This is a genomic window from Lachnoclostridium phocaeense (assembly GCF_959599685.1).
Classification (GTDB): domain Bacteria; phylum Bacillota; class Clostridia; order Lachnospirales; family Lachnospiraceae; genus Claveliimonas; species Claveliimonas monacensis.
Genome location: NZ_CAUGIN010000004.1, coordinates 1 through 115,343, shown reverse-complemented (window position 1 = coordinate 115,343; position 115,343 = coordinate 1). Strand labels below are relative to the sequence as shown.

105 protein-coding genes, 2 tRNA genes, 3 pseudogenes and 1 other annotated feature (1 of these 111 running past the window's edge) are annotated in these 115,343 nt (G+C 52.4%); of the genes and pseudogenes, 28 read left to right on the top strand and 82 right to left on the bottom strand.

Annotated features, from left to right (window positions below; all coding sequences use genetic code 11):
* The 4 genes from Q5911_RS03045 to Q5911_RS03030 all read right to left on the bottom strand — a co-directional run.
* On the bottom strand, positions 1–87 hold the 5' portion of the coding sequence (locus Q5911_RS03045; protein ID WP_303180880.1) for an Rpn family recombination-promoting nuclease/putative transposase. 894 nt of this gene lie to the left of the window's left edge; only the first 87 of its 981 coding nucleotides appear in the window; it begins with the start codon at positions 85–87; its stop codon lies off the left edge, out of view.
* A 296-nt stretch (positions 88–383) separates the two neighbouring features.
* Entirely contained in the window at positions 384–1,499 is a 1,116-nt protein-coding gene (locus Q5911_RS03040; protein WP_226394451.1) for a phosphotransferase enzyme family protein, read from the bottom strand.
* A 130-nt stretch (positions 1,500–1,629) separates the two neighbouring features.
* Positions 1,630–2,490, bottom strand: coding sequence for a YitT family protein (locus tag Q5911_RS03035; RefSeq protein ID WP_076780336.1), 861 nt, complete (start codon positions 2,488–2,490; stop codon positions 1,630–1,632).
* A gap of 39 nt (positions 2,491–2,529) precedes the next feature.
* Positions 2,530–3,300: an HD domain-containing protein gene (locus tag Q5911_RS03030; RefSeq protein WP_303180938.1), complete on the bottom strand. Its 771-nt coding sequence runs from the start codon at positions 3,298–3,300 to the stop codon at positions 2,530–2,532.
* Between the two features lie 191 nt (positions 3,301–3,491).
* Here Q5911_RS03030 and Q5911_RS03025 point away from each other — a divergent pair, with 191 nt between their 5' ends.
* Positions 3,492–3,953, top strand: coding sequence for a MarR family winged helix-turn-helix transcriptional regulator (locus Q5911_RS03025; protein ID WP_076780334.1), 462 nt, complete (start codon positions 3,492–3,494; stop codon positions 3,951–3,953).
* Between the two features lie 43 nt (positions 3,954–3,996).
* Here the strand turns inward: Q5911_RS03025 and Q5911_RS03020 are convergent, their stop codons facing one another.
* The gene (locus Q5911_RS03020) at positions 3,997–4,284 is read right to left on the bottom strand and encodes a hypothetical protein (protein ID WP_303180876.1); all 288 of its coding nucleotides are present in this window, start codon (positions 4,282–4,284) and stop codon (positions 3,997–3,999) included.
* On the bottom strand, positions 4,274–4,507 hold the full coding sequence (locus tag Q5911_RS03015) for a UvrB/UvrC motif-containing protein (protein WP_303180873.1): 234 nt from the start codon (positions 4,505–4,507) through the stop codon (positions 4,274–4,276). The genes Q5911_RS03020 and Q5911_RS03015 overlap by 11 nt, the downstream gene beginning before the upstream one ends.
* Positions 4,508–4,781: 274 nt before the next feature.
* Here Q5911_RS03015 and Q5911_RS03010 point away from each other — a divergent pair, with 274 nt between their 5' ends.
* Both Q5911_RS03010 and Q5911_RS03005 read left to right on the top strand, forming a co-directional pair.
* Complete coding sequence (locus Q5911_RS03010) at positions 4,782–5,972, top strand: MFS transporter (protein ID WP_303180870.1); 1,191 nt, start codon at positions 4,782–4,784, stop codon at positions 5,970–5,972.
* Between the two features lie 124 nt (positions 5,973–6,096).
* Positions 6,097–6,567 (top strand): GNAT family N-acetyltransferase, encoded by a 471-nt coding sequence (locus Q5911_RS03005; protein ID WP_076780328.1) that lies wholly within the window; start codon positions 6,097–6,099, stop codon positions 6,565–6,567.
* Between the two features lie 53 nt (positions 6,568–6,620).
* Here the strand turns inward: Q5911_RS03005 and Q5911_RS03000 are convergent, their stop codons facing one another.
* The 3 genes from Q5911_RS03000 to Q5911_RS02990 all read right to left on the bottom strand — a co-directional run bounded on the left by Q5911_RS03000 (position 6,621) and on the right by Q5911_RS02990 (position 10,398).
* Complete coding sequence (locus Q5911_RS03000) at positions 6,621–8,039, bottom strand: alanine/glycine:cation symporter family protein (protein ID WP_303180866.1); 1,419 nt, start codon at positions 8,037–8,039, stop codon at positions 6,621–6,623.
* 79 nt (positions 8,040–8,118) lie between these two features.
* The gene (locus tag Q5911_RS02995) at positions 8,119–9,201 is read right to left on the bottom strand and encodes a toxic anion resistance protein (RefSeq protein WP_331591557.1); all 1,083 of its coding nucleotides are present in this window, start codon (positions 9,199–9,201) and stop codon (positions 8,119–8,121) included.
* A gap of 3 nt (positions 9,202–9,204) precedes the next feature.
* Positions 9,205–10,398: a 5-bromo-4-chloroindolyl phosphate hydrolysis family protein gene (locus Q5911_RS02990; RefSeq protein ID WP_303180864.1), complete on the bottom strand. Its 1,194-nt coding sequence runs from the start codon at positions 10,396–10,398 to the stop codon at positions 9,205–9,207.
* A 222-nt stretch (positions 10,399–10,620) separates the two neighbouring features.
* On the opposite strand from Q5911_RS02990, the gene Q5911_RS02985 reads away from it, so the two are divergent.
* Entirely contained in the window at positions 10,621–11,322 is a 702-nt protein-coding gene (locus tag Q5911_RS02985; RefSeq protein ID WP_303180861.1) for a pentapeptide repeat-containing protein, read from the top strand.
* Between the two features lie 20 nt (positions 11,323–11,342).
* Here the strand turns inward: Q5911_RS02985 and Q5911_RS02980 are convergent, their stop codons facing one another.
* The 3 genes from Q5911_RS02980 to Q5911_RS02970 form a co-directional block, all read right to left on the bottom strand.
* Complete coding sequence (locus Q5911_RS02980) at positions 11,343–13,643, bottom strand: DEAD/DEAH box helicase (RefSeq protein WP_303180858.1); 2,301 nt, start codon at positions 13,641–13,643, stop codon at positions 11,343–11,345.
* Positions 13,644–13,650: 7 nt separating this feature from the next.
* Positions 13,651–15,516 (bottom strand): site-specific DNA-methyltransferase, encoded by a 1,866-nt coding sequence (locus tag Q5911_RS02975; RefSeq protein ID WP_226394459.1) that lies wholly within the window; start codon positions 15,514–15,516, stop codon positions 13,651–13,653.
* 66 nt (positions 15,517–15,582) lie between these two features.
* The gene (locus tag Q5911_RS02970; RefSeq protein ID WP_303180855.1) at positions 15,583–16,002 is read right to left on the bottom strand and encodes a hypothetical protein; all 420 of its coding nucleotides are present in this window, start codon (positions 16,000–16,002) and stop codon (positions 15,583–15,585) included.
* Positions 16,003–16,498: 496 nt separating this feature from the next.
* On the opposite strand from Q5911_RS02970, the pseudogene Q5911_RS14900 reads away from it, so the two are divergent.
* Positions 16,499–16,899 (top strand): annotated as a pseudogene (locus Q5911_RS14900) (hypothetical protein); the annotation flags it as partial.
* 46 nt (positions 16,900–16,945) lie between these two features.
* Here the strand turns inward: Q5911_RS14900 and Q5911_RS02960 are convergent.
* From Q5911_RS02960 to Q5911_RS02915, 10 genes are all read right to left on the bottom strand, one after another.
* The gene (locus Q5911_RS02960) at positions 16,946–17,257 is read right to left on the bottom strand and encodes a hypothetical protein (protein WP_303180852.1); all 312 of its coding nucleotides are present in this window, start codon (positions 17,255–17,257) and stop codon (positions 16,946–16,948) included.
* A gap of 149 nt (positions 17,258–17,406) precedes the next feature.
* Positions 17,407–17,874, bottom strand: coding sequence for a hypothetical protein (locus Q5911_RS02955; RefSeq protein ID WP_303180850.1), 468 nt, complete (start codon positions 17,872–17,874; stop codon positions 17,407–17,409).
* Between the two features lie 4 nt (positions 17,875–17,878).
* Positions 17,879–18,304: an SMI1/KNR4 family protein gene (locus Q5911_RS02950; protein ID WP_303180847.1), complete on the bottom strand. Its 426-nt coding sequence runs from the start codon at positions 18,302–18,304 to the stop codon at positions 17,879–17,881.
* A 9-nt stretch (positions 18,305–18,313) separates the two neighbouring features.
* The gene (locus Q5911_RS02945; protein ID WP_303180844.1) at positions 18,314–20,014 is read right to left on the bottom strand and encodes a nuclease-related domain-containing DEAD/DEAH box helicase; all 1,701 of its coding nucleotides are present in this window, start codon (positions 20,012–20,014) and stop codon (positions 18,314–18,316) included.
* Between the two features lie 11 nt (positions 20,015–20,025).
* Positions 20,026–21,630 (bottom strand): RecQ family ATP-dependent DNA helicase, encoded by a 1,605-nt coding sequence (locus Q5911_RS02940; protein ID WP_281725268.1) that lies wholly within the window; start codon positions 21,628–21,630, stop codon positions 20,026–20,028.
* Between the two features lie 2 nt (positions 21,631–21,632).
* Entirely contained in the window at positions 21,633–22,595 is a 963-nt protein-coding gene (locus Q5911_RS02935; RefSeq protein ID WP_303180842.1) for a hypothetical protein, read from the bottom strand.
* Between the two features lie 414 nt (positions 22,596–23,009).
* The gene (locus Q5911_RS02930; RefSeq protein ID WP_281725270.1) at positions 23,010–23,207 is read right to left on the bottom strand and encodes a helix-turn-helix domain-containing protein; all 198 of its coding nucleotides are present in this window, start codon (positions 23,205–23,207) and stop codon (positions 23,010–23,012) included.
* A 619-nt stretch (positions 23,208–23,826) separates the two neighbouring features.
* Entirely contained in the window at positions 23,827–25,287 is a 1,461-nt protein-coding gene (gene rlmD / locus Q5911_RS02925) for a 23S rRNA (uracil(1939)-C(5))-methyltransferase RlmD (RefSeq protein WP_303180838.1), read from the bottom strand.
* A 98-nt stretch (positions 25,288–25,385) separates the two neighbouring features.
* Positions 25,386–26,330, bottom strand: coding sequence for a 3'-5' exoribonuclease YhaM family protein (locus Q5911_RS02920; protein ID WP_226394473.1), 945 nt, complete (start codon positions 26,328–26,330; stop codon positions 25,386–25,388).
* Between the two features lie 27 nt (positions 26,331–26,357).
* Entirely contained in the window at positions 26,358–27,641 is a 1,284-nt protein-coding gene (locus Q5911_RS02915) for a S1C family serine protease (protein WP_303180836.1), read from the bottom strand.
* Positions 27,642–27,795: 154 nt separating this feature from the next.
* Here Q5911_RS02915 and Q5911_RS02910 point away from each other — a divergent pair, with 154 nt between their 5' ends.
* From Q5911_RS02910 to Q5911_RS02900, 3 genes are read left to right on the top strand one after another with little or no spacing between them, the layout of a single operon-like run.
* Positions 27,796–30,174: an endonuclease MutS2 gene (locus Q5911_RS02910; protein ID WP_303180834.1), complete on the top strand. Its 2,379-nt coding sequence runs from the start codon at positions 27,796–27,798 to the stop codon at positions 30,172–30,174.
* 15 nt (positions 30,175–30,189) lie between these two features.
* Positions 30,190–30,891: a response regulator transcription factor gene (locus tag Q5911_RS02905; protein WP_076780271.1), complete on the top strand. Its 702-nt coding sequence runs from the start codon at positions 30,190–30,192 to the stop codon at positions 30,889–30,891.
* 41 nt (positions 30,892–30,932) lie between these two features.
* Positions 30,933–32,345, top strand: a complete 1,413-nt coding sequence (locus Q5911_RS02900; RefSeq protein WP_303180935.1) for a sensor histidine kinase — start codon at positions 30,933–30,935, stop codon at positions 32,343–32,345.
* A gap of 179 nt (positions 32,346–32,524) precedes the next feature.
* On the opposite strand, the gene Q5911_RS02895 is transcribed toward Q5911_RS02900, so the two are convergent.
* Positions 32,525–33,730 (bottom strand): substrate-binding domain-containing protein, encoded by a 1,206-nt coding sequence (locus tag Q5911_RS02895; protein ID WP_303180832.1) that lies wholly within the window; start codon positions 33,728–33,730, stop codon positions 32,525–32,527.
* 244 nt (positions 33,731–33,974) lie between these two features.
* Here Q5911_RS02895 and grcA3 point away from each other — a divergent pair.
* The 4 genes and pseudogenes from grcA3 (at position 33,975) to Q5911_RS02870 (ending at position 37,957) form a co-directional block, all read left to right on the top strand.
* Positions 33,975–36,368: pseudogene (gene grcA3, locus Q5911_RS02890) on the top strand (autonomous glycyl radical cofactor GrcA3).
* The gene (gene pflA / locus Q5911_RS02880; RefSeq protein ID WP_331591539.1) at positions 36,334–37,110 is read left to right on the top strand and encodes a pyruvate formate-lyase-activating protein; all 777 of its coding nucleotides are present in this window, start codon (positions 36,334–36,336) and stop codon (positions 37,108–37,110) included. The pseudogene grcA3 and the gene pflA overlap by 35 nt, the downstream one beginning before the upstream one ends.
* Before the next feature lie 88 nt (positions 37,111–37,198).
* The gene (locus tag Q5911_RS02875) at positions 37,199–37,369 is read left to right on the top strand and encodes a DUF362 domain-containing protein (RefSeq protein WP_022319077.1); all 171 of its coding nucleotides are present in this window, start codon (positions 37,199–37,201) and stop codon (positions 37,367–37,369) included.
* Positions 37,370–37,597: 228 nt separating this feature from the next.
* Entirely contained in the window at positions 37,598–37,957 is a 360-nt protein-coding gene (locus tag Q5911_RS02870; RefSeq protein ID WP_076780260.1) for a hypothetical protein, read from the top strand.
* On the opposite strand, the gene dnaB is transcribed toward Q5911_RS02870, so the two are convergent.
* The 5 genes from dnaB to Q5911_RS02845 form a co-directional block, all read right to left on the bottom strand.
* The gene (gene dnaB, locus Q5911_RS02865; RefSeq protein ID WP_303180933.1) at positions 37,940–39,280 is read right to left on the bottom strand and encodes a replicative DNA helicase; all 1,341 of its coding nucleotides are present in this window, start codon (positions 39,278–39,280) and stop codon (positions 37,940–37,942) included. The two genes, Q5911_RS02870 and dnaB, sit on opposite strands and share 18 nt — an antisense overlap.
* A gap of 13 nt (positions 39,281–39,293) precedes the next feature.
* Positions 39,294–39,743 (bottom strand): 50S ribosomal protein L9, encoded by a 450-nt coding sequence (gene rplI / locus Q5911_RS02860; protein WP_226395664.1) that lies wholly within the window; start codon positions 39,741–39,743, stop codon positions 39,294–39,296.
* Complete coding sequence (locus Q5911_RS02855; RefSeq protein ID WP_303180823.1) at positions 39,744–41,804, bottom strand: DHH family phosphoesterase; 2,061 nt, start codon at positions 41,802–41,804, stop codon at positions 39,744–39,746.
* Between the two features lie 140 nt (positions 41,805–41,944).
* Positions 41,945–42,961, bottom strand: a complete 1,017-nt coding sequence (gene galE / locus Q5911_RS02850) for a UDP-glucose 4-epimerase GalE (RefSeq protein WP_303180822.1) — start codon at positions 42,959–42,961, stop codon at positions 41,945–41,947.
* 123 nt (positions 42,962–43,084) lie between these two features.
* Entirely contained in the window at positions 43,085–44,011 is a 927-nt protein-coding gene (locus Q5911_RS02845; RefSeq protein WP_303180820.1) for a nucleotidyltransferase family protein, read from the bottom strand.
* A 189-nt stretch (positions 44,012–44,200) separates the two neighbouring features.
* On the opposite strand from Q5911_RS02845, the gene Q5911_RS02840 reads away from it, so the two are divergent.
* Positions 44,201–45,121 carry an AraC family transcriptional regulator gene (locus tag Q5911_RS02840; RefSeq protein WP_076780251.1) on the top strand — a complete coding sequence of 307 codons (921 nt, stop codon included), beginning with the start codon at positions 44,201–44,203 and terminating at the stop codon, positions 45,119–45,121.
* A gap of 44 nt (positions 45,122–45,165) precedes the next feature.
* On the opposite strand, the gene murD is transcribed toward Q5911_RS02840, so the two are convergent.
* From murD to srtB, 10 genes are all read right to left on the bottom strand, one after another.
* Entirely contained in the window at positions 45,166–46,578 is a 1,413-nt protein-coding gene (gene murD / locus Q5911_RS02835) for a UDP-N-acetylmuramoyl-L-alanine--D-glutamate ligase (RefSeq protein WP_303180817.1), read from the bottom strand.
* 16 nt (positions 46,579–46,594) lie between these two features.
* Positions 46,595–47,965 (bottom strand): hypothetical protein, encoded by a 1,371-nt coding sequence (locus Q5911_RS02830; RefSeq protein WP_303180815.1) that lies wholly within the window; start codon positions 47,963–47,965, stop codon positions 46,595–46,597.
* Positions 47,966–48,071: 106 nt separating this feature from the next.
* A complete protein-coding gene (locus tag Q5911_RS02825; RefSeq protein WP_226395666.1) occupies positions 48,072–49,550 on the bottom strand; it encodes a sulfatase-like hydrolase/transferase in 1,479 nt (492 codons plus the stop codon).
* The gene (locus Q5911_RS02820) at positions 49,529–50,401 is read right to left on the bottom strand and encodes an aminotransferase class IV (RefSeq protein WP_303180812.1); all 873 of its coding nucleotides are present in this window, start codon (positions 50,399–50,401) and stop codon (positions 49,529–49,531) included. The genes Q5911_RS02825 and Q5911_RS02820 overlap by 22 nt, the downstream gene beginning before the upstream one ends.
* The gene (locus Q5911_RS02815) at positions 50,398–51,738 is read right to left on the bottom strand and encodes a D-serine ammonia-lyase (protein WP_303180810.1); all 1,341 of its coding nucleotides are present in this window, start codon (positions 51,736–51,738) and stop codon (positions 50,398–50,400) included. Before Q5911_RS02815 ends, Q5911_RS02820 begins: the two co-directional genes overlap by 4 nt.
* 136 nt (positions 51,739–51,874) lie before the next feature.
* Positions 51,875–52,141 (bottom strand): 30S ribosomal protein S18, encoded by a 267-nt coding sequence (rpsR, locus tag Q5911_RS02810; protein ID WP_033126215.1) that lies wholly within the window; start codon positions 52,139–52,141, stop codon positions 51,875–51,877.
* Between the two features lie 32 nt (positions 52,142–52,173).
* Positions 52,174–52,614 carry a single-stranded DNA-binding protein gene (locus Q5911_RS02805; protein ID WP_033126214.1) on the bottom strand — a complete coding sequence of 147 codons (441 nt, stop codon included), beginning with the start codon at positions 52,612–52,614 and terminating at the stop codon, positions 52,174–52,176.
* Between the two features lie 18 nt (positions 52,615–52,632).
* A complete protein-coding gene (gene rpsF, locus Q5911_RS02800) occupies positions 52,633–52,920 on the bottom strand; it encodes a 30S ribosomal protein S6 (protein WP_033126213.1) in 288 nt (95 codons plus the stop codon).
* A gap of 130 nt (positions 52,921–53,050) precedes the next feature.
* Complete coding sequence (locus Q5911_RS02795) at positions 53,051–53,242, bottom strand: DUF951 domain-containing protein (protein WP_033126212.1); 192 nt, start codon at positions 53,240–53,242, stop codon at positions 53,051–53,053.
* A gap of 33 nt (positions 53,243–53,275) precedes the next feature.
* Positions 53,276–54,313 (bottom strand): class B sortase, encoded by a 1,038-nt coding sequence (gene srtB, locus Q5911_RS02790; protein ID WP_331591522.1) that lies wholly within the window; start codon positions 54,311–54,313, stop codon positions 53,276–53,278.
* A gap of 167 nt (positions 54,314–54,480) precedes the next feature.
* Here srtB and Q5911_RS02785 point away from each other — a divergent pair, with 167 nt between their 5' ends.
* On the top strand, positions 54,481–54,876 hold the full coding sequence (locus tag Q5911_RS02785) for a Zn-finger containing protein (RefSeq protein WP_033126211.1): 396 nt from the start codon (positions 54,481–54,483) through the stop codon (positions 54,874–54,876).
* A 30-nt stretch (positions 54,877–54,906) separates the two neighbouring features.
* Positions 54,907–55,428 carry a flavodoxin family protein BilS gene (gene bilS / locus Q5911_RS02780; protein WP_303180804.1) on the top strand — a complete coding sequence of 174 codons (522 nt, stop codon included), beginning with the start codon at positions 54,907–54,909 and terminating at the stop codon, positions 55,426–55,428.
* Between the two features lie 40 nt (positions 55,429–55,468).
* On the opposite strand, the gene Q5911_RS02775 is transcribed toward bilS, so the two are convergent.
* The 5 genes from Q5911_RS02775 to Q5911_RS02755 all read right to left on the bottom strand — a co-directional run bounded on the left by Q5911_RS02775 (position 55,469) and on the right by Q5911_RS02755 (position 60,757).
* Complete coding sequence (locus tag Q5911_RS02775; RefSeq protein ID WP_076780240.1) at positions 55,469–56,308, bottom strand: carbohydrate ABC transporter permease; 840 nt, start codon at positions 56,306–56,308, stop codon at positions 55,469–55,471.
* On the bottom strand, positions 56,305–57,090 hold the full coding sequence (locus tag Q5911_RS02770; protein ID WP_331591518.1) for a sugar ABC transporter permease: 786 nt from the start codon (positions 57,088–57,090) through the stop codon (positions 56,305–56,307). Before Q5911_RS02770 ends, Q5911_RS02775 begins: the two co-directional genes overlap by 4 nt.
* A 70-nt stretch (positions 57,091–57,160) precedes the next feature.
* A complete protein-coding gene (locus Q5911_RS02765; protein ID WP_033126208.1) occupies positions 57,161–58,438 on the bottom strand; it encodes a sugar ABC transporter substrate-binding protein in 1,278 nt (425 codons plus the stop codon).
* Between the two features lie 130 nt (positions 58,439–58,568).
* Positions 58,569–59,915 (bottom strand): MATE family efflux transporter, encoded by a 1,347-nt coding sequence (locus Q5911_RS02760; RefSeq protein ID WP_303180798.1) that lies wholly within the window; start codon positions 59,913–59,915, stop codon positions 58,569–58,571.
* Positions 59,912–60,757, bottom strand: a complete 846-nt coding sequence (locus Q5911_RS02755) for a PocR ligand-binding domain-containing protein (RefSeq protein WP_303180796.1) — start codon at positions 60,755–60,757, stop codon at positions 59,912–59,914. Before Q5911_RS02755 ends, Q5911_RS02760 begins: the two co-directional genes overlap by 4 nt.
* A 177-nt stretch (positions 60,758–60,934) precedes the next feature.
* Here Q5911_RS02755 and Q5911_RS02750 point away from each other — a divergent pair, with 177 nt between their 5' ends.
* The 3 genes from Q5911_RS02750 (at position 60,935) to Q5911_RS02740 (ending at position 63,099) form a co-directional block, all read left to right on the top strand.
* Complete coding sequence (locus Q5911_RS02750) at positions 60,935–62,278, top strand: MATE family efflux transporter (protein ID WP_303180794.1); 1,344 nt, start codon at positions 60,935–60,937, stop codon at positions 62,276–62,278.
* 106 nt (positions 62,279–62,384) lie between these two features.
* Positions 62,385–62,714: a nucleotidyltransferase domain-containing protein gene (locus tag Q5911_RS02745; RefSeq protein WP_033126205.1), complete on the top strand. Its 330-nt coding sequence runs from the start codon at positions 62,385–62,387 to the stop codon at positions 62,712–62,714.
* Positions 62,715–62,823: 109 nt separating this feature from the next.
* Positions 62,824–63,099, top strand: coding sequence for a HEPN domain-containing protein (locus Q5911_RS02740; RefSeq protein ID WP_303180926.1), 276 nt, complete (start codon positions 62,824–62,826; stop codon positions 63,097–63,099).
* A 111-nt stretch (positions 63,100–63,210) separates the two neighbouring features.
* Here the strand turns inward: Q5911_RS02740 and Q5911_RS02735 are convergent.
* The 5 genes from Q5911_RS02735 to Q5911_RS02715 all read right to left on the bottom strand — a co-directional run bounded on the left by Q5911_RS02735 (position 63,211) and on the right by Q5911_RS02715 (position 65,890).
* Positions 63,211–63,282, bottom strand: a tRNA-Cys gene (locus Q5911_RS02735).
* A gap of 7 nt (positions 63,283–63,289) precedes the next feature.
* A tRNA-Glu gene (locus Q5911_RS02730) sits at positions 63,290–63,361 on the bottom strand.
* A gap of 88 nt (positions 63,362–63,449) precedes the next feature.
* Complete coding sequence (locus Q5911_RS02725) at positions 63,450–63,938, bottom strand: glycine/sarcosine/betaine reductase component B subunit (protein ID WP_303180791.1); 489 nt, start codon at positions 63,936–63,938, stop codon at positions 63,450–63,452.
* A 32-nt stretch (positions 63,939–63,970) separates the two neighbouring features.
* A complete protein-coding gene (gene prdD / locus Q5911_RS02720; RefSeq protein ID WP_226395203.1) occupies positions 63,971–64,726 on the bottom strand; it encodes a proline reductase cluster protein PrdD in 756 nt (251 codons plus the stop codon).
* A gap of 21 nt (positions 64,727–64,747) precedes the next feature.
* Complete coding sequence (locus tag Q5911_RS02715) at positions 64,748–65,890, bottom strand: DUF3810 domain-containing protein (RefSeq protein ID WP_303180790.1); 1,143 nt, start codon at positions 65,888–65,890, stop codon at positions 64,748–64,750.
* A gap of 188 nt (positions 65,891–66,078) precedes the next feature.
* Between Q5911_RS02715 and Q5911_RS02710 the strand changes: the two genes are divergently transcribed.
* Positions 66,079–67,539, top strand: a complete 1,461-nt coding sequence (locus Q5911_RS02710; protein WP_303180788.1) for a sulfatase-like hydrolase/transferase — start codon at positions 66,079–66,081, stop codon at positions 67,537–67,539.
* A 72-nt stretch (positions 67,540–67,611) separates the two neighbouring features.
* Here the strand turns inward: Q5911_RS02710 and Q5911_RS02705 are convergent, their stop codons facing one another.
* The 6 genes from Q5911_RS02705 to Q5911_RS02680 form a co-directional block, all read right to left on the bottom strand.
* The gene (locus Q5911_RS02705) at positions 67,612–68,073 is read right to left on the bottom strand and encodes a hypothetical protein (RefSeq protein WP_303180787.1); all 462 of its coding nucleotides are present in this window, start codon (positions 68,071–68,073) and stop codon (positions 67,612–67,614) included.
* A gap of 175 nt (positions 68,074–68,248) precedes the next feature.
* A complete protein-coding gene (locus tag Q5911_RS02700) occupies positions 68,249–69,133 on the bottom strand; it encodes a carbohydrate ABC transporter permease (protein ID WP_331591509.1) in 885 nt (294 codons plus the stop codon).
* Between the two features lie 18 nt (positions 69,134–69,151).
* Positions 69,152–70,057 carry a carbohydrate ABC transporter permease gene (locus Q5911_RS02695; RefSeq protein WP_303180785.1) on the bottom strand — a complete coding sequence of 302 codons (906 nt, stop codon included), beginning with the start codon at positions 70,055–70,057 and terminating at the stop codon, positions 69,152–69,154.
* A 97-nt stretch (positions 70,058–70,154) separates the two neighbouring features.
* On the bottom strand, positions 70,155–71,417 hold the full coding sequence (locus tag Q5911_RS02690; RefSeq protein ID WP_303180783.1) for an ABC transporter substrate-binding protein: 1,263 nt from the start codon (positions 71,415–71,417) through the stop codon (positions 70,155–70,157).
* A 34-nt stretch (positions 71,418–71,451) separates the two neighbouring features.
* Positions 71,452–72,975 carry a polyhydroxyalkanoate depolymerase gene (locus tag Q5911_RS02685; protein ID WP_303180781.1) on the bottom strand — a complete coding sequence of 508 codons (1,524 nt, stop codon included), beginning with the start codon at positions 72,973–72,975 and terminating at the stop codon, positions 71,452–71,454.
* A 190-nt stretch (positions 72,976–73,165) separates the two neighbouring features.
* Positions 73,166–75,076, bottom strand: coding sequence for a beta-N-acetylhexosaminidase (locus Q5911_RS02680; protein ID WP_303180779.1), 1,911 nt, complete (start codon positions 75,074–75,076; stop codon positions 73,166–73,168).
* 138 nt (positions 75,077–75,214) lie between these two features.
* On the opposite strand from Q5911_RS02680, the gene Q5911_RS02675 reads away from it, so the two are divergent.
* Positions 75,215–76,135 carry a glycoside hydrolase family 43 protein gene (locus Q5911_RS02675; protein ID WP_076780208.1) on the top strand — a complete coding sequence of 307 codons (921 nt, stop codon included), beginning with the start codon at positions 75,215–75,217 and terminating at the stop codon, positions 76,133–76,135.
* 27 nt (positions 76,136–76,162) lie between these two features.
* Here Q5911_RS02675 and Q5911_RS02670 read toward each other — a convergent pair whose 3' ends face one another.
* Positions 76,163–76,963 (bottom strand): sulfite exporter TauE/SafE family protein, encoded by an 801-nt coding sequence (locus tag Q5911_RS02670; RefSeq protein WP_330391207.1) that lies wholly within the window; start codon positions 76,961–76,963, stop codon positions 76,163–76,165.
* A gap of 211 nt (positions 76,964–77,174) precedes the next feature.
* On the opposite strand from Q5911_RS02670, the gene Q5911_RS02665 reads away from it, so the two are divergent.
* Both Q5911_RS02665 and Q5911_RS02660 read left to right on the top strand, forming a co-directional pair.
* Positions 77,175–78,635, top strand: coding sequence for an arylsulfatase (locus Q5911_RS02665; protein ID WP_303180777.1), 1,461 nt, complete (start codon positions 77,175–77,177; stop codon positions 78,633–78,635).
* A gap of 16 nt (positions 78,636–78,651) precedes the next feature.
* Positions 78,652–79,509 carry an AraC family transcriptional regulator gene (locus Q5911_RS02660; protein ID WP_303180776.1) on the top strand — a complete coding sequence of 286 codons (858 nt, stop codon included), beginning with the start codon at positions 78,652–78,654 and terminating at the stop codon, positions 79,507–79,509.
* Here Q5911_RS02660 and Q5911_RS02655 read toward each other — a convergent pair.
* The 17 genes and pseudogenes from Q5911_RS02655 to Q5911_RS02575 form a co-directional block, all read right to left on the bottom strand.
* A complete protein-coding gene (locus Q5911_RS02655) occupies positions 79,506–80,633 on the bottom strand; it encodes a radical SAM/SPASM domain-containing protein (protein WP_033125819.1) in 1,128 nt (375 codons plus the stop codon). The two genes, Q5911_RS02660 and Q5911_RS02655, sit on opposite strands and share 4 nt — an antisense overlap.
* Positions 80,634–80,671: 38 nt before the next feature.
* On the bottom strand, positions 80,672–82,834 hold the full coding sequence (gene gnpA, locus Q5911_RS02650) for a 1,3-beta-galactosyl-N-acetylhexosamine phosphorylase (RefSeq protein ID WP_303180772.1): 2,163 nt from the start codon (positions 82,832–82,834) through the stop codon (positions 80,672–80,674).
* Positions 82,835–83,067: 233 nt separating this feature from the next.
* Positions 83,068–85,110 (bottom strand): glycoside hydrolase family 13 protein, encoded by a 2,043-nt coding sequence (locus tag Q5911_RS02645; RefSeq protein ID WP_303180770.1) that lies wholly within the window; start codon positions 85,108–85,110, stop codon positions 83,068–83,070.
* Between the two features lie 17 nt (positions 85,111–85,127).
* Positions 85,128–86,978: an ATP-dependent zinc metalloprotease FtsH gene (gene ftsH / locus Q5911_RS02640; protein WP_303180768.1), complete on the bottom strand. Its 1,851-nt coding sequence runs from the start codon at positions 86,976–86,978 to the stop codon at positions 85,128–85,130.
* A 17-nt stretch (positions 86,979–86,995) separates the two neighbouring features.
* Positions 86,996–87,523, bottom strand: coding sequence for a hypoxanthine phosphoribosyltransferase (gene hpt, locus Q5911_RS02635; protein ID WP_076780198.1), 528 nt, complete (start codon positions 87,521–87,523; stop codon positions 86,996–86,998).
* On the bottom strand, positions 87,507–88,916 hold the full coding sequence (tilS, locus tag Q5911_RS02630) for a tRNA lysidine(34) synthetase TilS (RefSeq protein ID WP_303180766.1): 1,410 nt from the start codon (positions 88,914–88,916) through the stop codon (positions 87,507–87,509). Before tilS ends, hpt begins: the two co-directional genes overlap by 17 nt.
* Positions 88,917–89,007: 91 nt before the next feature.
* The gene (locus Q5911_RS02625) at positions 89,008–90,411 is read right to left on the bottom strand and encodes a SpoIIE family protein phosphatase (protein WP_303180764.1); all 1,404 of its coding nucleotides are present in this window, start codon (positions 90,409–90,411) and stop codon (positions 89,008–89,010) included.
* A gap of 107 nt (positions 90,412–90,518) precedes the next feature.
* Positions 90,519–90,842, bottom strand: a complete 324-nt coding sequence (locus Q5911_RS02620) for a septum formation initiator family protein (RefSeq protein WP_303180762.1) — start codon at positions 90,840–90,842, stop codon at positions 90,519–90,521.
* A 72-nt stretch (positions 90,843–90,914) separates the two neighbouring features.
* Complete coding sequence (gene yabQ, locus Q5911_RS02615; protein ID WP_076780191.1) at positions 90,915–91,247, bottom strand: spore cortex biosynthesis protein YabQ; 333 nt, start codon at positions 91,245–91,247, stop codon at positions 90,915–90,917.
* Between the two features lie 3 nt (positions 91,248–91,250).
* Positions 91,251–91,535 (bottom strand): sporulation protein YabP, encoded by a 285-nt coding sequence (gene yabP / locus Q5911_RS02610; protein ID WP_076781142.1) that lies wholly within the window; start codon positions 91,533–91,535, stop codon positions 91,251–91,253.
* Positions 91,536–91,584: 49 nt separating this feature from the next.
* A complete protein-coding gene (locus Q5911_RS02605; protein ID WP_226395192.1) occupies positions 91,585–91,824 on the bottom strand; it encodes an RNA-binding S4 domain-containing protein in 240 nt (79 codons plus the stop codon).
* A 139-nt stretch (positions 91,825–91,963) separates the two neighbouring features.
* Positions 91,964–92,257, bottom strand: a pseudogene (locus Q5911_RS02600) (HU family DNA-binding protein); the annotation flags it as partial.
* Positions 92,258–92,420: 163 nt separating this feature from the next.
* Positions 92,421–93,476, bottom strand: a complete 1,056-nt coding sequence (locus Q5911_RS02595; protein ID WP_303180757.1) for a phosphotransferase — start codon at positions 93,474–93,476, stop codon at positions 92,421–92,423.
* Between the two features lie 80 nt (positions 93,477–93,556).
* Positions 93,557–94,906 (bottom strand): CCA tRNA nucleotidyltransferase, encoded by a 1,350-nt coding sequence (locus tag Q5911_RS02590; RefSeq protein WP_303180756.1) that lies wholly within the window; start codon positions 94,904–94,906, stop codon positions 93,557–93,559.
* A 173-nt stretch (positions 94,907–95,079) separates the two neighbouring features.
* Positions 95,080–96,522 carry a proline--tRNA ligase gene (gene proS, locus Q5911_RS02585; RefSeq protein WP_303180755.1) on the bottom strand — a complete coding sequence of 481 codons (1,443 nt, stop codon included), beginning with the start codon at positions 96,520–96,522 and terminating at the stop codon, positions 95,080–95,082.
* Positions 96,523–96,688: 166 nt separating this feature from the next.
* Positions 96,689–96,902: a binding site (T-box leader), on the bottom strand.
* 107 nt (positions 96,903–97,009) lie between these two features.
* On the bottom strand, positions 97,010–97,540 hold the full coding sequence (locus Q5911_RS02580; protein WP_303180753.1) for a hypothetical protein: 531 nt from the start codon (positions 97,538–97,540) through the stop codon (positions 97,010–97,012).
* Entirely contained in the window at positions 97,494–97,790 is a 297-nt protein-coding gene (locus Q5911_RS02575; RefSeq protein WP_303180750.1) for a hypothetical protein, read from the bottom strand. The genes Q5911_RS02580 and Q5911_RS02575 overlap by 47 nt, the downstream gene beginning before the upstream one ends.
* Positions 97,791–98,162: 372 nt before the next feature.
* On the opposite strand from Q5911_RS02575, the gene Q5911_RS02570 reads away from it, so the two are divergent.
* Complete coding sequence (locus tag Q5911_RS02570; RefSeq protein ID WP_076780184.1) at positions 98,163–98,840, top strand: RluA family pseudouridine synthase; 678 nt, start codon at positions 98,163–98,165, stop codon at positions 98,838–98,840.
* On the opposite strand, the gene Q5911_RS02565 is transcribed toward Q5911_RS02570, so the two are convergent.
* From Q5911_RS02565 to Q5911_RS02550, 4 genes are all read right to left on the bottom strand, one after another.
* On the bottom strand, positions 98,837–99,139 hold the full coding sequence (locus Q5911_RS02565; protein WP_076780182.1) for a hypothetical protein: 303 nt from the start codon (positions 99,137–99,139) through the stop codon (positions 98,837–98,839). The two genes, Q5911_RS02570 and Q5911_RS02565, sit on opposite strands and share 4 nt — an antisense overlap.
* A gap of 139 nt (positions 99,140–99,278) precedes the next feature.
* Positions 99,279–99,566 carry a septation regulator SpoVG gene (gene spoVG / locus Q5911_RS02560; protein WP_303180747.1) on the bottom strand — a complete coding sequence of 96 codons (288 nt, stop codon included), beginning with the start codon at positions 99,564–99,566 and terminating at the stop codon, positions 99,279–99,281.
* 48 nt (positions 99,567–99,614) lie between these two features.
* A complete protein-coding gene (gene glgD, locus Q5911_RS02555) occupies positions 99,615–100,733 on the bottom strand; it encodes a glucose-1-phosphate adenylyltransferase subunit GlgD (RefSeq protein ID WP_303180745.1) in 1,119 nt (372 codons plus the stop codon).
* Entirely contained in the window at positions 100,730–102,004 is a 1,275-nt protein-coding gene (locus Q5911_RS02550; protein WP_076780178.1) for a glucose-1-phosphate adenylyltransferase, read from the bottom strand. The genes glgD and Q5911_RS02550 overlap by 4 nt, the downstream gene beginning before the upstream one ends.
* 282 nt (positions 102,005–102,286) lie before the next feature.
* Between Q5911_RS02550 and murC the strand changes: the two genes are divergently transcribed.
* From murC to Q5911_RS02530, 4 genes are all read left to right on the top strand, one after another.
* Complete coding sequence (murC, locus tag Q5911_RS02545) at positions 102,287–103,666, top strand: UDP-N-acetylmuramate--L-alanine ligase (protein WP_303180742.1); 1,380 nt, start codon at positions 102,287–102,289, stop codon at positions 103,664–103,666.
* Positions 103,667–103,811: 145 nt separating this feature from the next.
* Complete coding sequence (locus tag Q5911_RS02540) at positions 103,812–104,837, top strand: DnaD domain protein (RefSeq protein ID WP_303180739.1); 1,026 nt, start codon at positions 103,812–103,814, stop codon at positions 104,835–104,837.
* A gap of 41 nt (positions 104,838–104,878) precedes the next feature.
* A complete protein-coding gene (locus Q5911_RS02535) occupies positions 104,879–105,868 on the top strand; it encodes an ATP-binding protein (RefSeq protein WP_303180737.1) in 990 nt (329 codons plus the stop codon).
* Positions 105,869–105,902: 34 nt separating this feature from the next.
* Positions 105,903–107,087, top strand: coding sequence for a ribose-phosphate pyrophosphokinase (locus Q5911_RS02530; protein WP_076780171.1), 1,185 nt, complete (start codon positions 105,903–105,905; stop codon positions 107,085–107,087).
* A 119-nt stretch (positions 107,088–107,206) separates the two neighbouring features.
* Here the strand turns inward: Q5911_RS02530 and Q5911_RS02525 are convergent, their stop codons facing one another.
* The 5 genes from Q5911_RS02525 to asnS all read right to left on the bottom strand — a co-directional run bounded on the left by Q5911_RS02525 (position 107,207) and on the right by asnS (position 113,155).
* A complete protein-coding gene (locus Q5911_RS02525) occupies positions 107,207–108,766 on the bottom strand; it encodes an ATP-binding protein (RefSeq protein ID WP_303180732.1) in 1,560 nt (519 codons plus the stop codon).
* On the bottom strand, positions 108,763–109,815 hold the full coding sequence (locus Q5911_RS02520; RefSeq protein ID WP_303180923.1) for a metallophosphoesterase family protein: 1,053 nt from the start codon (positions 109,813–109,815) through the stop codon (positions 108,763–108,765). The genes Q5911_RS02525 and Q5911_RS02520 overlap by 4 nt, the downstream gene beginning before the upstream one ends.
* Positions 109,697–110,968 carry a sensor histidine kinase gene (locus tag Q5911_RS02515; protein ID WP_303180730.1) on the bottom strand — a complete coding sequence of 424 codons (1,272 nt, stop codon included), beginning with the start codon at positions 110,966–110,968 and terminating at the stop codon, positions 109,697–109,699. The genes Q5911_RS02520 and Q5911_RS02515 overlap by 119 nt, the downstream gene beginning before the upstream one ends.
* Entirely contained in the window at positions 110,958–111,647 is a 690-nt protein-coding gene (gene vanR / locus Q5911_RS02510) for a VanR-ABDEGLN family response regulator transcription factor (RefSeq protein ID WP_303180728.1), read from the bottom strand. Before vanR ends, Q5911_RS02515 begins: the two co-directional genes overlap by 11 nt.
* Before the next feature lie 116 nt (positions 111,648–111,763).
* The gene (asnS, locus tag Q5911_RS02505; RefSeq protein WP_303180726.1) at positions 111,764–113,155 is read right to left on the bottom strand and encodes an asparagine--tRNA ligase; all 1,392 of its coding nucleotides are present in this window, start codon (positions 113,153–113,155) and stop codon (positions 111,764–111,766) included.
* Positions 113,156–113,622: 467 nt separating this feature from the next.
* Here asnS and Q5911_RS02500 point away from each other — a divergent pair, with 467 nt between their 5' ends.
* Complete coding sequence (locus tag Q5911_RS02500) at positions 113,623–114,510, top strand: acyltransferase domain-containing protein (RefSeq protein WP_303180724.1); 888 nt, start codon at positions 113,623–113,625, stop codon at positions 114,508–114,510.
* Between the two features lie 177 nt (positions 114,511–114,687).
* On the opposite strand, the gene Q5911_RS02495 is transcribed toward Q5911_RS02500, so the two are convergent.
* A partial coding sequence (locus tag Q5911_RS02495) for an IS3 family transposase (RefSeq protein ID WP_303180721.1) occupies positions 114,688–115,343 on the bottom strand: 656 nt, incomplete at its 5' end.

Genomic DNA, 115,343 nt, shown 5'->3' with positions numbered 1-115,343 from the left:
TCCGCCAAAAACGACTCCATTGAACAGATCCGCAAATCTGCCCCTGTCCCGCATCCAGTGATTAACAGCCGTACTGCTTTTCCCCATAAGCATACCTCCTTTTTGGTTGTTGTTTTCGTCAAATGGAACCTGTGGCAGATTCTGCCAGAAAATTCCGAAGTGCATCCGCTCTGTAGAAAAGCGGACCAAACTGACCAGGCGATTTGAAACATTCCGCCTGTTATAGATATGGAAAACTATAACACTCCCTTTTTCCGGAGTCAATATACAAAATACACATAAAAAAACAGGTATTAACCCACATAAACACGCCTGTCATTTATGCATAGTTAATACCTGTTTTATTTATCAAAATTTTCCGGAGAAATCTCTGCAAGCCCCGCCTACATATACTTTCTCACAATAGCCTGCATAGTGTGCCACTTCTGCTCCATGTCCTCCACCAGTTTAAACTGGGTTCTGCACCGGTCCAGATTGTGGTCTTTTCTGTGGATCTTGAAGTAGGTGTCACCCTGAAGATAGTCTGTAAGGAAGCGCATGCCGCACTCGTAAGTCATGGTTTTGGCTCCCATGGGAAGCTCCAGGATCTCACGCTCTGTCAGTTTGCCGCCGCATCCTTCGATGAAACCTCTCGCATAGATGTCAAACAGTTCCATGCTGCAGGACACCAGGCTTAAATCCCTCTCATCCTCGGCAGCGGTGCTGGCCCCAAAGCGGATAGAGTCACCGAAATCATTCATGGCCAGGCCCGGCATAACCGTATCCAGGTCAATGACACAGATGCCCTTTCCTGTCTTGTCGTCGATCATAATGTTGTTCAGCTTTGTGTCATTGTGTGTGACACGCAGGGGCAGCTCGCCCTTCTCCTGCATTTCGCTGAAATAATTGGCAATGGATTTCTCCCTGGCACGGACAAACTCGATCTCTTTTTCCACAGTCGCGGCCCGGCCCATCACGTCGTCCTTTACAGCCTGCTCGAACACGGCAAAGCGAGCTCTTGTGTCGTGGAATCCCTCGATGGTCTCATGGAGTGTCTCTGCCGGGAAATCTGCCAGAAGACGCTGGAAATTTCCAAATGCCACGGCGCTCTGGTAGAAGTCTGCCGGCTTTTCTACTTTATCATAGCTGGTTGCGCCGGTGATGAACTTGTAGGATCTCCAGTAGTTCCCATCCTCGTCTTTATAGTAAGGTTTTCCATCCTTTGCAGGGATCACGTTCAGTGTCTCTCTCTCCGGGTCTCCCCCGTTCTCCGCGATCCGCTCCTTCAGGTAGGTGGTGACGTTGATAATGTTCTCCATCAGCTCCGCCGGCTTTGTAAAGACTTCGCTGTTCATTCTCTGGAGGATCACTTTCAGCCTTCCCATCTCACCGATGGAATAGGAGAGCAGATATGTGTCGTTGATGTGTCCGCTCCCGTAAGGCCTGCAGTCTGTCAATGTCCCTTCAAACTTAAAATTGTTTATCGCGTTCTGGATTTTTTCCTGTGTTAATTCCTTCATATTTTTCTTCCCTCCTGGAAATAAAATGTCTTCTCGTTCTGTCTGGGACAATTGTAATATAAAGGAATATGGAAATCTTTATCTGATATTTTTCTTATTTTGCATTATCTGCACAGGCTGCCGGACTTTGCTACTCGTTTGGCTTCTGGTAAAATTTCCCCGACACCTGCTCTGTCTTCATGATATTGATAAAGGTATGGGGATCTGCCTGCTTAATGGCCTGGATCACTTTTTTGCTCTCAGCGCTGGAGACCACGGAGTACACAATCTTCCTCTCCCGGTCTTCATAGGCCCCCTGCCCCTCGATGATCGTGGCGCCGTGGTTCGTCGTGGCAAAGATGGCCTCGTACACCTCTTCCGCTTTGTTGGTCACTGCAAGCAGGGTCTCCTGCTGGTATTTCTTGTAGAGCATGTGCAGGACCTGGGTGGACGTGTACTGAAAGATGATCGAGTACAGCGCCTTATCCCATCCAAACAGAACGCCTGCCGCCGCCAGGATCAGCACATTCAGACCCAGCACCATATTCCAGGAGTCGATGCCCTTCTTCTCTGACAGAAAGATGGCGATAAAGTCTGTCCCTCCTGTGGTGGCGTTCATGTGGAGGCACAGACTGATCACAAACCCGTTGATCAGTCCGCCGAAAATACTGATAAGAAGCGTGTCATAGGTGATCACATATCCGGGCAGGATATCGGTCAGCACACTGGTGAGCACGATCATCAGGCAGGAATACAGGGTAAACTTCTTCCCTATATAGCGGAAGCCGATGTAGACCGGAACCGCGTTCAGCGCCACGTTGACTACCGTGTAGGGGATCTCCACATGAAAAAACATGTCCCCCGCTCTCTGTATCAGAAGCGCCAGCCCTGTGGCGCCGCCCGGATAGAGGCCTCCTGTCCGGACAAATGATTTGATGTTCAGTGCCATAATGACTGCCGCTATGCAGACAACAATAATCCTCTTTATATCCTCTTTTGGTTCAAACTTCATAACTGTTCCCTCTCGTAGACTCTCCCTCTGTATTCTTATTTAATTTCTCCCGTGGGTCTGGACATAGGCTGTCAGCGCTCTTTCTATCTCCTCCATGGCATGTTCTGTCTCCTGGTCGGAGTAGGGGATGCGCCCAACGATCCGTCTCACATAGTCCTGTTCTTCCACAATGTCCAGACTTTCCCGGAAATTGAGGTCATAAAAATAGGCCACATAGGAAACCCAGAAGTCCATCAGCGTCACTCTGTCCGAGGAGCGGATACATTTTCCCGCCAGCACATCTGCCTTGACCTTTGGCGAGATCTTCTGTGCGCCGATCTCCTCCGCCGTGCCTCCCGCAAATGTCTCCAGGGGATCTTCCAGCTTTACCCTGCAGTTGTCCAGCTTGTCCGCATCCCGGATCAGTCTGGCGTGAAGGAGGGTGCGGGGATCCTCCACTCCCTCCAGCACATAGTCACTGTGCTTCTCTATGGCAGTCCGGATAATGCCGTCCCATGTGTCTTCCGGGAGAAACTTGCGGATCATCCCATCCTCAAAAAGGAGTTCTGCCCCGTAGGCAGCGTGGTCCATGGTCTCTGGCAGGAAGCTGTCAAATCGCTTCAGCTGCTCGAACCGGCCAATGTCATGGAGCAGCGCGATCATCCTGGCCAGCTGCGCGTCCTCCTCCCCCAGCCCCATGCGCTTTGCCAGCGCTGTGCTCTGGGCCACCACGCCGTATGTGTGGGTGATCTTCAGCTTTACTTTCCCGTCACTCCTGTCGTATCCATCCAGATACTTTTCAAAAACTTCCCTGGCTCTGTTGTAATCTATTCCCATTTTCTGTCTCCAAACCTATCTTTATCATTGCTCACGGTACGCTCGTCGCTTTTCGCCGCATCCTATTGTAACTCCTCTTATAGAGTAAATCAACGAAAAAGACTTCCATTTCCTTGAAATCTGCCTGGAACTGGGCTATACTTTGTCTGTACAATTGTTAAACATTTACTATTTAAGGAGTTTATATGGACAATAAGCTGCAGGAACAATTTTTTTCTTCTATGATGTGTTTTAAAAAACTGGAAGCCTCCTTTTCGCTGGCCTGTGAAATGCAGATGAACGAGATGGCCATCCTCAGAGATATACTGGGAGGCTGCAGCTGCAGCGAAAAGTCCTGCACGAACCTGAACGTGCCAAAGATGCAGGAGCGCCTCCGGATCTCCAAGCCGGCTGTCTCCTACATCCTGAATACACTGGAAAAGAAAAATTATATTGTCCGGGAGATCGACCCCCAGGACCGCCGGAAGATCTCCATCAGCGCTACCCCGGAGGGTGTCAGTGCCGCCCGCCGCTCTGCCGAAAAATATAACCAGGCCTGGGAGGAACTTCTTCTGCAGTTCGGGGAGGATAACATGCGCCAGCTGGTTGAGCTCCTCACTTCCTTAAATGAGCTCTCCTGCTCTCTGGGACAAAAGGACAAAAAATAAGAACAGCCCGCCGGGCTGTTCTTATTTTTTAAGTCCTTATCTTCTAAGCCTTCTCTAATTGTTCTTCTTGTTTTTCCTGAACCGGGCTTTCCTCCCCGGATACAGTCAGACAGATCTTTTCTCCTTCCGCATCCACGACAATGATGCGCTCCGCATCAAAGTCTTCTTCAAGAAGTTTATCCGCCACCTTGTTCTGGAGAGCGGACTGGATCGCCCGGCGCAGCGGCCTGGCCCCATATACCGGGTCAAATCCTTCCTGTGCCAGAACATCCACAGCGCGGTCTGTGATCTGCAGACCCCTCTGACTGTACACTTCCAGATTAACTTTCATGGGAGCACACCTCCCTTTCCATGGAGGCTATGTCGTCCCGCAGCCGGGCTGCCTCCTCATAGTTCTCCTGGTTTGCCGCCTCCTGAAGCCGGATCTTAAGGACTGCAAGCTGCCACATCCGATGCAGACAGCCCTCGCACACAGGGATCTGGTAGAGGGCACCCATGTAATTCGTATAGAAGATCCGGTCGGATTCATTTGTATTGCAAAACTGACATTTCATATCAACATTCACCTCTTTGTCTCTGTCTCAGAAGTTATATTTAAAAAACTTAATAGTTAAGTTTTTAATAATATAATCCAGAACTATAAAATCGTCGATATTTTTGAGGTTTTTTATACTTTTTTTAGATTTTAACCAGGCCTTGCTTCCGCATATTATATAGAAGAAAGCACTCCCATTGACAAATCCTCCCCAACAGGAGTAGGCTTGTTAATGGTTTCCAGACTGTTATCCGCATACTGCGGAATGACCGATATAGAAGGGAGAAATATCTATGAAACATTCCATGCTGTCAATAAATATCCTGCTTCTTCTGGCATCCGGCTTTTTCTATTTCGCAAGCCCCATGCTCGTGACTCCGCTTATCACAGGGTTCTCCGAGACTCTCGGTGCCGGCGCGGCCTTTATGGGCATCGTGGGCGGCATGATGAACCTGTGCTCTCTTTTCTGCCGCCCTGTTATGGGAAGTTTCATTGACCGGATCAGCAAATACCGCCTGTCCATGGCAGGGCTTCTGTTTATGACCGTCGCCTGCGCAGGCTATCTTTTGTCCGTCAATCCTTTGATGGTGCTGTTCTTCCGGATCATAAACGGCGTCGGCTTTGCCCTCTGCTCCAGCTCCATGTCCACCTGGATGTCCCTCCTGCTTCCGCCTGAGAAGATCGGCTCCGGCATGGGCATATACGGTATGATGAACGCACTGGCCATGGCTGTGGCCCCCTCCATCGGCGTGGTGCTCTACCAGACACTTGGCTACCGCATCTCCTTTATTGTAGCCGCTGTTTTTACAGGCCTGTCTCTTGTCCTGATCCAGTTCGTATCCGACAGGGGCGAGCCCATCCTGCGCCCCGCCTCCCCCGGGCCCGGCAAAGATACAGACAGGACCCCCGGGGAAGCCGCCAGAAAAAAGCTGCAGATTGTGGAACCTAAAGTCCTCCCCATCGCCCTGATCATCATGCTGTTTTCCATCCCCTACTGCGCCACCCAGTCTTTTATTGTGCGGTACACAGAGACCCGGAATCTGCCTGTCACAGTCAGCCTGTTCTTTCCTATTTATGCTGCAGCCCTTCTGATCCTGCGCTTCACTATGCGGGATCTTTTTGACCGCCTGCGCTTCTCTGTCTTTTTTGCCGGCAGTTCCCTTTGCGCCTTCCTCTCCATCCTCCTGCTGGCGCTGATGAAAAGTGACCTGCCCATGTGCGTTGCAGCTGTTCTGATGGCGGGCGGCTACGGCATTATGAGCTCTGTCTGCCAGTCCCGCGCCATTGTGATCGCCGGCAGGGAACACGCCGGGCTGGGCAACAGCACCTACTACATCGGCCTGGACCTGGGTATGACCCTGGGCCCTATGCTGGGCGGCCTCCTCTACGGCAGCGTGGATGTGAGACTCTTCTACCCGGTTCTTCTTCTCTGCGTTCCTATGGCTGTCCTTGTCTTTCTTCTGAACCGCCGCACGCTGTCCTGAACCGTATTTTCTGATACGGACATGAGAATTTTATGTTTTTCTTTATAAAATGTGTTACACTTTTATTAGTGTCTCTTACCAAGGGGATATCCATAAAACAAACAGAGAAAGGGAGCGTTGCACCATGAGAGTACGTATGGCAGAAGAAAAAGACATAGAGAGAATCCACAGCCTGCTGGCACAGGTAGCCCTGGTCCACCACAAGGGAAGGCCGGACCTGTTTAAATATGGAAAAAGCAAGTACACGGACGAAGAGCTGAAAGAGATCCTGCGAGATGAAAAGCGCCCTATCCTGGCCGCTGTAGACGACAATGACTGCCTGCAGGGATACGCCTTCTGCATATTCCAGCAGCACACAGACAGCCACATCCTGACCGATATCAAGACCCTGTACATCGATGATCTCTGTGTAGAGGAAACCCTGCGGGGAGAACATATAGGAAAGACGCTCTACCATGCAGTTCTCGACTTTGCCAGGGAACATGGATGTTACAATGTCACCCTGAATGTCTGGAGCTGCAACGAGAGCGCCATGAAATTCTACCGCTCCTGCGGTCTGAAAGAACAGAAAGTGGGGATGGAAGTCATTTTGTAATCCTTCCCTTGTCCCGCCATCACTACAGCCTTGCGGTCTTACAGGCCGCAGGGCTATTTTTTATGGGACTCATAGTCCTTAAGAGAGCGGACCGCCTCACCGGCCAGTGGGATGAGGGCGATCATGTTGAAGATGGTCATCAGGCCAACTCCCACATCTCCCATATCCCACACAAAGGTGTAGGCCGCCATTCCTCCCACAAAAAGCATGATAAGAGCCAGGATCTTGTAGGCCGTCTGGGAGGCCCAGTTGTCCCCGAACAGATAGGCAATATTGGACCTGGAGTAAAAAAGGATGCCGATAAAAGTGGAGAAGCTGAACAGCCACAGGATCACCGCCGTAAAAATGACACCGAACTCACCCAGGTGATATCTCATGGCCGTCTGCAGAAGATCCATGCCCTCCAGCCCGGCTGTCATGCTCTCAGGAGTGAGGAGCATGATCATCGCAGTGCAGCTGCAGATCACAAGGGTGTCAATGAACACACCCAGAGCCTGCAAAAGCCCCTCCTTTGCCGGATGGCTGATGTCCGCTGCAGCGGCGGCACAGGGCGCAGACCCGGAGCCCGCCTCATTGGAGAAAAGTCCCCGCTTCACACCATTCATAAGGACGGCCCCGAAGCCTCCTGCGGCCACCTGCCTGAAGCCGAAAGCCTCAGCGAAGATCCGCTGGAACACGCCTGGGAGCGCGCCTATATTTGTCAGGATCACATACACCGTGATCAGCAGATAGAGGCCTGCCATCACCGGCACCATGATATCCAGCACCTTGACCGTGGCATTCCTGCGCAGTACGATGACCGCCGCCAGAATGACAAGGACAATGGTGGAGTAGAGGGGCGGAATGCCAAAAGCATTGTCAACAGCGGAGGATACGGAGTTGCCGATCACCTGGCTGACTCCGCACCAGCACAGAAGTCCGGAGATGGCAAACAGCACTGCCACCACGGATTTCTTCCTTTTGCTCCCTCTTCTCGTGATAAATAAGTTGTGTATATAGTAGGCCGGCCCACCCCTGTATCCGCCGTAGAGCGGGTCTTTTTCTTTATAGATCTGAGCCAGGGTGGCCTCCGCGAAAGCCGTGGAGGACCCGAGAAGGGCAATGACCCACATCCAGAAGACCGCTCCTGCGCCTCCTGCGGAGATGGCCGCCACCACTCCTACCAGATTGCCCATGCCTACCCGGGTCGCTGTGGAGACAATGAGGGCCTGGACGCCGGAGATCGCCTTCTCATCTGAGACATTTCGCTTTTCCATAGTCACCCGGAGCATCTCCGGGAACATGCGGAAGGGCATAAAACGCGTCCTTACAGTAAAGTAAACTCCGGCCGGGACAAGGATGAGCACCAGGATCGACAGTCCCAGTGTACCGCCTCCCGGGAGGGGAAGCGTAATGATATCGCCCCAGAGCAGGCTGTAGACAGCCTCGATCAGATTCACCACAGCGCTGCCTGCTGCATGTAAAAATTCCATGTATCTCTTTTCCTTTCTTCTTTTTCCTGTCCCATCAGTATATAGCGAAATTTTGCCCCTGTAAAGCGAAAAAGTAAAACTAGTTCCGTATCTCCAGCAGCTTCGCCTTCAGGTCTCCCTCCAGGCGGCCGATCTCCTCCTCGGCAGCGCGGCGCTTCTCGCGGCCCTCCTGCTGGATCTTCATCACCTCGTCCAGGGTGGAGATGAGGGCTTCATTGGTGGACTTCAACGTCTCCATATCCACGATCCCCCGCTCCGACTCCCGGGCAGATTCTATGGTGGCCATCTTCAGCCGTTCCGCTTTTTTCTTCAGCAGCTCATTTGTCATGTCCGTCACTTCCCGCTGTGCCTGGGCCGCCTGGGCAGAGTGCTCTACTCCCAGGGCCAGCACCATCTGGCTCTTCCACAGGGGCACTGTGTTGACAATAGTGGACTGGATCTTCTCCACCATCTGGGTGTCGTTGTTCTGGACAAGCCGTATCTGGGGCGCTGTCTGGATGGCGATCATCCTGGTCAGCTCCAGGTCATGGACCTTCTTTTCAAAGCGCTCACACATGGCCTCCAGATCCCTGGCCGCCTGGATGTCCTCCGGAAGTCCGGTGCTGTCCGCCTTCTGCACAAGAGCCGGAAGCTGCACGTTCCTTGTATCCTCCAGCTTCTTTTTCCCGGCCGCGATGTAGAGGGACAGCTCTTTGAAATACTCCAGGTTCTGCTCATACATCTTATCCAGGATAGCCGCATCTTTGAGGAGCTGTCTCTGATAGCCCTCCAGTGTCCCGCATATCTTGGAGATATTGGCCTCCGCCTTCTCATACTTGGCCTTCAGCGCCGTCACCTTGTTGGCGCTCTTCTTGAAGAAGCCAAAGAATCCTTTTGTCTCTTCCTCATCAAAATCCCGCAGCTCCGTGACCACGCCGGACAAAAGGTCCCCTATCTCTCCCAGATCTTTTGTGCGCACATTCTCCAGCGCTTTCTCGGAAAAATCCGCCATCTTTTTCTGCACGCCGGCCCCGTACTGGAGCACAGCTCCGGAGTCGTAAAGATCGATCTGCTGCGCATACTGCGCTGCCATCTCCCGCTCTTCTTCAGTGAGGGCTGCCTCCGGGGTGCTGCCCTGCACTTCCATGGTCTGTCCTGTCATCGCTGTAAATCCATCGCTCATAGTCTATTCCTTTCTTTTCCATCCGTCTTCTGTCAGTCCCTCCTGGGCCAGCATGGTCTCCAGCACGGAGATGTCCGAGCTGATATCCCAGGCCACATCCTCAAAAAGACTGTCCAGCAGTTTCTCAAATGCAGTATTTAACGTATCCAGCGTCTTCTCGATCTCTTCCTTTGCCTGACGGATATTCTCTCCCGCCTCCGGCTGGGCGTCAAGCTGCTCGTAGGCCTCCAGCAGTTTGACTGTGGTGGGCAGGTAATACTCCATCAGCTTACGGATGTCATCCACTGCCTCCGGGTCCGCCTCCACCCGCTCGAAGATGCGGCGCACAAGCAGTTCGATGCGGTCGATCTTGCGGGATATCTCCTCCCCGGGAATGGCATCATTGCACTCCCGGATCTTATTCACATACCATCTGCCCTTTTCGATGACCCGCTGTACCTCCGGCGCATATCCGGCATTCTCCTGTTCCCGCTTCTCTTCCGCCTGCTGTCTGGCTCTGGCCTGCTGCCGCTCCGCCTCCGCCTGCCGCTGTTCCTCCCGCAGCTGCCGGATCCTTCTGTACTCATCGTAAGCCGCGTCTGTCACGATCAGGCAGGCATCCTGCTCATCCAGATGTCCCTGGAGGAACCACCGGTCCGCTATCATTCTCCGCAGGTCCTTCACGATCCGCTTGGGCTTTTCCCCGGTCCTTTCGGCAATGTCGGATATATTACAGTAGGCCCGGCCACGCAGCGCCTCTACATATCTCCGGAAGCGTTTTGCCCGTCCGCGCATGCCTTTTCCCTTGCAGAAGATCCAGACACCGGCAGCTGTCAGGCAGGCAAGCACGAAGAACGCCCCCGCCTCCACGGCTCCAAAACCTGTCATCATAACAGACACAACTCCGGCAATGATGGCGCCCACGCAGCAAAACGTAAAGAGAAAGCCCACTGTAAGAAGAGCCGCCCCCGCCAGGGAAGTGCCGCCTTTCTTTGCAAACAGAACCGGCTTTTCCTCCTGCCTGCGCTCATATCTGCGGCCGGGTCCCCACTGCTGCGGGCCTCCGGGGCCTCGGCGGATATTTTGCCGCAAGTTAAAGATCGCGTCATTGACTGTATTTGAAATGGTCTCATTCAGCCTCTGAAAATCCTGGGAGTCCACGGCATCCTGCACAATATTGCGGATATCCCGGCCCCATTTTTCCCAATCCTGATTCACCTGTCTCCTCCTGTTCTCCCCCGGATCAGAAAGCCCTCAGGGCTTTTTCGGGAAGGTGTTTTTCTAGAATTACCACTATGTGAAAATTATATAGCATACCTCAGAAAACTGCAATCGCAACCTTGCCGCCCGGCAAAAGCTCTTCTGCCGAAAAAAGATGCCGCCCTTACCCGGATGTGCTATACTGGATTCAGAAAAACTTCCAGGGGAGGAGGAAGATATATGACCACAATGACAACAGACGAATTAAAGGAAAAATTAGAAAAAAGAAAAGAGGGCGAGCTTCTGGATCTCCGGGAGATCGAGATGTGGGACGCGGACCTGTCCGGATGGGATCTGTCCCGGACGGATTTCTCCCTGTCCAGTTTTCACCACGTCTCCTTCGACGGGGCAGATATGCAGGGCTGCGCCGTGGAAAATGCCCTCTTCGACGACTGCAGTTTTCGGGGGACCAGTTTCCGCCATGCCAATCTGAAGGGAGCTGCCATGCGGTACGATGATCTGTCCGGAGCTGACATTTCCGGGGCCAACCTGTTCAGCGCAGTCCTGGAACACGCCAACTTATCCGGCATCATTTCTGACGAAGACACAAAATTTTTCCGCCTCTACTGTCCGGAAAAAGGCGCTTTCCTTGGATATAAAAAATGCTTCAACAACCGTCTTGTGCAGCTCCTCATCCCGGCGGATGCCAAGCGCACCTCCGCCACACTGAATTCCTGCCGCTGCAGCAAGGCCAAAGTCCTCACCATCAAGAGCTTTGATTACACGGAGGAATACGATGAGGCCTGGTCTCTGGTGGACGAAAATTTCGTCTACCGCAAAGGCCAGTGGGTGGAGGTGCCGGACTTCAACGAGGACCGGTGGATGGACTCCACCACAGGGATCCATTTCTGGCTCACAAGAGAAGAAGCGAAGGCATACTGATGTGCCTTCGCTTCTTTCTTCTAATGTGTAAATAAGTCTTCCATCCGCTTCCACATCTGGGGTTCCTCATCAAATCCTTTGTACTGGGGCTGCATATAGTACCAGAACTGTCCGCTCTGGTCTCTGACCACAATGCCTCCCACAAGATCCTTCCCCTCATATCTGCCCTCTGCGATATATTTGTAGAGAGCATCGGATTTCTGCACATGATCCTCCTTGTTGTGGCTCACATCTTTTGTGTCAAAGATACCGGTCCGCCCGTCCCGGAACCGGACGATGAAATCCGGCTGGAAAGTGCGGCCGTCCTCTCTGCGGATGCCAAAATTGCTCTCCATATGTTCATCCCCGTTTTTCCAGAACCAGAGGACACTCTCCTTCTTTGTCTCCAGATAGCGGATAAAATCCACCTCCAGCATATCCGGCTCTTTTTTCCCATTCAAGGGCAGATACAGCGGCTGCATGACAGACAGAGACGCCGGGAGCTCCCTCACCATCTCCGGATTATAATTTCTGGATAGGGGGATCTGCCACTCTTCATTCCACCTGCCTTCTGTCTTTCTCTTGATCTCCTCTTCTTTGAACCGCCTGAACTCCAGCACCGCATCGCTGATGATCCTGGAAAAGACAGCCTGGTTGGCCACCACGATCCTCTGCATCATCTCAATGCCTCCGCCTGCCGGGCTGATGCCCAGGTAGAGGCGAAAAGTCTTGATGACCGCCTGCTTCACATTTCCCATGGACCGCTTCGGGGCAAATCCGTGGAAATTCCTGGCCAGCACCGCCTCATAGGCCTGCTGGAGATCGCTGTCCGAATAGGTAATATGCAGCGTGTCCGCCATGTCGATCCTCTGCCCTCTGTCAATATCCTGGGCATGGATGGTGAGATCGTGGATGATGCTGTCCAGCCGTTTGGTGTCAAACTCAATACCTTTTGCGGCCATTTTTTCCCTGCACGCTTCACAGTCCGGCATTTTCCCCGCAGCCCTGTCCGCCTGCTCTATGTCAAAGAAAAGGCAGAAAGCCTTCTCATAAAACAGCCCGAAATGGCCTGTAATATCCCCAAAATCCACTCTGTTCCTGTAGTAGGAAGGCAGGCTGATATCCCGGTAGCCGCTGATCCGGCGGGAAGTCAGATTTTTCAGTATGTTGGGCTGGTACTCTTCCTTCTTGATGATAATGGACTGGATGTTGGTGTACACATAGGCTGCATCCAGCAGTTCATTGTCGTAGGATCTTGCCTCCGGCATCCGCAGGATACGCCCCACGGTCTGGATCTCAAACGTCACGCTGGAGGTCTCCCGGAATTTCACCAGCACATGGGCTCTGGGGCAGTCCCATCCCGTGTCAATGGCCTGTTTAAAGAGGAGGAAATCCACGCTGCTCGTATTTTTGTTCAGCAGCTCCTCCTCACTGTTGATCTTCTCCTCGCTGAGCCAGATGGCGATCCGGTCATCCGGCACTCCTTTCTCCCGCAGGAAGCGAAGAACGCTCTTCTTTTTCTCCTCCCCCGCATCTGCGTTGGGGAGCTGGATCAGCATCAGGGGATTGACCCTGGCATGGATCCGCTCAAATTCCTGCCGGATCTCTTCCCTTTTCCGGTAGGCGCTCTCCAGCACCAGCCGCTCCGAGTGGATCTCATCATCTATGATCTGTTCCAGGTCTTTGTTGATGATCACTTCCTTCTTGATCATGCCCGCATCGATCACTTTCTGGGGCGGCACCTGGATGGTCACACCGGCCCCCTCTTTAAGGAAGCCCGGAGTTGCGCTCATCTCAATGGTCAGGAAGGGGCGTATGATCTCGTCCCGCAGCTCCAGCGCCCTGGGAGTCCCCGCACTCCTGTGGCACTCGTCGATGATCAGGATGATCCGGATCCCCTTTGTCCGGGTATTTTCCAGGACTTCCGGGAAATTGTATTCATCCTTCTCCTTCATCAGCACATTGGTGAATTTTCCATCCCGCTTGTTGCGGATCTTCTCCCAGTTGAGAAAGACCAGCTCCTTTTCCCTGATCGAGTCCCTGGAGCCAAAAAACTCGTCTTCCAGAAGACTGCACTGGACTGCCGGGTCGATCTCCTTTTTCACGCTCCGGAAGCTGTGCTCATAGAGATTGCCCGCACCGATGGACACCCACAGAAAGCAGACCGGCTTCTCCGTCTCCCTGGCCAGCGCCCCGATAAACCTGGTCATCATGTAGGTCTTGCCGCTTCCGGTAGGGGACTGGAAGACAATGGTGTTCTGCCGGTCCCGGTCCAGGCAGCCTCTGGCCTGATACAGAAGATCATCTATGGCTTCTTCCTGGTATGGTTTTTCCTGTTTCATGTATCGTTTACTCCTTGCTCAATCTTACCACTTTTTTGTAAAGTTCCAGTATCCTGTAGGGGATGGGCTCTATCCGGTAATCTTCCACATCCATCAGCTCTCGCTCATCTACCTGGTCTCCCAGGGCAAAGATATAGAGGGCCTTCGGTCCCTGCAGCTGCTCCAGCCGCTCCACAAACAGATCATAGTCCATGCCGAACACATCAAAGTATACACAGGTATACCCCTTTTCTTCTCCGTCTGTGTAGATCCGGAATTCCTCCGTCGCCTCCTTCAGCACGTGGGTCCCCTCCTTTACACAGAGCATGGGGATACACTTCTCCGTCAGGTCATAGTAAAGCTGGTCCCTGGATCCGGACAGTCCCACAAAGTTCGTTCTATAATAAAGAAGATTTCCCTCCAGCGGCTCATACCCGTCATAGCCTTGCAGGACATTCTGCATCCTGGGCCAGGTGACCGAGCTGCATATGCCGTTTTCCTCCGCATAGTCCAGCCACGCAGGATCTTTCTTCTCTTTCATCCCGTCAAACTGCTTTTTGGACAGGCTCTTCTCCTTACGGAAATTTTTCTCCGTCTGCTTGCTGATCTCGTTGTTGGTGCAGAGAATGAATTTTCTATTCCCGCCATGCTCTCTGTTAAATTCAAGCAGCGCCTGGCCTGTGCTTCCTGATCCCGCGAAGAAATCCAGCACAACCGCCTCCGTCTTGTCCTCCAGTCCGCCCATGGTAAAGAGGAACTTTAAAAATTCCACCGGTTTCTTCCCGTTCCGGAACTCTACGCCGCCCTCCCGGGCCACGTTGTTGAAGTCCACCTCAAAATCCAGGAAATTGGGATAGGGGAATTCCTTGACCGCGCTTCTGTTCACCGGCAGCCCCTGATAGTAGTCGCCGTTCTTCCGGTTCTTCCCCTGCTCCGGGATGGTAAAATACCGGTATCCCAGGCCGTCCGCCCCCATGTCCATGACCTTGTAGAGGAAGCCTGCCTCCGACTCAAAACGCTCGTTCAGATAGGCCATAAAAAATCTTCCAGAGGAGTTTCCCTCTTTCAGCGATCCCCGGATATTGGTCACTGAGAGCGCATCTGCGGAGGGCTTTCCCTTGATGATCTTGTACTGGTCCGGGCGGAATTTGTACACCGTCTTACTTCCCATCCGCTCTTCCTCCGGCGCATCTGTCAGCTCCTGCACACGGTACACATATTTTTCAATGGAAGAGTTGTCCTCCCTCCTTTTGCTCACCCGGAATTTGTCGGATTTCCTGTAAAAGAGCAGGAATTCTGTCACCTCATGGAAATCCTTGTCCCCCTTCAGGATCCGGTCCTCATGGCGCACCTTCACGCTGAAGGTGGTGAGGTAATTTTTCTCCTTAAAAATCCGGTCGCACAAAAGTTTGAGCACGAACAGCTCATTTTCATTGATGGAGATCAGGATACACCCGTCCTCCTTCAGCAGATCCCTTGCAAGCCGCAGCCTCTTCTCCATAAAATTCAGCCACTTGCTGTGCCGGAACCCGTCATCCGCATCCACAAAATGATCGTTGTAGACAAAGTTGTCATTCCCCGTATTGTAGGGAGGATCTATGTAGATCAGATCGATCTTCTCACTGTGGGTGTAGGTCAGAACACTGAGGCTGTGAAAATTGTCCCCCTGGATCAGCAGGTCGTTCTGGAAGGCCGGATCCCGGACAATGTCTCTCTCCGGCACCTCCTCAAGGACCGGCACCATCTCGCCGCACTGTTCCACGATCTTCTCAGGCTCCCGCTCTCTGTCCCAGGACAGCCCCAGCTTTCCGCTCTCACTCTCGTTCAGTTCATATATATATTCCCGCAGCTCCTCTGCGTCCATATTTTCCAGATTTTCTTGTCTTTTATCCATGTCTTCTCCTGTCTGCGCTGTTTTGTCTGCACTGTTTTGCCTGTGCTATTTTGTCTGTACCGGCATTCAGATGCAGCACTGTTCAATCTTTCCGATCAGGCTTTTCGTCTCCCGGATCACATCCCGCATGGTCATGATCTGCTGCATCTCCTCCTCCGAGATATCAATGATGTCCACTTGATTCAACAAATCTGATGATTCCCGCACAACCCGCTCGTACATCTGCCTCATGCGCCCGGACACCGTTCCGCTGTCCCAGTCTTCCTCCGGCGCGCCTGTATACTGATAGTGTCCTCTCTCCGGAGATATGTATCCCGGCATGTCCAGGAGCTGTTTTAACCCTCCGGCCAGGTGTCCCGAGCGATAGTCTGTGATCCCCCTGCCTGCCAGGCGCTCCTTGATCTCCCGGATCGCCAGGGGCCGGCCTTCCTGCTTCAGGATATCAGCCGTGTTTTCCCGAATTTTCGCTGTGATAGACTGGCTCATACTTCTTCCTCCTTCTTGTCCGCTTTCCGTCTGTTCTTGTCTTTTGATTCATTTTATCATATTCCATTATTTTTTCAAGTAGTTTACTGATGTTTTTTTGTTTTTGATGGAATGGATTCGTTTTTGGAAAAAACACACTTTCTTCCTCTAAAGCCTTTCCCAAATATCTCTTGTACACAAATTGATAATGTGACTTGTACATCCCTGCAAATCTTTTAATGGAGCTTCAAGCAGGGATTTAGCTTTTGAAAATGCGAACAGACAGAGCAAACATGTTGATGCCACAATCGGAATAAATGATAGTGTCAATCGGTTTTGGGGAAAATTTGAAAGCAGCTTTTGATCAGGCAAAAGCTGCTTTGATGCTAAAGGGAATCCCAGAAGATACAGCACCAGGACTATTTGTTAAAGATACTTTATGGACGGAAGATATTATCCTGGTACAACCGCAATAGCTTAAGATATGGGGTTTATATTCAAAATTGCAGGTGGCAGTATCAAGTTCTTTTACAAAAGCGAAATGCTCTTAATCCAGCTTCCTTCAGGCCGTCGGCCTTCTTATGCGAACCCCGTATAGGCATCAATCAATTCAGCAGAGACTCGGTCACCTATGAAGGTGTAGGCTCCACAAAGAAGTGGGAACGTATCGAATCCTACGGTCCGAAATTCGTGAAAAATATCGTCCAAGCTATCAGCCGCGACATCTTCTGCTATGCTATGAAGGCCCTCCGCCATTGCTTTATCGTTGGACACGTCCATGATGAACTGATCATCGAATGTAATCCCTGCGTTGACTTGAAAGCCGTCTGCGAACAGATGGGGAGAGCCCCGGACTGGATGCCGGACATCCTACTCCGAGCGGATGGATATGAGACAGATTTCTATAAAAAAGACTGACAGAAAAATAATGGCTCCCGGTTTATCGCCGGAGGCCGCTAGTCTATTAGCTGTCTTTTCCACCTCTATGATATGGAGCTTTGTCCTTCCATATTACCCCGTCTTTCGTGTGATATCGTTGTTTATGACCTGAAACATCATTTTCGGCTCTGGTCGCCTTTTCTACGATATCAGCAGCCTTGGCTGCAATATCAGTTTTCGGTGTATTCGTAGCTCCACTTCCTGAATTATGAGTCCTACTCACGCCACTTTTATTACGACTCCCTCTAACAGCTGACACTATTTTAATCGTTCCTGTAATTGCCACACCGGCTATTTCAATGGATTCTACAGGGTGATTAGCTATAAATCTCCCCATGGTTTTAATGCCTTTAATAAATCCATTCTCTTTCTTTGGACTTTTCGCAACACCTAGTATTTTTGATGCGGTTGTTGATTTTGTAGTATTTTTTCTGCATTTGCTTTTTTATTGTTTGTATCTTGATGATCGATTAGTGATGAAGCCGATTATTCTTTTCCACCTACTTTCGTTGTCTCCCCTTTATCAGTTGTCTTGTCTCCTTGGTGGTCAAAGACCTCAATCATAACAATCGGATCACACAGCTCAATAATCTTGCAAGGAACAAGCTCCTCCTCACCGAAATCATGATATTCTTTCGTAACAGGATCATAGAACCAATTTGTAGGATTTTGCCAGCTTCCCTTATGAGCTTCCAAGTGTTCATCTCTTGTAAGAAACTGAATATTATCAGGACTGCCTTGAAATTCCGTATATTCAGCAGCGCTCTTTATGTGTTGCCCTTCAAATGCCCGGCCTTGATCATCGTAGGCTTTCCCCTTGTCCGGATCAATTATGTCTTTTTGTTGTTCCTTCGTCCAATCTCTTGTACCTGTTCCTTCCAAGACTAATTGTTGTTCTCTTTCCCAGGCTTTCCTTATTGCCTTATCTCTTTCCTTTATGCTTGTTCTCGACATAGAATCACTCTCCTATCCCAAGCAAATCATAAAGGTCATTTATCAAAGCAAAGAAGTTATCATAAGTAAGTTCATCATCCAACTCTTGGCTTTCATGATCATAAATGAAGAACTTCTCTTCATTTTTCTTGAAAAGCACGGGGGCGCCAGAAGCTAATGCTCCGACAACAATAAAATTATCATCAGGTCTGTCATAATCTTCTAAATCAATAAGCGGCTTGTGTGCTACTCCACACAACTGAACTCCAGCAGGTAAATAGAGATCACCACCATCGGAGTATTGTAACCACTCCTTATATTTTTCTGGAAGCCGAACGTCGTTTTCCCTTTCAAACTTGGCAATCTGTTCCTCAGTAGCACTTTCAAGGAAAGACATCTTCCCTTGTGCTTTAATCCGACCAATAGTCTCTTTCAATTCATCAGAAATCATAGCGTCCTCCTACATCGTCACATTCAGGAGCCGTTTCAGCCCCTTCTTATTCTTCGGAACATTTCTTCCCGGTGCAATGTTCCTGAGATAATCTCCATATTCACCCATCTCGATATCCTCTAACATTGCAATGTTAAGAAGATTCTTTGCTCTCGATGATCCGGTATATAGCAGACGTCTGTTCTCAAGATTTGTCAGTGCTGACATCTGTGCATCTACAATCAGAATTACTTCAGCCTCAAGCCCCTTGAACTTGCGAATAGTGGTGAACAATATTTTTCCCGGTTCTCCTTCGCAGGACAATTCATGTCCCGCATATTTCTTTCCCTGATCAATCCATGAGCTCTCAATAGTTTTCGCAGTCAAAATTACAACATCTGAAGGATCTAATCCTGCATCCATAACACGCTTAATAAACTCGGATACAATCTTTTCTTCTTCGTCCTTTCTTGTATAAAAGCGTACCGCCGGGATTTCTCCATGAACCTCATTGTAAGTTACATTTTCCAATCCCATAATGCTACAGGAAGTCTTGAACACTTCAGCCGTATTGCGGCAGTTCTTATGTAGAACAAGTCTGCATTCAGCATCTTCAATCCACTTTGGCAGCTGATTTTTCATGATGTACTGGTTTCGATCATAAAATACATAGAAGCATCCATTCTTCTGTTTGACCAACTCATATAACCGGTTCAGGAGCCGGTCATCCAGATCCTGCCCTTCGTCCACTATGATATTTGAATATTCCCAGCTTTTCTCATCAAACACTTCTTCCAAAAAATCCTCAAATTCTTCCAGAACTTCCTCAATCGGAGAATCTGACTGGCCCATAATTTCATAGGCCAGCGAGTGAGCATTATGAAATGTTACATTGGGAATAGCATTATTCTTCTTTAACGCACCCCGAAGGAAGCTATTGAAACAAAGAAACAGCACCTGCTCGTCCTGTGCAGCCAACCTCTTTGCTTTTTCAACACCTAACACAGTTTTCCCTGTTCCAGCAAGGCCATGAATTACGGCCGTTTTCTGCTCCTCAAGGAAATCCAAAAGTGCCGCCTGTTGCCGTGTAAGCTGTATATAGGTCTCTTCCATTTCTTCAATCTTGTTCTTTAATCTCGGCACAACATGGAAGTGCGGACACAGAACATTTATTACCTTCTGAAGCTGAGCCTGATCCAGGCTAACCTGCCGGTATTTTTCAGCCCAATATGCAAATGCATCATTTATAGCTTTCTCCGCATTTTCAAGGCTTAACCTATCCAGAGTGATTTCCTTCGGGGATTCTGGCGGAAGCGTCGCCTCCTCGCTAATATCTATTGACGGAAACCATACTCCATAACACATCATAGGAATCCGAAAATCCCGTATTCCTTGATTTAACCTGTCAAGAAGCTCAAACTGGCTTTTTCTCGCCTGTACATATGGCTCGATGCGTTTAGACTGACCACTCTTTGTATTCGTCTGAATCCACTCGCCATTCTTATATTCTATCTCACCGGATTTTACCTCGATAACAAAGATCCCCTTAGCCGGATGTACAATAACAAAATCAGCTTCACCTACTGTCCGCTTCTCGTTTATCCCAACCCAACTTAAAGAATAGAAAACCGTATACTGATCACTCAGCGTTCTAAGTGCCTCATATACCTTCATTTCTCCATAACTGTTATTAAATTCTTCTGGCTTAACGCTTGGAATGAATACTGCCATAGCGCACCCTCCTATATGTCAAGAGCCTTCTTTATCAACTGCTCTGCCTTCTGTCCGGACTCAATTCCAGCAACAAAACTTTCAAACGCAGCAACTCTCGCTTCCTTTTTCGCTGCCTGATCATCCAGGATTTTCTTTGCAAGCTCTTCAGTCAGTTCTTCCTTTACGGTATAAAAAAGTGCTTTGCTCGGAGCCAGCTTCATACGAAGATCCCCTTTAACGCACTTCTTCCATAATTCCAATGTAATCGTATTAATATTCTTATCCGACTTCTTAGCAATAATTTTCATCAACCCAGACTTAGAATATTTCGCTAATTCATCCAAATATGCTTTTCCGGAAGATGTTACCCCTTCAAAGCATTTTATTGTCTGTACCCCCTTTGCCACGATTGAAATGACGCCATAATCCATAAGCAAAGCAAACGCAGTACGCTGTTCCTCTGTCATAGTCTCATAGGAGACATGGTCAAAAGATTTCCCCTCACTGAGCTTACGATCTTCCCATTCGTTATTCAGAGTCGTCTCCGTACACAAGGTCCGGTTTAACAGCATTCTCCGTCCGCGTTTTGACTGATTCGTATATAACAAATAGCCATATGCCGGCTGTCCGTCACGACCTCCCCGGCCTACTTCCTGATAATACTGCTCAACTGTTTCAGAAATCAGATAATTGACTACAACTCGGATATCGCCGATATCTACACCCATTCCAAAAGCAGATGTAGCAAATACGATCTTAATACTTCCGTCAGTAAATCCACGCATAACCGCATTCTTATCGCCATCTCCCATATCGGAATCAAAGTAAGCTACACCTTCGTAAACATCCTTATACTTTTCATACAGCATTCTTGTTGTACCTTTGTTTCCTCTTTTCCGATGTACAAAAACAAGAATCTTTTCTCCCGGATGATTCTCGATAATCTTCTCCAGTTCATCATCCTTTGTCTCTTCTTTACCATCCTTAAGGTTTATGATCTCCAAGTGAAGATTTTCTCTCCAAAGGTTTTCGCCTTTGATTAGCTTCGTAATCTTAAACTCATTGCATATCTGTTCTTGCTGCTTTTCATTCAGCGTTGCCGTTAAGCATAGCATTCGTGGCCAATCATTCCCGAAAATCCTGTCCATAAACAACGGAATATTTCTATATGCCGGACGGAAGCCTTCACCCCATTGAGAAACGCAGTGCACTTCATCCACGACCACCAAACCAATGTCGTCTTTCCGCAGACTAAGCATATATTCCAGATAGCCGTCGTTGGAAATCCTCTCCGGCGAAGCGAAAATGAACTTCGGAAGAACCCCATTCGCCATATCGGTAATGGTTCTGAACTGTTTCCTGTAATCCATCCCAGCAAAGTTCACAGATTGAAGCCCCACCCCCGTCAACTGCTTGCACTGTTGACTCATAAGTGCAACAAGCGGCGATATCACAAGCGTTGCTTTACCAAGCGACAAACCCGCCACCTGATAGATCAGGGATTTCCCCCCGCCTGTCGGCATTAAGCAAAGAATCTTTTCACCATCAATCAGAGCATCAATCGTCGGCTCCTGGACGTCGTGAAAGTCTTCTATCTTTGGAAAATATTTTTTTAATATCTCTCTTTTATCCATACTTACCAAATCGTTGTAAACTTCAACAGATCATCATTACCGCAGAGAGTAGCAATGTCGGAACGATGAATCGAAGTTACATAGTTATAAAAATCATTTGTCAACAGATATCTATAACCACTCGGAAACTCCTTATGGAATCTCGTCTTAATCTTTTCCTCCAAAAATCTGAAAATCCTGAGCGTATAAAGCCCAAATGTTTCATAAGGAAAATAATAATTGTGCTCAGTCTCAATAATGCTGGTCTTTGAATAGAAATCATCCTTGACCATCAGGAACTCCGAACTGTCTGACGGCATATTGACGCCCCTGCCCTGTCCGGTCAGAAAATGTAAAGAATAAACGCCTGCTTTATAATTTCCCGGAAACACACGTGGATACATATGGTTCAGTATATTTGAAACGATACCAAAGCCAAGGACTCCACTCTGATAACAGGCATCCTCACTCATTTGAGCGAACCCGATATCATCAATGGCGTCAACCTCAGCAAGTGAATCCTCATCCATTTCTTCATCATATTCAATGGCGAAATTCAGCATATTATAGAACGTATCGTATAGCTGCTGACTCTTGCAACCATAGAATTTCTTTTTCCATTCTCCTAAAGCTTCTGACTTGCTCTGCAGAGTCTTACGGATAACGTCACAATCTTTTTTCAAAGTAACCGCCTTGAAACCCTCCGTATCCTCAGCATATTCCTCTTCCATAAGCTCCATATCAAAGATCTCAAAATACTTATCATGGGCTTTATCATTCTTCCTAATCATTTCCGCAAGGAGCGCTGAAAAACTGTCGCCAGGTGAAGGTAAATCCTTATAATGGGAGACGCCTTCTAAATAATTGTTTGCGTACTCTTCCAAGCGTGGCTGCATTACTTCCCACACTTCTTCCATATGCTCCTGATCAGAGAGAAGCTCAAATTCCCTCTTCCCTATTGTGCTGTCGATCTGGCTGCTGATCATGGCTGTGTACCTCCCATTTATAATTCTTTGGTTTTACCTTTGACACTACATATGTTATTCTGCCGTAGAACTTCCAAACAGCGGATATCCGTTCGTTTCCAATATCGCATTCACATCGTAAATGCTTAATTCCGCACACGATCTCAAAGTACAGCGATAAGCGTTATTCTCCGATGACATACATTTTTAGCTAAAGTCTGTCTTGCTTAAAAGCATCTCTGCTTCCGGAATAGTCAGCTTCAGACCATAGCATAATCCCAGAACCGTTTGTTTCGTTGTTGCATACTCAGACGAATCCATCCCAACACGAAGCTTGTCGCAGCTCACCCATAGCGATGCATATAGTTGCGTTTTCTTGACGGCTATTTGCTTTTTCTCCTTAGATTGGCATTGGTTTTCGATTCTATTGCGGCATTAATCAATAGCACTTTTTCCGCTCTTTACCCACTCATCAAGTTCGGACACTTTGAACTTCCACTGTTTGCCGATCTTGTTAGCAGGTATACCATCTTTTTTGTTCCGAATCCACCCGCGAAGTGTTACGGGCTTAATACCCAGATACTCAGCAGCTTCTTCGATGCTTATCCATTTATCGTTAATGTTATCAGTCATCTCTTCTTCCTCGCTCCGCTCCAAATAGACACAATAAACCATCGTTAGTATAGCTCAGCTCCGCAGATTTTTCAAGCAATTTGTTGTTATTTATTTATATTTATCTATCATTTTCCTCTATTTGTGAGTGCAAATAATTTTTCACAAACTTATTACACAAACCGGACACGCCTATGTCCGCTCTATCCCTTTGGGCTCAACCTTCTCTCACATTAATGTCGCCATTTCTTGCTCTTTCAGACGAAAAATAGGGCATGCCTGTTTCTAGGGTTTTTGTTTCGATATTTGCCATAATACACCTGAGCATGGGAAATATGTCTCTTTGCCGGATTCTGGCGTTCCCTGATCAAGAACGATCCTATCCGAACCAGCAAAGCACATACACCATAACCAGCCTAATAGGACAGCTGGCTATTGCAAACCAGGAGGAATCCGAAATGAATAGCCAGCTATTAAAAGTACTCAAAAATGAATATCACCATACGGATCCCCTCCATTTCGTGATTGTCATTGATTGTCGTCGCCATCCAAGATCACGTGAGTCAGATCATAGCCCCCTTAATGCGAAAAGAGCCGCTAATGCTTGTTTGCATCAGCAGCTCTCTTTAAGTTCGATATTTTATTCTGAGGCTTTGTTTTTCTTCTGTTCGTCCTTGATACGATAATAGTCTTCCAGATCCACATCGACCCTGACTTTCGTATCCGGTTTTCGGTTGCTCAAGAGGCACACCGTCTCCACATGCACCGTATGCGGAAACATATCCACAGCCTTCACCCTCTTGATCTCATACCCGCTCTCCCGCAGATACTTCACGTCCCGGGCCAGCGTGGCAGGATCGCAGCTCACATACACGATCCGCTCCGGCTGCATCTTCACCATGGTCTCCAGCACGGCCTGCTCGCAGCCCTTTCTTGGCGGATCCACCACGATCACATCTGCGCGGATACCTTCTTTTTCATACAGGTCGGGCAGCACTTCCTCCGCTTTTCCCACGTGAAATCTGGCGTTTTCGATGCCATTGGCTGCGGCATTATTTTTTGCATCTTCGATAGCCTGGGGAACAATCTCCACCCCGTACACCTGTCCTGCCTCCCTGGCAAGGAAAAGGGAAATCGTTCCGATGCCGCAGTACAGATCCCACACGGTCTCTTTTCCTGTAAGCCCTGCAAATTCCAGAGCGGCGCCGTACAGCTTTTCTGTCTGCACCGGGTTGACCTGGAAAAAAGAGAGGGGCGAAATGTGGAATTTCACAGGACCGATATAGTCGGTGATGTAACTCTGTCCCCAGATGGTCCGGATCTCGTTTCCCATGATCACATTGGTCTTCTCTCTATTGATGCTGCATGTGATGCTTGTCATGCCCGGTATCTGTGACAGCCGCTCGGCCAGCACGTCGCTGCGAGGAATACTTTCCCCGTTAATAACAAGGCAGACCATCAGCTCCCCTGTGGTAAATCCTTTTCGGATCAGCACATGGCGGACCAGCCCGGCGTGCGCCTCCTCGTCATATGGCGAAATGCTGTGTTCTTCCATGAAAGCAAGGATCTTCTCCAGGACCGCCTGGTTTTCTTCCGCTCCCAGGGCGCAGTCCATGTCCGGCACCGGGATGATCTGGTGGGTCCTGCCTGCGTAGAAGCCCGCTGTCAGTCTGCCCTCCCGGTCACGGCCGACAGGGTACTGGGCTTTGTTGCGGTAGCGGAAGGGCTCGTCCATGCCGATGATCCCTCCCATAGCGCTCTCCAGGATCTCCCGGGGCACGCCTCCCAGCCGCAGAAGATTATTCTCCACCTTGTCCTTTTTAAAGGCAAGCTGCTGCCTGTAATCCATCTCCTGGATCTGACACCCGCCGCATCTGCGGGCCTCGCGGCACCTTGCATTTTGACGGGCAGGTGAGGGCGTAAGAATATTCATTAATCTTGCATACCCGTAGTTCTTCTTCATCTTCATGATCTTCGCTTCCACCAGGTCTCCGATAATCGCATCCTTAATAAAAAGAGCGCATCCATCCACCTTGCCGATACCCTCTCCGCCTGTGCCCATATCCTCTATCTGCACTGTCACCAAATCATTTTTCTGCATAAACATTCCCCTTTGTGTCACTTTTACACACCATTTATATGAATTTGGGACGTAACACTTTTGAACTTTGTTACGTCCCCAAATACATTTTATACAATTTACATCTCTGTCCGCCGCAGGTTTGTCTCGAACAGCCGGTTATACCCCAGCCACTCCCTGTTGCCCTGTTTATCCTTGAAGATCTCTGTCAGTGTCTGCATCTTGGCGTCCGTGCAGTCCGCGAAGTTGAGGGCCATGGCCTCGGCCAGGGCCGGTTTCTTCGGGGAGCCGTACTCCAGCTCGCCGTGGTGGGCGATGACACAGTGTTTCAGCTCGCTGGCCAGCACCTCCGGGAAATCCGGGATCGTGCGGATGGCGTCGCTGATCATCTCAACACCGATGACAATGTGTCCCAGAAGCTGGCCGTCATCTGTGTAATCATTGGCCGGGAAGGGAGACAGCTCCCTGATCTTCCCGATGTCGTGGCACATGGCCGCTGTGTAGAGCAGATCCCGGTTCAGGATGGGATAAGCCCCTGCCATGTACTCACAGAACCGCACCACGCTTAAGGTGTGCTCCAGAAGTCCTCCGGCAAAGCCGTGGTGAACGGTCTTGGCTGCTGAGTGGTTTTTAAATTTCTTGATAAATTCCGGATCGTTTTCAAAGTAGTATTCTATGATCTTCCGAAGGTACGGGTTTTTCACCTGGCGCCCGTAAGATAAAAGCTCCTGGTACATGGCCTCCGGGTCTTTCTCTGTGGAGGGCATGTAGTCTGCCGGGTTGTACTCGTCCTCATAGGCCTTGCGGATCTGCTTGATATTCAGCTGCAGCGCGTTGTTGTAGCTGATGATCTCGCCGTACACCTCGATGAAATCCATCTCATCATAATCTGCGATGCCGCTGGAATTGGGATCCCAGACCTTGCCGTCCAGAGTACCTGTCTTGTCCTGGAGGATCAGATTGTCGTATGGTTTGCCGTTTCTTGTCTCCGCGGAACGTTTTCCCTTGCACAGGTAAATGTTCCTGATCGTCTCTCCCTCACAGAGAGTGTTGATATATCTCATATAAAATGCCTCTTTCTAATTATTTTTCTATTCTCTGCTGCCCACAGTCACCCGGAAGGTGATGTCCACATAGCCTCCGGTTCCCTGGCGCTGTCCTTTCATGCGGATCTCGTCGCCTGCTTCCTGCTGCATCAGGGCGCTGTTGTAGCCGGACAGGGTGGTCACCTGGGTGCCTGCCACTTCCGTGATCACATCGCCGCTCTGGATCCCTGCCGCCATGGCCGGCGAGTCTGTGCTCACCTCCTGCACATACACCCCTGACGGAATGCCCTGGCCGGCAGTCAGCTCCTCCGTTACCGTCACACCGTGGATGCCGATGTAGGGTACAGCCTGGCCGTTGGACAAAAATTCCAGCGCCTCCTTCAGGTCTGAAATGCCGTAGGCCGCCACAGGCCCGGACTCTCCATCCTCGTAAAGGCGCTCCTGGTCGATCAGGCCGACGATCTGTCCGTCTGTGTTGACAAGGATCCCGGTGCCGCTGCTGCTGCCTCCGATATCCGTGCAAAGAAGGCTGTACTCTCCGTCCGCCCGGCTGACCACCTCCCGGGCAGATGAGATCACGCCAAAGCCCATGCCTCCATAATACCCGAAGGGACTGCCTATGGCAATGACGAGGTCTCCCTTGGAAATGCCGCCCGAACTGCCCAGCACCGCTGTCTGGATCTGGTTCCAGGCCGTGTCTGACAGAGCGTTTTTGTCAATGGCGTAGACGGCAATGCCAAGGTTGGCATCCCTCTTTTTCACGCTGACGCTGTAGGAATTGCCGTCCGCAAGACGTGCCTGCAGGGAGCCTCCCTCCGGCACATCCAGCTCCTTGGCGGCCACCAGCAGCTCCACGCCATTGTCCTCAAAGATAGCCCCCGCCACACTGTTCTCATCCACAAGTGCCTGCTCCTGCCCCGCAGGCTGCGAAATCTGGACAGATATCTCTACCATGCTCCTGTTCACTGTATTGGCCACGTTCACAAGAGCCCGGTTCAGTTCCTCGTAATCATCCACCGTAAGAGCAGGTGAAGTCTCCTCCTGCTGTCCTTCCTCTCCTTCCTGCGTCTCCTCTTCCTCCTCCGGGATGGTGATCTTCTCGGGATTGCTGGAAAACCGGTTCTCCACCCATGGTCTGAGGGCATAAAATCCCAGACAGGCCGCAAGTCCGAATATCAGACCCAGGCCCGCATATTTCAAGACTGTATTGCGGATCTTCCTGTATCCGCCATTCTCATCCTTGATGGTTTCCTGCATAAAGGAAAATTCTTCTTTCTTTTCTCCTTCGTTTTCCTCTCTGCTCTCTTCAGGATTTTCATGATATTCCATGACCCATCTTCTCCTTGTGCAATCCTTGTTTTAGTATACAATATCCCCCCGCAATGTTCAATAATTATCCTTTTCTTTCCCCTGTAAATGGAGTATAATAACCACATCGCGGATGCCATGTCTGCGACCCATAAAATTATACAGGTGAACGTACATGAATCATAAAACACTGACAAAACTGGAATTCGACAAGATCGTGGACCTTCTCACCGCCCAGGCCACCTGCCCGGGGGGCGTCCGGTCCTGCCGCTCTTTAAAACCATACACAGATATCAACAAGATCGAGACCGCCCAGGAGCAGACCCAGGCCGCCTTTTCACGGATCGTGAAAAAAGGCCGCCTTTCTTTTTCCGGCTGTGATCCGGTCAGCGACTCCCTGAAACGCCTGGAGATCGGCGGCACCTTAGGGGCCGGAGAGCTCCTTAGGATCTGCAAAGTCTTAAAAGCCGCCGGCCGGGCCAAGGCTTACGGACGCCACGAGACAGTGGACGAGACCGCCGACTGCCTGGATGTCTACTTCGATCAGATCGAGCCCCTCACCAGACTGGCAACTGAGATCGACCGCTGCATCATCAGCGAAGAGGAGATCAGCGACGAAGCCAGCCCGGGGCTGAAGCACATCCGCCGGCAGATCAGCCTGGCGGGAGACAAGATCCACTCCACCCTGACCTCCCTTGTGAACGGGCCTTTGCGCAGCTATCTGCAGGACGCCCTCATCACCATGAGGGGGGACAGGTACTGCATCCCCGTGAAGGCAGAGTACAGAAGCCAGGTGCCGGGCATGATACACGACCAGTCCTCCACCGGCTCCACCCTGTTCATTGAGCCCATGTCCATTGTCAAGCTGAACAATGACCTGAAGGAGCTTTACGGGAAAGAGCAGGAGGAGATCCAGGTCATCCTGGCGGACTTGAGCAATGAGACCGCCCAGTATGTGGACGCTATCCGGGCCGACTACAAGGCCATGACAGAGCTGGATTTCATCTTTGCAAGGGGCGCTCTTTCCCTCTCCATGAACGCCAGCCGCCCTCTCTTTAATAATGAAAGGAGAATACGGATCCGCCAGGGGCGCCACCCCCTTCTGGACCAGAAAAAGGTTGTCCCCATCTCCCTGACACTGGGGGAGGACTTTGACCTTCTCATCATCACAGGTCCCAACACCGGTGGAAAGACGGTCTCTTTGAAGACTGTAGGCCTCTTCACCCTGATGGGGCAGGCAGGCCTCCACATCCCCGCCCTGGACCGCTCCGAGCTGGGAGTATTTACAAATGTATTCGCAGATATCGGAGACGAGCAGAGTATTGAGCAGAGTCTCAGCACTTTCTCCTCCCACATGACAAATATTGTATCCTTTTTGAAACATATCACTCCGGACAGCCTGGTTCTCTTCGACGAGCTGGGCGCCGGCACGGACCCCACCGAGGGAGCCGCCCTGGCCATCGCCATCCTGGAGCACCTTCACCGGCAGGGGATCCGCACCATGGCCACCACCCACTACAGCGAGCTGAAAGTCTTCGCCCTCTCCACCGAGGGAGTGGAAAATGCCTCCTGCGAGTTTGACGTGGCTACGCTGCGCCCCACCTACCGTCTCCTCATCGGCATTCCCGGCAAGAGCAACGCCTTTGCCATCTCCAGCAGGCTGGGGCTTCCGGACTATATCATCGATGAGGCCAGAAAGCATCTCTCCGACCAGGAGGAGTCCTTTGAAGATCTGCTGACCAATCTGGAGCAGAGCCGCCGCATCATTGACAGGGAAAAAGAGGAGATCAGCGCCTACAGGCGGGAGCTGGAGAAGATGAAGAGCGAGACCGCGGCAAGACAGGCCAAACTGGATGCCCAGCGGGACCGCATCCTGGAGGAGGCAAATGACAAGGCCCGGGCTATCCTGGAAGAGGCCAAGGAAATGGCCGACGAGACCATGAAAAACTTCCGGAAGTTCGGGAAAGAGAACATCTCCGCCTCGGAGATGGAAAAAGAAAGAGAGCGGCTCCGCAAGAAGATCGCCTCCACCGGCTCCGGCAAGAAGCTGGCAGCGCCAAAGCCGAAGAAACAGCACAAACCCGGCGATTTTAAGCTGGGCGAGTCCGTCCGCGTCCTGAGTCTGAACCTGAACGGCACTGTCACATCCCTCCCCGACGCAAAAGGAAATGTAAACGTACAGATGGGCATCCTCAACTCCCAGGTCAACATCTCTGATCTGGAGATCATCGAAGAACAGCCCGTGTACACAGCTGCCAAGAATCTGCGGCGCACCTCCCAGGGTAAGATGAAGATGGGAAAATCCCTGTCCGTCAGCCCGGAGATCAACCTTCTGGGCAAGACAGTGGACGAGGCCGTGGCAGAGCTGGACAAATATCTGGACGACGCCTACCTGGCCCACATCAGCCCGGTGCGCATCGTCCACGGAAAGGGCACAGGCGCTCTCCGCAACGGCATCCACAAGTACCTGCGCAGGCAGAAGCACGTCAAGGACTTCCACCTGGCTGCCTTCGGCGAGGGCGATGCAGGTGTCACCATTGTGGAATTCAAATAGGCAAGGGGGATATTTATGGTAAATAAACAAAAAATACTGATCGTAGATGACGATGAAAATATTGCAGAGCTGATCTCTCTGTATCTGACAAAAGAGTGCTTTGACACCATGATCGTTCACGACGGAGAGGAGGCGCTGAAAGCTTTTGACCAGTACCATCCCAGCCTCATTCTCCTGGATCTGATGCTGCCCGGCATCGACGGCTACCAGGTGTGCCGGGAGATCCGCAGCCGTTCCCAGACCCCCATCATCATGCTCTCCGCCAAGGGCGAAGTGTTTGACAAGGTGCTGGGGCTGGAACTGGGGGCAGACGATTATATTATGAAGCCTTTTGACTCCAAGGAAATGGTGGCCCGGGTCAGGGCTGTCCTGCGCCGCTACCAGCCCGTCCGCCAGGAGGCGCCGGTGGAAGACAGGGGAAAATGCGTGGAGTACCCGGGCATTGTCATCAACCTGACCAACTATTCTGTGCTCCTGGACGGAAAAAATGTGGACATGCCGCCAAAGGAGCTGGAACTTCTCTACTTTCTTGCCTCCTCCCCCAACCAGGTCTTCACAAGGGAGCAGCTCCTGGACCAGATCTGGGGCTACGAGTACATCGGCGACACACGGACTGTGGACGTACACATCAAACGTCTCCGGGAGAAGATCAAGGATCATCCCTCCTGGTCTCTTGCCACCGTGTGGGGCATCGGTTATAAATTCGAGGTAAAATAATGCTTTTCTCGCGAAAAAAGACAGGAAAAAATAATCTGCCGCTGAACAGCACCCTTTATCTGAAGTTCATCCTTGTCTACATCATCCTGGGGTTCTTAAGCCTGTTCACCGCGGCCACCCTGGCCTCCGGCTTCACATACAGCAATCTGAAGTCCTCGGAGGCGGACCGCCTCTACGCAGAGGCAACCGCCATGGCAAACGACTACCTGCCCGGGTACTTCAGCGGGCTGCTGTCAGGCTCCGAGGTGAAAATGCAGCTGAACGGCCTCTCCTCCTATGCGGATGCCGCCGTCTGGCTGGTGGACAGAGAGGGGAATATCCTGCTCTCCTCCCGTCCGGACAGCTATCCTTCGGCCCCGTCCCAGATCCAGGACTTCGATCCTGCCGAGAGCGGCAGCGCCACCTACCAGGAGGGGGACTATCACGGCTATTTTGAGGAGGATGTACTCACCGTCAGCGCGCCGGTGATCCAGGGCTTTTCCACCAAGGGCTATCTGCTGATCCACAAGGAAGTGTCGGATCTGGCAGACTTCCGGAACACTCTGATGCAGGCCGTCTACGCCACGGTGATCATCATTTATCTGCTCTCCTTCATTGTGCTGCTGGCCTTCCAGTTTCTGGTGTACCGGCCTCTGCGCAGGATCACGGAGGCTGCCACCCAGTACGCCTCCGGCAACCTGGAGTATGAGATCCCGGTGACCACCCAGGACGAGATAGGATACCTCTCCGCCTCCCTGAACTACATGTCCGCCCAGCTGCGGGATATGGAGGACTACCAGAAAAAATTCGTGGCAAATGTATCCCACGACTTCCGCTCTCCCCTCACTTCCATCAAAGGCTATGTGGAGGCTATGACGGACGGCACCATCCCGCCGGAAATGCAGCAGAAATATCTGAATATCATCCTCTTTGAAACAGAGCGCCTGACAGATCTGACCCAGGATCTGCTGACCCTGAACGAGTTCGACACAAAGGACATTCTCCTGAACAAGGAAGTCTTCGACATACACGAAGTCATCAAGAACACCGCAGCCACATTTGAAGTCATCTGCACAAAGAGAAAGATCTCCATTGAGCTCCTTCTGGCTGCCAGACATCTGAACGTATATGCGGACCGGAAAAAGATCCAGCAGGTTCTCTACAATCTGATCGACAATGCCATCAAGTTCAGCGATTCGGACTCCAGCATCACCGTGGAGACCACAGACCGGGGCGACAAGGTCTACATCTCCGTCAAGGACTACGGCATCGGCATCCCCAGGGACTCCCTGAACAAGATCTGGGAGCGCTTCTACAAGACAGACGCCTCCAGGGGGAAGGACAAGAAGGGCACCGGCCTGGGCCTGTCCATTGTCAGGGAGGCCATCCAGGCACATGGGGAAAATATCAATGTCATCAGCACCGAGGGGGTGGGGACCGAGTTCATCTTCTCCCTGCCCAAAAAAGGCAGTTAGCTTTGTATAAATGGTACGAAAAAGGAGGGCCACATTTCCTTGAGGCCGGCTCCGGGGTTCGAGCCTGCATGACAGTCTCTCACCCCTCCCGCCGGAATATCCTCTTCGGAAATGTGGCCCTCCTTTTTCTGTTTGTATGCAAAGCTATTCTTTTCTCCTGCACGCAGGATAGAGGATCTCTAATACAGCATGGCGGCCACTTCCGGGTCCTCCATGTTGTCCGCTGTGGTCCATATGTAGCCGGAATCCACCTCCGCCTCATTTCCAATCTCCAGAATGGCTCTCGAGCAGGCTACCACTGTGGCGTAGCCCATGCCGTAAGGATTCTGGGCGATAAGCCCTTCCACCAGACCGTCCTCCAGCGCCTGGGCCTCTTCCTCTGTAGCGTCAAATCCCACAATGCTCATATCTTCTTTCTCCAGCCGCTGGGTGTTCTCCACAGCCGCCATGACTGCCTCTCCGCTTGTGCCGTAGATGGCTGTGGCATCCGGATTTTTCGCAAAGATATAGTCCATGGCCTCCTCATCGGAGATGTCCTCTGCAGCGACGCGGTTTCCCTCGTCCTCTATGGGCGCTGCCTCCTGCCCTTCCCTGGCGTAGGTTCCCCCGTTGATCTCGTCTGCGATGGTCTGTTTCAGCTCTTCCAGCTCATCCAGATAGTAGGTGTTTCCCACGGTGATCCCAGGATGATCTGTCTGCATCTTCTGGGCAAAGCCGTCCACTCTCTCCTGGGTGGTCAGGGACCTGGAGTCGTGGGCAAAAATCAGGACTTTCCCTTTATCTCCCATAGTCTCAGCCAGGTGGTCTGCCGCCTCCGCTCCGGCTGCGTCATTGTCCGTGCTGATCTTGGCCATCACGTTCTGGTAATTGCTCAGAGAGTCGTATGTCACCACAGAAATACCGTTCTCAGCAGCCAGATCAAACTGCACATCCCCGGACTGGGAGTCTATAATGGAGATGCCCACGGCCTGGGGATACCGGGCCAGCTCCTCGTCCAGAATATTCACCTGCTCATCCACATCGCCCGCCTCAGAGGGGCCGCTGTACACCATCCGCACCCGGTCCTCCCCTTTATATCCCAGGGCCTCATTGATATCAGAGACAGCCTTCTCAGCCCCCTCTTTCACCTTGTCCCAGAAATCGCCTCCGGAAGCTTTTCCAATGACAGATATATAGGTACCCGCCTCCAGATTCAGTCCTTCCACATTCCCGTAGGCCGAAGGGTCCAGAGCCTCCAGGCGTACCTTCTCCTCGTCCACCTTCTCCTCTGTCCTGTTGACGGTCGTCGTCTGTTCCTCCCCGTCATTGATCTTTGTCTGACCGCACCCTGCCAGCGCTACAGCCGCACTGGCCAGAAGTGCCGAAATTCTCCATAAGCTTCTCATTTTCTCAACACTCCACATCTTTGAAAAATTGACTACAAACACTATACACCAAAATATTGAAAAAATGTTGAAAAATTTCTTAAATTTAGCCCATGCCGGGAACTCGTGTATAATTTTTATCATTTTTTGTATACTGTATACAAATAAATACAATCCATCTATTGACTAAATGATACCCGTTCTCATATAATAAGGGCACAACGGATTACCACTGTTACTATTTCACTTTAGAGGAGGATCATACATGGAAAAAAATTGGATCGCAGAGAGCTGGGACGGTTTCCGTCCGGGCAGATGGAACCGCACTTCCGTAAATGTGCGCGATTTTATTCAGAATAACTACACACCCTACGAGGGAGATGACTCTTTCCTTACTGGCCCCACAGAGGCCACCAGAAAGCTCTGGGACCAGGTCATGGAACTCTCAAAGAAAGAGCGTGAGGCAGGCGGCGTCCTGGACATGGACACAAAGATCGTCTCCGGCATCACCTCCCACGGCCCCGGCTACCTGAACAAGGATCTGGAGCAGATCGTGGGCTTCCAGACAGACAAACCTTTCAAGCGCTCCCTGCAGCCTTTCGGCGGCATCCGCATGGCCCAGAACGCCTGCCACGAAAATGGCTACGAAGTGGACCCGGAAGTGGTGGAGATCTTCACAAAATACAGGAAGACCCACAACCAGGGTGTGTTTGACGTGTACACTCCCGAGATGCGTCTGGCGAGAAAATCAGCCATCATCACCGGTCTTCCGGACGCCTACGGCAGAGGCCGCATCATCGGCGACTACCGCCGGGTAGCCCTGTATGGAACAGACTGGCTCATTGAGGACAAAAAGCAGCAGCTCGCCACCTCCCTGGTCCGCATGACCGGCGACAACATCCGCCTGCGGGAAGAGCTGGCCGAGCAGATCCGGGCCCTGGGCGAGCTGAAAGAACTGGGAGACATCTACGGATTTGACATCAGCAAGCCGGCAAAGAACGCAAAGGAGGCCATCCAGTGGCTCTACTTCGGCTATCTGGCAGCTGTCAAGGAGCAGAATGGCGCCGCTATGAGTCTTGGCCGTACTTCCACCTTCCTGGACATCTATATCCAGAGAGATCTGGACAGAGGCCTTATCACAGAGGAGCAGGCACAGGAGTATATCGACCACTTCATCATGAAGCTGCGCCTTGTCAAATTCGCCCGCACACCGGAGTATAATTCCCTCTTCTCCGGGGATCCTACCTGGGTAACAGAGTCCATCGGAGGCGTGGGCATCGACGGGCGTCCGCTGGTGACAAGGACTTCTTTCCGCTACCTCCACACCCTGGACAACCTGGGCACCGCACCGGAGCCGAACCTGACTGTCCTGTGGTCCACAAGACTTCCCAGGACCTTCAAGGAGTACTGCGCAAAGATGTCCATCAAGACTTCCTCCATCCAGTACGAGAACGACGATCTGATGCGTGCTACCCACGGCGACGACTACGCCATTGCATGCTGCGTTTCCTCCATGCGGGTGGGCAAGGAGATGCAGTTCTTCGGCGCCCGCGCCAACCTGGCAAAATGCCTTCTCTACGCCATCAACGGCGGTGTGGACGAGCGCATGAAAGTGCAGATAGGCCCCAGATACCGCCCGGTGGACACCGAATATCTGGAGTACGACGATGTAATGCAGAAATTTGACGACATGATGGAGTGGCTGGCAGGTCTCTATGTGAACACCCTGAACGTCATCCACTACATGCACGACAAATACTGCTATGAGAAACTGCAGATGGCCCTCCACGACCGGGAGGTAAAACGGTACTTCGCCACCGGCATCGCAGGTCTCTCTGTGGTGGCCGACTCCCTGTCCGCCATCAAGTACGCCAAGGTAAAACCCATCCGGGACGAGGACGGCCTTGTAGTGGACTACGAGGTGGAGGGAGATTTCCCCAAATACGGAAACAACGACGACAGAGTAGATGAGATCGCTGTGGAGATCGTCCGCACATTCATGGACAAGATCCGCAAGCACCACACCTACCGCCACTCCATCCCCACCATGTCCATCCTGACCATCACCTCCAACGTAGTGTACGGCAAGAAGACAGGAAACACACCGGACGGAAGAAAGCAGGGCGAGCCTCTGGCTCCCGGCGCCAACCCCATGCACAGACGTGACACCCACGGCGCTCTCGCCTCCCTGGCATCTGTGGCAAAGATCCCCTTCCGCCACGCCCAGGACGGCATTTCCAACACCTTCTCCATCATTCCGGGGGCTCTTGGAAAAGACGACCGCATCTTCGCCGGCGACCTGGATATAGACAGGCTGGAAGACGAATGCGCCAACATGGCATGCAACATCCCCAACATTGAGGAGAGCATTGACAGAGAATAACAGACAGTACAATTAAGAAAGGAGAGTAACATTATGGCAGTAAATCAGCAGCAGGTAGACAATCTTGTGACAATGTTAGACGGTTATGTGGAGCAGGGAGGACACCATCTGAACGTAAATGTGTTCACCCGCGAGACCCTTCTGGACGCCCAGAAGCACCCGGAAAAATATCCCCAGCTCACCGTGCGTGTGTCCGGGTACGCGGTCAACTTCAATAAGCTGACAAAGGAACAGCAGGACGATGTCATCTCACGTACCTTCCATGAGGGAATGTAAAGGATATATCCACTCCATCGAGAGCTGCGGCACGGTGGACGGCCCCGGCATACGCTATGTCGTATTTTTCCAGGGCTGTCCCATGCGGTGCCGGTACTGTCACAACCCGGACACCTGGGAGTACGGGAAGGGAACCCTCATGAGCGTCCATGAGGTCCTGGAGGGGTTTTATTCCAATCTCCCCTTCTACCGCAACGGCGGCGTGACAGTGACAGGAGGAGAACCCATGATGCAGATGGACTTTCTCATCGAACTGTTCCGGGATCTGAAACGAAATCATATCCATACCTGCATCGACTCTTCGGGGATCATGTTCAATCCCCACAACGAGCGGTTTATGACACAGCTTGCAGAACTTTTAGCTCTGACAGACCTGGTACTGCTGGATATCAAGCACATATCCGACGTAAAGCACCAGAGCCTGACCGGCCATTCCAACCGCCAGATCCTGGCATTTGCCCGGCATCTGGACGAGCAGGGCATCCCCGTGTGGATCCGCCATGTGGTGGTCCCCGGCATCACGCTCTATCGGGAGTATCTGGAAGGTCTGGGCACCTTCATGGCCTCCCTGCACAATGTGCAGGCTCTGGACGTGCTCCCCTACCACACACTGGGTAAGGTAAAGTATGAAAAGCTGGGCCTTCCCTATCCCCTGGAGGGAACCCGTGAAGCCACAAAGGAGGAGGCCGCCGCTGCCCGCCAGATCATCCTGGCGGCGTACAAAAAGGCAAAATTGTGCTAAATTTAGAACATCACTAAGTCTTGTATATTTGCAGCTTTTGTATTATTATATGTATAAATAACGACAATAGTCAAAGGAGGAATATATCATGGCACATGTAATTAGTGATGAGTGCGTAAGCTGTGGCGCTTGCGAAGCTGAATGTCCAGTAGGAGCTATCTCTCAGGGAGCAGATCACTATGAGATCGATGCAGACGCTTGTGTAGACTGCGGCGCTTGCGCAGCTCAGTGTCCTACAGGAGCTATCTCCCAGGGCTAATCCCAGACGAGAAGTTTTTCTCAGAGATTTATATGAACATAGCAAAAAGGCGGACTGTCTGCACCTGATGCGGGCGGTCTGTTTTTTCATTTCAGGCAGGGAACCGCTTTGCGCAGGATTTTCTTGCAGGTTTTTCTTGTAGGATTTTCGTACACGATGCCGACCCCTTTTGACAATCTTGTCCCGGTGTACATGTTATACTCATCTATGTATAAAGGGGGTATGAATATGGGAAATGCACTGAACACACTCAGCAGCGCAACAAAAGAAGACACAAAGCTGTATAACTGCATCAAAGAACTGTACGAGCAGGGTGTTCCCTTTGACGAGCTGAAGGCGCTCATTCCCGATATGAAGCGCACAAGGGAACAGCTCCGCATAAAACGCATGCTGGAAAACAACAACGAAGTGCTTGCAGCCATGATCACAAAAGAAATGTCCTTCCTTCTGGACGCAAAAGAGCGGCAGGAAGAAGAACAATTTAAAAAGCTGGACCAGCTCATCCGGCAGCAGCAGTCCTTTCGAAAAGAGACTGCCGGAAGCCAGGGAGCGGCCCAGCGGTTAAAACGCCTATTCCTTCCAGGTTAGGTTTGCAAACTTCGTGTAATCCGGCAGCCATGCCAGGTGAACGGTCCCTATGGGGCCGTTTCTTTGTTTTGCGATAATGATCTCCGCCTGGTTGGGGGTCTCTGTATCTTTGTTGTAATAATCGTCCCGGTAAATGAACATGACCACGTCCGCGTCCTGCTCGATGGCACCGGACTCACGCAGGTCCGAGAGCATGGGTCTGTGATCCGGCCGCTGCTCTACTGCTCGGCTCAGCTGGGAGAGGGAGATGACAGGCACATTCAGCTCTCTGGCCACCCCTTTCAGGGACCGGGAGATATCTGAGATCTCCTGCTGTCTCGACTCGGACCGGCCTCCTACCCGCCCGCTCATAAGCTGCAGGTAGTCGATGATGATCAGATCCAGCCCCTGCTCCAGTTTGAACTTACGGCACTTGGACCGCAGCTCTGAGATGGAGATACCCGGCGTATCATCTATGATCAGCTTGGATTTTCCAATGATCCCGGCGCTCTCGATGAGCTTCTCCCAGTCGTCGTCCTTCAGATTACCTGTACGCAGGGACTGGGAGTCCACCTGGGACTCCAGGGAGAAAAGACGGTTCACCAGCTGCTCCTTGGACATCTCCAGACTGAAGATAGCCACCGTCTTTCCGCTCTTGAAAGCCGCGTGCTGGGCGATATTCAGGACAAAGGCCGTCTTTCCCATGGAAGGACGGGCTGCCACCAGGATAAAGTCCGAGGGCTGCAGACCGGACAGCTTGTAGTCCAGATCCAGGAACCCGGTGGGGATACCGGTCACTGTTCCCTTGGTCTTGGACGCTTTCTCGATCTTTTCCAGCGCATTCAGGACCACTTCCCTGATGGGCACATAGTCCCCGGTTCCCCGCTTCTGGGCCAGTTCAAATATATTTTTCTCCGCTGTCTCAAGGACAGCCTCCATAGGCTCACTGCCCGCATAGCAGGCACCCGAAATCTCATCATTTACCTTGATGAGCTTCCGGAGCATGGATTTTTCAAAGACGATCTCCGCATAGTATTTCACATTGGCGGATGTGGGCACTGCTGCCACCAGCTCTCGGACGAACTCCAGACTGGAGATCTCCTCTGGCACATTCTTCTCCTTGAGCCTCTCCTGCAGGGTGATCAGATCCACCGGCTTGCCTTCGTTAAAAAGCTCCGTCATGGAGTCAAAGATCACGCCGTATGATGTCTGGTAGAAATCACTGCCGCTGATGATCTCGGAAGCGGTCATGATGGCATCCTTATCCATCAGCATGGCGCCGACTACCGACTGCTCCGCCTCTATGCTGTGGGGCGGGACACGCTTGATGAGGGCTTCCTCCATATCCGGCATCTTCCTATGCCTCCTCCGTAACGTTTACTGTCAGCTCTGCTGTTACCTTTGGGTGAAGTTTCACAGGAACATGGAAGGTTCCCAGGGATTTCAGCTGCTCCTTCAGCTGGACTTTCTTCTTGTCGATATCCAGGCCAAGCTGCTCCTGAGCCGCCGCCGCAATCTCCTTGGAGGACACAGAGCCAAAGGCCCTTCCGCCCTCTCCCGTCTTGATGGAGACAGTCACCTTGCTCTCCTCCAGCTTCTTGCCCAGCTCGCGGGCAGCCTCCAGCTGCTCCTGGGCGATCTTGTCCTGGTTTGCCTTGTGGAGCTTCAGGTCGTTCATATTCTTATTGTTCGCTTCCACGCCCTTCTTTGTCTTGAGAAGGAAGTTTCTTGCGTATCCGTCGTTCACTTCCACGATGTCTCCCTTTTTCCCAAGGGATTTTACGTCCTGCAGTAAAATAACTTTCATCTATAAATCTCCTTTTTCTATCATTTCATCGATGACTCTCTTGAGGGATGTCACTGCCTCATTCATGTTGGTGTGGTCAAACTGCGCGCCGGAGGCATTCATGTGGCCGCCTCCGCCCAGCTTCTCCATGATGACCTGCACGTTCACCTCGTCGATGGATCTTGCGCTGACATAGATCCTTCCATTGTAGGCAGTGAGCACGAAGGTAGCCTTGATGCCGTCGATGTCCAGCAGCTCGTTGGCTGCCTGTGCGCCGATAATGGTGGGGCTCTCGATATGGAGATCCTCCCCCCGGGCGATGGCAAATATATCGCGGTATACCTCTGCGCTGCTGATGATGCCGGCCTTGGCCTGATAGGACTTCATATCGTCCCTCAGCATCTTCCGTACAAAGGGGATATCTGCCCCGCAGCGGCGCAGGAAGGCGGCCGCCTCAAAGGTACGCACGCCGGTCTTGTTCATAAAGTTGTTGGTGTCAATGACAATGCCCGCATACAGGCTGTTGGCCTCCACGGCCGGTATCTTCACATCGTCCGTGATATACTGGAGCACCTCGGAAACCATCTCGCAGGACGAGGAGGCATAGGGCTCGATGTAGGACAAAAGGGCGTTGTCGATATTGTCGCTTCCCTGCCTGTGGTGGTCGAAGACCACGATAGTGCGGGTCATGTTCAGGAGCTCCGGGCACTCCGTCATACCCGGCCGGTTGGTGTCCACCACAATGACCATGGAGCTGTCACCTGTCATCTCCTTGGCTTCCCCGGATGTGACGAACATGTCATCCGGGTAGGAGGGATGCTCCACAAACTCCTCATACAATGGCCGGATCGTGGCTGACACGTCGTTGATAACAATGTGGGCCTTCTTCTCCAGCGCGGCTGCAGCCCGGTAAATGCCGATGGCAGCGCCAAAGGAATCCATGTCTGTCATCTTGTGCCCCATGACGAGAATGGTGTCATTCACTGTGATGAACTCCCGCAGAGCCTCCGCCTTCACTCTGGCTTTCACCCTGGTATTCTTGGAGGTCAGCTCCCTCTTGCCTCCGTAGTAGGTAATGCCATTGCAGTCCTTGATGACCGCCTGGTCGCCGCCTCTTGCAAGCGCCAGGTCGATGGCCGCTCTGGCGTAGGTGTAGCTCTGCACATAGGCGTTCTTGCTCAGACCCAGGCCGATACTTAAGGTGGCCGGGATGCTGTTCCCGATGTTGATGGCCTTCACGTCCTCAAGGAGAGAAAACCGGTCCGCCTCCAGTTCCTTGAAGCAGGACTTCTTCATGACAATAAAATACTTGTCCGTCTCCATCTTCTTGACAATGCCGTCCAGACGCGCGATATACTGGTTGATCTTCCTGTCGATGAGAGCCACCAGAAGACTCTGGCGCACCTCCTCCACACTGTCGATCATCTCATCATAGTTGTCAATGTAAATAAGGCCGGCCACAAGCCGCTGCTCTTCATTCTGGCGCAGCGCCGTGTTCAGCTCTGTCACATCGGACAGGTAGACAGCGATAAAGTACTCCTTCTCCTCCGGCATGTCCAGAAGGCGCTCGGAGTCGCTGAAGCCCTCCACGGACACCTTCCGCAGTTCAGCCCGGTACTCCTTGTCGTGGTAGTAAACCTCCATCTCCACGATCTGATCCTCTTCCCTGGGGAAAATGCTCCGGTTCAGCTCGGGTATATACCGGCTCAGCACCGCCTCCCCCTTCAGCTTGCTGCCCAGGATCTCTCTGAACTGGTCGTTCATCCACATGAGTCTGCCGTCCTCCAGCAGGAGGGCATAGGGCACTGCCAGCTTTTTCAGAAGCGTGTTCTGTATGATTCCATACTGCGCCGCAAAGTCCACCAGGTCCTTCATGACAAGGGATTTACTGTAGACATACATGATCCCCACGATCGCAATATAGATCAGGACGAAGAACAGCATCAGCACACCGGCCCGCTTATCCAGGCGGTAGATCCATATATTCATGGCGATCAGGAGGATGGTCATAAACGCCGGCCACTGCATATAGAGCTTCAGTTGTCCCTTCAGGCGCACATTTTGTTTTGCTTTCTTTTTCATATCCGTTCCCTCGAAAAAACTAAAAAGCTGCTCACCGTATTATAGCACTTTTCTGCGGAAAAGAAAAGAGAAAAGGCAGGGGGCGGCCTTCTGCCGGCCTGCGCCCCTGCCTGTATATCTGTCTTTTGTTTTTCCCGGATCTATTTCTCGTATCCGTTGGGGTTCTGTGACTGCCATCTCCATGTGTCCTCGCACATCTCGTCCAGTCCTCTCTCGGCCTTCCAGCCAAGCACCTTAGCTGCCTTGGAGGGGTCTGCGTAGCACATGGCAATGTCTCCCTCACGGCGGGGTTTGATCTCGTAGGGGATCTCCTTACCGCATGCCTTGGAGAAAGCCTTCACCATATCCAGGACAGAGTAACCCTGGCCGGTTCCCAGGTTGATGACATCCAGTCCCGGATTTGTGAAGATATAGTTGATGGCCTTCACATGCCCGATGGCCAGGTCCACCACATGGATGTAGTCGCGGACGCCGGTCCCGTCCGGTGTGTCGTAGTCATTTCCAAACACGCCAAGCTTCTCCAGCTTTCCGACAGCAACCTGTGAGATGTAGGGCATCAGGTTGTTGGGGATACCCTTCGGGTCCTCTCCGATGCGTCCGCTCTTGTGGGCTCCAACCGGGTTGAAGTAGCGCAGGAGGATCACGTTCCAGGACGGATCAGCCTTCTGCACATCTGACATGATCTGCTCCATCATGGATTTTGTCCAGCCGTATGGATTGGTGCACTGTCCCTTTGGGCAGGCCTCTGTGATGGGCATCTCCTCCGGGCTTCCGTACACAGTGGCGGAAGAGCTGAACACGATGTTCTTCACGCCCACTTCCCGCATAACTTTCAGAAGTGTCAGGGTTCCGGAAATGTTGTTCTGGTAGTACTCGAGAGGTTTCTGCACAGACTCGCCCACTGCCTTCAGAGCCGCACAGTGGATGACTGCATCGATCTTCTGCTCCTTGAACATGGCGCGGAGCGCATCCTCGTCCTGCACATCTCCCTCATAGAAGCATACCTGCTTCCCTGTCAGCTCCTCCACACGTCTTAAGGACTCCTGGGAAGAATTGCTCAGATTGTCAAATACAACTACATCGTATCCCTCGTTCAGCAGTTCCAGAGCCGTATGGCTTCCGATGTATCCGGCTCCTCCTGTGATTAAAATCGTCATGGTGGTCTCCTCCTTTTTGGATCTGTTTTCCTGTTTATACTGTAATTATAGTTTGGCTGTCACTTGATTTCTATAATAATAGTGGCCGAAACTATAAATATATTGCGGATTTTTCTTCCTGGCCTATTTCTGTTCCCACAGGTGCTGCGGGTATACGCCATCGTCTTTCAGCTTCTGGATGGCAGCCATGACTACCGGCTTGTCCTCCTTGTATGTGACGCCGTACCATTTATCCGCAGAGTGGAGCACTGCCACGGATGCCTTGTCCTGTCCGATCAGGTCACTGACTACAGACGGAAGGAAGTACTCGCATTTCATGGGATTCGTCTTAAGCCCCTCCTCCAGGAAGGCCGGGAACCCTTTTTTGATCTCGTCCAGGATGCTCCTTGTGAATCCCCACATGTTCATGGAGACTGTCGTGTCTGCCGGCACAGATACCCATGTCTCCCCGTCGTCCTCAGAGTAGGCAATGCCGCCCTCCCTCTTCTCGATGCGGGTGCGCTCGTGGATGCCTGTCAGCTCTCCGGCCGCGTTCATGTCGCACAGTCCTCTGGCCACATGTCCGTTGTCCGTCACTGTGTTTCCAAGCTGGTATCCCACCATGGTATAGCGGTATTTCTCATCATCCTCGTGAGTGGACAGGTAATCGTAGATCACCTGGAAGGCCTCTTTTCCATAGTAGTCATCCGCGTTGATGACCGCAAAAGGCCCGTCGATCAGATCGATGGCTGAGAGGACAGCGTGAGCGGTTCCCCAGGGTTTTACCCTTCCCTCCGGCACGTCAAATCCTTCCGGGACATTGTGGAGATCCTGGTAGGCGTACTCTACCTCCATGATCTCGCTCATGCGGTTTCCGACTGTGTTCTTAAAGTCTTCCTCGATCTCTTTCTTGATAATAAAGATCACTTTCTCAAATCCGGCTCTCTTTGCATCGTACATGGAAAAATCCATGATGATGTGTCCCTCTTTGTCCACCGGATCGATCTGCTTCAGTCCGCCGTAGCGGCTCCCCATTCCTGCTGCCATGATCACTAATACTGGTTTTTTCATCTTTTTCATATCCTTTCTGAATATCTCTGATGTTCTCAATCGCTACGCTTATTGTAGTATAAATACCACGAAAAATCTTTATCTGATTTTGTGATTGATTTGTACAATCTGCATTTTGTTTTTGCTTTTTCTGCAAAATTAGAGTATGATAAGCATAAGTAAAAAATCAAGAGAAAGGCGGCGCTGCCCATGCCCTACATCGGTATTGACCTGAAAGACTCCATCACAGTGGGAAAGCTGTTCAGCATCCACTATTTTGAATACATGAGCGACTTTAAATTTCCCGGCGAGTCCCATGATTTCTGGGAGTTCATCTGCGTGGACAAGGGGGACGTGGCCGTCACCGGAGGGGATCGGAAGATCATCTTAAACCGGGGGGAAGTGGCCTTCCACCAGCCGGGTGAGTTCCACGATGTACAGGCTACCGGCAAAAGCGCTCCCAACCTGGTGGTCATCTCCTTCCAGTGTGACAGCCCGGCCATGGACTTTTTCCGTGGAAAGGTCCTCCAGATCGACGAGACCGAGCGCAACCTTCTGGCGGACATTGTCATCGAAGCACGCCACTGCTTTGACTGTCGGCTGGACGATCCCTACCTCCAGAACATGCCCCAGAAAGAGGCCGAACAGTTCGGCGCCCAGCAGCTCATCCGCCTCTATCTGGAGCATTTCCTGATCCATCTGCTGCGCCGCTGCTCCCAGCCCATCCCGCTGGTGAAGTCAGCCATCCGGCCCCAGCCTCAGAAAGCCACCAAAAAGAAGAGCGACATCGAGCTGTTCAATCGGGTGGTGGATTACTTAGAGGCCCACCTGGGAGGCCACGTTACCATCGAGCAGGTGTGCCGGGAAAATCTCATCGGCCGTTCCCAGCTCCAGAAGATCTTCCGGGAGCAGAGCGGACTTGGGATCATCGAGTATTTTTCCCTGATGAAAGTCAACGCGGCCAAGCAGCTGATCCGGACCAACAAAATGAACTTCACTCAGATCTCTGAGCAGCTGGGTTACACCTCTATCCACTACTTCTCACGCCAGTTCAAGAAAGTCACCGGCATGACTCCATCGGAGTATGCCTCTTCCATAAAAGCAATGGCAGACGGGGATTTCAAGCCATAAGGCCGGACATCCCTGTCTGCCATTTTTTACGTACAGGAGCCGCCTTACCGGCTGTCCTGCCCGAAAATATATTGTTTGAAATACGCGCCGCGCTCTTCGAAATTCTTAAAGATCCCATAGCTGGCAGCCGCAGGCGACAGCACGCAGGCGCCTCCCTCTTCTCCCAGCTCTCTTGCCAGATCTATGGCCTCATCCAGATGTTCCACAAGCTCCAGCCGTCCGCTGGAAAAAAGTGTGGGATATTTCTCCTGGATCTCCTGGTAGATCCTCTTTCCTGTTGCCTCCATCAGAATGATATGCCGCACGCTGCTGCCGGTCAGGTACTCTTCCAGCTGGCTGTAATCCACGCCCCGGTCCATGCCGCCGATGAGAATGCTGTCCACGTTCTTGACACTCTCCAACGCCTGGATAGTGGTCTCACCGATGGTGGAGATGGAATCATCGTAAAAGCGTATCCCGCCTTTTACCCCCAGGTACTGGAGCCTGTGGGGGAGGGTCTGGAAAGTGCGCAGCGCCTTCAGGAATTTCTCGTCTGTCATCGAAAACTCTTTGCAGATCCCGTACACCACGCCGATGTCAAAGTAGTTGTGTCTTCCGAACAGGGACAATCCTTCCTCCGGAAGGCGCAGGCCGCTTCCTCTGTACCGCACGGCGTTGTCTGCCACCTCGATGTCCCCTCTGCCCCGGGCCTTCTCTCCCTCCGGCACCATGACAGCGGAGATGATCTCGCCCCGGCAGGGCACGCAGGCACTCTCCCTGCCCGCTCCTTCGATCTCCTTCCCTGGCAGCACATCCACGTTGCAGAAGAGGATGTCTCCCTCCTTCTGCCAGGCGTAGATGTTCTGCTTGGCCCGGACGTACTTCGCCATGGTTCCGTAGTGGTCCAGATGCTCCTCGTACAGATTGAGAAGGACGGCGATGCGGGGGGACACCCGGATATGCTCCAGCTGATGGCAGGAGAGCTCCAGCACGATGACCTCACCGGGCATGATATCCTCCGCAATGTCAAACACCGGAATACCGATATTTCCTGCCAGCACCGTGTCCTCCCCTGTCTCCTTCAGGATATGGTACAGAAGGGAGGACGTGGTGCTCTTTCCCTTGGTCCCTGTGATCCCCACGATCTGTTCCCGGAACCGCTCGATAAAGAGCTCTGTCTGGGAGACAAACCGGCACTGGTAAGCCCCCGGATCTTCCGGCAGGACGATCCCCGGCGTCTTGAACACAATGTCAAAGGAGTCCAGAAGCTCCTTGTCCATGTAGTGCTCCCCGGTGTAGAGGTCGATCCGGTTCCCGCCAGCCTCCTTTGACGGGTCTACCTCTCTTAAGTCCGACACGGCCAGGGTCTCCCAGCCGCCGGCTTTGCAGACCAACCGCAGGCTGGATCTTCCCTCTCTTCCAAATCCCAGGATCAGCACTTTCTTACCTTCTATCGTCTGACGTATCTTCTTCAGCATCCTTTTGTCTCCCCCTTTATAAACACTTTTCCTTTATCAGAGCAAGACAGGACGGCGGCAGAAGATTTTCCCCGTCAAAGTAAGTAAAGAAACGTCGGTTTTCCGGGTCCTCTTTCCTGTAGAGGCCGGAATTTTTATAGTATGCAAAAAGCTCCGGCAGAGCCTGTCCTTCTTTTTCCAGTTTGTCAATGGTGAGTGATACGGCTGCGTTCACCTCATCCCTGCTGCCCACGCATTCAAATGGTTTCTCTTTTTCCATCCCCGTGAGCTTGCGGAAATCCTCCAGCATATCCGGGTCATCCAGCATATCCCGCCCAAAGATGGCGATGATCTCCTCCCTTGTCAGGAAGGGAGACAGGATCAGGCAGACAAAGAGACACTTGGGACAGTGTCCGCACCACTTGTCCTCCTTGCTGCCGGCGTTGCAGCTGCGGAAAATGTCGTGGAACTGGCGGCACCGGGCAAAATACCGGGCGATCTGAAATTCGCTTAAAGGACGCAGCATACTGAAATAGTAAGTCCCGCTTCCTATATGCGCCGCCTCGTAGTCGTGGAAGTCCTTCTCAAAGCGGAAACTCTTGGAGTACTGGTGGTTCACGGTGCTCCCCTCCACCGTACTCTCATTGGCGCTGGACTCGTTGGACAGGGCGATGTACCTCAGCCCACTCATGTAGGCTGCTATTGTAGAAGAAAAAGCCACGATGGCGGAGTAAGGGGTATGCCCGTTTAAGTATCCCTGGCGGTTCAGCTCCAGCATGTTCTTGTCCAGGGTCCGCTTCACTGTCACAAGCTGGTCCTCCCCGTAGCCGGCTCTCTCCACGGTCTTCAGGGTGGCTCCCCGGGGATTGATGATATAGCAGCAGTTCTTCTCCTTCTCCCCCTCCAGAAGAGACAGGGTCACAGCCGAGTCTTTGCCGCCTCCCACAGGGATCAGGAAGCCTTCCGCCTCCCGGCTCAGAGGCTGCTCAGCCCCCTCGACATCTCCGCCCAGAGACCGGATCTCCATAAAGTCCTCCTGGTTCTCCTGGATGCCGTTTGTATAGTAGAATTCTCCAAGCCCGTTAAAATACAGATCCTTCCACCATTCACACTGCTCCTCTGTCAGGCTTCCCGCCTCCACCTTGACCACAGGGGGGCAGGCCGTCTTCCAGTAGCTGATCAGCTCCACCATGCCCAGGGAGAAGACCAGCTTCTGAAATGTGCCGTTCTCCTTTAAGCACCTCTGCTCTCCCCGCTTCTTCGGGAACTCCCAGGTGGGGTGAAAGGAGGCAAGCCCGGGGATCTCAAAATCATAGACGATCCCCACCTTGTCTGCACTCTCTTCTATCTCATATCCGCGATAAATAAATTCCGGATGTTCTTTTCTCAGTTCTGTATATGAATACATACATGCACCTTCCTCGTCATTTTTTCTTTGTATATCTTATCTCATTTTGCCCCTTTTCTCAAGTCATTCCGGGCAGTTGACAGGAGGTTTTGCGCGCATCCGTTCTCTATTTTCTGCGGACCAGGCTGTCCGGCTCCAGGCCAGTGTTGTAGTCAAGCTGCGGCACTTCGTAGTCCAGCTCTTCCCTCTGCCTGGTAAAACCTGTGTAGTCCCAAGAAGGTGCGGCTGCGTGAGTGTACCAGGGCCGCTGCTCCCACCAGTATCCTCGGAAGGGATCTCGTATCTCATTCATGTGTTCCAGCAGTCTCTTCATCATGTCGTCGCGGATGCTGGCAGTCTCTTCGTCACAGATACCGTTGTGCATTTCACCCGGATCTTTCTCCAGGTCATAAAATTCATCTTCGGACAGCAGGTTGATCACCAGCTTGTACCGCCCGTCGAAAATGCACCGGAGCGGCTGCCAGCCCCCAAAGCCGTCATGGTCGATCTCATAGCGGCCGAATTCCACAAATACATCCCGGCGGTCCGGACATTTCCCGTTCCGCACAAGAGGAAGAAGACTCTCACCCTGGAGCATCATCGGCTTCTGGAAGCCGAAGAAATCCCACACAGTGGCAGCCACATCGATGTGGGACACCGGCGTGTCTATCTCCCCGGATCCCTGCCCCCACAGGATAAAGGGGATGTGGGCGATCTCCTCGTAGGCTGCAGGCCCTTTTGCGTAGAGACAGTGGGACTGGGCCATATCTCCGTGGTCGCTTGTATAGAGAAGCGTAAAGTCATCCCCCAGGATCTCCCTGGCAGCCCCGGCCACCCGGCCGATCTCACTGTCCACAAAACTGTTGCACCCGAAAAGCTCCTTCATGCGGATGGTGAGGGCGTCTCTGTCCTGGTGTCTGCGGGGTCCGCTCCAGGCCTGCTGGTGGGGCGGTTTCTCTTCCAGCGTATCCCACACGTTTTCTTTTTTGGGCAGGCAGAAATCCTCATACATACTGGCAAAAGGTTCCGGGCACAGGGACGGGTCATGGGGCTCATCGTAGCTGAGAACCAAGAAAAAGTCCTCGTCTTTGTGCTTCCTGATATAGTCGATGGCCCGCTGGGAACAGCGGTAGGCATAGGTCTTCTCAAGAGGCCATGACTCTCTGTACATCGTCTGGCTGTCCCTGGACTTTCTGCGATCCTCCTCCGACAGTTCATCCAGATAATTGCGCATGTCGTACCAGTAATCCGGGTCCCACCCCTCGGGACACACGCCAAGTCCAAAGTAATCGCCTCCGTCCAGATGCCATTTTCCCACATACCCTGTGGCGATCCCCTTGTCGGACAGGCGCTGGCCGATGGTCTTTACATTGTCCCCAAGTGCTAGGGAATTGGCATAGGAACCATTGACACAGGGATACTGGCCGGTAAACAGGGCGCTCCTGGCCGGGCCGCACACAGGCTGCACGGTGTACGCCTTGTTAAACTTTACTCCCTCCCTGGCCAGCGCATCCAGACAGGGGGTTGAGATCCCCGCATTCTCATAGCAGCTGACCATATCCAGCCGCTGCGTGTCTGTCATAATCATAATAAATTGTTTCCGCATATCCTTACTCCTTCTTTTGTCGCTTCATAGAATTCTTCCAGAAGGGCTGTCCGGAGCTTTTCTAGAAGTTCCCGGTTCTTCCCTCCCACCGGCCTGCCGTCAATCTCATCCGCATGCAGGCAGAGATTGCTGGAGCTGGTCACAATGACTTCCTGGGCGCTGAACAGGTCTTCCAGCGTGTAGGGTGTCTCGCTGACCGGGATTCCCAGTCTCTCGCACATCCTGATCAGATGAGCTCTCGCGATCCCCGGAAGGATCAGGTTGTCTGCCGGCGCTGTCACCAACTTCCCATCCCTGATAATGTGCACATTGCTGTGGGCACACTCTGTCACTCGTCCGCCCGGCCTGTAGAAGACCGCCTCCTGGCATCCTGCTTTTCGCGCCTTCTCTGATGCCATGCAGGAAGGGATCAGGTTCAGCGTCTTGATATTGCAGTGTAAAAAGCGGGTGTCCTCTGTGGTGATCAGCTTGATGGGCTTCTCCCCGTCTGAGATCTCCGCAGGCCGCAGCGTGATCCACAGATTTCCGGGGCCCTCGGTAAATACGTGATTGCGTATCCCTGTTCCCCGTGTCACCTGATAGTAGACAAACAGGTTGCCCGTGTCCATCTTGTTCACCATCTCCTGGAGGATCTCTTTCAGCTCCTCTTTTGTCACCGGTACCTGGATATCCAGCAGCCCTGCGCTGTTGAAAAACCGGTCCACGTGCTCGTCAATAGCAAAGATCTTATAGTTCCTGGCCGGCCCCGCATCGTAGACGCCATCCCCGAACCAGCACACCCTGTCGTTCATAGGAACCGTCATCTCCTCCAGCTCGCCATATTTTCCGTTATAGTAGCCTAATGTTTTCATGGTCTCTTCTCCTCTGCTTTTTTCACATATTCTGCCCTCACATCCGCAGGAACAAGGGAGCCGCCTGTGGCCCAGACAAGGTGCGCCGCCTGTTCCATCCTCTCCTCAAGTCCCTGCTCCTTGAGATAAGCCCGACAGACCTCCTCTTTTTCTATCCTGGCCGGCCCCGCAAAAGCCGCGCAGGAGCTGGGCTCTATAAAGATCCCTTCCCGGTCCAGCAGTTCTTTCATATACACATAGAGCCGGTCATCCTGTACCGTCACCTCACCGCTCAGCAGGTGTTCCACTGTCTTGCCCACAAACTTTGACGGTCTTCCCACAGCCAGCCCGTCCGCCTCTGTCATGCCGGAAAGGCCGATATCCTGGACGCAGATCTCATTGTGAAGGCCTGTAGTCATGCCAAGGATCATGCAGCAGGCCTGGACAGGCTCCGCATAAAAGACATGCACGTGATCCCCGTAGATCAGCTTCAGGCCAAAAGTGATCCCTCCCGGCGCGCCGCCCACCCCGCAGGGAATGTAAACAAAGAGCGGATGCTCCCCGTCCACTTTGACACCTGCCGCCTCCAGCTGTCTCTGCAGCCGCAGCGCAGACACCGCGTAGCCCAGAAACAGGCTGACAGAATTTTCATCGTCCACAAAATAGCTGGCAGGATCTCTCATGGCCTCCTCCCGGCCTTTTTTCACCGCCGCTCCGTAGTCCCCGGCATACTCGATGACCTGTACGCCCTTGGAGCGGAGCAGGTCTTTTTTCCACTGCTTCGCATCCTGGGACATGTGGACGTACACCCTGAATCCCAAGGCTGCGCTGATGATCCCAATGGACAGGCCCAGATTACCGGTGGATCCTACATGCACGGCATACTGAGAAAAAAATTCCCGGAAGGGCTCCCGGGCAAAGACTTCATAACTCTGCCCTTCCTCCAGCATGCCTTCCCTGATGGCCAGCTCCTCTGCATGTTTCAGGATCTCATAGATCCCGCCCCGGGCTTTCACCGAGCCGGCCACTGCCAGATCCGAGTCCATCTTCAAAAGGAGCCTCCCTCGAAGCCCTGCCGCCTGCCAGCTGTTCATCTCCTCCTTCATGCCGCTGATCTCCCGGACCGGCGACTCAATCAGTCCCCCGTCCTTCTCCGTCTCCGGGAAGGCCCGGCGGATAAAGGGCGCAAACCTCTCCAGCCGCGCCTCGGCGTCCCGCACATCCTCCATAGTCAGATCGATCTTTCTCATAGCCTCCTCTGTACTCTCAAGCAGCGGGTTGATCCAGGTCACTTCCTCTGCTTTCCGCAAGCTCCCCACAATGGGGGCCTTCTCTTCCAAAACATCTGTGCTTATCATGTTCTCCCCTCCTTTTACGTTTTCTTTCATTATAGATGCTGGAGCCTCTGCGCACAACCAGCTCCACGAAATTCTATAGGAATAAAAGAGCGGCAGATGGAATTTCCATCTGCCGCCCGGCATTTCACCCTACAGATTAGTCCTGAACATATGGCATTAAAGCGATATGTCTTGCTCTCTTGATAGCTACTGTCAGAGCTCTCTGATGTTTTGCACAGTTTCCGGTAATTCTTCTGGGAAGGATCTTTCCTCTCTCAGAGATATATTTTCTTAACTTTGCTACATCCTTGTAATCGATCTCGTTGTTCTCTTTTCCACAGAACACGCAAACTTTTTTTCTTCTGCGTCCGCCGCCTCTTCTCTTGAAGCCGCCTTCAGGACGATTTCCTTTCTCGAAAGCCATGATGGTCTCTCCTTTCTATACACAATATGTCCTTAATTAAACGGTAATTCTTCGTCTATTCCATCTGGAATATTCATGAAGCCGTCACCGGCCGGTGCGGCTGGTGCCGGTTGGGGAGCTGACTGGAAACCGCCTGCATGTGCATCGCTTGCAGCTTTGCTCTCGGCAAATTCCTGTTCTTCCACTACAACCTCTGTTGTGTATACCTTCACGCCGTCCCTGTTGGTGTAGCTGCCCGTCTGGATCCGTCCGCAGACAACGATCTTCAGTCCCTGTCTGTAGTATCTCTCCGCATGCTCAGCCTGTTTTCCGAAAGCAACGCAGGAAATAAAATCTGCGCTCTGCTCTCCGTCACGCTTGAACCGGCGGTCTACAGCCAGTGTAAATCTGGCGATGGCCAGCGGATTCTCTCCCTGTGAATATCTCACTTCCGGGTCTCTCGTCAAACGTCCCATCAAAATTACTTTATTCATTCTTCTACCTCTCTTATACTATGCCTCTTGTTTTACGCATAAATATCTGAGTACGTTATCCATGATGCGAATTCTCTGCTCGATCTCGCCTGGAACTGTAGCATCAGCTTCGAAGTGGACGAAATAGTAATAAGCTTCTTTCATCTTCTGAATTTCGTAAGCGAGTCTTCTCTTACCCCATTCATCAACGTCTGTCACATTGCCGCCGAAACGAGTGATCATGTCTTTCACTTTCTCGATGACCTGTGCTCTCTCTTCGTCTTCGATCTTTGCATTGACTACAACAGCTAACTCATACTTATTCATGTAGTTTGCACCTCCTTCTGGTCTTTTGGCCCCTGGCTTTCTGCCGGGAGCAAGGATACCCTTCCGGACGATTTCCGGTCGGATACTGATATATCACGAGTTAATATGATATCATATGGTCTTGCTTATTTCAAGCTTTTTTCCTTAAATCTTTTGTATTTTTCTCCACAAGTTTTCTCGCGATCATGATCTGGTGCCCGCATCCTGTACACTTCAGGCGGAAATCCGCCCCTACCCGGAGGATCTCCCACTCAAAGCTCCCGCAGGGATGCTTTTTTTTCATCCTGACAATATCTCCCACTTCGTATGTGTACGGTGTCATCTTTCTTCCTCCCTCATGCTCCTGTCTTTTTATTTAATTAATCTGCTTTTCACTTTCTTTCACTCCCACAACTACCATCCTGTGCTCGTCGCTGGCCCGGGTACAGGTGGACAGCGTCACCACGGTGTCCTGGGTAGTCACCTCCACGCCTGTGTCGTAGGCGGATGCCTCCTTCGTATAGTCCAGAAAAGCCTGGTAGGCGGCATCATCGGCAAAGTCCGTCAGGTACGTGTCCGATGTCTCCGTCACCTGCCCTGCCGCATAGATGTGGTAGGTGATCTCACGCCCGTCCGGCGTATAAATATAGAAGTAGGGATTGGCCTCCCAGAAAGACTGCTCCTCATACTTGGCCAGGTCGTGGAACATGGAACTGTCGTTCATACGGTGTCCGTATATGATGGTATTTCTGTCATTAAAGTCCGGGTTATTGTACGTATTTACAAAAATAGCCCCCACCGTGTTGTCACTGGCAGAAAAAGTCTTATTCAGATAGGTGCTGTTGTCCGCCGTCTGGACCAGGGGATAATTGATCTGGGCCGGTTCCGGGTCAAAGCGGATCCATCCCACCGTGTCCGGATTGATCCCCATCAGTGTGTCAAAATCCACCGTGAACTGGTTCTCTCCGTCCTCAGACTCCTCCTCCGTGATAGCAAGCTCTTTCACTTCGTCGTACTCCTTGCGTCCCTCGTAATACCCCGAGATAATGTGAAAAAGCTGAAAGGCAGACACGCAGAAGACGATGACAGCCACCACAAGGATGATGTTGCTGATCATGCGCCCCTTCCGTCCATTCTTTTTCTCGCCCTTTCCGGGAGTTTTCCCTTTCTTTTTCCCGGCGCCCGCTTTGCCTCCGGAAGCAGCTCTTCTCTTCCCTGTAGCCTTCACCTGGTCCGGTGTTCGCAGATCCTCATCTTCCTCCAGATCGATCCACTCGTTCTCCCAATCTTCTTCCGGCCGTCTCTCCACCTGGCGCGCAGCCCTTTCCCGGCTGCTGTCCCGGCTGCTGCCGCGGCTCCCGGCCGGGCTGGAAGAGCGCCTTCTCCCTCTATGGTAATGCTTCTTTTCGCTCAATGTCTTAACTCCTTTTCTTCATAAACACACGTCACATTGCACGATGCCTGTTCTTTCCCAGTATAACACATCAAAAGATGCGCTTCTATTATTTTATATATTTTTAATTTCCAGTTTATTGACTTTGCAGGCGGTGCGAGTATGATTGCAGATAGGAGGATGAGAAAATGAAAGAAAAACTGATACGATTTATGGCCGGACGCTACGGCTTTGACTCTTTGGGAAAGGCAACCCTGATCGTTGCTCTTATCGTGATGATCCTGTCCGGTTTCTTTGAGAGCGCCATCCTGTCGCTCCTTTCCTGGGCTCTGATCATCTACACATACTTCCGGCTGTTTTCCAGGAACATTTACAGGCGCTCTGCCGAGAACCAGGCCTACCTGGCAAAGACACGCCGGATCCGCACCTGGTTCGCCACCCAGAAGAACCTGATGGCACAGCGCAAGACCCACCACATCTACAAATGTCCCACCTGCCGGCAGAAGATCCGGGTTCCGAAAGGCAAGGGCAAGATCGAGATCCGCTGTCCCAAATGCCAGACCCGGTTCATCAAGAAGAGCTGATAAAGATATCATGAAAGAAGGTACGTGCATATGTTGGATTATTTAGTTTTATACAACAGCCAGTCCGGAAACACAAAGAGCGTAGCTGCCGCCATCTTCTCCGCCCTGCCGGAGGGCTCCAGAGATCTGATCGACATAGACAGCGGCAAGCCCATCCCCGAGGCTTCCACTTATTTTATCGGCTTCTGCGTTCACAGAGGCTCCTGCTGCATAGAGGTGAGCGATCTGCTCAGCTCTCTGGAGAATAAGAACATTGCCCTCTTCGGCACCTGCGGCATGGGAAGATCCGCGGAATACTACAGCCTTATTGAGAAAAATGTCAGCGCATGGATCAACAGCAGCTGCCGCTACCTGGGCTGTTACATCTGCCAGGGAAAGATGCCCATGCAGGTCCGCCAGAAATACGAGAACATGCGCACCAGCGAAAACGCCCCGCAGGTAGACGGGTTTATCCGAAACTTTGACTGCGCCATGACTCACCCGGACCGGGAGGATCTGAAAAAGGCACAGGAATTCGCATTATCCTGCATTTTCCATGCCTCCTGTGTTTAAACAGATCTGCTGATTCCTTTTATCAATCTGGCATGATCTTTTACCCCTTGATAGATCCCCCTGTCATTCCTCTAACGAGAAGTTTCCGGAAGACAAGCGCTGCAATGGCCGGCGGCAGAATGATCAGCATCCCCGCAGCAGCAGTAATTCCGTAAAGCACTGTGTCTTTTGTCATAAACTCCGAGGCCACAATGGCCGCCGGCTTTGTGTCAATATTCGACGCCAGGATCAGGGGAATCTGAAACTGACTCCAGGCGCTCAGGAACATAATGAGCATACTGGCACATATGATAGGATAGGACACCGGAAGTATGATCCGGAAAAATGTCCTTAGCCGTCCGCAGCCGTCCACAAGGGCGGCTTCTTCTAATTCCCTGGGTATCGTCGAAAAGTAATTGCTCATCAGCCAGATGCTCATAGGCAGAAAGGAGCTGGCATATACCATGCTCAGCCAAAAAGTGCTGTTGAGCAGTTCCATAGCCGAGAACATCCTGTATAGAGGAATGATAGTCGCAAACACCGGAATGACCATAGTAATCAAGATCGCGTTCTTGATGATCTTCTTCCCCCTGAACTCCATCCTGCTCAGAGTGTAGGCTGTGACTGCAGCCACAGGAATCCCGATGACAAGTGTACACGCCACTGCCTTCAGAGAGTTCTCAAGCCCTCGGAAAAGCCGGATATGCTGCTGACTGATAGAATCAAACAGCGTAAGATAGTTATCCCAGGTAATCTCGCTGGGGAACATGTTCATAGTATTTTTAAACATCTCATACTCCGGTGTGACAGAAATCGAGAAGGCCCACACAAAAGGTCCCACTGTCAAAACAAGAAAGATAACCACCGCCACCCAGTAGAGAGGAGAAACTTTTTTCTTCAAAATTCCACCTCCCTGTTCAGACTTCTAAGATAAAAGAACCCAAGCACGGCCGCCATCAGCATAATCAGATAAGTAAGAGCGCTCCCCTTTCCAAAATCCAGAAAGGAGAAGGTCGTGAGATAACTCTCGATCAGAAGATTTTTCCCCAGATCTTTGTACCCTGCAAGGGCTACGATCTCGTCAAAAATATTGATGGCCGTGATCGATGCAGATGTAATGCCAATACCGATAAAAGGCATCATGAGCGGTGCCGTTATATATCGGAAGACAGTCACCCTGCCGCCGCCGTCTATCTTTGCTGCCTCATAGAGTTCTTCCGGGATAGCGTGCAGCCCCGAGAGACAGACGATCGCACAGAACGGAATACTCCTCCACGCCACCACGATAGCCACGATCAGAAGAAGCAGCCACCGGTCTGTCAGCCACATAATGGGCTCTTCTATAAAATGCAGACTGATAAGGAGCTTGTTCATAAAACCATATCCTGGATGAAAAATAAAACGCCATATGATCCCATTTACAATGGGCGGGAGCGCCCAGGGAAGGACGGCCAGCGCCATCAAAAGCCCCGATATCTTTGTATCCACATTGAGCAGAAGAGCCACACCAAACCCCAGGACTGTAGTCAGGATAACAACTACGACAAGGAGGAACAGAGTATTTTGCAAGCTATACATAAAAGAGTCTGAAGTAAGGACATCCACATAGTTGGACAGGCCCACAAAGTCTGTGTCCTCCGGGCTGGTCAGCTTCATCTCCTTTAAGCTATATGAAAATGTCATGATCGTCGGATAAAACACCAACACGCCCATTATAAGAATAATGGGCGCCAGTAATGCATAAGGTAATATCTTACTTCTTTTCAATTAATTCATTCACTTTCGCATTCATCGCATCAAATGCCTCCTGGGGAGTCTGCTCTCCGAGAACCATCTGATTAATGTTATTGTACATAGTGTTGCTCATCTCAGAATAGTAGGAAGGAACGCCATTGGGAAAAACAGACTTGATCAGGTCTGCCTCGTCCAGCATGGCCCCTGCATTTTCAAATGTGCCATCTTCTACCATTTCTGCCAAGACTGAGTTTCTTGTCGGAATGGAACTGTTGACTGCGTACATTCTCTTCTGGACATCTGCTGAGCTGTACCATTTAACGAACTCCTGGGCTGCTTCTTTGTTTTCTGAGAAGGAAGTAATTCCAACTGCTTCCGGAAGAGCCATTGTCTGCGGAGATGTTCCGTCTGTTCCCGGAAGAAGGATAGGAACAATGTTTCCGATCTCTGAGCACTGCTCAGGATCATTGCTGATACCCACAAACTTGGTAGGACCTACCATAAAGCTGGCCTCGCCCGATGTGATCTTGCGGTAGCAATCCATGCCATTGAAAGAAATAGATGCTGGATCCACAAATCCATCCTGCACAAGCTGGTTCTCAAATGTCAGAGCATCCATGACCGCTTCTTCATTCAGTGTATCGTCATCATTGAACACCTGGCCACTTCTTGAGAAGGCCATCCACATCATGGAAGTGGTGGCAGACTCATCCGCGTTCATCGGCATTGTGTAGGGATACTCTACGATCCCTGCTTCTTTTATCTTTTTCAGAGCATCATATACCTCATCCCAAGTCTCAGGAACTTCTGTAATTCCAGCCTGCTCAAAATGCTCTTTATTATAGTAGGCGATCCGGTAATCATTTGCATAAGGCACAGCAAGTATCTCACCATCAATGGTAAAAGTCTCAAGAGTAGGCATGTCCTCCTTGTCCTCATCTGTCATCTCGATAGGCTCCAGCCATCCCGCGCTGTTCATCTCTCCTACCCATGACCAGTCTACCTCGATCACGTCAGCTGCTGCCTCTCCGCCGCTGGCCGCAATAGACACCTTATCCCGGATATCATCCCAGCTCACCTCATTAAAAATGACAGAGATACCTGTCTCCTCCGTGAATTCTGCCAGCAGCTCATCTCCCGGGTTTGCCCAGTCAGGCGCCATAAAAGTGATTTCCTTACTTTCACCGGAAGAAGAGCTTTTCTCTCCGCTTTCACCGCTGCTGTCCGAGCCGCATCCTGCTGTCAGTGTCGCTGCCATAGCTGCACAGAGCAGCATGCTCACCAGTTTCTTTTTCATAATTGTATACCTCCTACCATACCTTTTTCTCTGGTATCAAAGAAAGTATAGCAAGCAGGGAATTGGGCGTCTAATCGTTTTTTCACATGTATGATCCCACTTATCGTTTTCATCAATATGTCCTGCGGGTTTACTCTCTCGTAAGCTTCCGTATCCAGTTCCCGTAGTGGGACTCCAGAAAGGCAGGCACGCATTTAAATATCTGGTCTGCGTTGAGGCAGCACACCACCACTGCCGGAGAAGCCTTCACCACAAAAGCCATAGCAAAGGACAGGGGGATGACGATCATCCAGATGCTGACCAGGTCCATCTTCACTACGAACATGGCATTGCCGCCGCCACGGATGATGCCGTTGTTGGTGGGCATCTGGTAGGACATACCCACACAGACCACGCTCAGGATGATGAGGAACGTATTCATCATCTCCATCGCCTCCGGGGACAGGTCATAGAGCGTCATAACGGGGATGCGGATCAGAAAGAGGAGCAGGCCGGACACAAGGCCGATCACCACGAACATCCTCTGCATGATGGAGGAGTAGTGCTTCACAAGAGGGATGTTGCCCGTCCCGATAGTCTTTCCCACAATGACCGACGCGGTGGAGGAAGCTCCCACAGACATGGATTTCACCAGCAGGAACAGGGTGGACGCCGCGCTGTTTGCCGCAATGGCGGCAGCGCTCATGTGCCCCAGTATCACAGTCTGCAGAGCCGTGTTGAGCCCCCACAGTCCCTGCACCACCAGCATGGGCAGGCACACCCGGAAATAGTCTCCCGCCATCAGGCGGTCCGCCCGGAAATAATCTTTCAGCTGCAAATGCAGCTTTTTTTCTTTTTTCGCTATATAGACAAGGAGCACAGCGCACTCCGCGATCCTGGCCGCCAGCGTCCCTATGGCCGCTCCTTTCGCCCCCAGCTCAGGCGCTCCAAATCTCCCGTAGATCAGCACATAGTTGATACAGCAATTGACGCAGAACGCCATGACCGACAGCCAGAAGGCGATCTTTACCGTCTCCACGCTCCGCAGCGTGGCCAGCAGGATGATAGTCACCGCGAAGAAGACGTAGGTGTATTTTACGATCCCCAGATAGGCTGCCCCCTCCCGTATGATGGACTCCTCCGTGGTAAAGAGCCCCACCGCTTCCCGTGGAAAGAAGCTGACCGCCGCAAAAAGAACGACTGCTATAAACAGCCCCGCCCGCATGGCCACCGAGGAGATCTTCCGCATGGGCTCTGTCTGCCGTTTTCCCCAATACTGGCTGCAGAAAATCACAAGCCCGTCCCCCAGAGCCATCAGAAGCTGCTGATAGACAAACTGGATCTGATTCACAGCCGCCACGCCGGAGAGAGCTGTCTCACTGTACCCTCCCAGCATCACATTGTCCGCCAGATTGACACTGATCGTCACCACATTCTGAAGCACCAGCACAATGTAGATGGAAAAGAAATTTCTGTAGAATCCTTTTTCTGTTTTCATGCCTTCTGACCGCCTTCCCTCTCCTGGTTTCTTCTGTATTCCCCGGGCGTACATCCGATATATTTTTTAAACTGCCGGGAGAAATAATTCTGATTGGAAAATCCGTTCTCCACAGCCACTGAATAGATGGACTTTTCCGAATTTCTCAGGCTTCTGCAGGCATTGGTAAGCCTCACGCCCATAAGATAGCGATACACAGACGTGCCTGTATACTCGCGGAACAGCTGGTTCAGCCTTGTCTTGCTGTACCCAAACCAGCGGCACAGCCCTTCCAGGGTAATGTCCTCCCTGTAATGCTCTTCCAGATAGCGGATGATCTCTTTCGCCGTCCCAGTGGCAGTGACCGGGAACTGATGATGGTTGGCTATATAGTCCGCACAGACCCTGCACATGGTCACAAAAGCCCCGATCTCTTCCAGATCGATGCGCACCAGCTTTTTCACCCCCTCCGCGATCTCCTCCTCGCTCCCCAGGTTCATCTGCCTGGCTTTCTGCATCACCTCTTCCGCGGCTCCCTCCCGCTTTTCCAGCATCTGCCCGGTCATCATATACCCTGCCAGGCGCCCGTAGTGGTAGAGGGGAAACACTGCCTCATACAGCCCCATATGGCACCGGTAAATATGTACTTTGTGCTCCTCCCGCACCGTTGCAAAAGCCTCTCTGTTGTCCCGGCCGCATCGTTCACATCCCTGGGAGTTCCTGGCCACCAGGCTGCAAAAATAGGCGCCTGTATCCGGATACCTGGCAACAGAATGCCCCTCCAGGTCATACACGTCGATGAGGATGCCCGATATGGCATACAGCTGCTTTAAAATATCTTCCAGCGAAATGATCTCTGACATATTTCTTCCCCCTGCTCTTCCCGGACATGAATAGTATCTTCTGACATATGTGTCCGATTGTGCTAATCATAAACATATTATACATTGTTTTCCCTTTATCTTCCATATAATATATTTTTTGCGGAATATCCAAATGGACTTATATTTTTAAAACACGTGGAAAGGATATGATCTACTATGAACTTTATGCAGGATATGACAAAAGGATCTCCGTTCAAGCTTCTTCTGTCTTTTTCTATTCCCCTTCTTATCGGAAGTCTGTTCCAGCAGTTTTACACCATGGCGGACTCCATTATCGTGGGGAAATTTGTTGGCGCGGACGCCCTTGCTTCCATCGGCGCCTGCTCCTCTGTTATCTATTTGCTGTTTTCCCTTTTTCTCGGGCTTTCTGCCGGAATCGGGATCGTGATCTCCCAGTATTTCGGCGCTGGTGACGGCAGCACAGTGCGCAAAGGCATTGCCTGCTCTGTGTACATCCTGCTGGCAGCTTCTATTTTGCTGACACTGATCGGCCTTACGCTTGCCAGACCAATTCTCACCTTCCTTGGCACACCGGAGGAGATCATGCAGGATGCTGCCGTCTATTTCCAGATCACCAGCGGAGGGATCGTGGCCGTCGCCTTTTACAACGGCATCTCCTCCATCCTCAGAGCGCTGGGAGACAGCCGGACGCCTCTGATCTTTCTGGCTCTGGCCGCTCTTTTAAATGTGGGACTGGACCTGCTCTTTGTCACGGTATTCCACATGGGTGTTGCGGGCGCCGCCCTGGCGACGGCCATTGCCCAGTTCTCCTCCGCCTGCGCCTGCCTTGTCTTCTCCCTGAAGACAAACCCGTATTTTCATATTAAAAAAGAGGAATTCCGTCCGGATACAGGCCTGATACGGCGGATGATGCACATCGGACTCCCCCTGGCGCTGCAGAACGCCATGATCGCCTTCTCCTGCGTCATGCTCCAGAGTGTCATCAACTCCTTCGGCACCATGATCATGGCTGTCTTCACTGCCACCAACCGCATTGAAAATCTGGTAAATCAGATCTACATAGCCGCCAACACGGCCCTGTCCAACTACACAGCCCAGAACCTGGGAGCAGGGAACACAGACAGGGTCCGCGCCGGCACCCGGTGCTGCATTCAGATCACTGTAGGATTTTCGCTCCTCATGGTCCTTGTCATGTACCTGTGCGGTCACATGTTCATGGGATGGTTTGTGACCGATCGGCAGGTCATTGAGACCGGCGCCCAGGCCCTGAAACTGATCAGTCTGTTTTTTGTCTTCTGGGGACTCCTCTACGTCTTCCGCGGCGTTCTGAACGGAGCCGGGAACGCAGGGTTCGCCCTTGTCAGCGGAATCCTGGAAGTCGTCGGCAGAATGGGGTGCGCCTTCCTTCTCACCTCCATTCCCTTTATCGGACAGTGGGGAATCTGGCTGGCCGAGGGGCTCACATGGATCCTTGTATCCGCAGCCGGAGCCATCTGCTATTTCCGCGGAAAATGGACGCAGAAGAAACTGATAGCATAATTCTCCGCCTGAATTCTGTATGCCGCTCCTTCAACTTTTCTCACTTGATTGATTTCGTCCTTAAAATAAGGTACAATAACTTCAAACAGGAGAAAGGAGGCACACCATGGAAAATTACACAAATCTGCTGAAAAAATTAATCCCCGGACTTGTCCGTATTTTTCAGGATTCAATTACAAGTATCATCCTCTATGGCTCTGTGGCAAGAGGAACTCAGACAGAAGAATCAGATATTGACATCGCTGTCCTGGTCAGATCATATACCAAAGAGATGCACGAACAGATGACAGATCTTGTCGTAGACTTGGAATTAGAATATGACAAAGTCCTTTCCGTGCTCCTTATTGATCATGATAAATTTGCAGAGTGGGAAAATGTAATGCCATTTTATAAAAACGTGAAAAAGGAAGGGATTGTATTATGGCCGGCAGCATAAAAGATTTATCAAGATACCGGTATGAAAGATCCTCTGAAGAACTAGAAAACGCAAAAGCAATGTTGAAACCGGTAAATATAAGCTTGCTCTTAACCGATCCTATTATTCTATTTTTCACGGTATGCGCGCAGTAAATGTCCTGGATGAATTTGACAGCAGCAAGCATAGCGGTGTCATTGCCCATTTTAATCAATACCATGTTAAGACAGGCGATTTCTCTAAAGAAGCATCGAAGATCATCCGAACATCTTCTGAAATGCGTGAACATGCTGACTACGAAGATTTTTTCGTTGCTTCCCGCCAGGATGCTGAGGAACAAGTTCAAAAAGCTCAAACATTTCATGAATTTATTACCAACTATCTACAGAAAAAAGAAATATTGTAAAGCAGTAAGTATCCCGTTTCCTGTCCTGACACAAAATCGTACAACTTCTTCTCAAATTTAAAGTGCTTCAAGCTCTTATAAACAAAGAGTTTGAAGCACTTTAAATTTGAAAGGCGCAGACCGGATTTGAACCGGTGAATCGAGGTGTTGCAGACCTGTGCCTTACCACTTGGCTACTGCGCCTGATACATGACTCCGACGGGAATCGAACCCGTGTTACCGCCGTGAAAGGGCGATGTCTTAACCTCTTGACCACGGAGCCAGATACGATATAGACAGTCAGCTCTCTCAAGCTGACCGTGAGATATCGTATCACACTCCGCTGTAAATTGCAAGGCATTTTTTTATTTTTATCCCTTTTCCTCCCACTTGCGCATTTTCAGTTTTAAAAGCGCAAGCGCTTTTCTGGCGTCCGCCTCTGTCACAGTATTTTCTGCCAGCATTTTCGTCTCATCTCCCGGCTGATCCATCCTGTCCAGCGCTTTGTAATAGCAGATCACGCCGTCCAGGTGGTCGTTTTGGACTACAAAGTCCTTTGCAGGGCACTGGCTTAAGACTGCCGTGGGGACGCCCCGCTTTTCCGTCTCCTCAATAGCATGCGCAAAATCCACATGATTATTCCCGATCCCATTGCAGGAGAAAATGGCGCCGTCCACCCGCATACATTCCAGTGAGACACCCACTCTCTCCGCCGAAAGATATTTGTCTTCGTTCTTATCCGGGGATCCTACAATCACGATCCCCCTCAGGTTGACGTCCCTGTCCTCCGACAGCACCTCCACCAGAGGATCTCTGTAATAGTGGAGCGTGGTCTCTTTCATGCTTGTACCTATACCCATAGTCTCCTCTCCTTTCCGCCAGGGTCTCCCGCCTAGTCCATTGCGTGCATAATGCCGTCACGGAATTCGTTGGGCGTCACCACCACCGGCATCCATCCCATATCAATGACAGAGCGTCCGCCCTCGTAGCCGCAGGGCTCATTTCCAAACAGCCTCGTGTCGTACACAGCCCCCTGCCCGGAGACTTCCTTGACGATCACCACATCCTTGCGGCCCGGCTCATAGGTCTCCTGGAACACGTGCTTTTCCGTGCACTTGTACCCGTTGAATTTCTTCATCTGTTCCCGGAAGATCTGGCAGAACACATCGCAGGCTCTGTGGATCGCCTCCGGACCGGGCCGGTCCGCCCAGGTCCCCTCCCGCAGCACCACGTCAAAGGAGATCAAAAGGTCACTCTCCAGGGGAGTCCCGGGCCTGCCCCACGCGATCTTGTCCCGCAGGATCCCATCGCTGGCGCCAAAATTGCACACCTGCCGGCCGGCCTCATCCACCCCTGTCAGGATCACATACACCCCCGTCAACGTGTGGGTAATCCCCTCTCCCACCTTTCCAAGCACTTTCGTGGAGAGAGGGATAACGTCCATCACCGTGTTGGTGTGCTGGTCATGCTCGTCGGGCCGGATGATCCGGATCGAAATGTCCTTGATCAGCGGTTCCTTCTCCCGGATCTTTTCCGCCACAGACGGACACACTGTCATATGCCCGTCCAGTGTGACCCGGTTTTCTTCCCCGTATTCCAACGAGGATATGTGGTAGGCCCTCACGGTAAGTCTTGTTCCTGTCTCCATCTGTCATCCCTCCTGTATTTTTTATAAATGTCCTTCTTCTCTGTAATATGTAAGGATCATCTCCACCATCCGGTCATAGCTGGCTACTCCGTCCTCCTGCCCGTTGGCCTTCAGATAACTGTCGTTGATCTGGTCCGACACCTCGGCCACCGGCGTGTCATACTTCGCCCAGAACCTGCTGTTGGCTTCCAGGTCCGCCTCCGCTTCCTCCGACAGCTCACTTCGCACTTCCTCGTAGGCATCCGGATCCACATCATAGAGCGCATTTGTACAGTAGATCCACCCCAGCATATAGCCGCTGTAGTTTAACTCCAGGCTGTCTGCCCGGGTACTGGCCAGATATCCTATAAAATTCGCTTCCTGCTCCTGCATGAATCCCCGCAGGTGAGCCAGCTCATGGCAGGCTGTAAAAGGAATGTTATAGGCAACCATATCCGTATTGTAATTTGCCTCTATCGTAAAGGGCGAGTAAATCCCTGTCAGCTGCTGGACGGACAGGATCCAGGAAAATTCCAGGCCATTGGGCTGCGGATAGCAGCCCTCCAGGCAGGGGTATTCCAGTGCCAGCTTTTCCATTGCCCGCACAGCGTGGACAGACACATCCTCTGTCAGCACCATGATCCCGTTTTCATCCCGCTTTACCTGCTGCCCTGTCCGGTTCACCGCCGATGTCAGCTCCTCACAGACTGCCTCCAGTTCCTCCACCGTGGCCCCCTCCCACGTAAGCCCCGTCTCCTGCGCGAAGGAGCTCCTGTGATAGTTCACGCCGCAGAAGGCGGCATAGAGAAAGAATAAGATCCCGGCCGCCAGAAAGATCCCTGAGAAAAAGGCTGCCAGGGGCTCTCTCACATTCTTTCCCCGCCGGCATCTGTACACAGTCTTTATGATCTGCCACACAAGAAAGGCGATCAGCACATACAGCATAAACTCAGACGCAGAGAAGGCGAATATGCCAAAAAAACGACCCAGTGTAGCCACAAAAAAGGAGTAGACGTGAAGCGTGTACCACTGGGCAAACTCTCCGGATACTGAGGCGGCAAACAGAAGAAGAAACGCCGCAGCGAAAAGGACAATGCCCGCCACAGCCCGTCTCACAGCTGTCCCGTAAACATTGTTTCTCTTCTCGTCCCGTATTTCTCTCACCTTTCTCTCCTCTGTCCCCATGCCCGTCTCCTCTTTTGTCGCTTCATTTCCTGGTTGTAATCACATTATACACCCTCCTGTTACCACATAGTATAAAAAAAGCGGATAGCCCTCAAAAATATACAGAAAATTTTTGCCATTCCGCATCCCAGAGAGTATAATAACATGCATAGCCTATTAATACATTTTAAGAAAGGACATAACATACTATGAAACAGCCAAACATTCTGTTCCTGCTGGCCGATGACATGGGGCACTGGGCCATGAAGAACGCCGGGAACACAGACATCCACACCCCCAATCTGGACAGACTTGCCCAGAGGGGTGTAAAATTTGACAACTTTTTCTGTGCCTCACCGGTCTGCTCACCGGCCCGCGCTTCCATCCTTACCGGAACTATGCCCTCCTGCCACGGCATTCTTGACTGGCTGGACGGCGGCAGCATGGACAGAGCCTCCCTATCCAGGGAAAGTTTAGAATATATGCCCCACGAGACTATTCCCATCCAGTACACGGATCACCTCACCGCCTACACAGACATCCTGGCGTCAGGCGGCTACCGCTGCGCCCTCTCAGGCAAATGGCATATGGGAGACAGCATGACGCCCCAGCACGGTTTTTCCCACTGGTACACCATCGGCGGGGGCGGCGTCAGATACTTCAACCCTGAGACCATCGAGGACGGGGTTCTCTCCGAAAAGGAAGGATACATCACAGACCTCATCGGCGAAAACGCGCTGGAGTGCCTGGACAGGTTCTCAAAGGAAGACGCGCCTTTTTATCTGAGCGTCCACTTCACTGCTCCCCACAGCCCGTGGGAGGAGACGGATCACAAGAAGGAATATCTGGATCTGTACAGGGACTGTGATTTCAATGCCACTCCTGACCTTCCCTACCACCCCTGGCAGGTCTTCACCTGCCCCCACGGCCAGGGTGAGCGCCGCAGGGAATTACTGCGGGGCTACTACGCCGCCATCACAGCCATGGATCACCAGATCGGGCGTCTGATGGACCGCCTGGATGAGCTGGGGATCGCAGACAACACCATCGTTATCTTCACCTCCGACAACGGCATGAACCTGGGACAGCACGGCATCTGGGGCAAGGGAAACGGGACTTTCCCGCAAAATATGTACGACAGTTCTGTAAAGGTGCCTTTCATCGCCTCCTGGCCGGGGCATTTCGCGAAAGGGGCTGTGTGCAGTGAGCTGTTCAGCCACTACGACATCCTGCCCACTCTGTGCCATCTGGCCGGCTGCCCTGTGAACACAAAACAGGAAATCCCGGGCCACAGTTTTGCCCGATGGCTGGAGGATCCAGAGCTGGAAAGCAGCCGCCCTGTAGTCGTATTTGACGAATACGGCCCTGTCCGGATGATCCGGGACAAAGAGTGGAAGCTGGTTCTTCGTTACCCCTACGGCCCCAATGAGTTCTACCACCTGACCGAGGACCCGGATGAGACTGAGAACCTGTTCCATGATCCGGCCCAGGAAGATCGCATTGTAGCCATGCGCCGCCAGATGGAAGAGTGGTTCCTCCGCTATTCAGACCCGGACCTGGATGCCAGAAAAGAGGGCGTCACCGGCACCGGACAGTACTGCCGGGCCGGAAGCCGGGCCCATCTCCTGGAGAAATACGGGCCAATGCCCAGACCTGTAAAAAAAGAATAAAACAGGGGGGTACCTCCGTGACGCTGTCGCCACAGAGGTACCCCCTCTTTTGTTCTGCCTGCTTTTCTGTTTTTATTTCCGCACCTGCTCCATCCGGATCACAGCGCCCCCGTTCCGTCTGGACTCCTCCGCCGCCAGCGCAATGTAGTGGCTCTCCAGAGAGCGCTCTACAGAAGAAATTGTGTCATCCTCTGACTGCTCGCCGGTGACAAAATCCAGGAACGCGCTCACCAGGCCCCTGTCTCCTCCTCCATGTCCTGAGAAGTCCTCTGCCATCCTGGAGACATCGATCAGCTCCGCGTCCTTCCCAAACGGAATTACTTCTATCGTGTTAGCCCCCATGTCGGCAATGATCTGCCCTTTTGTGCCCATAAGCTTTGCATATCTGGAGCAGTCTGCCGTAAATCCGCACATTGTAAAGCTGACAGTCGATCCGTCCGTCATATTCATGTTTACCACCTGATGGTCCACAACATTATTGTCACAGTAGTAAACACAGCGGCCGTAGGGCCCCTCTTCAAGAGCTCTCCTCACACTCTCCCCGTCTGGATGCATGGTCAGGACATTGGCCGGCCAGCCGCTGTTACTTGTTTTCCCATAATGTCTCCTTTCTTCATTATTAAGAAAACAGGAGCGCTGCCCCTCTATCGGATCACGATAACGAGGCAGCGCTCCTGTTTTTTTATCTGGCCTCAGGCCGGATACACTCTTAACCTTTGATACCGCCGCCGGTAACACCGGAGATGATCTTCTCTGACAGGAAGACATACAGCAGCAGCGTGGGCAGGAAGACGATGACAACGGCTGCGAACAGGCCGCCCCAGTCTCCCGTGTACTGCATGGACGAAAGCACGCTCTTAAGTCCGGGTCCTACAGGCATGATATCCGAGGACGATGCAAAGATCAGCGAGATAAAGTACTCATTCCAGATATTCATAAAGATGAATATACCGACCGTGATGATACCCGGCTGAGCCAGCGGGAACATGATCCTCCAGAATGTCATCATAGGAGTACAGCCGTCGATGGCTGCCGCCTCCTCGTATGTCCTGGACAGGTTCTGGAAGAAGGTCATCAGGAATGTGGTCGTGTACGGGATCTGCATTCCTATGTACAGGAAGATCAGAAGTCCTCTGGAGCCGTTGATGCCAAGCTGAATAGAGATGGACATCAGCGGGAGCACGATCATGATGTTCGGGATACTCATGGCAACGAGGAAACCGGACCGGATCGGCTTATTTCCGAGGAATGTGAATCTTGAAAGCACATAGGCTGCCGGCGCACTGATGACAACCGCGCCTACCATGGTGGCCACGGAATACAGCAGTGAGTTCATGAAAAATGTGGAAATGCTGTTTGCATTCCATGCATTGATATAGTTTTCAAAATGAAAGCCGCTCTCAAACTTGAAGACCTTGCCCTGCATGATCTCCGGAGCTGTGGAAAAGCTGGCTGCCAGGATCCACACCAGAAGGAAGATCGTGAAGAACACCCAGATGCCTACAATAAGATAACCGGGAATCAGTTTCACTTCTTTGCGAGGATTAAACGGCTCTCTGACCTTTTTTTCTTTTTCTTTCTTTTTTCCAAACATAAAAGCCATCCTCCTCTCTTAGAATTCCAGGTCGTCGTCTTTGACGAGCACGTTGACAAGTCCGAATACGACAAGCACGATCAGCGCCATCAGGATACCTACCGCAGCGCCCACACCGGCGTCACGGGATGTGCTTCCAGTTGTTCCGAACACAGCGTTGTACATGTACACAACCGGAGTGATCGTCGCGTTGTCGGACGGCTGGGGTGATGCCCACATCTGTGACCATACGAAGAAGCCGACAATGCTGATGGTCCAGAATGTCATACATGTCTTGAACACGCCCTTGATCAGCGGCATAGTGATGAAGCTGAACTGTTTCAGCTTGTTCGCTCCGTCGATAGTGGCAGCCTCGTAGTAGTCCGCCGGGATCCTCTCAATACCACTGATGAATATCAGCATGAAATAGCCCACCGAGCCGAAGCAGAAAGCGATCAGCAACGACCAGAACTTCCACGTTCCGTTCATGTAGTCGATCTTCGCCAGCTCCTCCAGCCCCAGAGCCTCAAACAGGCTGTGCAGAAGACCGAAGCGCTTGTTGAACACGTACTGGATCCACATAGTGGAGATAGCAACCGCGTTGATAATGTTGGGTACATAGATGACCGCGCGCCAGAATGCTTTCGCCCGCACACCGCTTGTCAAGATGACAGCGAAGAGAAGTGCGATGACCATGACAGCGATACCGCCAATGACGTAAATCTTGATCATGTTGACCATGGATGTCTGGAAAAGCTTTGTCCCCAACAGTTTCTCATAGTTTCCCAGACCGTTAAAGCTCCACTCGCTCATCGGGTCGCTGACGCCTTCCACATTAAAGAAGCTCATGATGACTGTACGGATGATAGGATACAGGAACATGATGATGAAGAAGAGCAGCGCCGGAGTCAGAAAGCAGACGATCATTTTCTTATTCTGTTTCAAGAAGATGTCCCCCTTTCTCTCAGATTGTTTTCTGTGGTACTAAAAAACGGTATGGCAGACAGCATCTGCCTGCCATACCGGTGTTATTCCAGATTGATTATTGAGCAGCAGACAGTGCTGTAATGAAATCATCCGGAGTGATGTCGCCCTGGATCAGTTTTACTACGTTCTCATTGATGATAGGAGTAAAGTCAGGATTTGTCTCAAGACCAACTGCCCAGTCATAAGCCTTTGTCATTTCCTTGAAGTAAGGCTCTGCCGCAGAGATTGCTGCCGGCCACTCTGTGTTCTCCGTATCAGCAGGGATAGAGTTAACGGAAGAAGCCATCTCAAGGTCATAGTCGCCTGTAGCGATCATTTTTGCGAAGTCGAAAGCTTCCTGCTGCATATCGCTTGTGTTAACGATACCATAGCCCTGTGCACCAACCATGGATGCCTCAGCTCCGTCTACACCGCCCTCAACTGACGGCCACGGGAAGAAGCCAAAGTCTACCTCTGTACCTGTGTTCTGAAGGATCTCGTTCGGGATCCAGGATGCATTCAGAACCATGCAGCTCTCGCCGAAGCCGATCTCGTTCTGTCCGTCCGGATACTGTGCCGGAGCGTTGGGTGAGAAGTATCCGTTCTCTACTAATGTAGCGATATCTTCCGCAGCCTTCTTAGCCTCCGGAACATTTGCCCAGTTGCTGTTGTTGAAGCAGTCAAGAACTGCGTCCTGTCCGATGTATCTTGCAAGCTGGAAACCATAGATCAGGTTTACAGAGTCAGAGTTACATGTGATCGGGTTGTAGCCTGCGTCTTTTACCTTCTGGCATACATCCAGGAACTCGTCCCATGTTGTAGGAACATCTGTCACGCCGGCTTCCTCGAACATAGCCTTGTCATACCATACACCCGTTGTGTATACCTGATAAGGTACTGTGTAGAGCTTTCCATCGCCCCATGATTTAGCCTTGTCAAGGATAACAGGCATTACATGGCTCTCAAACTCTTCCTCGCCCTCCAGTGTGGACAGGTCTACAAGGTAATCCTTTGTGTTCATGACAACACGCATATAGTCGTCGTCGAAGAGGTCGATGTCCTCGCCTGCCTCAAGAGCTGTGCCGATCAGAGTCTTCATATCACGGCCCTTCCACTCAATGTTGATGTGGATGCCCGTCTCCTCCTCGTAAGCGTCTGCAGCTTTCTGGATGACCTTAGCCTGTGCCTCTGTGGAGTTCCACATGGACCAGTAAGTCATTTCTTTGCCGCTGTCGCCAGAGCCAGAATCAGAGCTTCCGCTGTCGGAAGATCCGCATCCTGCTGCCAGTGTTGCGACCATTGCTGTTGTAAGTAATACACTCACAATTTTCTTTTTCATAATGTTACCTCACCTTCCTTAAAATATAGGGTTTTTAGTTCTGCTTTTTGGTTCGGGCAAAGCAGGCCCCGATATAAGGACGGACACCGGTATGCTCTTCATAGAAGTCCAGCCCGGCTTCCCCTTTTATCCATTTTTCAACATCTGCACTCTGCGCATCCTTTGCCTCCCGGTCATCTTCCGGGATGTTGGCGTAGTTGCCGTACAGATTTCCGCAGTACTGCGCTTTCTCAGTCTGGTGATGCCAGTCCTCTGTCCTGGCCTCATCCCCTGCATTTATAATAAGATTATTCTCTACCAGCATTCCGCCCTCGGACATGTTGGTCCGGATAAAGGGAACGCTTTCCTGTATAATGAATATGTTGTTGTGAATGTGCGCGTCTATGTTTCGCACCGGAGTGACGACTCCCGATCTCTCTATGCCGTCATTGACGCTGATGTTATAGCGGAAAATGTTGTTGACACTCTCTCCCTCGCAGAACATGACACATCCGCCCTCGTTGTCGTGGCTGTAGTTATACTGGTAGATGGTGCCGTCTCCCGAGTCCGCGTCCCAGGCTTCCCCGTCCTGGTTGAAGTGTGTGTGCGACGCTTCGTTGTACTGAAAGAGCGCTGTCTTGCATTTCCAGGGCCATATGGCCGCTGCGACCATGCCTCCCCGCTCTCCTGCCTCTGTGTACACATCCTCGTTCATATCGAGGGCCACATGTTCTGATACATTGTACTGTACCAGTGGCTTGAAGCAGTACATGGGAGTGATGGCGTCTCCTCCGATCTCCCGGATGCGGTTGTGCTCAATGACTACATTGACGGAGCCGTATGTTTTGACCACTTCGTCCGGCAGCTCCAGCGTGGTAAACCTGCCATGCTGGTAGGTATATCCGGCTGCGATCCCCCATCTTCTGCACCGCTCTACCCGGCAGTGGTGGATGTGAAGGCCGTCGTATCTGGCAACTCCCGTCCGGCTCTCGTCGGCCGGCGCCAGAGCGCTGGCGTAAATGCCGCCGTTGTTCAGATGCTTGTCATATACATTTCCGTCTACATCGTGGACATACAGGTTGTCCAGCTCGATCCCGTGAAGGGTTCCTCTGTCCTTTGCCACAATGCTGACGCCTGTCCGGTTCATCAGATCCCCCTGGTTGTACACCTCTCCTTCCCGGAGGGTGCTGTTGGTGATCTCAATGTTCCGCACCGTGATGTACTCCGCATCGTAGAGAAGCACTGCAGATGATACATACCCTTTCCACACGTGGGCCGGGCTGTCGAGAGGCGCTCCGTAGTTCTGATACCAAAGGCCGCTTCCCTCTGCCGCTATCACCGGCATCTCTCCCTGTCCATACGCATCTACTACAACAGGATGCTCCCTGGTGCCTCCCTCGTATATGTGGAGGTACTCTTCCTGGAAGACGGAGCCCCGCTCCAGAAGGATCATATCACCCGGCTCTCTTTTCTGTCCGGCTACTTTTCTCAGGCTCCGAAAAGGTGTCTCCTCTGACAAGCCATCGTTGTTGTCATCCCCCCGCAGGGTGCTGACGTAATAAATCTTCCTTCCGTCCATGTCTCCTCCTGTCCGCAATTTACTGCCTATGAACCTCTAAGCCGTCTGTCAGCTTATATCTGTATTATAGCTATCCCCTTTAGCCGTTTCTATCTTTCTTTTGCTCCTTTTTTTATAGTTCTTGCTTTTTTTGTGCATTCTATTTACAAAAATAAATGTTTTTCGTCAACATTCACTACATTTTACACAATTACACGCCGCAGATGTTCGCCGCACTTACGATATTTTCCCACAAATTGCACTTTCCGGACGCATTTTTTCCCTCTTCATTGGTGAAATAAGGGAGTCTCTCCTCCTCAAGCTCCGGCAGGGATGGGATCTTTCCGTCCAGATAATCCAGGATACGCCTGCGGGCGGACTTCAGCCTGATCTCCACGCCGGCCATGCGCACATCCATCACCTCATAGCCGTTGGGCTTGAACTCCTCCTGCCACATCTGCTCTCTCAGCGTGTGCATTTTCTGCACTTTCTTCCTGAGATCCGGCATCTCCTTGTCTGCGATCCTTGCCAGGGTGTCTCTGTCACCGGACAGGTAGGCGCTGCGGATCTTCACTCCCAGCTCGCACTTCCCGGCGTCGATGCTGGCCAGAAGTCTGTAATACCGGAACATTTTTTCCAGTTTACCCGCACGCTTCTGTGCCTTTTTCAACAGCTTTGCCGTCTCCGCGTAATACACATCCAGCCCCGTTCCCGCATACTGCCCGTCGAAGACGCCGGTCAGGGGATCCTGATAGAAGATCTGCTTGGAGGGGTTGGCGAATCCCTCATTGTACACGCCGGTTCCCGGTATATGGTCCAACCTGTCAAAGAGGAGCATATCCTGGTAGGACTCGCCGCAGAGCATCTTAAACCAGCTTTCCATCTCCTCCGGATCTGTGGACTCGCCGTAGGCACATCTGCTGTAGAAAGCTGCCATAGGAAGCCCGGCCCGCATGGGCGTCTCAGCCCCGTTGTCCAGCCAGAGGGTGCAGAAGCTGTCTGTCACGCCCGTGTCCTCCAGGCCGAGAAAAGCCTTCTTCGTGGCGTCCATGGCCTGGGCATAGTTGGGCGCAAGCCCGTTCCAGATCCAGGCTCCCCCGGCAAAGCACACCTGATCTGTCAGTTTTTTGTGGAGCGTAGCCATTCTTGTGTATCTGTCCTCATCATGTCCCTCATAGTCCCAGTATACAAGAGTGACTCTCCGGTCCGGCTTCTCGCTGTCCGGCCACTCATAGTCTGCAGGCACATTGTAATAGTCTCCGCCTCCCGGCGTCACAAAGAACATATCGCTCCAGATCATGGGCTCCAGGCCGTATTTTTCACAGATCTCCATCACCCTGTCCAGATGCCTGCGGATCAGCTCTCCCTGCTTCACTTCCCCGTGGATCCTCCGGTAGTTTCCGTAGCCCAGGTAGAACGCCTCGTCCATGCCCAGGTGGATCCTCTTTGATCGGTACATATCCTTGACAGAGGCCAGCATGGCATCGATCAGCCGGTAGGTCCTCTCCTCCTCAGCCAGCAGGATGTCCGCATCGTCCCTGTATTTTTCCATGGCCGGCCAACGCAGGGCTGTACGCAGGTGAGCCAGTGTCTGGATGCAGGGGATCATCTCAATGCCGAACTGCGCCGCGTAGGCATCGCACTCCCGGATCTCCTCCTTCGTATACCTGCCCCTGAGGGCGCCGAAGCAGGGATACCCCTCCACCTCGTAGGTGTCCTCCGTGTAGAGGAGCAGCCAGTTCAGTCCCATGAGAGCCGCCTGACGGATCATCTCCTTGACCGCCTCCACCTTGAGGACGCCGTTTCTTGAGCAGTCAAACATAAGTCCTGTGTTCCCCTGCGTTCCTTTGTTCTCCTCTCTCCACTTCTCTTTCCCCGCATGTTCCAGGGCCTTTCCCAGCGCCCGGAAAGCCTCGGGGCGCGTATGCCAGGAAATATACACATCTCTCCCCGCCTTTGCGACGCTGTATCCCTTCTCGTCAGTTCTTGTAAAATGGATGCAGAGATCTCCCTCCATCCCGTCTTTTGCCGTCTCGTGTCCTCTCTCCTCCAGTATGTCGCGGATCGGCTGTATCTGCAGACCTCCTGTGCGGTCCTCGGTTCCTCTGATCTTAATTCTCATAGTCTTCTCCTTTTCTTTTCACTTGCTTTTGCAGTGCAAGTATATTAAGATGATGGGGCAAAGGGCCTTGCCCTGTGACTAATGTTTTATCATGGTTTATATACGAATTCAACACAAAAAAAGCAAAGGAGATCTGCAATGAACAAAAACGGCTCTACATGGTACGACACAAACGGAGAACTGATCCAGGCCCACGGCGGCATGATTCTGGAGCACGAAGGGATGTACTACTGGTACGGCGAAAACAAGAACGGCGCCACATCCATCGCACCCTCAGGCGATATCCGGGTGGATTTTATCGGCATTTCCTGCTACTCCTCGCCGGACTGCATGAACTGGACATACGAGGGGCTGGCCCTGGAAGCCTCCGGCGAACCGGGACACGACCTCTACAAAGACAGAGTGGGGGAACGCCCCAAAGTTCTGTACAATAAAAAGACCGGCAAATTTGTCATGTGGTTCCATCTGGACTCTGCCGACTACACAGACGCCAGAGCCGGCATCGCCGTCTCTGACACTCCCACCGGGCCCTTCCGCTATGTCCGCGGGATCCGCCCCAACCGCTCAGACTGCCGGGATATGACTCTCTTCTGCGACCGGGACGGGAAGGCCTACCTGATCCACAGTTCCGACTGGAACAAGACCCTGCGCATCTCCAGGCTCACAGAGGACTATCTGGATGTGGACGGCGTGTACGGAAAAGCTTTTGTCGAGCAGGAGCGGGAGGCTCCGGCCCTTTTTGAGAAAGACGGCGTATACTACATGATCACCTCCGGCTGTACAGGCTGGGATCCAAACAACGCCCTCTTCGCCACATCCCCCACGGTCCTGTCCGGCTGGAAACTGATCGACAATCCCTGCGTGGGCGAGCATGCCCGCCAGACTTTCTTCGGACAGAGCACCTACATTTTCGAGAAAGACGGTGCGCACTATCTTATGCTGGATCACTGGAAACCCGAGAACCTGAAGGAATCCGGCTACAGTATCCTCCCCATTCAGATCCAGGACGGTCTGCTGACCATCCCCTTCCAGGAATACACAGATCTGTCCAAAAAATAGAGCAGAATTTATAAAAGGAGTGGCTGCCTAGAAGGCAGCCACTCCAAATTTTATCGCATTGTAGATATTGATTACAACGATCACCGCCATGAGAAAGATAAAGAGCCTGTCCACACCTTTCTCGCTGATCTTCTTGTTGATCCTGCTCCCGATGGTTCCTCCCAGGACGCCTCCTATGATCATGAAGACCAGGTAGACCAGCTCCACATCCGGGATCGTCCCTGTCACACAGGTCTGCACAAAGCTGGTGATCTGTGAGAACAGGATGATGTAGAGGGAAGAAAGAGCCGCCTCCTTGGTGGACATGGAAAAGAAGTACCCGAGCACCACCAGATTGATGGGACCTCCCCCGATCCCCAGGAAGCTGGACATGATTCCCAGCACAAGGCCGATCAGCACACAGAGCCATATCTGGCGGCAGTGTTTTGTGCGGATCTTCTCCTTGCAGATCGTGTAGACCAGCGTGCCCAGCGTGATCACGATGAGGACCAGCGCCTGGGTCATGCCCACAAGGTTTTCATCCCCCACTGCGTTTTTCAGGCTCTGGAACATAGCCTTCCCGGCCACACCGCCGGCCGCCGCTCCCACAGCCAGGGCCGTAGAGATCCCCACGTCCATCTTCGCCGTCCCGGCCCGCAGATTTTTCCAGACAGACACAAGGGACATGGCAAGCACTGTGCACCCCGACAGAAAGCTGATGCTGCTCACCCCCATGATCCCTGTGGCATCCAGCACCGGCTTGATAATAACGCCCCCTCCGATCCCGCAGATGGACCCTGCCGTGCAGGACAGGATGCTGACTGCAAAAAATATAAATACCATACCCATTTTCTTTTCTCCCTTCTATTCTGTCTTTTGATAATCTCCTCAGAATGCGGCGTACGCCGCACATTGTCCCTACATTATACTCTGTTTTTCTCTTTTCAGCCACAGAAAATCTCTCCTGCATTCGCCCCACCCGCTTGCTTTTCCCCCGGGAATGTATTATGGTAGATATAATTTCCCATAAGATTTGTATTTGCGAGATGAAGGAGAGATTATGAGACAACCAAATATTATTTTACTTATGACAGACCAGCTCCGCGGCGATGCTCTGGGCTATGCGGGACACCCGGACGTAAAGACTCCCTACCTGGACACCCTGGCCTCCCGGGGCGTTGCCTTTGACCGGGCCTACAGCGCCTGCCCAAGCTGCATCGCCGCCCGCGCCGCCCTCCACACCGGCATGGAACAGAGCCACCACGGCCGTGTGGGATACGAGGACAGCATCCCCTGGCGGTATGAGCACACCCTGGCAGGCGAGCTCACAAAGGCCGGCTACTACACCCAGTGTGTGGGAAAGATGCATGTCCATCCCCTGCGCAACTATCTGGGCTTCAACAATGTCGATCTCCACGACGGCTACCTCCATGCGGCCAGGTACGGAAACGTGCCATACCGGGAGTCACAGCTTGTGGCGGACGACTATTTCTACTGGCTGAAAAAGGAGCTGGGCGCCGATGCCGATGTGACGGACACAGGAATTGACTGCAACAGCTGGGTGGCGCGCCCCTGGACCCACGAGGAAAAGTACCACCCCACCAACTGGGTGACAGACCGGTGTCTGGATTTTCTCCGCAGGAGAGATCCGGACCAGCCCTTCTTCCTGATGGCCTCCTACCTGCGGCCCCACCCGCCTTTTGATGCCCCCCAGTACTATTTCGACCTGTACCGGGACAAGGATCTGCGTCCGCCTTTTGTGGGCACCTGGGAGAGCGATGAGTATCTCCGCCGGGAAGGGCGTATCTTTGACTCCAAGACTGGCCCGGCTGACAAAGAGCTGATCCGCCAGGCACAGATCGGCTACTACGCCTGCATCACCCACCTGGACCACCAGATCGGCAGGCTCATCATGGCTCTTGTGGAGCAGGAAGTGTATGATGACACCATCATCCTCTTCACCTCAGACCACGGGGAAGAGCTCTGCGACCACCACATGTTCCGGAAATCCCGCCCCTACGAGGGAAGCTGCCGTGTTCCCTTCTTTGTCTGGGCCGGCAAAAATGTCCATCTGGATCTTAAGCCTTCCGGCGTGTGCCACGGCGTGGTGGAACTCAGGGACGTGATGCCCACCCTCCTTTCTGCGGCAGGGGCCGATATCCCGGACTCCGTGGACGGCAAAGATCTTCTGCCCCTCCTGTCCGATCCCTCCGGGTCCGTACGGCCATGGCTCCACGGAGAGCACTCCTACGGAGATTTCTCCAACCACTGGATCGTCACGGAGACTGACAAGTACATCTGGCACTCCGCCACAGGCCGGGAACAGTATTTTAACCTGAGGGAAGATCCCCATGAACTGACGGATCTGATAAACGAAAGCACAGCAAAAGAAAGGATTTCCTTTCTCCGGTCCTGCCTGATCGAGTCCCTGAAAGACCGGCCTGAAGGATTTACAGACGGAAAAGTCCTGATTCCCGGCAGGCCCTATCCGGAGACAATGGAGCACACCCGAAACATCTGAGCAGAGGAGAGGACCTATGAGTCACAGACAATACGCTATCAAGCCCACAAACATTGACAAGCTGAATGCCCGTCTTCTGTCCGTTTCTCTGTCCAAGGACGAAAAGGACTGGCAGAGCGTTTTCCACACACATCATTTCACCGAGCTTTTCTTCGTGGTAAACGGGGAGGGGAACTTCCTCTTCCACGACGAAAAGTATCATATCCGAACGGGGGACCTGGTCATCATCCCCCCATACATGGAACACACGGAGCAGTCTATCAAGGGCACCCCACTGGAGTACTATGTCATCGGAGTGGACGGCATCTCCTTCCAGCCGGCAAACAAAAAAACCTGCGTACAGGTCTTCTGTAATTTCAGCAATAAGTCTCTGATCGCAGACCTCTTTGCGCAGATGCTCTACGAGGTGAGGAATCCCTCCTACGGTTCTGACAAGATCTGCCAGGATCTGCTGGAGATCCTGATCCTGCGCATCGTCCGCTATCAGCACGTGATCCCGGTGCCCATCACCTCCACCTACATGACAAAGGAGTGCGCCCGGATCAAAGAGTATCTGGACATCAACTACTCAGAGCCCATCACGCTGGACACGCTGACAGAGCTGACCCACATGAACAAGTACTACATGGCCCACTCTTTCGCCAAGTACACCGGCCAGTCACCCATCCAGTACCTGAACCAGCGGCGGATGGAAGCTGCCTGCACACTGCTGAAGGACACGGACCACTCCATCTCTTCCATATCGTCTACGGTGGGCTTTTCTTCTCAGTCCTACTTTACCCAGGCTTTCCGCAAAAAGTACGGCATGACGCCCATCAAGTACCGGCAGCAGCACGCCGACGGCAGCCGTTCAAACGCAGGAGGGGGCATCTAAACAAGATGCCCCGCCATGTACTCCAGCCGTCCTATGGATTCCGCAAAGAACTTCTGGTACGTCTCACAGTAATAATTTCTCATCTTGCCCTCTTCCGGGAAGCAGTCCCTGCGGCAGCCGCCCCGGCACAGAGGATACCATCTGCAGGTCCGGCATCTGTCGTCCCGCCTGTCCGCCTCCTTGAAAAAAGGATGTCTCTTACTCCCGGCCTCTTCCGCCGCTATCTTCTGCAGTTTCACAAAGTCCGTATCCGGATCTTTCAGATTTCCCATCTGCCACGCGTCCAGCGCGTAAAAGTCACAGGGATAGACGGTCCCGTCGCTCTCCACCACGTTCTGCATGCTGCATCTGCCGTACATGCTGCAGGCCTCCGGCTGTCCGCCCCGGAGCATGGCCACATAGTTTTCAAACTGCCGGATGTACACCGGACGCCCCGCCATCCTGTCCTGACACCACAGGTCAAAGAGGGTCCCCAGAGCCTCCCCGTACATTGTGGGGGTCAGGGAGAAGGACGCCTCACCCCGCACTGTGCCCAGGGGATCCAGGCAGGGGATGTACTGCTGATGGTCAAAGCCCTTCCGCATGAAAAACCGGTAGATGGCTCCGATCCGGGGGGCTGTCTGGGCATTCAGCACGCAGAGCACATGGAAGGGGATCCCCAGTTCACGCATGCGCTCCGCGCAGGCAAAAACCCTGGAAAAGGTTCCCTCTCCCGCCCGGTCCTTCCTGTTCTCGTCATGGGTCTTCCGGACACCGTCCAGGGAAAGTCCCACAAGGAAATTTTTTTCTTTCAAAAACTCAAACCATCTCTCATCCAGCCTGTTTCCGTTTGTCTGTATGGTGTACACCGCCTCCTGATCCGGCCTTTTTCTCTCCTCCACATATGCTGTAAAGTCTTCAAAAAAGGACAGACCTGCGAGTGTCGGCTCTCCCCCCTGAAAGCCGAACACGCAGGTCTGCGATGCCGCCAGTGCCTTGTCCACAACCGCGCGCATGGTCTCCCGGCTCATTTTCCCATGATCGCCCACAGCGCGGTTTGCTGCCTCATCCTTGTAAAAGCAGTAAGTGCAGTCCAGGTCACAGGCAGAGGAGACTGGCTTGATGAGAAGCTGAAGCTCTCTCATCTTTGTTTCTCCTTTATATCTTTTTCATCTTTTTCTTTTTAAATCTCGTACCAGTAGATACCGTTTGCCTCCAGGTCAAGGTCAAAGCTTGTGCCGTCTCCCTTGTACACAGTCGTGCTCTGGGGCTCGTAGGTATTGTTTACAACGCAGTACTTGCCGTTCTTCACATAGGCATGCACTTCTACATTGTAGTTGGTGCTGAACCATTTGTGCAGCTCGCCCTCATCGTGGGAAGCCCACAGGATGGAGCGGTACAGGAGACGGCTGTTCTCAAAGCTGTAGGGAAGTCCGCTGATGTAGACGCTGCGTCCCTTGCCAAAGTCATTGACAGCCAGCTGTACTTCTTTGTCATCCTGCTTCAGGATCGTAGTTCCCTCGTAAGCGTAAATATTTTTCTTTCCTTCACCGAAATCGATGTCGCCTTTGCAGTCCTCTGTGATGAAATGCTCGTGCTCATCCCAGTTATATTTGTCCACATTCAGAGTAAAGCCGTTCTCTTCCTCCACGCCCATGACTGTGGCCAGCTGGAAGAAATGTCCTTCATGCTGGTGCGCTGCCGGCTCGCCGACACCGATGAAACCGCCGCCGTTGTAAATAAATTTCTTTACAGCAGTGATGATCTTCTCGTCTGTCCAGTTCTCTCCTCCGGTGTAGGCTGTATCTGCATCGCCCACGTTCAGGATCACGTCAATGTCATCCAGTATCTCCGGGTTGCTGCGGATATCGTCAAAGCTGATCCACTTCACATCGAACGGTGCTCCGCTGAGGGCCTCGATGATGCCTGCGTAGGAGTAGTTCTGCTTATAGTAGATGGCGTGGTGCACCATGTGGTTGCCCCATGCTCTCATTTTACCCCAGCAGTTCAGGACCGCCACTTTCTTCACGCAGTAGGGAGTGGTTCCCTTAATGTTGTCGTACAGTGTGCGGAACTCCTGGCACACGCTCTCCACATAGTCGATAAAATCCGGGAACTGCATAGCCAGCTTCAGGTATCCGCCGTAGCCGATCCGGTCGATAGGGCTTCTCAGGATGGCACGTCTTGCTGTCACCCAGTTGATCTTCGCCTCCTTCACCGGGTCTCCTCCCTCGTGGAATGTATCCGGGAAGAAGTAGGGAAGAAGACGTCCCTCTGTGTACTTCACGCCCTTGATATCGCTGATCAGGCGCAGGGTAGATCCGTTTCCAACGCTTCCTACAACCGCGTCAATCCCAACATTCTTGAACTCGTCCATGAAAGGCTCCATGCCGATCCAGTGGTCGCCCAGGAACATCATGGCTTCCTTGCCGCACTCGTGGGTGATGTCCACCATCTCTTTTGCCAGCTTTGTCACTTCTCTTCTCTGGAAATCCTGGAAATCCCGGAATTCCCTGGAGGGGATGCGGTAGGTGTTGTTCATGTAGCCCTGGTCGATGATGTACTCGGGACGGAACTTGTAGCCCACTTCCTTCTCAAACTGCTCCAGGATGTAGGGGCTCACAGATGCGGAATATCCGTACCAGTCTACATATTTCTCCCTGGCCAGCTCATCAAAGATCAATGTGAACTGGTGGAAGAAAGTGGTGTAGCGGATCACATCCACGTGAGGGTTCTCCGCGATGAACCTGCGCAGACGCTCCATGGAGTAAGCCTTTGTCTTTGGCTGGCGCACGTCAAAAGTGATCTGCTTCTCAAAATTGGTCCAGCCGTTTGTCACTGCATTGTACATATGGACCGGATCCCACATAATGTAGGCAAGGAAGCTGACTGTATAGTCGTGGAAGGCCGCTGCGTCATGGATGGTCACATCCCCGGTCTCCCCGTCATAGCTCCATTTTTCCACCGGCACGACTTCCCCTGTGGTGCGGTCGATGACTTCCCACCATCTGGTGATATCATCATGGTCGTTCACTTTCAGCATATCCGGGTAGAGATGGTCCATCAGGTGGATGGAAAGCTCGCTCTCCACCGCTGTGTAGAACGGTGTCATGATATACATCTGCTGGATCTCATCCGGATTGGCCTTGGCCCACGCATTGTCCTTTCTTGTTGTGTAATATGTGGAGTAAACCTTCGCGTCCACGTTCTTCAGCTCTTCCGGATAATCCGTCCCGTCACAGTCACGGATAGCATCGGCTCCCCAGCGCTCTACCAGCTCCAGTGTCTCCGGTACAACATCAACGTCTGTAGGTATCGTAACTCTTCCTTTTGTCTGCTCCTTCACTTTTTTCTCCTTTCTCTCATACAATCGTTTTTAGTTTCTTTCCCTGCACAGTCTTTGTACATTTTACTTAAAGTAAGCATATTCGAAAAGAGGAAATCCGTCAATTTGCATGTTGCTTACATTTTTAGGATTCTTGCTTTGATTAGAAAGCGAAGACCATTGTTACTAAAATCGCAATCAAAAAAACCAGATGCTCCGCATCAGCCAATCGGAACATCTGGCTCTCTCTTTTATTAAAATTCCTTATTCTTCGCAATCAGCACAGACTGGCTTCCCATGTTCACCACGATCTCTCCATCGATCACGTGAATCTCGTCGAACTCCATGGTGTACCCCTCCTCATAGGAGTAAATCACCCTCCTCATGCTGCTCTTCATGGGCACGCCGATCACCCACACCGGCACCCGCACTTCCCGCAGCTCACTGCTGTGGTTGATGACAACGACAAACTGATCCGTGTCGTTAAACCTCCCGTAGGCCAGGACATTGTCCTGCTTCACCAGCCACCGGAGGGAACCTGTGCGGAACACCTCGTAATTCTTGTGTATGCGGATCAGCTCCCTGTGGTAGTCAATGAGTTCCTGATCTTCCTTTCCCCAGGGGTAGGTCCTTCTGCTGTCCGGATCTGTAAACCCGCACAGCCCCGCCTCGTCGCCATAGTAGATGGTGGGCGCTCCCACCCAGGTCATCTGGATGGCCACCGCCTCCCGCATCACAGGCAGGCTCACATACTCCTCCGCCTTCTCCGGTCCCAGGCTGCCGATTCTTCCCACCATATGATTGGTTCTTGTCAGGAACCGGGAGTGGTCGTGGTTGGACAGCTCATTCATGGCCACCTGCTGAGAGGGAGTGAGCATGTGGGACATATGGTGAAAAATAGAGCGCACAAAGCTGTCCGCGTTACCGTGGAGCTCCTCCCTGTCCTCATCGCTGTGCTTCTCCATCCCGGTCAGGAACCAGGTAACAGGCTCCATGAAGGCGTCATAGTTCATAACAGAGTCCCACTCATCCCCCGCGATCCACTCTTTCGGGTCCCCATAGTGTTCCGCCAGGATCAGCGCATCCGGTTTGGCCTTCTTGACCTCACGCCGGAATTTCTTCCAGAACTCGTGATTGTACTCTATGCTGTGCCCCAGATCCGCCGCCACGTCCAGTCTCCAGCCGTCCACATTGTAGGGGGGAGACACCCATTTGCGCCCGATCTCCAGTATATAGTCCTCCAGCTCCTTTGAACCCTCGTAGTTGAGCTTAGGCAGAGTATCATGCCCCCACCAGCCGTCATAATTTCCGTTGTAGGGCCAGTGCTCGTCTCCGCTCTGGAAAAATTCAAAGAAATCCCGGTAGGGGCTGTCCGCGGAGACATAGGCTCCCTTTTCATACCCCTCCTGGCCCTCGTAGATCCGTTCCCGGTCCATCCACTTGTTAAAAGAACCACAATGGTTAAAAACGCCGTCGAGGATGACTTTCATTCCCCTCCTGTGAAGCTCCTCCACAAGCTTGATAAAAAGCTGGTTGCTGGCTTCCAGGTTTTTCCTGTCCGTCACCCTCTTCTGATATTTCGTCGCATATACATTTTCCTTCACGCCCACCGGGAGAGGCTCTCCGCCGTCCTCTACGATGACACCAAAATGCGGGTCAATGTAGTCGTAGTCCTGGATATCGTACTTGTGGTTGGACGGTGAGACAAACAGGGGGTTAAAATAGATGACCTCCACTCCCAGATCCTGGAGATAATCCAGCTTCTCCATGACGCCCTTCAGGTCACCTCCGTAGAAGCGCCGCACGTCCATGGCCGCCGGGTATTCATTCCAGTCCTTCACATGTTCCACAGGTTCTCCGATATAGATGTACTCTCCGTCTTCCACATCGTTGGATGGATCTCCATTGCAGAAACGGTCCACAAAGATCTGGTACATGACCGCGCCCTTGGCCCAGTCGGGGGTACTAAATCCAGGAGCGATCTGGAACTCATACTCCTCGATCTTCTCCCTGGTGGCGCCAAACTGGTTATAATACCAGACTTCCTCCCCGGCGCGCACCCTGAAGCTGTAGTACAGATTCTCTTCACCAAGCTCCAGGGACACTGCATAGTAGTCAAACACCCCGGATGTGCTCCGCTTCTCCATCTCGTACTCTCTGCCGCCCGTCAGCAGGCAGACACTGTCCGCATCGCCTGCTCCGGTGCGGAACTGCAGTGTGACCTGCTGTCCTGGCAGTGGTTCCGGCGGGAAAACGTAATTTCCTGTTCCGTCGCAAAATAATGCATGTATGTTCATTCTATCGCCGCCTGACTTTATATTTCTGAAACCTCAATCCCTTCAAATAAGGACTCGAATTCCTCTCTTGTTATCTTTTCCTTCTCAAGGAGAAGCTCTGCGCACTTCTCCAGCACATTCTGGTATTTCCGGATAATATATTTGGCCCTTCTGTAGCACGCATCAATAATGTCTTTGACCTCCTGGTCAATGGTGCTGGCCACCTGCTCGCCGTATCCTCTTGATGTGTGGGCCAGATCCCGGCCAATAAACACCTCATCGTTGTCATTGTCATAATTGACAAGCCCCAGCTTCTCGGACATACCGAATTTTGTTACCATGGATTTTGCCAGGCTGGTAGCCTGCTTGATATCCTGTGACGCCCCGGTAGTGATATCGTTGAAGATCTCTTCTTCCGCTACCCGGCCGCCCAAAGCCACTGTGATATCCTGAAGCATCTTGCCCTTTGTGTTGAACATCTCATCCTTCTCCGGCAGAGGCATGGTATAACCTGCCGCCCCCGCCCCGGTAGGAATGATGGACACACTGTACACAGGCCCCACATCCGGCAGCACATGGAAGAGGATGGCATGCCCGGCCTCGTGGTAGGCTGTGATCTTCTTCTCCTTGTCTGAGATCACGCGGCTCTTCTTCTCCGCGCCGATGCCCACTTTGACAAAAGCCTTCCGGACATCTTCCTGCTGCAGGTATACCCGGCCGTCCTTGGCCGCCAGGATAGCCGCCTCATTGAGCAGATTTTCCAGGTCAGCCCCTGTAAATCCGGCTGTCGTCTGAGCAATCTGCTTCAGATCCACATCGTCTCCCAAAGGTTTACCCTTTGCGTGGACTTTCAGGATCTCTTCTCTTCCCTGTACATCCGGCCGGCCCACCACAACTTTCCTGTCAAACCGTCCCGGACGCAGGATAGCCGGATCAAGGATATCCACCCGGTTCGTGGCTGCCATGACAATGATACCCTCGTTGACGCCAAATCCGTCCATCTCCACAAGGAGCTGGTTCAGTGTCTGCTCTCGCTCATCGTGACCGCCGCCCATGCCGGTTCCCCTCCTGCGGGCAACCGCGTCGATCTCATCGATAAAGATGATGCAGGGCGCATTTTTCTTGGCGTCCTCAAAAAGGTCGCGGACGCGGGACGCACCCACACCGACAAACATTTCCACAAAGTCAGATCCGGAAATGCTGAAGAAGGGAACTCCCGCCTCGCCTGCCACCGCTTTGGCAAGCAGCGTCTTTCCTGTACCCGGAGGGCCCACCAGGAGAACACCCTTGGGGATCCTGGCTCCCACCTGTATATATTTTTTCGGAGCTTTCAGGAAATCCACGATCTCTTCCAGCTCTTCTTTCTCCTCCTGCAGGCCTGCCACCTGAGCGAAGGTGATCTTCTTGTCCTGCTCCGTGCTCATCCTGGCCCGGCTCTTACCAAAGCTCATAGCTTTCGCGTTGGCCCCGCCGTTCTGCCTGTTCATCATGTAGAAGAACAGGAAAAATGCTGCCAGTATGAGAAGCGTAGGGAAAATATTGGTCATAAACCAGTTCTCCTGGGGCACATCCCTGAGAGAGTAGGTCACGTCATACTCGTCCAGATAGTCCTGCACCTCGTTGACATCTGATACATAGACCTGTTTTGCCTCGTCCCCCTCCTGAGCGCCCACAACTGTGATCTCCAGCCGCCCGGTAGGTACATCCCGATTCTGGATGATAGTCACATCTGAAACCTGTTCATTTTCCACCAGGCTTTCAAAATCCTGGTAGGCGATCTGCTTATCCCGCTGATCGATCTGATTGGTGAACCAGAGCGCTGCAAACAGCAATGCCACACACACAAGCAGCGTGGCTCCGCTCAGTCCCCTGCCTCTTTTATCATTCAAATCTTTGCTGCTCCTTTCTACTCCACGCCTTCCACAACGCCGATGTAGGGAAGGTTTCTGTATTTCTGCGCATAGTCAAGACCGTATCCCACGACGAATTCATCCGGAATGTTAAAGCCCACATAGTCCACGGTCACCGGTTTCACTCTCCGCTCCGGCTTGTCAAGGAGCGTGCAGAGCTTAAGGCTCTTCGGTCCTCTCTTCTCCAGGATCTGGATCAGGTAGGACAGTGTGCGCCCGGAGTCAATGATGTCCTCCACGATCAGCACATCTTTCCCTTCCAGTGACTCATCCAGGTCCTTGGCGATCTTCACCACGCCGCTGGACGCTGTCCCGTCGCCGTAGCTGCTGACACTCATAAAGTCCATGGAAACCGGGACCGTGATCCTCTTTGCCAGCTCACACATAAAGAACACGCCGCCTTTGAGGACGCAGATCAAATGCACCTGTCTCCCGGCATAATCCTCGCTGATCTGTCTGCCCAGTTCACACACTCTCTTTTCTACTTCTTCTTCTGACACAAGCTCTCTAATTGTCTCTGCCATCGTATTTTCCTCCCTTATCTATCGTGATCTCCAGTATCTTCTTCGTCTGTCCGGTCACTTCATACCCTTGCCCGCGCCGGTAACCGATCACCCACATGATCCGGCTTCCGTCTGCTGCCAGTAGAATACGGTCTCTCTCCCGGGACGGTATCTTCTCATTGATAAAATACCGGTTCAGCTTCTGCGTGGCTCCGTCCCTGCCGATCACCAGATAGTCGCCGGGGCGGCGGGTCCTGATAGTAACACTGTTTTCTATTATATCATAATCAAACCATTTCGTGTAGGGTGTTTTGGGAATTGCCTCCAGAGCGGGGCCGTCTATGTCCGCCGGGTCCAGAATGCGCATCTTTATCCTGTCTTTGTCCCACACCTCATTTTCCTCTTCCCGTGAAGGCTTCCAGTCTGAGCTGACCACCCGTACTCCCTCATAGCACCGGTAGGCTTTCATGCCGTAGGGAAGGCTGATCCTTCTGCCCACCTGCCTGTCAAACAGTTCCTCAAGGTCGTCAAAATGCACCGTCTCCAGATCTTTTGCCCTGCCGCTGACCTGCTCCAGCACCCACTTTAAGATATAGGGCCGCAGCGCCGTATCTGTCCGGGCAAATCCCTGTCCATCTATCACCATCTCTCTTCCCTGTCCGTCCTCCCCTTCCCGGAGGCTGGTCAGGCCGGCTGCCGCCTTGTCTGTCTGCCTCTCCACATACTCCCAGAGCCGAGCCAGCTGTCCAGCTGTCCCGCACACATGGTCCACGAACCTGGAATTGACCTGCTCCTCCATATATGGAATTATATGATTGCGGATGCGGTTCCGTGTATAAGTATCCTCATAATTTGTGGCATCCATACAATAAGAAATATTTTTTTGATCCAGGAATGCTTCGATCTCCTCCCTGGAGGTATCCAGCAGGGGCCGGATGTACTTCCCGGAGCAGGGGCGGATCCCGCCCATCCCCCGCAGTCCGGTTCCCCGGGCCAGATTGAGAAGGACCGTCTCCGCATTGTCATTCTTGTGGTGGGCCAGGGCGATCCTGCCGGCACTCCATCTTGCGGCGGCCTCCTCAAAGGCCCGCCGTCTGGCTACGCGCCCCGCCTCCTCCTGCGTCAGCCCTTCCTCCCGGGCCATGCGGCACACATCCACATGCACCACATCAAGCGGAACTTTCACCTCTCGGCACAGTTCCTTCACATAGGCCTGATCCGCCGCCGCGGCCTCCCCGCGGATGCCGTGGTTGACATGGACCGCCCGGACCGACAGATCGTACTCCTTCCGCAGCTCCAAAAGCACACAAAGCAGGCATACGGAGTCTGCTCCTCCCGATATGCCTGCTATAACCACATCACCCTTATCCAGCATCCCATGTGCGCGCACATAGTCTCTTATCTTTTCATACATGTCCTTTTCCTCCTGCCCGGATGGCAGGCCTCTTCGCTGTCTACCAAATATATAATACTATAAATAATCAGGAGAAAAAAAGCAAGCTCTCTCACACTTTCCATATCCCCACCGCAAGGACAGTCATATCGTCCGCCGGCACTTCCCCCGACATTTCCAGCACCTGCTCCAGAAGATAGTGGGCCAGCTCGCCGGGATTGTTAATGCTGCTGCCCCCTATGAGCGCCGACAGCATGGCCTCCTGATTTCCCACAGGCAGGGCGTCCAGCACTCCGTCCGTCACCATGATGACAAAATCTCCATCCCCAAGCTGCCGGGATGTCCTCTGGATCTCCAGCTCCTGGAGCACTCCCACAGGGAGCGTGGCGGAGCTGATCTTCTCCACCCCCGCACTGCTCCGGATAAAGGTGGTGGATGCCCCTGCCTTCATCAGCTCGCAGGATCCCTGGTATAGATCGAAAATGCACATATCCACGGTGGAAAAACAAAGCTCCTCCCTGCCCGCCACCAGAGCCGTGTTCATCATCTGAACAGCCGTCTGGGGCGGGAATCCGGCCTCCAGCAGTTCCTCCAGCATCTCCACCACCATGGCGCTCTCCTGGAAGGCGTGCTCGCCGGAGCCCATGCCGTCCGAGAGGACCACCCCCTCCTTCCCGCCGGGAAGCTGAGTCATGGCAAATGTATCCCCCGATATCTTCTGACATCCCTTTCCGATCTTCGCCACCCCCTGGATGGTCTGAAAGCCCGGGCCTTCCATGAACACCAGCGTACCGTAGTTCTCGGTCACCACCGGGCACTCTCCCTTCACAAGCAGCATCTTCCGCCCCAGGCAGGCAGACAGCGCCTCCGCCGCCTCCTTAGAGGCCACACACTGCCCCTTGGGAGCCCGCACCGTGAGATGAACCTCGTACCTGCCTTGCTTGGTCATAAAGAACACACTGGACAGAAGTTTCAGCCCTCTCCTTTTCAGCTGATTCTTCACTTTTTTCTGCAAGTGCTCATCCATGCAGATCCCCGCGTCCAGCTCCCGGGCTGCATGCTGGACGAGATCTGCAAAGGCGTTCATGGACGCCGCGCACCCCTCACGGTTCATGACCATCTTCCGGCTCCACACGATCTTCTGCTTCTCCGCCTGAAAGACTTCCAGCGTCTCCCTCAGGAAGCGGGGCGCCAGGATGCACTTTTTCTGCAGTTTCCTCTTCAGTTCCACATTCAATTCTGCCCCGTACTCCTCGGCGGCAGCCATGATCTCGTAGACCATCTGTCTTGTCCTGTCTCTGCCTTCTCCCAGACACAGGTTCTTCCTCTCACATCCCCCGCACACCTTCTCCGAGACAGCGGCGAACATCTCGTCGATCTCCTCCCCTGTCAGCGTCCGGCGGCTCTTTTCCAGGCCCAGAAAGGTCTCAGAGAGATGCTTCAGAGAGCCCGCAAATTTGTCCATCTGAATCACGTAGGGATTGACAAAAAGTTCCTTTTCCTTAACCTCACCCATCGCTATACTCCCCTGCACCCACAGGCAGGCCAAAACTTCTGTCTGTGGAACAAAAAAGCTTTGGGACTCTCTCCCAAAGCTTCTCTTTTGCATACTTATAAAAATTCTTATTTTGCCTTAAAAATAATCTCATTTTCGTGAACCAGCCCCAGCTTATCTTTGGCTGTCTGCTCCACGTACTCATCTGTATCTACGTACTCTTCCAGATCTTCGATCTCCTCCGCGCGGTCCTTCTCGGCCTGGATCTCTTCCTCCAGCTCCTGCTCCTGCTCTATGTATGCACTGTTCTTGGCACGCAGCTCAATACTGCTCACCGAGACAATGACTGCCAAAAGCAGGATCACCGCACTGATGCCCAGCATACTCCTCCTGTGCTGCTGCACCTGTTTTTTCCGGCGTCTCGCCCTGTTCTTTTGTTTAATGCTTCCCATATTAATTACTCACCCATTTCGCCAGCTTTCACTGGTTATTATCTCTTATCTTATCTTTTTTCTCCTGCTTATTCAACCGTTTTCGCCGAATTTCCCCCTCCTCTTTGCGTACAATTTTTTTCGCAGTTTTCCCGGAATTTTCGACAGACAGGAGAAAAAAATACTCCCCAGCACAACACCTAGTATAAAATACCACCTGATGCTACCACTGGTAGTATGGTGAATTTGCACAAACATATAAAACGCTGTCGCCAGCCAGAAAAAAAGGTCCTCCGCAGCAATGGCCGCCGGGGCGTGGCGGACGATCCGCCGCAGCACGCGCAGGCATGTGTAGACACTGCAGACCGTCATTCCCGTCAGCACTGCCTCCAGGAAAGAAAGGCCCTCCACCTCTATCCCGTGCATGCGTCACCTGAACAGCCTGCTCAGTATATTTTCACCCGTCTTGGCCGCCGGATGCACCTCCGAGTAGGCCACACTGTCTATGGTCCCGGACAGATCCACTTCCCCTTTTTCCAGGCTCAGCCTGTTCACGTGAAGGTCAGATCCTTTGACCATCAGCATCCCCTGCTCTGTCTCCAGGAGGATCTCGTTCAGGTCAAAGGACAAAACATCCAGGACGCCTGTCACCAGGCTGGTCTTCCGGTTATTCACAACGAGCTTGTGCGCTCCCCGCACCTGTTTTTCTTCCATTGCCATCACAACCTTTCTTGATAATCATATGAAAGGCTGTCTGAGATTATTACAGATATTTGAACAGATCTTTCGCCTCTTCTTTTTTAGACGTGTCTTTTATGTCGAGGACTTCGACTTTTACAGTTTTTGTCCCGAACTGGATCTCTATGATGTCGCCCGGCTTTACCTTGACTGAGGCCTTTGCCACCGCGCCGTTCACCAGTACTCTCCCCGCGTCACAGGCCTCATTCGCCACGGTGCGCCTCTTGATCAGGCGGGAAACCTTCAGGAATTTATCAAGTCTCATACTGTCACCTCCCTGCGTTTTATGGACAAAACGGCACTGCAGCCTTCTCCGCCGCAGTGCCGTCTTATATTACGAAGTACCCAGCAGAATGCGCCAGGGGCACATCCTGTCGAACTTTTCACACAAACCGCAACAAAATCTATGCGTTCACAGCATCCTTTAAAGCTTTGCCAGCTTTGAACTTCGGAGCCTTGCATGCCTCGATCTTCATTGTCTGGCCTGTCTGAGGATTTCTGCCCTCTCTTGCAGATCTCTTGCTCACTTCGAATGTACCAAAGCCTACAAGCTGTACTTTCTCCTCTTTCTTTAACTCTTCTGTCACTACATCAACAAAAGCTTTTAAGGCCTTCTCAGCATCCTTTTTGGATATTTCTGCGTTCTCAGCAATAGCTGCTACTAATTCTGTTTTGTTCATGGATAACTCCTCCTTCGACTTATGATAGAACCCTTATCATATTCTATTCAGCTTATTGTACATCCTGCGCTGCATCTTGCAGAGCCGCCGGACGTCTTTCAATAAAGTTATACAGGTTTTCCCCCTGTTTGTCAAGGGAAAATCCCCGAAAAACCCGGTATTTTCAAGGTTTCTGGGCTTTTTACAGAGAAAATGAAAACAACTGTTCCAGGAACCGGCTCTTCTCCTCTGTCTGCATGACCACGGTCTTTAGTTTCTCCACATTCTTGGCCGGGATCCATGCCTTGTTGGAGCAATAGTAGGAATCAGCCAGCTTCCAGAATTTCTCCGGGTAGATCAGCCGGATCTTCAGGTACTCTATCTCTGTCCCGGACAGAGGCCGGATGGCGCTGTAAGCATCCAGCATGTGATCCCCGCTCCGCACATTCCACCCATGCTTCTCCATGGCCTTCCGCAGAAAATAATATAGGTCTTCCATCTGGATACCCACCCTGCATCTGTCGAAATTGGTGATGGCGTACCCGCCCGCCGTGACAAGGATATTGTGATAATTGTAATCCCCGTGGATCATCGCGCCATTTTCCCTGGCTCCGTCCCAGAGTTCTCCAAAGTCTGTGCGCTCCAGCTCCTCTGCCGCCTGCCGGGCCCACTCGTACATGCCGTCAAAGCACCGGAGGAATTCCATCTCAAACTCCCCTTTGGGCGACTGTCCCCGCATGAACCTGCGGATCTTTTTCAGCTCCCGGTTGTGCCTCTCATACTCTTTTTTCAGGCTCTCCGGCTCAAAAGCCGCATCGGCGGCAGGACTTTGCACTCTTTCGCCGCTGTCCTCCTCCGGTCCGCTCTCAGGCTCTGGATCGGGGCAAGGCGGCACCTGCTGCATAAACCGGTGCAGGTGGGCGAGACCTGCAGTCCCATCCAGAAGTTCCCGGCTCTTGCGGATATCGCACTCCCTTCCCCTGAACCACTGCTTCAATATATAGTTCCGCCCTTCCGGGGACGTGCTGACATACTCCCCGTCGCAGTTGGCCACAGGCAGGTCCGTCCGCATATTCCCCTCCCGGTACAGATGGACTCCCACATGCCGCATCAGGAGGACCTGGCGCCTGGACACCCCCGCCTCCCGGAGCAGAAAAAGTCCCTGGTCTGTATCACAAAAAAACGCACCCCTTGTTTTGCGGGTGCACTTTACATTGATTGGATATTGCTCCAATATACTCAATTCGTAATCCTGCATATTACCGTCCCCTGCACATTTCCAATATCATGTTCTGTTTAATGTATGACAGCGGAAACGGTAATATGCCTGTTCTCTTTTTACTTCTTTTTCTCTTCTGCCAGTTCCAAAAGCCTGCTCTTCTCGTTGAGCTGCGGATCTTCGATCACCGCCTCCAGCAGGCTCTCCAGCACCACGCCCAGCTCTTTCCCCGGCCGAAAGCCCGCCTCGATCAGGTCCCGGCCGTTGACGGCCAGGTCCTTGAGCGTGACGCACTCCTGCCTGGCCAGGCTCTGCCTGTAGAGTGCTTCCACTCCGTCTATATCTGCCAGCTTCTCCTCCCTGAGATAGGTACTCTGGGCCAGCACATCCGCCCGGCGCACCTCCAGGTACAGGGGGAACAGATCCAGACCGATCCGGTTCATGGCTCTCCTGACATATTTTCCCTGGACCGGCATCCGGTAATCGTGGTAGCGCACCAGGACCGCCACTTTCCTCTGGGTCTCATTGTCAAACTTCAGCCTGCGCATCACGTCCCTGGCGATCTCCTCGCTGCGCAGGGCGTGCTTCTTAAAATGCGCGACTCCCTCCTCATCCACGGTCTTCAGGTCCGGCTTTCCCATATCGTGGAACAGCATGGCAAGCCGCAGCACCCTGTCCGGCCGCACGTTTAAAAGGGCGTGGAGAGTGTGCTCCCCCACCGTATACATGTGGTGGGGCGTCTCCTGGGACGTGTCCATGATCCGGTCAAACTCCGGCAGAAACCAGGCGGTGATCCCCAGCTCCCAGGCGGTCCGCAGCATATCCGGCCGTCCGGACAGAAGGATCTTCAGAAGTTCCGTCTGGATCCGCTCGGCGCTGATCTTCTGCAGGGTGGGGGCCAGCGCCTCCATTCCCTCCCGGGTCTCCTCCTCCAGCCGGAAACCCAGCTGGGCTGCAAAGCGCACGCCCCGAAGGATGCGCAGGGCATCCTCACTGAACCGCTCCCTGGCATTACCCACACAGCGGATCACTCCCCGCTCCAGATCCTCCATGCCGCCGAAGATGTCCACCAGCCCCTCCTCATCGCTGTAGGCCATGGCATTGATGGTAAAGTCCCGGCGCAGCAGGTCATCTTTCAGGTTCCTCGTAAAAGTCACCTCTTTGGGATGCCTGCTGTCCTCGTAGGCCCCGTCGATCCGGTAGGTGGTCACCTCGAACCCCTCCCCGTCCAGGAGCACGGTCACTGTCCCGTGCTGGATCCCTGTGTCAAAAGTCCGGGAAAACAGCTCCTTTGTCTGCTCCGGCGTGGCGGAGGTGGTGATGTCCCAGTCCTCCGGCTCCCTGCCCAGGATACTGTCCCGGACGCAGCCGCCCACCGCCCAGGCCTCAAAGCCGGCGGCTCTCAGCGTGCCAATGATCTCTTTCACTTTCTCCGGCATGGATATATGTGTCTGTCTGACGCCATTCATATCTATCAGTCCTTTAAAATCTATTTTCGTGTCTATATCATAGCCCATTTCCTGTTTCAGGCGCAAGATAAGGGCGGAAGTTTTTGTCCTTCCGCCCTTGTATATTCTCTCTTCGCATACGGTGATCCCGCTGCGCCTCCGCCCCGGAGGCAGCCTCCAGGAACCGGCAGGGATTAGTAAGATTTGCCCCAGTATGCCATGTGCTTCGCAGGCTTTCCGCACCAGATACACTTGTCGGAGACGAACTCCTCATCCTCGATCAGACATCTTGTGGCAGCTCCGCCTGTAGCGTATTTCACTTCGCCCTCGCACTCCGGATCTCCGCACCAGCATGCTTTTACAAAGCCTCTGTTGGCCTTGAATTTCTCCACCATCTCATCCATGTTTGTGGCTGTGTCGATGTGGTCATTCAGGAACTTCTCAGCTCTGTTGTACATATCCTGCTGGATCGTCTCAAGGATCTCACGCAGCTTTACTGCGATCTCATCCATGGAAACAATGATCTTCTCACGGTTATCACGACGCACAACAACTACCTGGTTCTTCTCGATATCCTTCGGTCCGATCTCGATACGTGTAGGAATACCAAGCATCTCCTGCTCGGAGAACTTCCATCCTGTGCTCTTGTCGGAGTCGTCGATCTTCACTCTGTATCCGGCTTTCTTCAGCTCATCCAGCAGCGCATCTGCCCGATCCAGCACGCCCTCTTTGTGCTGTGCGATAGGAATGATGCGGCACTCTACAGGTGCTACGTGAGGCGGCAGCACAAGTCCGCTGTCATCACCGTGAACCATGATCAGGGCGCCGATACTTCTTGTGGACCATCCCCAGGATGTCTCGTACACGCTCTGGAGCTGGTTGTTCTTATCCAGATACTTGATGCCGAAAGCATCCGGGAAACCGCTTCCGAAGAAGTGGCTGGTAGCTGACTGGAGTGCCTTTCCGTCGTGCATCAGAGCCTCGATGGTGTAGGTATCCTGTGCTCCGGCGAATTTCTCATGCTCAGCCTTTCTTCCGGACACGAAAGGAATAGCCATTGTCTCTCTGTAGCAGTCCTCATATACGTGGAACATCTGGATGGTACGTGCTTCTGCTTCCTCGTATGTGGCGTGGATGGTGTGTCCCTCCTGCCACAGGAACTCTCTGGAGCGAAGGAACGGCCTTGTGGTCTTCTCCCAGCGAAGAACGGAATTCCACTGGTTCCATACCTTCGGAAGGTCTCTGTAGGACTTGACTGTCTTAGACCAGAGGTCGCAGAACAGCGTCTCAGATGTAGGACGGATGCAGAGACGCTCCTGGAGTCTGTCCATACCTCCGTGTGTTACCCAGGCAACCTCAGGTGCAAATCCTTCAATATGCTCTGCCTCTTTCTCAAGAAGACTTTCCGGGATCAGCATAGGCAGACATACATTCTCTACGCCTGTCTCTTTAAAACGTCTGTCCAGATCTGCCTGGATCAGCTCCCAGATAGCATATCCGTTAGGAAGGTAGTTCAGACATCCCTTTACGCTGGAGTAGTCGCAGAGTTCAGCCTCGCGCACTACGTCTGTATACCACTGTGCGAAGTTTTCATCGCGGGAAGTGATATTTTTTACTAATTTCTTTTCATTAGCCATGACTTTTTTCTCCTTTTTTCTTGATTTTTCTCCGGAGCCCCCTGCCCCGTGTGTCTGATTTTGGGAAATGATATGCCGGCCGATCTTTTCTCTCCACAGGCGCCTCCTGCCAGAGGGCTTTTAAGCCGCAGAAATAAAAAAATCGCCGGACCTCTCGTCTCCCCGAAAAAGGGACCGAAAAGTTCGGCGGTACCACCCTAATTAACTGCAGTCCTCCTGCAGTTCTCTCTGTCTGCCATTAACGCTGACAAAACGCTGCATTTTCACACAGAGGCTCCAAGGTGGGTTCGTGATACCCGGATGCAGGGAACTTTCAGCCACAGGATCCCTTCTCTGCGCGCATCGGCCTTATCATTACTATTCCTCTTCACTGCCAGTCCTGCCTTCTGCAGCCATCACTGCCAGCAGGTATGCTTTTGTCTGAATATAATATATCAGTTAACCGTAATTTTAGCGAATACCCATTTATTTGTCAAGGGGGCAATTTCTATCCTTCCAGTTCTCTTGCCAGAGCATAGTCGTCCAGCTCCGGATTTGACCGGATCATATCCATAAGGCTCTGTACATAAGTTTTTTCCAGTTCCAGCTGCTCTGCAATCTGTTCTGTCTCCATTCCTCTGCCCATCTTTTTCCTGACTTGAGAAATTTCCTTCGCTTTCTCTCCTTCCTCCCGGATGAGACGGTCTCTTTCCTCCATATGCATATAGGTCACTCCAATCTGCTCGTCGGCTTTAATATGACTGACTCTGCCATGCAGATACTTCAGACGCTCATCACAATTCTCAGGTACGTTCTCTTCGCTGCTTTGTTCCACATATTTCAGGAAATCCACAAGCGGTTTCTCCACTTCGTCCTCATTTCTTCCCCGGGTGTTCAGAATGATTTTTCTGCATCCATCTCCCAGCACAAGATCCGGCCTTTCCTGGCACCGGTTATCAAAAGTATAGCGGTACAATCCCATCCCAAACAGATCAAAGCCACAGATAACAATAATATAAGCCGGCCTCATCTTCCACATAGAAGTCCATCCGTATGCCCCTCTTGCCGGGAAGATTATGAATCACTTTCTGCCCCTCTTTCCAGGCAATCCTTCTGATACGAATACCGAGAGACAGCTCAATAGTCACTTTGCTCGTCTCAAGATCCGTCGTTGCCACATCAAACATAAAATCATCCATCAGATTCATGTCAGCCAGCGGACCGGACGGCATGCCTTTTCCCGGGTGTACGTCTGTTGTCTGCATATTTAGTTTTTCTGTATTTTCCATAAAATTTTCTCCTTAAATTATAGTATCTTCCTTACTGTTTTTCAATATCTACAGGTAATTTATGTATATTGACGGATTCATACGGAATTTCAGATTCTCATGCAGATCCCCCTTTTCCCCGGGTTTGTTTTTTACCAAAAATCTCTGTGAACATGGCTGAATCAGCCTTGAAACAAAAGATAGGCTGTAAAGCGAAAACTTCTCAGAACCGAAGCAGATCCTCTTTACATATTCCATTATACCCACTTCACATAAAAAAGCAAGCAGTATCCTTTGAAGAATTTTTCATAAACAAAAAACTGACACGGATACCGGGAAATGCTATAATGCTTACCAGACAATAAATTCAGTAGAATCAGGAGCAGACTACCTATGCAGAAAAATTCGTTTAACATCCTGTATGAAGACAGGGAGATCCTCGTCTGCAGCAAGCCTCACGGCATCCCCGTGCAGAGCCGCCGCATCGGCACGCCGGACATGGAGAGCATGCTGAAAAACCATCTGGCCCGCCAGGGACAGGAACCTTATCTGGCGGTTATCCACCGCCTGGACCAGCCGGTGTCCGGCCTTCTCGTTTTTGCAAAAACAAAAAAAAGCGCTGCCTCTCTGAACGCGCAGCTCACAGGCAGCTCCTTCGGAAAATACTACCGGGCCCTGACAGAAGAAATTCCTTCTGCCCCCTCCGGCACACTCCGGGACTATATCGTCCGGGACGGGCGTACCAACACCTCCCGCATCTGCTCCCCGGATACGCCTGGGGCCAAAAAAGCGGAGCTTACATACCGCACCATCACGGAAGAAGCGCCATTTTTCCCGGACAGGTCTGACAGCCAGGCGGAGCTGGAAATCCACCTTCTTACGGGCCGTCACCACCAGATCCGGGTGCAGATGGCACACATGGGATGCCCCCTCTTGGGAGACACAAAGTATAATCCTGCCGCCCGGGAAGCAGGCACATGGCAGGTACTGAAGCTGTGCGCTTACTGTCTGGAGTTCCTTCACCCCTCCACCGGAAAGCGGATGCAGTTCTGTCTGGAACAAGATGTCTAGTCCCCAGCGGGCCCCTGTTCCAGCGCCGCAAAGAAGAGCTCGTAGGCGTCATCCTGTCCGTCCAGAAGGGGAGAATTTTCTCCTCCGCCGTTGGTGCTCCGCTTGATCTTGGCATAAAATTCTTCTCCCGCGCTCACCAGTTCCATCTCATAGATCTCATACCCCAGCTCCCTGCACTTCCGGCAGAAGGCCCCCAGCGGGTCCTCTTCTTTTCTTGTAGCCAGCAGCTCCTCCCTGAGCTCCGGGTCCTGGTGGGCCCTGTGCTGCAATTTCTCCAACATTTCCATAGTCGATGCCATACTGATCTCTCCTTTTCTCCTCCGCAAAAATCTACGGAAAAAAGGCGCCGCAAGATCCCCCAAAAAAGGGGGTTCCACAGCGCCTTTGCTGTTCAATGGTCATTTATGCCAATGCATTTCTTTACTGCCAATCTATCGATCAGGCCATCTCAGACTCAACTTCCGCTTCCTGGCTCAGCGCCTCCTCGTACTTCTCCAGGATAATGCTCTGAATCCTCTCTCTTGTAGCGGAGTTGATGGGATGGGCGATATCTCTGTACTCTCCATCCAGCGCTTTCTTGCTCGGCATTGCGATGAAAAGTCCTTTCTCTCCTTCAATGACCTTAATGTCATGCACAACAAACTCCTCGTCCATTGTGATGGACACTACTGCCTTTAATTTCCCTTCTTTCGCAACTTTCCGCACGCGTACATCTGTGATCTGCATGTCTTCTAGCCCCTTTCTTGTCAGTCACTGCATCTTTCCTTTTTTCTCTTACAGTGCATATCTCTCATTTTTTTCGACTACTATCTTTACGCCGTTCTCGCCTACATGGCGCGTATTTGCCCGGATCGTGTCCCGGCTCTCCACGATGCAGTTCTCAATGTAAGTGTTGTCGCCCAGATACACATCGTTGAGAATGATCGAGTTCTTGATCACGCAGTTATTCCCCACAAAGGTCTTCTTGAACAGCACAGAGTTCTCCACCGTGCCGTTGATAATGGACCCGCTGGCCACAAGGCTGTTCTTCACCACAGCCCCCGGATTGTATTTTGCCGGCGGCAGGTCGCTGACCTTGGAATAAATGCCCGGATATTCCTTGAAGAAGTAATTCCTCACTTCCGGCTTCAGGAAATCCATGTTGGTCTTATAATACGCGTCAACTGTAGCAATATTGCTCCAGTAGTCTTTGATCTTATAGCCGTATATCTTCTTCAGATTCTTGTATCTGATGAGGATATCCGTGACAAAGTCATGCCTTTCCTCCTCCGCGCAGTGCTCGATCAGGTCGATGAGCTGGCGTCTCCTTATGATGTAAATGCCTGTGGAGATGGTATTGTAGGCCGCCATCATAGGCTTCTCCTCAAACTCCTCCACCCGCATAGTCTCGTCCATCTTCAGTGTACCGAACCGGGTCGCATCCTCGCCGGGCTGCAGATCCCTGCACACGATGGTGATATCTGCCTTCTTCGCGATATGATATTCCAGGACTTTATTGTAGTCCATCTTGTACACCGCGTCGCCGGAGGTGATGATCACGTAGGGTTCATGGCACTTTTTCAGGAAGTCCAGGTTCTGGTAGATGGCGTCCGCCGTCCCCCTGTACCAGTAGCCGTTGTCCGCCGTGATGGTGGGAGTGAATACGTAAAGTCCTCCCTGTTTTCTTCCGAAATCCCACCATTTGGAGGAGTTCAGATGTTCGTTTAACGAGCGGGCATTGTACTGTGTCAGCACAGCCACCTTCTGGATATGAGAGTTGGTCATATTGCTCAGGGCAAAGTCGATCGCCCGGTAGCTTCCCGCGATGGGCATGGCCGCCACTGCCCTCTTCCGGGTCAGTTCCCGCATCTTGTTACTGTTTCCGCCTGCTAAGATAATTCCTACTGCTCTCATAATCTCTCACCCGCCTTTATCAATGTCTCTCCGCTTTCAAGCACGCCTCCCGGGTAGTCCTCCCTGACGGTGACACCGCTGATGGCGGTATTCTTTCCGATCTGTACGCCTTCCGGTATGACAGAATTCTCTCCAATGGTCACAAGACCGAAAGAATAAATATTCGGCTTTAACTTGTTTGGCACATCAGCGCCTGTGCCAAGCGTAGCGTTGTCACTGATGTGTACGCTTTCCGCTATGATGGCCTTGTCTATGATGCAGCCCGCACCGATCTGCACGTCCTTCATAATGATGGAGTCGCGCACCACGCTGCCTGCCCCGATGGTCACGCCGGATCCGATGACGCAGTTGTGTACCTCGCCGTATATCTCGGCCCCGTCTCCGATAATGCTCCTGTCAATAATGGCTGTATCGGCAATGTACTGGGGCGGGATGATGTCGCTGTTGGTGTAGATCTTCCAGAACTCCTCATACAGGTTGAATTCCGGGATGATATCAATGAGCTCCATATTGGCCTCCCAGTAGGAACCGAGGGTTCCCACATCCTTCCAGTAGCCATTGTACTCATATGCAAACAGTCTCTTTCCGTTCTCGTGGCAGTAAGGGATGATATGCTTTCCAAAATCACAGCCCGGCACGTCCTTCAGATCCATCAGCGCCTTTTTCAGCACCGGCCAGCTGAATATGTAGATGCCCATGGATGCCAGATTGCTCTTGGGCTCCGGCGGCTTCTCCTGAAATTCCGTGATGCGTCCGTCCGAGTCGGCCACCACGATACCGAAGCGGCTGGCCTCCTCCATAGGCACAGGCATGGCGGCGATGGTCACATCCGCGTCATGCTCCTTATGGTAGTCCAGCATAACCTCATAATCCATCTTGTAAATGTGGTCCCCCGACAGGATCAGCACGTAATCCGGATTAAAGGTGCTCATATAATCCAGGTTCTGATAGATCGCGTTGGCTGTACCTGTGTACCACTCACTGTTTGAACTTTTTTCATATGGCGGAAGGATCGATACACCTCCGATGTTGCGGTCCAGATCCCACGGGATCCCGATCCCGATATGTGTGTTAAGCCGCAGCGGCTGGTACTGAGTCAGAACGCCCACAGTGTCGATCCCCGAGTTGATACAGTTACTGAGCGGAAAATCTATAATTCTGTATTTTCCCCCAAAAGCAACGGCCGGCTTGGCAACTTTTGCCGTGAGGACTCCAAGTCTGCTGCCCTGTCCTCCTGCCAGCAGCATTGCTATCATTTCTTTTTTAATCATGCCATCACCCCTTCTCAGCAATTTTAATGACTTTTATTATACCATACTTCCGTATTTAAGTGAACATATTTTACAAAAAAAATGATTTTTCTACCTTTTTTTTATCGATATATCACAAAAAAAGTTTCTTGGCTTTTCTATTATATATGTTTATAATAATATAAATGATGCCAAAACCCAAAAGTCCGGGCCGCATGAGTTTGCTCACAGACAGCACCAGGACTTGGGAAGCATTGTATCGTCAATCACGGACAGCATTTTTTATAGAAAGGTATGTTGATCATGTATAAAATTAATTTTCACGAACCTGTGCATGTGCACTTTATCGGCATCGGCGGCATCAGCATGAGCGGTCTGGCTGAGATCCTCCTGAAAGAGGGCTTCACCATCTCCGGCTCCGATGCCAAAGAGTCCGCCCTGACAGACCACCTCTCCTCCCTGGGAGCTGAGATCTTCTACGGGCAGAAGGCCTCCAACATCATCCCCGGGATCGATGTCGTGGTCTACACAGCCGCCATCCACGAAGACAACGAGGAGTACGCCGAGGCAGTCCGGCAGGAGCTTCCCATGCTCAGCCGGGCGGAGCTCTTAGGCCAGCTCATGCGCAACTATAAAGTGCCGGTGGCCATCTCCGGCACCCACGGCAAGACGACCACCACCTCCATGCTCTCCCATATCCTCCTTGCGGGGGAGAAAGATCCCACCATCTCCGTGGGCGGGATCCTGAAAGCCATCGGCGGGAACATCCGGGTGGGAGACTCCGACATCTTTGTGACGGAAGCCTGCGAGTACACCAACAGCTTCCTCCATTTCTTCCCGAAGATCTCCGTGATCCTCAACATCGACGCGGACCATCTGGACTTCTTCAAGGATCTGGAGGACATCCGCCGCTCTTTCCGCAAATTCGCCCAGCTCCTGCCAGAGGACGGCGTTCTCATCATCAACAAGAGCATCGAGCGGCTGGAGGAGATCACAGAGGGACTGGCATGCAGGGTCATCACCTTCGGCCTGGAGCCGGATGCCGACTACTCTGCTGCTTCCATCTCCCACGATGCCTTCGGCGACGCCTCCTTTGACCTCATCAGGCAGGGCCAGAATGCAGGGCGGATCCGCCTGTCTGTGACAGGGGATCACAATATCTGCAATGCCCTCTCTGTGATCGCGGCCGCCGACCTTCTGGGCGTGTCCCTGGAGGACGCGCAGAAGGGGCTGTCTTCCTTTAAGGGGACAAACCGGCGCTTTGAGCACAAGGGAGACTGGAACGGAGTCACTGTCATCGACGACTACGCCCATCATCCCACGGAGATCCGGGCCACGCTAAAGGCGGCTGCGTCCTACCCTCATCGGGAGGTCTGGTGCGTGTTCCAGCCCCACACCTACACCCGCACCAAAGCCCTGTTTGACGACTTCGCCGACGCCCTCGCCCTGGCGGATCACATTGTGCTGGCAGATATTTACGCCGCCCGGGAGACAGACACCCTTGGCGTGTCCTCAGAGCTGCTGGCAAATGCCCTGAAAGAAAAAGGGTGCGACGCCTACTATCTCCCCTCTTTCCAGGCCATCGAGGAGTTCCTCGTCGACCGCTGCCAGAAAGGAGACATGTTGATAACTATGGGGGCCGGAAATGTTGTAAATATTGGAGAGGATCTGCTGAAAGACTAGTTATCCACATTTTCCACAGGATTTTATCCACAAAAAAGATGGATTTTGACTCAAAAAGTTCTTTTTGCCCCTCCCTCTCCGGTGCTATAATAGGTCTGCAATCAAACATATACGACAGATTACGACGAACGAGGATGGGAAAAGCATGAAGAAACTGACACTGAAAAACTGCCGGCAGGAGAATGCCCTTCTGCTGGATTACGAGTTCATTGACCACTATATGCCGGAGGCAAATGGAGAGTACGTGAAGGTATATCTCCTGCTGCTCCGCTGCCAGGCCAGCCCGAACAGGGAGCTGACCATCTCCGGCATTGCGGATATCCTGGACGACACGGAGAAAGATGTGATCCGCGCCCTGAAATACTGGAAAAAGCAGGGTCTTCTGGACTACGAGATCACGGAGGAGGCCGCCTCTTCCGCCCCCCGGGCAGACACTCAGGCGCCGGAGGCAGCAGATGCCCAGGGCCAGGCAGCTCCATCCCCGGAAAATGTCACCCGCTTCCGCAACCGCAAGGAACTCAAAGAGCTTCTCTTTGTGGCAGAACAGTATCTGGGGAAGACCCTGTCCGCCACAGACATGAAGACCATCACTTATTTCTACGATGAGCTGGGCATGTCCACAGATCTCATAGAATACCTGATCGAGTACTGTGTGGAAAACGGGCACAAGAGCATGCATTACATACAGAAAGTGGCCCTCTCCTGGGCAGACCGGAAGATCCGGACACCGGAGGAGGCCAAGCAGAGCGCAGCCTTCTACAGCAAAAGCTGCTACGGTGTGCTGAAGGCCTTCGGCATCACCGGGCGCTCCCCCGCCGCCTCCGAGCTGGCTTACATCCAGCGGTGGAGCGGGGAATACGGCTTTTCAGACGAGCTGATCTTAGAGGCCTGCAACCGGACCATGAACAGCATCCATCAGCCCAGCTTCGACTATGCGGAGTCCATCCTGAAGAGCTGGCTGGAGGGAGGCGCAAAGAACAGGAAGGATGTGGAAGCCCTGGATCTGGCTTATCAGAAAGAGAAGCTGGAGCGCAAGGAGAAGCGTCAGGGGCGTTCCGCCTCCTCTTCCGCCGAGACACCAAAACCTGCCCGGAATCGGTTTAACAACTTCGAGGGCAGGACTTACGAGGACATGGAAGATCTGACCCGCAGGCTCATACAGAACCAGTGAGGACGGACCTGTCTTCTATCATTTGAGAAGGGAGAACATTTGTGGCTCTTACAAATTCCCAATACGAACAGATCATGCGCACCTACGAACAGCACCGCCTGGACAATGAGCACAGGCGGCGCAGACGCTATGCAGATATAGAGAAAAAGATCCCCCGGATCCGGGAGCTGGACGATGAGATTTCCAGCCTGTCCCTGCAGCAGGCCCGCCGCCTTCTGGAGGGAGACGCGTCCGCTCTGGATACCTTAAAAGAGAAAATTCATGCACTTTCCAAAAAAAAGCTTGCACTTCTGCGGGAAAACGGTTATCCTTCGGATTATCTGGATCTTCACTACACGTGTCCCGACTGTCAGGATACCGGGTATATCGGGGACAGAAAATGCCACTGCTTTAAGAAGGCTATCATCGATCTTCTCTATACCCAGTCCAACCTGCAGGAAGTGCTGGACCGGGAGAATTTCGACACATTTTCCATGGAATACTATTCCGGCAGTCATATAGACCGCCTCACCGGGCGCTCGTCCAGAGAGGCCATGGAGATCGCTCTGAAGAGCTGCCATGAATTTGTTGATACATTCGGGGAGGAATTCCGCAATCTTCTCCTCTACGGCGACACAGGTGTGGGAAAGACCTTCCTCTCCCACTGTATTGCCAAGGAGCTGCTGGAGCATTCTTTCTCCGTGATCTATTTCACAGCCGCCCAGCTTTTTGACATCTTTGCAAGGAGCACATTCCGGCGGGAGGAGGAAGCAGGGGCAGACTGCGAACACATCTACAGCTGCGATCTTCTCATCATTGATGACCTGGGAACGGAGATGAGCAACTCCTTCACCAACTCCCAGCTCTTTATCTGCCTGAACGAGCGGATCCTGCGGAAAAAGCCTACCCTGATCTCCACCAATCTCTCTCTGGAGGACTTGAAAAACATCTACTCAGAGAGGATCTTTTCCAGGATCACCAGCTCCTATACTGTGCTGCGCCTGACAGGCGATGATATCCGGATACAAAAGAAACTGATGAACAGAGTATAAAAAATATTTCAAATAACAGGAGGTACCTTATAAGATGCTGCGCCGAAATGAACGTATTTTAGACAATATTCCCGTTGGAGCCCTGGGGATCATCGCCCTGGACGGATGCCAGGAAATGGGAAACCGTGTCAACGACTATCTCGTAAAATGGAGAAAGGAAGACGGACATGTTCACAAGGACGACGTAGTGTTCAGCGGATACGAGAGAGACAATTACCTGATCGATGCGAGAGTGCCCCGGTTCGGATCCGGTGAGGCAAAGGGCATCATCGGAGAGTCTGTCCGCGGGAAAGACCTGTATCTCATGGTTGACGTGTGCAATTACAGCCTGACCTACTCTCTGTCAGGCCACACCAATCACATGTCCCCTGACGACCATTTTCAGAACCTGAAACGTATCATCGCCGCGATCGGTGGAAAGGGACGACGCCTCAACGTGATCATGCCCTTCCTCTACGAGAGCCGCCAGCACAAGAGAAGCAGCCGTGAGTCTCTGGACTGCGCGCTGGCTCTGCAGGAGCTTGTGCGCCTGGGTGTGGACAACATCATCACCTTTGACGCCCATGACCCGCGAGTGCAGAACGCCATTCCGCTCAGCGGTTTTGAGACTGTGCGCCCCACCTACCAGTTTGTGAAGGGACTTCTGCGCACAGTCAAGGACCTGAAGATCGACAGCGACCACATGATGGCCATCAGCCCTGATGAGGGCGCCACCGAGCGCGCTGTCTACCTGGCCAACGTGCTGAACCTGGATATGGGCATGTTCTACAAACGCCGCGACTACACAAGGATCGTGAACGGACGCAACCCCATTGTGGCCCACGAGTTCCTGGGCTCCTCTGTGGAAGGAAAAGACGTGATCATCCTGGATGACATGATCTCCTCCGGCGACAGCATCCTTGACGTGGCCCGCCAGCTGAAGCAGAGAAAGGCAAACAGGATCTACGCCGCTGCCACCTTCGGTCTTTTCACAAACGGCATGGAAAAATTTGACAAGGCATACGAGGAGGGCATCATCAACGGCATCCTGACCACAAACCTGATCTACCAGACACCGGAGCTGCTGTCACGGCCCTACTACATCAACTGTGACATGAGCAAGTACATTGCCCTTATGATCGACACCCTGAACCATGACGGTTCCATCAGCAGCATCCTGAACCCAAGCGAGAGGATCCAGCATGTAGTGGAGAAATACCGCAGAGGCGAAGAGATCTAAATCTCCTCCCTCCGCTGTAAAAAAATAAAAGAGAGAAAGCAGAGGACCCGCCTGTCCCCTGTTTTCTCTCTTTTTCTCTTTCTTATGCTCTTTTCTTATTCGCCTTTCGCAGAAACATCTCACGGAAGGGATACCAGATCAAAGGGAATAGACTCCCTGCGAAGGATCTCCTCCTCCCGCCGGTGGCAGGTAAAGAGCAGCACCTGCTCCCTGTTCCCGGCAAGCCAGGCCAGCGTGTTGGCAAGCCGCCGGTCATCGTAGCAGGCAAATGCATCGTCCAGGACCAGCGGGTACTCCTCCTCGTAGAGAAGATCTGCGGCCGCCAGCCTGAGGGCCAGGTAGGCCTGCTCCATGGTCCCCCTGCTCACCTGAGAAAGAGGGATCCTGCGGTTCTCCTGGAAGAAGACCGGCTGGGCCCCCTCCTCCACAAGCAGTCTTGTGTATTTTCCTCCGGTGATCCCCCGCATGATGTCTGAAACTGCCCCGTTCAGATCGCTCCGCACCTGGGTCTGCATATCCCGCGCCACCTGGGCGAGACGTTCCCCGGCCAGAGACAGGGCGGCCCTTCTGTTCTTCTGCTCTTTATAGATGTCATCCAGTTCTCCCAGCTCTGTCAGTTCCTCCTGCAGATTTTCGTACTGGATCTGCTTCTCTTTCTTCTCTTCCTCCAGATGCTGCTGCTCCCACCGAAGTTTCTCCGCTGAGGCCAGCTCCTCCTCCGGGGTGATCTCCTCCAGCATCAGCTCCGGCGCTGTCTTCTGCCGCTTCTTCTCCACCTTCATCCGGTTCCAGATATAAATGCCCCCCGCAAGCGCCGCCACCACAGAGGTGATATAGTTCCATGGACGTGGGATCAGCACAAAGAGGACGATCACTGCCAGGATGATCCCCAGCACCTCCAGCGGATGGATCCGCCATCCACCGGGCCTGAGTTCATCGATCATTCGCCTCTCTTTCTCCTGCTCCCTGCTCTCTCTCTCCTCTTTAATCCGCTTCAGCTCCAGGGCTTCCCTCACCCGGTCCAGCTCCTCGTCCAGGCGGTGGATATCCCGCCATACATAGGAGGCCTCCTGCTCGATCTTCTCACGGCGGCGCTGCCGCTCCTCCATGTAAACCTTGGCCTGGCGGTCCAGCTGTCTCTCCTGGCTGCGGAGCACATCCTGGGCAGCCGCCAGGTCGATCCTGGCATCCCCGGAAACGGAATAGTTTGCAGCGAAATTTTTCAGTTCACCAGCCAGCTTCTGTCCCGTCTGCGCGCCGGACTGGCGGATATAGAGTGTATCTTCATAGCTGTCCGCCTCCAGACCCGGCAGGATCATCTCCAGATCCCCGTCTGCCATCGACAGCTGTTCCCCGTCGTCCAGGCAGATCAGATCAGCCTTCTTCACCTGTCTGCCAAAGCTTCTCTCCAGCCGGAAGGTCTTCCCCCCGCAGGTAAACTCTATGGCTCCGCCGTAGACGCCGGACTGCTCCCAGGGCTCGTACCGGCTGAAAGTATCGTTTGCAGCCGCCCGGCCCCGCCCCCTCTCCATGCCAAAGAGCATGCTCTTTATGAAGGTGTGGATGGTCGTCTTGCCGGCCTCATTCTCCCCGTACAGGAGCTGGATCCCGTCGCCCAGCAGGATGATCCTGTCTCTGAATTTTCCAAAATGTCTCAGTTCCAGCTTCTGAATTTTCATTCTGTTCCCCTTCTTGTCTCCATCAGAGCGCTGATCCCCTCACACAGCGCCGTGTACTCCACGCTGTCTTTTTCCGCGCTTGAAAAACTTTCTATGTACCTGCCGATCAGATTGTTTTTATTGTTCCGGTACAGTTTCTCCAGATCCCATGCAGGCTTTGTCTCGTCCAGGATGTCGATGATATTTCCTCTCCCGTCCAGTGCATCCAGGTCAAACAGAACATCCGGGTCATGATATCCTTTCAGAAGAAACTTATACATATTCTGTTCTCCCTTTTCCTCTATCTTCGCCTGCACCATCTCGCGCAGCCTGGCGCCCGTTGTCCGCGGGTCCACCTCCACCTGGCAGTGGATGTACTCCCTAAGGGCAAAGGGAACAAAGGAGAAGCTGCACCCCTTCTCCGTTATCTCTCCCCGGATGTAGCCGTGATGCCCGGTGTCGTTCTTGTCTGTGGGCTCCAGCGCTCCTGCATAGGCCGCAAGGCCGGGAACCACCACCTGGGGCATGTGGATGTGCCCCAGCGCCACATAGGCATAGCCAAGGCCGGACAGCTTCTCCCGGCTGATGGGAATATGGGCAGCATCCCCGCCGTGGGCCAGCAGGATCTCTGTCTTCTGCCTTCCGGCCGCCGCCGCGCTGTCGTAGAGCGGCGTGGGGATCTGCTTTTCGTGGTAGCTGCACCCGTACACTGCTGTCTCAAAAGCGGGAAACTCTACCGCCTCTATCTTCTCAGAACCCAGGAAATGTACGTTGCCGCTCCACCGGAAGGTGCGGTAATAGGACTCCCGGCGTATATGGTCATGGTTTCCGGCGATCAGGACCACCTGCGTCCTCTCCAGGGAAGCGAACAGGCTGTCCACTTCCTTCAGCTCCCGCAGAAGGGGCTGCCGGTGAAAAAGGTCCCCGGCCACCAGAAGAAGATCCGGGGCCTCACTTCTGCAGACTCTGATCAGTCTTCGGAAGCTTTCCCATATTTCTGCGCTTCGCTCCCCGCTGTATGCCTTTCCTGCCTCGGGACGCACCCCTAAATGCACGTCCGCGATGTGTATGAACTTCATTTTCTTCTTTCTCCTCCTGCTCTTTTCCAGATGGCAGCGTCACGATAAACTGCGTCTTGTCGTCGTCGCTCCTGGCCATGATCCTGCCCCCGTGGAGCTCCACGATCTCCTTGGCTATGGCAAGCCCCAACCCGGCCCCTCCGGTCTCGCTGGATCTGGAGTCATCCAGGCGGTAAAATTTCTCAAATATAGTCTGCAGCTTTGTCCCCGGAATCTTCTTGCCCCGGTTGGAGAACGTGATCTCCACCTCTTTATTTTTCCGGCGGGCACTGATCTGTATCGTTGTGCCGGCATAGCAGTATGCCACCGCATTCCTGAGAATATTGTCAAAGACTCTGGCCAGCTTGTCCGGGTCACAGTAGACCACCAGGTCGTCCTCTGTCTCCACCTCGCAGGTGAGCTGCTTCTCCTGGAGGACGCCGTACAGCTCGTCCGCAATCTGCTCCAGCATCATGGACAGGTTCAGCTCCACCGGCTCCAGCTCGATATCCTGGAGATTGAACTTGGTGATGTCAAAGAACTCGTTGATCAGCTCGCCCAGCCTCGTAGCCTTCTCCAGGGAAATATGGATGTACTTGCCCCGCTCCTCCTCCGGCATGTCCGGGTGGGCGTCCAGCATAGCCAGGTAGGCCACCACAGAGGTGAGGGGCGTCTTCAGGTCATGGGCCAGGAAAAGCACCAGGTCGTTTTTCTTCTTCTCGCTCTCTATGGCCTCCAGATCCTGCCGCTTCAGCGTGGCCTTGATCTCGTTGAGCCGGATCTCGATAGGCTTCAGCTCTGTGATCAGATGGATAGGCTCTGTGGACTCGGAGATGATGTTCTCGATGCCGTCCCCCACCTGGTCCAGATACTTGGTCATCTTGGACAGGGCCACGTAGAAAAACAGGGCAAACAGGAGCAGAAAGCCTACGATCATAAAGAACTCCTTATTGTCCCCTATAAGCTGCCAATATAAATCAATGGCGGTCTGTTCTTCCACGTGAAAGGTTGTCAGGATTTTTACAAAGGCTGTCGCAAAGCTGTCGTTGTACACTCCGTCAATCACATAATTCAGAAGAAAGCCGCCAACAAGTACAGTCAGTGCTGTCACCAGCACTGTCTGCAGCAGGATACTGAATTTTAATTTTCTGTAATTACTCTTCAACTTTATAACCCACTCCCCACACTGTCTTGATAAAGTCTGAAGTGCCCGTGGGCGCACTCATTTTCTCCCGCAGATGCCGGATGTGCACCATCACTGTATTGTTGCTGTTTTTATAGTATTTCTCATGCCATACTTTCTCGAACAGCTCCTCGGAGCTTATGACTTTGCCCCTGTTCTCACAGAGAAGCCAGAGAATATCAAACTCTATGGGAGTGAGGGTCAGAGGGACTTCATTATAAATGCACTCGTGGGAAGTACGGTTCAGCAGAAGGCCGCCGAAATCGATGACCTCTCCCGGCTCCTTTCCGCCGTCATTGTACTGGGTGTAGCGGCGGATCTGGGCCTTCACCCTGGCCACCAGCTCCAGCGGATTGAAGGGTTTGGGAATATAGTCGTCCGCCCCCATGGTGAGCCCTGTGATCTTGTCCATGTACTCGGTCTTGGCCGTCAGCATGATCACCGGGAAGGTGTATTTCTCCCGGATCTTCTTCAGGATCTGGAACCCGTCGATATCCGGCAGCATCACATCCAGTATGGCCAGGTCGATCTTCTTCTGAAAGATACAGTCCAGAGCCTCCTGGCCGGTGTAGAATTTGTAGACCGTATACTGGTCGTTCTGCAGATACAGTTCGATGACGTCCGCGATCTCCCGCTCGTCATCCACTACTACGATATTCATACTCTCGTGAACCTCCTTATTCTGCTCCGTCGAAGGAAAGGCCTCAGCCCTCCCTCCGGCGAGTGAATTCGTGATGTCCCCTCTTCATTCCTTTTTTACACGTTTATCAATGCCTTTTACAGCTCGCAGTTGTTCACAGTCCTTGGGAACGGGATCACGTCGCGGATGTTGCCCATTCCTGTCAGGTACATGATACATCTCTCAAATCCAAGGCCGAACCCGGAGTGGCGTGTGGAGCCGTATTTTCTCAGGTCCATGTAAAAGCCGTAGTCCTCCTCCTTGAGTCCCAGCTCCTTCATGCGGGCGGACAGCTTCTCGTAGTCGTCCTCCCTCTGGCTTCCGCCGATGATCTCGCCGATACCGGGCACAAGGCAGTCCACGGCTGCCACGGTCTTTCCATCCTCATTCAGCTTCATGTAGAAGGCCTTGATCTCCTTTGGATAGTCTGTGACAAACACAGGTCTCTTGAACACTTCCTCTGTCAGATAGCGCTCATGCTCTGTCTGCAGGTCTGTGCCCCAGGAAACTTTGTATTCAAACTTGTCGTTATTCTTCTCCAGGATCTCCACAGCCTCCGTGTAGGTCACTTTGGCAAACTCAGAGGACACAACATTGTGAAGCCTGTCCAGAAGTCCCTTGTCCACAAAGGAGTTGAAGAAATTCATCTCCTCCGGCGCGTTCTCCAGCACATAGTTAATAACATACTTCAGCATGGCCTCCGCCAAATCCATGTTGTCGTTCAGATCCGCAAATGCCATCTCCGGCTCGATCATCCAGAACTCTGCCGCGTGTCTTGTTGTGTTGGAGTTCTCAGCCCGGAAGGTAGGTCCGAATGTATAGATATTGCGGAAAGCCTGGGCAAACGTCTCGCCGTTGAGCTGTCCGCTAACTGTCAGGTTGGTCTCTTTTCCAAAGAAATCCTGGGAGTAGTCCACTGTGCCGTCTTCCTTCTTAGGCACATTGTTCAGATCCAGGGTGGTCACCTGGAACATCTCCCCTGCCCCCTCACAGTCGCTTCCTGTGATCAGCGGGGTGTGCACATAGACAAATCCCCTCTCCTGGAAGAATTTGTGGATGGCGTAGGCTGTAAGAGATCTTACCCGGAACACAGCCTGGAACGTGTTTGTCCTGGGACGCAGATGAGCGATGGTCCGCAGGTACTCAAAGCTGTGGCGCTTCTTCTGCAGCGGGTAGTCCGGAGCGGAAGCCCCCTCCACCTCCACGGTCTCAGCCTGGATCTCAAAAGGCTGCTTTGCCTGGGGCGTGGCCACCAGTGTTCCCTTCACGATGATGGCAGCTCCCACGTTCAGCTTGGAGATCTCTGCAAAGTTGTCCATGCTGTCATGGTACACCACCTGCAGGGTCTCAAAGAAAGAGCCGTCATTTACCACGATAAATCCGAATGTCTTGGAGTCGCGGATGCTGCGCACCCAGCCGCCCACAGTCACCTCTTTGTCCAGGTAACTTTCTGTGTTCCTATATAATTCCTTGATCGTTGTCAGTTCCATAATCATTACTCCTTCTGATACTATCTTTTTTCAGCACTTGCAAACATTATAGCATACCGGTAGCAGTTTTAAAAGGCAGAATGGGGACGTAATACTTTTCAAAAATGTTACGTCCCAAACTAATTCAACTGGTGCGTAATTGTGTCAAGCTACCCCATTGTTCACACACTATTCCCTCTCATGCCCTGATTAATCTGTCAAAAAACGAAGGGCTTCTTCCACACAACCCAGGAGAAACCCTTACTTTTTTATGGTAGCAGCTTCAACAAGCAGAAAAGCTGCCAGATACATTTAACACAATTATACACCAGTTAGTTCAAATCCGGACGTAACATTTTTGAAAAATATTACGTCCGGATTTAAGTATTATATCCAACATCTGCCATACACAAACATCCTCTCTTCTTTTCTCCCTCTTTTTTCTATGTTAAAATGAAGGCAGTTTAGAAAAAGGAAGGTATCTGATCATGGATTTTCTGACAGATTTTCAACTGGATCTACTGTGCCACGCAATCGGGCTGCCCAGGGAATGCCGCATCGAGGTCTGCCGCTTCCGGCGCTCCCTTGCATTTGACACGCTCCTTCCCAAGGCCTCCCCTCTGCTTGAAGAGCTTTTCAATCCCGCCACCTGGGACAGGGCTCTTGCGGATCTCAAGGCGCTGCTTGGCGATGACCCGCAGGGCATGAAAATTCTGACTTTGATGCTGGTCTGCTGCGGGGAGACCTGGAAACTCTACGATTCTCTTGGCATCAGCAATGAGATCTATATAGCGACACTGAAATGTTTCCCCCGCTTTATAGAGGAGCACTTTGAAAGCTACGGCACTTACGGGTTTGACCGGGACTTCTGGACAATGAAGGAGATCTCCGGCCATCTCTTCCGCCTGGGCGCACTGGAGTTTGAGCTGACCGTGGAAGACGGAGCGAAGGCTGTACATATCCACATCCCCTCAGACGCGGATCTGTCCTGCCGCGCCCGCCGCAGCTCCTACACAGCGGCCCGGACATTTATCAGCCGCTTTTTCCCCGCCTACGCCGATGCCCCCTTCCTCTGCACGTCCTGGCTCCTCAGCCCTGCCCTGAAAGAGTGTCTGCCGGAGAGCTCCCGCATTCTCTCATTTCAGAGCGAGTACGAGGTGAAAGAGGTATTTCCGGATCACGACCAGTTCCTCACCTGGGTGTACAAGCGGCCGGATATTCCCCTGGCCGATCTGCCGGAGGACACTTCCCTACAGCGGAATCTGAAGAAATATCTGCTGGCAGGCAGGAAAGTGGGCGAGGCGGCCGGGAGGCTTCTCCCCTGCACGTTTCGTTCAGAAAGAGAGATAACCATACCTGGGAGCGGCAAAATTTAAAATTTCATTTTTGGTCAACGAGATTAAATCCGAGTAACCCTTGCACGCCCCGGCTTGGTATGCTATATTAAAGACATGAAAAGAACAACCGCCCACAAGGTGGTGTGCTACCCGTCAAGAGGACAATGAAAAATGATAAATTTTTCTCTGTCAGCCGATAACCGGCTGGCGGTATTTTTATGCTACCTGTAGTGTAAGTTCATGAAATGCCATTGGTGTCATTATATGTAATTTACGTTGCAAACGTCGATTGTTATAGTATTCAATATAGTTCTGGATGCTTTGGATTAATTCTTCTCTTGATGTAAAGCATTTCCCATAATACATCTCGCGTTTTAAGATTCCCCAGAATCCTTCCATTGGACCATTGTCTATACAGTGTGCGACTCTGGACATACTTTGTTTCATATGGTGCTTCTTCAGACGAAGATAGAAAGCCTGGCTGGTATATTGGAATCCTCGGTCCGAATGAAAAAGCGGATGCGCATCTGGCTCTATCTTTACCGCCTGATCAAAGGTATCCATAACAAGTGCATTATCATTATGATTACTGATCTTATATGAAACAATCCTGCGGTCACACAAATCCAGGATCGCACTTAAATAAACTTTGTGCACTTCTATCCCCACATAATATTTGAACTCCGTTACATCTGTCAGCCATTTCTCATTAGGCTTGCCTGCGTGGAACTCCCGATGAAGTAAGTTTTTTGCAATGTGGGCAGGATTCCTGTCTGCTTTTGTACAGCTTTTCGGACTCCATTTGATAGAAGATTGTACTCCGATTTTACGGCAGATTCTCAGGATTCTCTTATCATTGACAGGAATTCCAT

Excerpts from the sequence above, each read along its gene's own strand:
- Q5911_RS03020 (WP_303180876.1), bottom strand. The coding sequence starts at position 4,284 with ATGAAAGTTAATCTGGAAGTGTACAGTCAGAGGGGTCTGCAGATCACA.
- Q5911_RS02995 (WP_331591557.1), bottom strand. The coding sequence starts at position 9,201 with ATGAGCGATGGATTTACAGCGATGACAGGACAGACCATGGAAGTGCAG.
- Q5911_RS02840 (WP_076780251.1), top strand. The coding sequence starts at position 44,201 with ATGCCCTACATCGGTATTGACCTGAAAGACTCCATCACAGTGGGAAAG.
- Q5911_RS02960 (WP_303180852.1), bottom strand. The coding sequence starts at position 17,257 with ATGGGGAGATTTATAGCTAATCACCCTGTAGAATCCATTGAAATAGCC.
- Q5911_RS02530 (WP_076780171.1), top strand. The coding sequence starts at position 105,903 with ATGCTGCGCCGAAATGAACGTATTTTAGACAATATTCCCGTTGGAGCC.
- Q5911_RS02950 (WP_303180847.1), bottom strand. The coding sequence starts at position 18,304 with ATGATTTCTGATGAATTGAAAGAGACTATTGGTCGGATTAAAGCACAA.
- vanR (WP_303180728.1), bottom strand. The coding sequence starts at position 111,647 with ATGAATATCGTAGTAGTGGATGACGAGCGGGAGATCGCGGACGTCATC.
- Q5911_RS02895 (WP_303180832.1), bottom strand. The coding sequence starts at position 33,730 with ATGAGAAGCTTATGGAGAATTTCGGCACTTCTGGCCAGTGCGGCTGTA.
- Q5911_RS02625 (WP_303180764.1), bottom strand. The coding sequence starts at position 90,411 with ATGGGTGAGGTTAAGGAAAAGGAACTTTTTGTCAATCCCTACGTGATT.
- Q5911_RS02910 (WP_303180834.1), top strand. The coding sequence starts at position 27,796 with ATGAATCATAAAACACTGACAAAACTGGAATTCGACAAGATCGTGGAC.
- Q5911_RS02525 (WP_303180732.1), bottom strand. The coding sequence starts at position 108,766 with ATGAAAATTCAGAAGCTGGAACTGAGACATTTTGGAAAATTCAGAGAC.
- Q5911_RS02820 (WP_303180812.1), bottom strand. The coding sequence starts at position 50,401 with ATGAAAACATTAGGCTACTATAACGGAAAATATGGCGAGCTGGAGGAG.
- Q5911_RS02700 (WP_331591509.1), bottom strand. The coding sequence starts at position 69,133 with ATGTTTGGAAAAAAGAAAGAAAAAGAAAAAAAGGTCAGAGAGCCGTTT.
- Q5911_RS02855 (WP_303180823.1), bottom strand. The coding sequence starts at position 41,804 with ATGAAAAAGAAAGCAAAACAAAATGTGCGCCTGAAGGGACAACTGAAG.
- Q5911_RS02500 (WP_303180724.1), top strand. The coding sequence starts at position 113,623 with ATGGATTTTCTGACAGATTTTCAACTGGATCTACTGTGCCACGCAATC.
- Q5911_RS02760 (WP_303180798.1), bottom strand. The coding sequence starts at position 59,915 with ATGAAAACAGAAAAAGGATTCTACAGAAATTTCTTTTCCATCTACATT.
- Q5911_RS02920 (WP_226394473.1), bottom strand. The coding sequence starts at position 26,330 with ATGAGATATATCAACACTCTCTGTGAGGGAGAGACGATCAGGAACATT.
- Q5911_RS02660 (WP_303180776.1), top strand. The coding sequence starts at position 78,652 with ATGAGTCACAGACAATACGCTATCAAGCCCACAAACATTGACAAGCTG.
- Q5911_RS02655 (WP_033125819.1), bottom strand. The coding sequence starts at position 80,633 with ATGAGAGAGCTTCAGCTTCTCATCAAGCCAGTCTCCTCTGCCTGTGAC.
- Q5911_RS02685 (WP_303180781.1), bottom strand. The coding sequence starts at position 72,975 with ATGGACGGAAGGAAGATTTATTACGTCAGCACCCTGCGGGGGGATGAC.
- Q5911_RS02765 (WP_033126208.1), bottom strand. The coding sequence starts at position 58,438 with ATGAAAAAGAAACTGGTGAGCATGCTGCTCTGTGCAGCTATGGCAGCG.
- Q5911_RS02565 (WP_076780182.1), bottom strand. The coding sequence starts at position 99,139 with ATGGCATCGACTATGGAAATGTTGGAGAAATTGCAGCACAGGGCCCAC.
- bilS (WP_303180804.1), top strand. The coding sequence starts at position 54,907 with ATGTTGGATTATTTAGTTTTATACAACAGCCAGTCCGGAAACACAAAG.
- Q5911_RS02970 (WP_303180855.1), bottom strand. The coding sequence starts at position 16,002 with ATGAGCCAGTCTATCACAGCGAAAATTCGGGAAAACACGGCTGATATC.
- Q5911_RS02745 (WP_033126205.1), top strand. The coding sequence starts at position 62,385 with ATGGAAAATTACACAAATCTGCTGAAAAAATTAATCCCCGGACTTGTC.
- Q5911_RS03040 (WP_226394451.1), bottom strand. The coding sequence starts at position 1,499 with ATGAAGGAATTAACACAGGAAAAAATCCAGAACGCGATAAACAATTTT.
- Q5911_RS03010 (WP_303180870.1), top strand. The coding sequence starts at position 4,782 with ATGAAACATTCCATGCTGTCAATAAATATCCTGCTTCTTCTGGCATCC.
- Q5911_RS02825 (WP_226395666.1), bottom strand. The coding sequence starts at position 49,550 with ATGCGGAAACAATTTATTATGATTATGACAGACACGCAGCGGCTGGAT.
- rpsR (WP_033126215.1), bottom strand. The coding sequence starts at position 52,141 with ATGGCTTTCGAGAAAGGAAATCGTCCTGAAGGCGGCTTCAAGAGAAGA.
- Q5911_RS02915 (WP_303180836.1), bottom strand. The coding sequence starts at position 27,641 with ATGGAATATCATGAAAATCCTGAAGAGAGCAGAGAGGAAAACGAAGGA.
- Q5911_RS02575 (WP_303180750.1), bottom strand. The coding sequence starts at position 97,790 with ATGGAAAATACAGAAAAACTAAATATGCAGACAACAGACGTACACCCG.
- Q5911_RS02590 (WP_303180756.1), bottom strand. The coding sequence starts at position 94,906 with ATGAATGGCGTCAGACAGACACATATATCCATGCCGGAGAAAGTGAAA.
- Q5911_RS02955 (WP_303180850.1), bottom strand. The coding sequence starts at position 17,874 with ATGTCGAGAACAAGCATAAAGGAAAGAGATAAGGCAATAAGGAAAGCC.
- glgD (WP_303180745.1), bottom strand. The coding sequence starts at position 100,733 with ATGAGAGCAGTAGGAATTATCTTAGCAGGCGGAAACAGTAACAAGATG.
- Q5911_RS02710 (WP_303180788.1), top strand. The coding sequence starts at position 66,079 with ATGAAACAGCCAAACATTCTGTTCCTGCTGGCCGATGACATGGGGCAC.
- rlmD (WP_303180838.1), bottom strand. The coding sequence starts at position 25,287 with ATGCAGAAAAATGATTTGGTGACAGTGCAGATAGAGGATATGGGCACA.
- Q5911_RS02770 (WP_331591518.1), bottom strand. The coding sequence starts at position 57,090 with ATGACATTTTCATATAGCTTAAAGGAGATGAAGCTGACCAGCCCGGAG.
- Q5911_RS02595 (WP_303180757.1), bottom strand. The coding sequence starts at position 93,476 with ATGCAGGATTACGAATTGAGTATATTGGAGCAATATCCAATCAATGTA.
- Q5911_RS02690 (WP_303180783.1), bottom strand. The coding sequence starts at position 71,417 with ATGAAAAAGAAAATTGTGAGTGTATTACTTACAACAGCAATGGTCGCA.
- prdD (WP_226395203.1), bottom strand. The coding sequence starts at position 64,726 with ATGGAGACAGGAACAAGACTTACCGTGAGGGCCTACCACATATCCTCG.
- Q5911_RS02985 (WP_303180861.1), top strand. The coding sequence starts at position 10,621 with ATGACCACAATGACAACAGACGAATTAAAGGAAAAATTAGAAAAAAGA.
- Q5911_RS02715 (WP_303180790.1), bottom strand. The coding sequence starts at position 65,890 with ATGGGGACAGAGGAGAGAAAGGTGAGAGAAATACGGGACGAGAAGAGA.
- Q5911_RS02645 (WP_303180770.1), bottom strand. The coding sequence starts at position 85,110 with ATGAACATACATGCATTATTTTGCGACGGAACAGGAAATTACGTTTTC.
- Q5911_RS03015 (WP_303180873.1), bottom strand. The coding sequence starts at position 4,507 with ATGAAATGTCAGTTTTGCAATACAAATGAATCCGACCGGATCTTCTAT.
- Q5911_RS02550 (WP_076780178.1), bottom strand. The coding sequence starts at position 102,004 with ATGATTAAAAAAGAAATGATAGCAATGCTGCTGGCAGGAGGACAGGGC.
- Q5911_RS02875 (WP_022319077.1), top strand. The coding sequence starts at position 37,199 with ATGGCACATGTAATTAGTGATGAGTGCGTAAGCTGTGGCGCTTGCGAA.
- galE (WP_303180822.1), bottom strand. The coding sequence starts at position 42,961 with ATGACGATTTTAATCACAGGAGGAGCCGGATACATCGGAAGCCATACG.
- yabQ (WP_076780191.1), bottom strand. The coding sequence starts at position 91,247 with ATGCACGGGATAGAGGTGGAGGGCCTTTCTTTCCTGGAGGCAGTGCTG.
- Q5911_RS02870 (WP_076780260.1), top strand. The coding sequence starts at position 37,598 with ATGGGAAATGCACTGAACACACTCAGCAGCGCAACAAAAGAAGACACA.
- Q5911_RS02750 (WP_303180794.1), top strand. The coding sequence starts at position 60,935 with ATGAACTTTATGCAGGATATGACAAAAGGATCTCCGTTCAAGCTTCTT.
- Q5911_RS02620 (WP_303180762.1), bottom strand. The coding sequence starts at position 90,842 with ATGGGAAGCATTAAACAAAAGAACAGGGCGAGACGCCGGAAAAAACAG.
- proS (WP_303180755.1), bottom strand. The coding sequence starts at position 96,522 with ATGGCTAATGAAAAGAAATTAGTAAAAAATATCACTTCCCGCGATGAA.
- Q5911_RS02930 (WP_281725270.1), bottom strand. The coding sequence starts at position 23,207 with ATGACTGATAACATTAACGATAAATGGATAAGCATCGAAGAAGCTGCT.
- Q5911_RS02540 (WP_303180739.1), top strand. The coding sequence starts at position 103,812 with ATGAAGAAACTGACACTGAAAAACTGCCGGCAGGAGAATGCCCTTCTG.
- Q5911_RS02605 (WP_226395192.1), bottom strand. The coding sequence starts at position 91,824 with ATGAGACTTGATAAATTCCTGAAGGTTTCCCGCCTGATCAAGAGGCGC.
- Q5911_RS02570 (WP_076780184.1), top strand. The coding sequence starts at position 98,163 with ATGCAGAAAAATTCGTTTAACATCCTGTATGAAGACAGGGAGATCCTC.
- Q5911_RS02725 (WP_303180791.1), bottom strand. The coding sequence starts at position 63,938 with ATGGGTATAGGTACAAGCATGAAAGAGACCACGCTCCACTATTACAGA.
- Q5911_RS02785 (WP_033126211.1), top strand. The coding sequence starts at position 54,481 with ATGAAAGAAAAACTGATACGATTTATGGCCGGACGCTACGGCTTTGAC.
- Q5911_RS02680 (WP_303180779.1), bottom strand. The coding sequence starts at position 75,076 with ATGAGAATTAAGATCAGAGGAACCGAGGACCGCACAGGAGGTCTGCAG.
- Q5911_RS03000 (WP_303180866.1), bottom strand. The coding sequence starts at position 8,039 with ATGGAATTTTTACATGCAGCAGGCAGCGCTGTGGTGAATCTGATCGAG.
- Q5911_RS02980 (WP_303180858.1), bottom strand. The coding sequence starts at position 13,643 with ATGAAACAGGAAAAACCATACCAGGAAGAAGCCATAGATGATCTTCTG.
- Q5911_RS02675 (WP_076780208.1), top strand. The coding sequence starts at position 75,215 with ATGAACAAAAACGGCTCTACATGGTACGACACAAACGGAGAACTGATC.
- Q5911_RS03005 (WP_076780328.1), top strand. The coding sequence starts at position 6,097 with ATGAGAGTACGTATGGCAGAAGAAAAAGACATAGAGAGAATCCACAGC.
- rplI (WP_226395664.1), bottom strand. The coding sequence starts at position 39,743 with ATGAAAGTTATTTTACTGCAGGACGTAAAATCCCTTGGGAAAAAGGGA.
- yabP (WP_076781142.1), bottom strand. The coding sequence starts at position 91,535 with ATGGAAGAAAAACAGGTGCGGGGAGCGCACAAGCTCGTTGTGAATAAC.
- pflA (WP_331591539.1), top strand. The coding sequence starts at position 36,334 with ATGTCATCTCACGTACCTTCCATGAGGGAATGTAAAGGATATATCCAC.
- murC (WP_303180742.1), top strand. The coding sequence starts at position 102,287 with ATGTATAAAATTAATTTTCACGAACCTGTGCATGTGCACTTTATCGGC.
- asnS (WP_303180726.1), bottom strand. The coding sequence starts at position 113,155 with ATGGAACTGACAACGATCAAGGAATTATATAGGAACACAGAAAGTTAC.
- Q5911_RS02755 (WP_303180796.1), bottom strand. The coding sequence starts at position 60,757 with ATGTCAGAGATCATTTCGCTGGAAGATATTTTAAAGCAGCTGTATGCC.
- Q5911_RS02845 (WP_303180820.1), bottom strand. The coding sequence starts at position 44,011 with ATGAAAAAACCAGTATTAGTGATCATGGCAGCAGGAATGGGGAGCCGC.
- tilS (WP_303180766.1), bottom strand. The coding sequence starts at position 88,916 with ATGTATGAAAAGATAAGAGACTATGTGCGCGCACATGGGATGCTGGAT.
- Q5911_RS02975 (WP_226394459.1), bottom strand. The coding sequence starts at position 15,516 with ATGGATAAAAGACAAGAAAATCTGGAAAATATGGACGCAGAGGAGCTG.
- Q5911_RS02905 (WP_076780271.1), top strand. The coding sequence starts at position 30,190 with ATGGTAAATAAACAAAAAATACTGATCGTAGATGACGATGAAAATATT.
- dnaB (WP_303180933.1), bottom strand. The coding sequence starts at position 39,280 with ATGGAGGAAGCCCTCATCAAGCGTGTCCCGCCCCACAGCATAGAGGCG.
- Q5911_RS02815 (WP_303180810.1), bottom strand. The coding sequence starts at position 51,738 with ATGATAAGCACAGATGTTTTGGAAGAGAAGGCCCCCATTGTGGGGAGC.
- Q5911_RS02795 (WP_033126212.1), bottom strand. The coding sequence starts at position 53,242 with ATGACACCGTACACATACGAAGTGGGAGATATTGTCAGGATGAAAAAA.
- hpt (WP_076780198.1), bottom strand. The coding sequence starts at position 87,523 with ATGGCAGAGACAATTAGAGAGCTTGTGTCAGAAGAAGAAGTAGAAAAG.
- Q5911_RS02580 (WP_303180753.1), bottom strand. The coding sequence starts at position 97,540 with ATGTGGAAGATGAGGCCGGCTTATATTATTGTTATCTGTGGCTTTGAT.
- Q5911_RS02935 (WP_303180842.1), bottom strand. The coding sequence starts at position 22,595 with ATGATCAGCAGCCAGATCGACAGCACAATAGGGAAGAGGGAATTTGAG.
- Q5911_RS02945 (WP_303180844.1), bottom strand. The coding sequence starts at position 20,014 with ATGGCAGTATTCATTCCAAGCGTTAAGCCAGAAGAATTTAATAACAGT.
- spoVG (WP_303180747.1), bottom strand. The coding sequence starts at position 99,566 with ATGCAGATCACAGATGTACGCGTGCGGAAAGTTGCGAAAGAAGGGAAA.
- Q5911_RS03025 (WP_076780334.1), top strand. The coding sequence starts at position 3,492 with ATGGACAATAAGCTGCAGGAACAATTTTTTTCTTCTATGATGTGTTTT.
- Q5911_RS02670 (WP_330391207.1), bottom strand. The coding sequence starts at position 76,963 with ATGGGTATGGTATTTATATTTTTTGCAGTCAGCATCCTGTCCTGCACG.
- Q5911_RS02805 (WP_033126214.1), bottom strand. The coding sequence starts at position 52,614 with ATGAATAAAGTAATTTTGATGGGACGTTTGACGAGAGACCCGGAAGTG.
- rpsF (WP_033126213.1), bottom strand. The coding sequence starts at position 52,920 with ATGAATAAGTATGAGTTAGCTGTTGTAGTCAATGCAAAGATCGAAGAC.
- Q5911_RS02830 (WP_303180815.1), bottom strand. The coding sequence starts at position 47,965 with ATGTATTCATATACAGAACTGAGAAAAGAACATCCGGAATTTATTTAT.
- Q5911_RS03035 (WP_076780336.1), bottom strand. The coding sequence starts at position 2,490 with ATGAAGTTTGAACCAAAAGAGGATATAAAGAGGATTATTGTTGTCTGC.
- murD (WP_303180817.1), bottom strand. The coding sequence starts at position 46,578 with ATGCTGAAGAAGATACGTCAGACGATAGAAGGTAAGAAAGTGCTGATC.
- Q5911_RS02940 (WP_281725268.1), bottom strand. The coding sequence starts at position 21,630 with ATGGATAAAAGAGAGATATTAAAAAAATATTTTCCAAAGATAGAAGAC.
- Q5911_RS02665 (WP_303180777.1), top strand. The coding sequence starts at position 77,175 with ATGAGACAACCAAATATTATTTTACTTATGACAGACCAGCTCCGCGGC.